109 protein-coding genes and 8 pseudogenes (1 of these 117 running past the window's edge) are annotated in these 110,189 nt (G+C 71.7%); 74 read left to right on the top strand and 43 right to left on the bottom strand.

Going from position 1 to position 110,189, the window contains the following annotated elements; genetic code table 11:
• Together ACYQ0U_RS07605 and ACYQ0U_RS07600 are read right to left on the bottom strand one after the other, a co-directional pair.
• Positions 1–1,101 carry the 5' portion of a polyamine ABC transporter substrate-binding protein gene (locus ACYQ0U_RS07605; protein WP_459971196.1) on the bottom strand. Its footprint begins 42 nt before the window's first position, so 1,101 of the gene's 1,143 nt are visible here — the first part of the coding sequence; its start codon is at positions 1,099–1,101; its stop codon lies off the left edge, out of view.
• Positions 1,098–1,739, bottom strand: coding sequence for a TetR/AcrR family transcriptional regulator (locus ACYQ0U_RS07600; protein WP_459971194.1), 642 nt, complete (start codon positions 1,737–1,739; stop codon positions 1,098–1,100). Before ACYQ0U_RS07600 ends, ACYQ0U_RS07605 begins: the two co-directional genes overlap by 4 nt.
• 53 nt (positions 1,740–1,792) lie before the next feature.
• On the opposite strand from ACYQ0U_RS07600, the gene ACYQ0U_RS07595 reads away from it, so the two are divergent.
• Positions 1,793–3,877, top strand: a complete 2,085-nt coding sequence (locus ACYQ0U_RS07595) for an acetate--CoA ligase family protein (RefSeq protein WP_459971192.1) — start codon at positions 1,793–1,795, stop codon at positions 3,875–3,877.
• Here the strand turns inward: ACYQ0U_RS07595 and ACYQ0U_RS07590 are convergent.
• Positions 3,870–4,967: an aromatic ring-hydroxylating oxygenase subunit alpha gene (locus tag ACYQ0U_RS07590; RefSeq protein ID WP_459971190.1), complete on the bottom strand. Its 1,098-nt coding sequence runs from the start codon at positions 4,965–4,967 to the stop codon at positions 3,870–3,872. The two genes, ACYQ0U_RS07595 and ACYQ0U_RS07590, sit on opposite strands and share 8 nt — an antisense overlap.
• 60 nt (positions 4,968–5,027) lie before the next feature.
• On the bottom strand, positions 5,028–6,017 hold the full coding sequence (locus ACYQ0U_RS07585; protein ID WP_459971188.1) for a glycosyl hydrolase family 18 protein: 990 nt from the start codon (positions 6,015–6,017) through the stop codon (positions 5,028–5,030).
• Between the two features lie 17 nt (positions 6,018–6,034).
• Here ACYQ0U_RS07585 and ACYQ0U_RS07580 point away from each other — a divergent pair, with 17 nt between their 5' ends.
• The 8 genes and pseudogenes from ACYQ0U_RS07580 (at position 6,035) to ligD (ACYQ0U_RS07545) (ending at position 13,790) form a co-directional block, all read left to right on the top strand.
• A complete protein-coding gene (locus ACYQ0U_RS07580; RefSeq protein ID WP_459971186.1) occupies positions 6,035–6,463 on the top strand; it encodes an NUDIX domain-containing protein in 429 nt (142 codons plus the stop codon).
• Positions 6,460–7,188, top strand: a complete 729-nt coding sequence (locus tag ACYQ0U_RS07575) for a TSUP family transporter (protein WP_459971184.1) — start codon at positions 6,460–6,462, stop codon at positions 7,186–7,188. The genes ACYQ0U_RS07580 and ACYQ0U_RS07575 overlap by 4 nt, the downstream gene beginning before the upstream one ends.
• Before the next feature lie 7 nt (positions 7,189–7,195).
• Complete coding sequence (locus tag ACYQ0U_RS07570; protein ID WP_459971182.1) at positions 7,196–8,110, top strand: SMP-30/gluconolactonase/LRE family protein; 915 nt, start codon at positions 7,196–7,198, stop codon at positions 8,108–8,110.
• A gap of 19 nt (positions 8,111–8,129) precedes the next feature.
• Positions 8,130–10,034, top strand: a complete 1,905-nt coding sequence (gene dxs / locus ACYQ0U_RS07565) for a 1-deoxy-D-xylulose-5-phosphate synthase (RefSeq protein WP_459971180.1) — start codon at positions 8,130–8,132, stop codon at positions 10,032–10,034.
• Positions 10,015–11,217: a gluzincin family metallopeptidase gene (locus tag ACYQ0U_RS07560; protein WP_459971178.1), complete on the top strand. Its 1,203-nt coding sequence runs from the start codon at positions 10,015–10,017 to the stop codon at positions 11,215–11,217. Before dxs ends, ACYQ0U_RS07560 begins: the two co-directional genes overlap by 20 nt.
• Before the next feature lie 46 nt (positions 11,218–11,263).
• Positions 11,264–12,751, top strand: a complete 1,488-nt coding sequence (locus tag ACYQ0U_RS07555; protein ID WP_459971176.1) for an amino acid permease — start codon at positions 11,264–11,266, stop codon at positions 12,749–12,751.
• Positions 12,752–12,862: 111 nt separating this feature from the next.
• Positions 12,863–13,387: pseudogene (gene ligD, locus ACYQ0U_RS07550) on the top strand (non-homologous end-joining DNA ligase LigD); the annotation flags it as partial.
• Between the two features lie 85 nt (positions 13,388–13,472).
• Positions 13,473–13,790 carry a non-homologous end-joining DNA ligase LigD gene (ligD, locus tag ACYQ0U_RS07545; RefSeq protein WP_459971174.1) on the top strand — a complete coding sequence of 106 codons (318 nt, stop codon included), beginning with the start codon at positions 13,473–13,475 and terminating at the stop codon, positions 13,788–13,790.
• A gap of 20 nt (positions 13,791–13,810) precedes the next feature.
• On the opposite strand, the gene ACYQ0U_RS07540 is transcribed toward ligD (ACYQ0U_RS07545), so the two are convergent.
• Positions 13,811–14,338: a L,D-transpeptidase family protein gene (locus tag ACYQ0U_RS07540; protein WP_459971172.1), complete on the bottom strand. Its 528-nt coding sequence runs from the start codon at positions 14,336–14,338 to the stop codon at positions 13,811–13,813.
• 55 nt (positions 14,339–14,393) lie between these two features.
• Between ACYQ0U_RS07540 and ACYQ0U_RS07535 the strand changes: the two genes are divergently transcribed.
• On the top strand, positions 14,394–15,836 hold the full coding sequence (locus tag ACYQ0U_RS07535) for a PAS domain S-box protein (protein WP_459971170.1): 1,443 nt from the start codon (positions 14,394–14,396) through the stop codon (positions 15,834–15,836).
• A 24-nt stretch (positions 15,837–15,860) separates the two neighbouring features.
• Here the strand turns inward: ACYQ0U_RS07535 and ACYQ0U_RS07530 are convergent, their stop codons facing one another.
• Both ACYQ0U_RS07530 and ACYQ0U_RS07525 read right to left on the bottom strand, forming a co-directional pair.
• Positions 15,861–17,936 carry a 3-hydroxyacyl-CoA dehydrogenase NAD-binding domain-containing protein gene (locus tag ACYQ0U_RS07530; RefSeq protein WP_459971168.1) on the bottom strand — a complete coding sequence of 692 codons (2,076 nt, stop codon included), beginning with the start codon at positions 17,934–17,936 and terminating at the stop codon, positions 15,861–15,863.
• A 1-nt stretch (position 17,937) separates the two neighbouring features.
• A complete protein-coding gene (locus ACYQ0U_RS07525; protein WP_459971166.1) occupies positions 17,938–19,137 on the bottom strand; it encodes a thiolase family protein in 1,200 nt (399 codons plus the stop codon).
• Between the two features lie 102 nt (positions 19,138–19,239).
• On the opposite strand from ACYQ0U_RS07525, the gene ACYQ0U_RS07520 reads away from it, so the two are divergent.
• The 4 genes and pseudogenes from ACYQ0U_RS07520 (at position 19,240) to ACYQ0U_RS07505 (ending at position 21,873) form a co-directional block, all read left to right on the top strand.
• Complete coding sequence (locus ACYQ0U_RS07520; protein WP_459971164.1) at positions 19,240–20,172, top strand: proteasome assembly chaperone family protein; 933 nt, start codon at positions 19,240–19,242, stop codon at positions 20,170–20,172.
• The gene (locus tag ACYQ0U_RS07515) at positions 20,172–21,008 is read left to right on the top strand and encodes an acyl-CoA thioesterase (protein WP_459971162.1); all 837 of its coding nucleotides are present in this window, start codon (positions 20,172–20,174) and stop codon (positions 21,006–21,008) included. The genes ACYQ0U_RS07520 and ACYQ0U_RS07515 overlap by 1 nt, the downstream gene beginning before the upstream one ends.
• Positions 21,009–21,018: 10 nt before the next feature.
• Positions 21,019–21,306, top strand: a pseudogene (locus ACYQ0U_RS07510) (acyl-CoA thioesterase); the annotation flags it as partial.
• Between the two features lie 201 nt (positions 21,307–21,507).
• Entirely contained in the window at positions 21,508–21,873 is a 366-nt protein-coding gene (locus ACYQ0U_RS07505) for an acyl-CoA thioesterase (RefSeq protein WP_459971412.1), read from the top strand.
• A 40-nt stretch (positions 21,874–21,913) separates the two neighbouring features.
• Here the strand turns inward: ACYQ0U_RS07505 and ACYQ0U_RS07500 are convergent, their stop codons facing one another.
• The 3 genes from ACYQ0U_RS07500 to ACYQ0U_RS07490 all read right to left on the bottom strand — a co-directional run bounded on the left by ACYQ0U_RS07500 (position 21,914) and on the right by ACYQ0U_RS07490 (position 24,523).
• On the bottom strand, positions 21,914–22,198 hold the full coding sequence (locus ACYQ0U_RS07500) for a hypothetical protein (protein WP_459971160.1): 285 nt from the start codon (positions 22,196–22,198) through the stop codon (positions 21,914–21,916).
• A gap of 137 nt (positions 22,199–22,335) precedes the next feature.
• Positions 22,336–23,184 carry a MaoC family dehydratase gene (locus tag ACYQ0U_RS07495; protein WP_459971158.1) on the bottom strand — a complete coding sequence of 283 codons (849 nt, stop codon included), beginning with the start codon at positions 23,182–23,184 and terminating at the stop codon, positions 22,336–22,338.
• A 4-nt stretch (positions 23,185–23,188) separates the two neighbouring features.
• Positions 23,189–24,523 carry a 3-oxoacyl-ACP reductase gene (locus ACYQ0U_RS07490; protein WP_459971156.1) on the bottom strand — a complete coding sequence of 445 codons (1,335 nt, stop codon included), beginning with the start codon at positions 24,521–24,523 and terminating at the stop codon, positions 23,189–23,191.
• A 97-nt stretch (positions 24,524–24,620) separates the two neighbouring features.
• Between ACYQ0U_RS07490 and ACYQ0U_RS07485 the strand changes: the two genes are divergently transcribed.
• Positions 24,621–25,937: an acetyl-CoA C-acetyltransferase gene (locus ACYQ0U_RS07485; protein ID WP_459971154.1), complete on the top strand. Its 1,317-nt coding sequence runs from the start codon at positions 24,621–24,623 to the stop codon at positions 25,935–25,937.
• 4 nt (positions 25,938–25,941) lie between these two features.
• Positions 25,942–27,288 carry an NADP-specific glutamate dehydrogenase gene (gene gdhA / locus ACYQ0U_RS07480; protein WP_459971152.1) on the top strand — a complete coding sequence of 449 codons (1,347 nt, stop codon included), beginning with the start codon at positions 25,942–25,944 and terminating at the stop codon, positions 27,286–27,288.
• Between the two features lie 17 nt (positions 27,289–27,305).
• Here the strand turns inward: gdhA and ACYQ0U_RS07475 are convergent, their stop codons facing one another.
• Entirely contained in the window at positions 27,306–27,983 is a 678-nt protein-coding gene (locus ACYQ0U_RS07475; RefSeq protein ID WP_459971150.1) for a TetR/AcrR family transcriptional regulator, read from the bottom strand.
• Positions 27,984–28,028: 45 nt separating this feature from the next.
• The gene (locus tag ACYQ0U_RS07470) at positions 28,029–29,552 is read right to left on the bottom strand and encodes an ATP-dependent DNA ligase (RefSeq protein WP_459971148.1); all 1,524 of its coding nucleotides are present in this window, start codon (positions 29,550–29,552) and stop codon (positions 28,029–28,031) included.
• 41 nt (positions 29,553–29,593) lie between these two features.
• Here ACYQ0U_RS07470 and ACYQ0U_RS07465 point away from each other — a divergent pair, with 41 nt between their 5' ends.
• The 3 genes from ACYQ0U_RS07465 to ACYQ0U_RS07455 are packed head-to-tail and all read left to right on the top strand — an operon-like array spanning position 29,594 to position 32,553.
• Positions 29,594–30,616, top strand: coding sequence for an App1 family protein phosphatidate phosphatase (locus ACYQ0U_RS07465; protein WP_459971146.1), 1,023 nt, complete (start codon positions 29,594–29,596; stop codon positions 30,614–30,616).
• Positions 30,613–31,590 (top strand): 5'-3' exonuclease H3TH domain-containing protein, encoded by a 978-nt coding sequence (locus ACYQ0U_RS07460; RefSeq protein WP_459971144.1) that lies wholly within the window; start codon positions 30,613–30,615, stop codon positions 31,588–31,590. The genes ACYQ0U_RS07465 and ACYQ0U_RS07460 overlap by 4 nt, the downstream gene beginning before the upstream one ends.
• 30 nt (positions 31,591–31,620) lie before the next feature.
• On the top strand, positions 31,621–32,553 hold the full coding sequence (locus tag ACYQ0U_RS07455) for a DNA-3-methyladenine glycosylase family protein (RefSeq protein ID WP_459971142.1): 933 nt from the start codon (positions 31,621–31,623) through the stop codon (positions 32,551–32,553).
• A 238-nt stretch (positions 32,554–32,791) separates the two neighbouring features.
• Here ACYQ0U_RS07455 and ACYQ0U_RS07450 read toward each other — a convergent pair whose 3' ends face one another.
• On the bottom strand, positions 32,792–34,051 hold the full coding sequence (locus ACYQ0U_RS07450) for a phospholipase D-like domain-containing protein (protein WP_459971140.1): 1,260 nt from the start codon (positions 34,049–34,051) through the stop codon (positions 32,792–32,794).
• A 58-nt stretch (positions 34,052–34,109) separates the two neighbouring features.
• On the opposite strand from ACYQ0U_RS07450, the gene uvrB reads away from it, so the two are divergent.
• The 4 genes and pseudogenes from uvrB to ACYQ0U_RS07430 all read left to right on the top strand — a co-directional run.
• On the top strand, positions 34,110–36,227 hold the full coding sequence (gene uvrB / locus ACYQ0U_RS07445; RefSeq protein ID WP_459971138.1) for an excinuclease ABC subunit UvrB: 2,118 nt from the start codon (positions 34,110–34,112) through the stop codon (positions 36,225–36,227).
• Positions 36,228–36,290: 63 nt separating this feature from the next.
• Positions 36,291–37,577, top strand: coding sequence for an MFS transporter (locus tag ACYQ0U_RS07440; RefSeq protein WP_459971136.1), 1,287 nt, complete (start codon positions 36,291–36,293; stop codon positions 37,575–37,577).
• Positions 37,578–37,586: 9 nt separating this feature from the next.
• Complete coding sequence (locus tag ACYQ0U_RS07435; RefSeq protein ID WP_459971134.1) at positions 37,587–38,162, top strand: hemerythrin domain-containing protein; 576 nt, start codon at positions 37,587–37,589, stop codon at positions 38,160–38,162.
• Positions 38,163–38,284: 122 nt separating this feature from the next.
• Positions 38,285–38,569, top strand: a pseudogene (locus tag ACYQ0U_RS07430) (MmcQ/YjbR family DNA-binding protein); the annotation flags it as partial.
• A 96-nt stretch (positions 38,570–38,665) separates the two neighbouring features.
• Here ACYQ0U_RS07430 and ACYQ0U_RS07425 read toward each other — a convergent pair.
• Together ACYQ0U_RS07425 and ACYQ0U_RS07420 are read right to left on the bottom strand one after the other, a co-directional pair.
• Positions 38,666–39,352, bottom strand: a complete 687-nt coding sequence (locus tag ACYQ0U_RS07425; RefSeq protein WP_459971132.1) for an ion channel — start codon at positions 39,350–39,352, stop codon at positions 38,666–38,668.
• Entirely contained in the window at positions 39,349–39,894 is a 546-nt protein-coding gene (locus ACYQ0U_RS07420; protein ID WP_459971410.1) for a DUF1707 SHOCT-like domain-containing protein, read from the bottom strand. Before ACYQ0U_RS07420 ends, ACYQ0U_RS07425 begins: the two co-directional genes overlap by 4 nt.
• 164 nt (positions 39,895–40,058) lie before the next feature.
• On the opposite strand from ACYQ0U_RS07420, the gene ACYQ0U_RS07415 reads away from it, so the two are divergent.
• From ACYQ0U_RS07415 to ACYQ0U_RS07385, 7 genes and pseudogenes are all read left to right on the top strand, one after another.
• Complete coding sequence (locus tag ACYQ0U_RS07415; protein WP_459971130.1) at positions 40,059–40,613, top strand: hypothetical protein; 555 nt, start codon at positions 40,059–40,061, stop codon at positions 40,611–40,613.
• Positions 40,610–41,167 carry a hypothetical protein gene (locus tag ACYQ0U_RS07410; RefSeq protein ID WP_459971128.1) on the top strand — a complete coding sequence of 186 codons (558 nt, stop codon included), beginning with the start codon at positions 40,610–40,612 and terminating at the stop codon, positions 41,165–41,167. Before ACYQ0U_RS07415 ends, ACYQ0U_RS07410 begins: the two co-directional genes overlap by 4 nt.
• A 37-nt stretch (positions 41,168–41,204) precedes the next feature.
• On the top strand, positions 41,205–42,170 hold the full coding sequence (locus tag ACYQ0U_RS07405; RefSeq protein ID WP_459971126.1) for an NAD(P)/FAD-dependent oxidoreductase: 966 nt from the start codon (positions 41,205–41,207) through the stop codon (positions 42,168–42,170).
• A 9-nt stretch (positions 42,171–42,179) separates the two neighbouring features.
• On the top strand, positions 42,180–42,371 hold the full coding sequence (locus ACYQ0U_RS07400; RefSeq protein ID WP_459971124.1) for a ferredoxin: 192 nt from the start codon (positions 42,180–42,182) through the stop codon (positions 42,369–42,371).
• A 4-nt stretch (positions 42,372–42,375) separates the two neighbouring features.
• On the top strand, positions 42,376–42,747 hold the full coding sequence (locus ACYQ0U_RS07395; RefSeq protein WP_459971122.1) for an SDR family NAD(P)-dependent oxidoreductase: 372 nt from the start codon (positions 42,376–42,378) through the stop codon (positions 42,745–42,747).
• Positions 42,747–43,498 (top strand): annotated as a pseudogene (locus ACYQ0U_RS07390) (glucose 1-dehydrogenase). The gene ACYQ0U_RS07395 and the pseudogene ACYQ0U_RS07390 overlap by 1 nt, the downstream one beginning before the upstream one ends.
• 10 nt (positions 43,499–43,508) lie before the next feature.
• Positions 43,509–44,006 carry a PPOX class F420-dependent oxidoreductase gene (locus ACYQ0U_RS07385; RefSeq protein WP_459971120.1) on the top strand — a complete coding sequence of 166 codons (498 nt, stop codon included), beginning with the start codon at positions 43,509–43,511 and terminating at the stop codon, positions 44,004–44,006.
• A gap of 3 nt (positions 44,007–44,009) precedes the next feature.
• On the opposite strand, the gene ACYQ0U_RS07380 is transcribed toward ACYQ0U_RS07385, so the two are convergent.
• The 3 genes from ACYQ0U_RS07380 to ACYQ0U_RS07370 all read right to left on the bottom strand — a co-directional run bounded on the left by ACYQ0U_RS07380 (position 44,010) and on the right by ACYQ0U_RS07370 (position 46,090).
• Positions 44,010–44,285 (bottom strand): ANTAR domain-containing protein, encoded by a 276-nt coding sequence (locus ACYQ0U_RS07380; RefSeq protein ID WP_459971118.1) that lies wholly within the window; start codon positions 44,283–44,285, stop codon positions 44,010–44,012.
• Positions 44,286–44,367: 82 nt separating this feature from the next.
• Positions 44,368–45,324 (bottom strand): helix-turn-helix transcriptional regulator, encoded by a 957-nt coding sequence (locus ACYQ0U_RS07375; protein ID WP_459971116.1) that lies wholly within the window; start codon positions 45,322–45,324, stop codon positions 44,368–44,370.
• Between the two features lie 160 nt (positions 45,325–45,484).
• On the bottom strand, positions 45,485–46,090 hold the full coding sequence (locus ACYQ0U_RS07370) for a TetR family transcriptional regulator (protein WP_459971114.1): 606 nt from the start codon (positions 46,088–46,090) through the stop codon (positions 45,485–45,487).
• A 169-nt stretch (positions 46,091–46,259) separates the two neighbouring features.
• On the opposite strand from ACYQ0U_RS07370, the gene ACYQ0U_RS07365 reads away from it, so the two are divergent.
• The 3 genes from ACYQ0U_RS07365 to ACYQ0U_RS07355 are packed head-to-tail and all read left to right on the top strand — an operon-like array spanning position 46,260 to position 49,385.
• Positions 46,260–47,513 (top strand): glycosyltransferase family 4 protein, encoded by a 1,254-nt coding sequence (locus ACYQ0U_RS07365; RefSeq protein ID WP_459971112.1) that lies wholly within the window; start codon positions 46,260–46,262, stop codon positions 47,511–47,513.
• Complete coding sequence (locus ACYQ0U_RS07360) at positions 47,500–48,249, top strand: class I SAM-dependent methyltransferase (protein ID WP_459971110.1); 750 nt, start codon at positions 47,500–47,502, stop codon at positions 48,247–48,249. Before ACYQ0U_RS07365 ends, ACYQ0U_RS07360 begins: the two co-directional genes overlap by 14 nt.
• Positions 48,246–49,385, top strand: coding sequence for a prenyltransferase/squalene oxidase repeat-containing protein (locus ACYQ0U_RS07355; RefSeq protein WP_459971108.1), 1,140 nt, complete (start codon positions 48,246–48,248; stop codon positions 49,383–49,385). Before ACYQ0U_RS07360 ends, ACYQ0U_RS07355 begins: the two co-directional genes overlap by 4 nt.
• Here ACYQ0U_RS07355 and ACYQ0U_RS07350 read toward each other — a convergent pair.
• Positions 49,329–49,997 (bottom strand): class I SAM-dependent methyltransferase, encoded by a 669-nt coding sequence (locus ACYQ0U_RS07350; RefSeq protein ID WP_459971408.1) that lies wholly within the window; start codon positions 49,995–49,997, stop codon positions 49,329–49,331. The genes ACYQ0U_RS07355 and ACYQ0U_RS07350 overlap by 57 nt on opposite strands.
• A gap of 66 nt (positions 49,998–50,063) precedes the next feature.
• On the opposite strand from ACYQ0U_RS07350, the gene ACYQ0U_RS07345 reads away from it, so the two are divergent.
• The 5 genes and pseudogenes from ACYQ0U_RS07345 (at position 50,064) to ACYQ0U_RS07325 (ending at position 53,626) form a co-directional block, all read left to right on the top strand.
• Entirely contained in the window at positions 50,064–50,507 is a 444-nt protein-coding gene (locus ACYQ0U_RS07345) for an acyl-CoA dehydrogenase family protein (protein ID WP_459971106.1), read from the top strand.
• A 17-nt stretch (positions 50,508–50,524) separates the two neighbouring features.
• A pseudogene (locus tag ACYQ0U_RS07340) lies at positions 50,525–51,139 on the top strand (acyl-CoA dehydrogenase family protein); the annotation flags it as partial.
• A 121-nt stretch (positions 51,140–51,260) separates the two neighbouring features.
• On the top strand, positions 51,261–51,665 hold the full coding sequence (locus ACYQ0U_RS07335; RefSeq protein WP_459971104.1) for an acyl-CoA dehydrogenase family protein: 405 nt from the start codon (positions 51,261–51,263) through the stop codon (positions 51,663–51,665).
• An 85-nt stretch (positions 51,666–51,750) separates the two neighbouring features.
• Positions 51,751–53,037, top strand: coding sequence for a lytic transglycosylase domain-containing protein (locus tag ACYQ0U_RS07330; protein WP_459971102.1), 1,287 nt, complete (start codon positions 51,751–51,753; stop codon positions 53,035–53,037).
• 211 nt (positions 53,038–53,248) lie between these two features.
• Positions 53,249–53,626, top strand: coding sequence for an acyl-CoA dehydrogenase family protein (locus tag ACYQ0U_RS07325; RefSeq protein WP_459971100.1), 378 nt, complete (start codon positions 53,249–53,251; stop codon positions 53,624–53,626).
• Positions 53,627–53,634: 8 nt separating this feature from the next.
• Here ACYQ0U_RS07325 and ACYQ0U_RS07320 read toward each other — a convergent pair.
• Both ACYQ0U_RS07320 and ACYQ0U_RS07315 read right to left on the bottom strand, forming a co-directional pair.
• Positions 53,635–53,742: pseudogene (locus tag ACYQ0U_RS07320) on the bottom strand (FAD-binding protein); the annotation flags it as partial.
• An 84-nt stretch (positions 53,743–53,826) separates the two neighbouring features.
• Positions 53,827–54,870 (bottom strand): HAD-IIA family hydrolase, encoded by a 1,044-nt coding sequence (locus tag ACYQ0U_RS07315; RefSeq protein ID WP_459971098.1) that lies wholly within the window; start codon positions 54,868–54,870, stop codon positions 53,827–53,829.
• A 191-nt stretch (positions 54,871–55,061) separates the two neighbouring features.
• On the opposite strand from ACYQ0U_RS07315, the gene ACYQ0U_RS07310 reads away from it, so the two are divergent.
• Together ACYQ0U_RS07310 and ACYQ0U_RS07305 are read left to right on the top strand one after the other, a co-directional pair.
• Complete coding sequence (locus ACYQ0U_RS07310; protein WP_459971096.1) at positions 55,062–56,144, top strand: class 1 fructose-bisphosphatase; 1,083 nt, start codon at positions 55,062–55,064, stop codon at positions 56,142–56,144.
• Positions 56,145–56,153: 9 nt separating this feature from the next.
• A complete protein-coding gene (locus tag ACYQ0U_RS07305) occupies positions 56,154–57,029 on the top strand; it encodes a phosphoribulokinase (RefSeq protein ID WP_459971094.1) in 876 nt (291 codons plus the stop codon).
• Here the strand turns inward: ACYQ0U_RS07305 and ACYQ0U_RS07300 are convergent.
• From ACYQ0U_RS07300 to ACYQ0U_RS07285, 4 genes are read right to left on the bottom strand one after another with little or no spacing between them, the layout of a single operon-like run.
• Positions 57,001–57,714, bottom strand: coding sequence for an HAD-IA family hydrolase (locus ACYQ0U_RS07300; RefSeq protein WP_459971092.1), 714 nt, complete (start codon positions 57,712–57,714; stop codon positions 57,001–57,003). The two genes, ACYQ0U_RS07305 and ACYQ0U_RS07300, sit on opposite strands and share 29 nt — an antisense overlap.
• Position 57,715: 1 nt before the next feature.
• A complete protein-coding gene (tkt, locus tag ACYQ0U_RS07295) occupies positions 57,716–59,644 on the bottom strand; it encodes a transketolase (RefSeq protein WP_459971090.1) in 1,929 nt (642 codons plus the stop codon).
• 7 nt (positions 59,645–59,651) lie between these two features.
• Complete coding sequence (locus ACYQ0U_RS07290; RefSeq protein WP_459971087.1) at positions 59,652–60,647, bottom strand: class I fructose-bisphosphate aldolase; 996 nt, start codon at positions 60,645–60,647, stop codon at positions 59,652–59,654.
• Positions 60,648–60,682: 35 nt separating this feature from the next.
• On the bottom strand, positions 60,683–61,594 hold the full coding sequence (locus ACYQ0U_RS07285; protein ID WP_459971085.1) for a LysR family transcriptional regulator: 912 nt from the start codon (positions 61,592–61,594) through the stop codon (positions 60,683–60,685).
• 103 nt (positions 61,595–61,697) lie between these two features.
• Here ACYQ0U_RS07285 and ACYQ0U_RS07280 point away from each other — a divergent pair, with 103 nt between their 5' ends.
• The 3 genes from ACYQ0U_RS07280 to ACYQ0U_RS07270 are packed head-to-tail and all read left to right on the top strand — an operon-like array spanning position 61,698 to position 64,598.
• Positions 61,698–63,158 (top strand): form I ribulose bisphosphate carboxylase large subunit, encoded by a 1,461-nt coding sequence (locus ACYQ0U_RS07280; RefSeq protein WP_459971083.1) that lies wholly within the window; start codon positions 61,698–61,700, stop codon positions 63,156–63,158.
• Between the two features lie 26 nt (positions 63,159–63,184).
• Positions 63,185–63,610, top strand: a complete 426-nt coding sequence (locus ACYQ0U_RS07275; protein WP_459971081.1) for a ribulose bisphosphate carboxylase small subunit — start codon at positions 63,185–63,187, stop codon at positions 63,608–63,610.
• Positions 63,611–63,614: 4 nt separating this feature from the next.
• Positions 63,615–64,598 carry an AAA family ATPase gene (locus ACYQ0U_RS07270; RefSeq protein ID WP_459971079.1) on the top strand — a complete coding sequence of 328 codons (984 nt, stop codon included), beginning with the start codon at positions 63,615–63,617 and terminating at the stop codon, positions 64,596–64,598.
• Between the two features lie 13 nt (positions 64,599–64,611).
• Here the strand turns inward: ACYQ0U_RS07270 and ACYQ0U_RS07265 are convergent, their stop codons facing one another.
• Complete coding sequence (locus tag ACYQ0U_RS07265) at positions 64,612–66,165, bottom strand: NADH-quinone oxidoreductase subunit M (protein ID WP_459971077.1); 1,554 nt, start codon at positions 66,163–66,165, stop codon at positions 64,612–64,614.
• A 226-nt stretch (positions 66,166–66,391) separates the two neighbouring features.
• Between ACYQ0U_RS07265 and ACYQ0U_RS07260 the strand changes: the two genes are divergently transcribed.
• Positions 66,392–66,928 carry a hypothetical protein gene (locus ACYQ0U_RS07260; RefSeq protein ID WP_459971076.1) on the top strand — a complete coding sequence of 179 codons (537 nt, stop codon included), beginning with the start codon at positions 66,392–66,394 and terminating at the stop codon, positions 66,926–66,928.
• Positions 66,929–67,047: 119 nt separating this feature from the next.
• Here the strand turns inward: ACYQ0U_RS07260 and ACYQ0U_RS07255 are convergent, their stop codons facing one another.
• Entirely contained in the window at positions 67,048–67,959 is a 912-nt protein-coding gene (locus ACYQ0U_RS07255; protein WP_459971074.1) for a class I fructose-bisphosphate aldolase, read from the bottom strand.
• A gap of 193 nt (positions 67,960–68,152) precedes the next feature.
• On the opposite strand from ACYQ0U_RS07255, the gene ACYQ0U_RS07250 reads away from it, so the two are divergent.
• Both ACYQ0U_RS07250 and ACYQ0U_RS07245 read left to right on the top strand, forming a co-directional pair.
• Entirely contained in the window at positions 68,153–69,226 is a 1,074-nt protein-coding gene (locus ACYQ0U_RS07250; protein ID WP_459971072.1) for a class 1 fructose-bisphosphatase, read from the top strand.
• 11 nt (positions 69,227–69,237) lie between these two features.
• Positions 69,238–70,113 carry a phosphoribulokinase gene (locus ACYQ0U_RS07245; RefSeq protein ID WP_459971070.1) on the top strand — a complete coding sequence of 292 codons (876 nt, stop codon included), beginning with the start codon at positions 69,238–69,240 and terminating at the stop codon, positions 70,111–70,113.
• A 14-nt stretch (positions 70,114–70,127) separates the two neighbouring features.
• Here ACYQ0U_RS07245 and ACYQ0U_RS07240 read toward each other — a convergent pair whose 3' ends face one another.
• The 5 genes from ACYQ0U_RS07240 to ACYQ0U_RS07220 are packed head-to-tail and all read right to left on the bottom strand — an operon-like array spanning position 70,128 to position 74,849.
• Positions 70,128–70,895, bottom strand: a complete 768-nt coding sequence (locus tag ACYQ0U_RS07240) for a CbtA family protein (protein ID WP_459971068.1) — start codon at positions 70,893–70,895, stop codon at positions 70,128–70,130.
• A gap of 9 nt (positions 70,896–70,904) precedes the next feature.
• Complete coding sequence (locus tag ACYQ0U_RS07235) at positions 70,905–71,090, bottom strand: CbtB domain-containing protein (protein ID WP_459971066.1); 186 nt, start codon at positions 71,088–71,090, stop codon at positions 70,905–70,907.
• Positions 71,062–72,300, bottom strand: a complete 1,239-nt coding sequence (locus ACYQ0U_RS07230) for an MSMEG_0565 family glycosyltransferase (protein WP_459971064.1) — start codon at positions 72,298–72,300, stop codon at positions 71,062–71,064. The genes ACYQ0U_RS07235 and ACYQ0U_RS07230 overlap by 29 nt, the downstream gene beginning before the upstream one ends.
• A gap of 9 nt (positions 72,301–72,309) precedes the next feature.
• Positions 72,310–73,839: an AllF/FdrA family protein gene (locus ACYQ0U_RS07225; protein WP_459971061.1), complete on the bottom strand. Its 1,530-nt coding sequence runs from the start codon at positions 73,837–73,839 to the stop codon at positions 72,310–72,312.
• Complete coding sequence (locus tag ACYQ0U_RS07220; protein ID WP_459971059.1) at positions 73,836–74,849, bottom strand: carbamate kinase; 1,014 nt, start codon at positions 74,847–74,849, stop codon at positions 73,836–73,838. Before ACYQ0U_RS07220 ends, ACYQ0U_RS07225 begins: the two co-directional genes overlap by 4 nt.
• A gap of 118 nt (positions 74,850–74,967) precedes the next feature.
• Between ACYQ0U_RS07220 and ACYQ0U_RS07215 the strand changes: the two genes are divergently transcribed.
• Genes ACYQ0U_RS07215 through ACYQ0U_RS07205 form a run of 3 tightly spaced genes read left to right on the top strand, consistent with a single transcriptional unit; the run spans position 74,968 to position 77,387 of the window.
• Positions 74,968–75,624, top strand: coding sequence for a hypothetical protein (locus ACYQ0U_RS07215; protein ID WP_459971057.1), 657 nt, complete (start codon positions 74,968–74,970; stop codon positions 75,622–75,624).
• Between the two features lie 60 nt (positions 75,625–75,684).
• Positions 75,685–76,857, top strand: coding sequence for an MSMEG_0568 family radical SAM protein (locus tag ACYQ0U_RS07210; protein WP_459971055.1), 1,173 nt, complete (start codon positions 75,685–75,687; stop codon positions 76,855–76,857).
• Positions 76,854–77,387 (top strand): MSMEG_0567/Sll0786 family nitrogen starvation N-acetyltransferase, encoded by a 534-nt coding sequence (locus tag ACYQ0U_RS07205; RefSeq protein ID WP_459971050.1) that lies wholly within the window; start codon positions 76,854–76,856, stop codon positions 77,385–77,387. The genes ACYQ0U_RS07210 and ACYQ0U_RS07205 overlap by 4 nt, the downstream gene beginning before the upstream one ends.
• Before the next feature lie 27 nt (positions 77,388–77,414).
• Here the strand turns inward: ACYQ0U_RS07205 and ACYQ0U_RS07200 are convergent, their stop codons facing one another.
• Positions 77,415–78,392, bottom strand: coding sequence for an AIR synthase related protein (locus tag ACYQ0U_RS07200; protein ID WP_459971048.1), 978 nt, complete (start codon positions 78,390–78,392; stop codon positions 77,415–77,417).
• Between the two features lie 77 nt (positions 78,393–78,469).
• Between ACYQ0U_RS07200 and ACYQ0U_RS07195 the strand changes: the two genes are divergently transcribed.
• Positions 78,470–79,885, top strand: a complete 1,416-nt coding sequence (locus ACYQ0U_RS07195) for a YlbE family protein (protein ID WP_459971045.1) — start codon at positions 78,470–78,472, stop codon at positions 79,883–79,885.
• 4 nt (positions 79,886–79,889) lie between these two features.
• The gene (locus ACYQ0U_RS07190) at positions 79,890–80,678 is read left to right on the top strand and encodes an oxamate carbamoyltransferase subunit AllH family protein (RefSeq protein ID WP_459971041.1); all 789 of its coding nucleotides are present in this window, start codon (positions 79,890–79,892) and stop codon (positions 80,676–80,678) included.
• On the opposite strand, the gene ACYQ0U_RS07185 is transcribed toward ACYQ0U_RS07190, so the two are convergent.
• A complete protein-coding gene (locus ACYQ0U_RS07185; protein WP_459971039.1) occupies positions 80,644–83,820 on the bottom strand; it encodes an ATP-binding protein in 3,177 nt (1,058 codons plus the stop codon). The two genes, ACYQ0U_RS07190 and ACYQ0U_RS07185, sit on opposite strands and share 35 nt — an antisense overlap.
• A gap of 63 nt (positions 83,821–83,883) precedes the next feature.
• Here ACYQ0U_RS07185 and ACYQ0U_RS07180 point away from each other — a divergent pair, with 63 nt between their 5' ends.
• Genes ACYQ0U_RS07180 through gap form a run of 7 tightly spaced genes read left to right on the top strand, consistent with a single transcriptional unit; the run spans position 83,884 to position 90,924 of the window.
• The gene (locus tag ACYQ0U_RS07180; RefSeq protein ID WP_459971406.1) at positions 83,884–84,726 is read left to right on the top strand and encodes a phosphosulfolactate synthase; all 843 of its coding nucleotides are present in this window, start codon (positions 83,884–83,886) and stop codon (positions 84,724–84,726) included.
• Complete coding sequence (locus tag ACYQ0U_RS07175; protein WP_459971037.1) at positions 84,716–85,609, top strand: XcbA family protein; 894 nt, start codon at positions 84,716–84,718, stop codon at positions 85,607–85,609. Before ACYQ0U_RS07180 ends, ACYQ0U_RS07175 begins: the two co-directional genes overlap by 11 nt.
• Positions 85,594–86,940: a class-II fumarase/aspartase family protein gene (locus tag ACYQ0U_RS07170; RefSeq protein ID WP_459971034.1), complete on the top strand. Its 1,347-nt coding sequence runs from the start codon at positions 85,594–85,596 to the stop codon at positions 86,938–86,940. The genes ACYQ0U_RS07175 and ACYQ0U_RS07170 overlap by 16 nt, the downstream gene beginning before the upstream one ends.
• Positions 86,931–87,932 (top strand): 1-aminocyclopropane-1-carboxylate deaminase/D-cysteine desulfhydrase, encoded by a 1,002-nt coding sequence (locus ACYQ0U_RS07165; protein ID WP_459971031.1) that lies wholly within the window; start codon positions 86,931–86,933, stop codon positions 87,930–87,932. Before ACYQ0U_RS07170 ends, ACYQ0U_RS07165 begins: the two co-directional genes overlap by 10 nt.
• A complete protein-coding gene (locus ACYQ0U_RS07160) occupies positions 87,929–89,446 on the top strand; it encodes an argininosuccinate lyase (protein WP_459971030.1) in 1,518 nt (505 codons plus the stop codon). Before ACYQ0U_RS07165 ends, ACYQ0U_RS07160 begins: the two co-directional genes overlap by 4 nt.
• 54 nt (positions 89,447–89,500) lie before the next feature.
• Positions 89,501–89,839 carry a hypothetical protein gene (locus tag ACYQ0U_RS07155; RefSeq protein WP_459971025.1) on the top strand — a complete coding sequence of 113 codons (339 nt, stop codon included), beginning with the start codon at positions 89,501–89,503 and terminating at the stop codon, positions 89,837–89,839.
• 17 nt (positions 89,840–89,856) lie between these two features.
• On the top strand, positions 89,857–90,924 hold the full coding sequence (gap, locus tag ACYQ0U_RS07150; protein WP_459971023.1) for a type I glyceraldehyde-3-phosphate dehydrogenase: 1,068 nt from the start codon (positions 89,857–89,859) through the stop codon (positions 90,922–90,924).
• A gap of 27 nt (positions 90,925–90,951) precedes the next feature.
• Here the strand turns inward: gap and ACYQ0U_RS07145 are convergent, their stop codons facing one another.
• Positions 90,952–91,512: a helix-turn-helix domain-containing protein gene (locus ACYQ0U_RS07145; RefSeq protein ID WP_459971404.1), complete on the bottom strand. Its 561-nt coding sequence runs from the start codon at positions 91,510–91,512 to the stop codon at positions 90,952–90,954.
• Positions 91,513–91,749: 237 nt separating this feature from the next.
• Between ACYQ0U_RS07145 and nthB the strand changes: the two genes are divergently transcribed.
• The 7 genes from nthB to ACYQ0U_RS07110 all read left to right on the top strand — a co-directional run bounded on the left by nthB (position 91,750) and on the right by ACYQ0U_RS07110 (position 96,061).
• A complete protein-coding gene (gene nthB / locus ACYQ0U_RS07140) occupies positions 91,750–92,412 on the top strand; it encodes a nitrile hydratase subunit beta (protein WP_459971019.1) in 663 nt (220 codons plus the stop codon).
• On the top strand, positions 92,409–93,011 hold the full coding sequence (nthA, locus tag ACYQ0U_RS07135; RefSeq protein WP_459971015.1) for a nitrile hydratase subunit alpha: 603 nt from the start codon (positions 92,409–92,411) through the stop codon (positions 93,009–93,011). Before nthB ends, nthA begins: the two co-directional genes overlap by 4 nt.
• The gene (locus tag ACYQ0U_RS07130; RefSeq protein WP_459971012.1) at positions 93,008–93,415 is read left to right on the top strand and encodes a nitrile hydratase accessory protein; all 408 of its coding nucleotides are present in this window, start codon (positions 93,008–93,010) and stop codon (positions 93,413–93,415) included. The genes nthA and ACYQ0U_RS07130 overlap by 4 nt, the downstream gene beginning before the upstream one ends.
• On the top strand, positions 93,399–93,827 hold the full coding sequence (locus ACYQ0U_RS07125; RefSeq protein WP_459971007.1) for an OsmC family protein: 429 nt from the start codon (positions 93,399–93,401) through the stop codon (positions 93,825–93,827). The genes ACYQ0U_RS07130 and ACYQ0U_RS07125 overlap by 17 nt, the downstream gene beginning before the upstream one ends.
• Positions 93,828–93,902: 75 nt before the next feature.
• Positions 93,903–95,225 carry an FAD-dependent oxidoreductase gene (locus ACYQ0U_RS07120; protein ID WP_459971004.1) on the top strand — a complete coding sequence of 441 codons (1,323 nt, stop codon included), beginning with the start codon at positions 93,903–93,905 and terminating at the stop codon, positions 95,223–95,225.
• A 10-nt stretch (positions 95,226–95,235) separates the two neighbouring features.
• Positions 95,236–95,493 (top strand): hypothetical protein, encoded by a 258-nt coding sequence (locus ACYQ0U_RS07115; protein ID WP_459971001.1) that lies wholly within the window; start codon positions 95,236–95,238, stop codon positions 95,491–95,493.
• A gap of 79 nt (positions 95,494–95,572) precedes the next feature.
• Positions 95,573–96,061 (top strand): MSMEG_0572/Sll0783 family nitrogen starvation response protein, encoded by a 489-nt coding sequence (locus tag ACYQ0U_RS07110; RefSeq protein ID WP_459970996.1) that lies wholly within the window; start codon positions 95,573–95,575, stop codon positions 96,059–96,061.
• An 81-nt stretch (positions 96,062–96,142) separates the two neighbouring features.
• Here the strand turns inward: ACYQ0U_RS07110 and ACYQ0U_RS07105 are convergent, their stop codons facing one another.
• Positions 96,143–96,781 (bottom strand): hypothetical protein, encoded by a 639-nt coding sequence (locus ACYQ0U_RS07105; RefSeq protein ID WP_459970993.1) that lies wholly within the window; start codon positions 96,779–96,781, stop codon positions 96,143–96,145.
• Between the two features lie 221 nt (positions 96,782–97,002).
• Between ACYQ0U_RS07105 and ACYQ0U_RS07100 the strand changes: the two genes are divergently transcribed.
• The 3 genes from ACYQ0U_RS07100 (at position 97,003) to ACYQ0U_RS07090 (ending at position 100,787) form a co-directional block, all read left to right on the top strand.
• Positions 97,003–97,671, top strand: coding sequence for a response regulator (locus ACYQ0U_RS07100; protein ID WP_459970991.1), 669 nt, complete (start codon positions 97,003–97,005; stop codon positions 97,669–97,671).
• Positions 97,668–98,828 carry a GAF domain-containing sensor histidine kinase gene (locus tag ACYQ0U_RS07095; protein ID WP_459970987.1) on the top strand — a complete coding sequence of 387 codons (1,161 nt, stop codon included), beginning with the start codon at positions 97,668–97,670 and terminating at the stop codon, positions 98,826–98,828. The genes ACYQ0U_RS07100 and ACYQ0U_RS07095 overlap by 4 nt, the downstream gene beginning before the upstream one ends.
• 153 nt (positions 98,829–98,981) lie before the next feature.
• Positions 98,982–100,787 (top strand): hypothetical protein, encoded by a 1,806-nt coding sequence (locus ACYQ0U_RS07090; protein WP_459970984.1) that lies wholly within the window; start codon positions 98,982–98,984, stop codon positions 100,785–100,787.
• A gap of 4 nt (positions 100,788–100,791) precedes the next feature.
• Here the strand turns inward: ACYQ0U_RS07090 and ACYQ0U_RS07085 are convergent, their stop codons facing one another.
• Positions 100,792–101,361 carry a mismatch-specific DNA-glycosylase gene (locus ACYQ0U_RS07085; protein ID WP_459970982.1) on the bottom strand — a complete coding sequence of 190 codons (570 nt, stop codon included), beginning with the start codon at positions 101,359–101,361 and terminating at the stop codon, positions 100,792–100,794.
• Here ACYQ0U_RS07085 and ACYQ0U_RS07080 point away from each other — a divergent pair.
• A complete protein-coding gene (locus ACYQ0U_RS07080) occupies positions 101,360–102,007 on the top strand; it encodes a flavin reductase family protein (RefSeq protein WP_459970980.1) in 648 nt (215 codons plus the stop codon). The two genes, ACYQ0U_RS07085 and ACYQ0U_RS07080, sit on opposite strands and share 2 nt — an antisense overlap.
• A gap of 185 nt (positions 102,008–102,192) precedes the next feature.
• Here the strand turns inward: ACYQ0U_RS07080 and ACYQ0U_RS07075 are convergent, their stop codons facing one another.
• From ACYQ0U_RS07075 to ACYQ0U_RS07050, 6 genes and pseudogenes are all read right to left on the bottom strand, one after another.
• Positions 102,193–102,588, bottom strand: coding sequence for a cupin domain-containing protein (locus ACYQ0U_RS07075; protein WP_459970978.1), 396 nt, complete (start codon positions 102,586–102,588; stop codon positions 102,193–102,195).
• A 5-nt stretch (positions 102,589–102,593) separates the two neighbouring features.
• Positions 102,594–103,547: an acyl-CoA dehydrogenase family protein gene (locus ACYQ0U_RS07070; protein WP_459970976.1), complete on the bottom strand. Its 954-nt coding sequence runs from the start codon at positions 103,545–103,547 to the stop codon at positions 102,594–102,596.
• The gene (locus tag ACYQ0U_RS07065) at positions 103,547–104,392 is read right to left on the bottom strand and encodes an acyl-CoA dehydrogenase family protein (protein WP_459971401.1); all 846 of its coding nucleotides are present in this window, start codon (positions 104,390–104,392) and stop codon (positions 103,547–103,549) included. The genes ACYQ0U_RS07070 and ACYQ0U_RS07065 overlap by 1 nt, the downstream gene beginning before the upstream one ends.
• A complete protein-coding gene (locus ACYQ0U_RS07060; protein WP_459971399.1) occupies positions 104,389–104,814 on the bottom strand; it encodes an acyl-CoA dehydrogenase family protein in 426 nt (141 codons plus the stop codon). The genes ACYQ0U_RS07065 and ACYQ0U_RS07060 overlap by 4 nt, the downstream gene beginning before the upstream one ends.
• A 112-nt stretch (positions 104,815–104,926) precedes the next feature.
• Positions 104,927–105,526: pseudogene (locus tag ACYQ0U_RS07055) on the bottom strand (acyl-CoA dehydrogenase family protein); the annotation flags it as partial.
• On the bottom strand, positions 105,526–106,164 hold the full coding sequence (locus tag ACYQ0U_RS07050) for an AMP-binding enzyme (RefSeq protein ID WP_459970974.1): 639 nt from the start codon (positions 106,162–106,164) through the stop codon (positions 105,526–105,528). The gene ACYQ0U_RS07050 and the pseudogene ACYQ0U_RS07055, both read right to left, overlap by 1 nt.
• Before the next feature lie 95 nt (positions 106,165–106,259).
• On the opposite strand from ACYQ0U_RS07050, the gene ACYQ0U_RS07045 reads away from it, so the two are divergent.
• The 5 genes and pseudogenes from ACYQ0U_RS07045 to ACYQ0U_RS07025 all read left to right on the top strand — a co-directional run.
• Positions 106,260–107,858 (top strand): SDR family oxidoreductase, encoded by a 1,599-nt coding sequence (locus tag ACYQ0U_RS07045; RefSeq protein ID WP_459970972.1) that lies wholly within the window; start codon positions 106,260–106,262, stop codon positions 107,856–107,858.
• A 10-nt stretch (positions 107,859–107,868) separates the two neighbouring features.
• Complete coding sequence (locus tag ACYQ0U_RS07040; protein WP_459970970.1) at positions 107,869–108,462, top strand: TetR/AcrR family transcriptional regulator; 594 nt, start codon at positions 107,869–107,871, stop codon at positions 108,460–108,462.
• Positions 108,459–108,977: pseudogene (locus ACYQ0U_RS07035) on the top strand (thiolase family protein); the annotation flags it as partial. The gene ACYQ0U_RS07040 and the pseudogene ACYQ0U_RS07035, both read left to right, overlap by 4 nt.
• 76 nt (positions 108,978–109,053) lie before the next feature.
• Complete coding sequence (locus ACYQ0U_RS07030) at positions 109,054–109,623, top strand: acetyl-CoA C-acetyltransferase (RefSeq protein WP_459971397.1); 570 nt, start codon at positions 109,054–109,056, stop codon at positions 109,621–109,623.
• 100 nt (positions 109,624–109,723) lie between these two features.
• Positions 109,724–110,189, top strand: a 466-nt coding sequence (locus ACYQ0U_RS07025; protein ID WP_459970968.1) for an allene oxide cyclase barrel-like domain-containing protein, incomplete at its 3' end; no start/stop codon positions are given.

The following is a 110,189-nucleotide window of genomic DNA, read 5'->3' as shown; positions in this document are numbered from 1 at the left end:
GACCTCCTCGGTGTCGAGCAGCCGGTAGACGTTCTCGTTCTCGAGGTCGGCGACGTCGACCTGGCAGGCCGGGGCGTCCTGGGTCAGCTCGGCGAACGCGGGCAGCGCGTCCTTCACCGGGAACGGGTAGAAGAGGTACTTCATGTTCCGGACCGCGTTCTCGGGCCGCAGCAGGTAATCGATGAAGACCATCGCCGTCCCGGGGTGCCGCGCGTTGGCCGGGATCGCGTAGGCGTCGGAGTTGATCGGCGTGCCCTCGCTGGGGGCCTCGAAGGCGAACATCGCGGGGTCGTCGGCCAGCCCGCGCTGGAGGTAGAGGAAGTCCCCGCTCCACATGTGGTGCACCCAGGCGTCGCCGCCGAGCATGTTGTTGATGTCGTCGGAGGAGTACGCCCGGAGGTACTCCTTCTGGCTGATCAGCAGGTCCTTGATGTCGGCGAGCTCGCCCGGGTCCGCGGTGTTCACGTCGTAGCCGAGGATCAGCGCGGCCATCGCCAGCGCCTCGTCCTGGTCGTCGAGGGTGAACACCCGGCCGCGGGCCTCGTCGTTCCAGAGGTCGCGCCAGCTGCCGGTCATCGACGAGACCTTGTCGGTGCGCCAGCCGATCCCGGTCTTGTAGACCGTGAACGGCACCGACACCTCGGAGCCGTCGTCGTACCACGGGTGGTTGAAGTACGACCCGGAGTAGAAGACCTGGTCGGCGTTGGTCAGCTGCGCGGGGTCGATCGAGCGGAGCTTGCCCTCGCGCTTGAGCTTCACGACCCACTTGGCGATCGGGAACACGATGTCGTACTGGTTGCCCGCGGCGAGCTTGGCGTACATGCCCTCCATCGAGTCGTAGTTCGACTCGATCACCTCGACGCCGTACTCCTCCGAGAAGCCCTTGACGACCGCCGGGGCGAGGTAGTCGGCCCAGTTGAAGTAGACGAGGTCGCCGTCGACCTGCGCCTTCGCCGACGGGGGGAGCGGGGCATCGGCGGGGGCGTCGTCACGGAGGTACGCGCAGCCCGGCAGGGCGAGGGAGGCGCCGAGCGCCAGGCCCCCGGTCAGGAGCCCACGCCGCGAGGGGCGGGGGAGGCCGAGACCGGGGGACGGGGTCACGGGAGTGGTCCGTCGTGCCCGACCAGGACCCCGACCGCGGTGGCGACCGTGGCGCGCGCCTCCTCCAGGCCGAGGAGGGGGTCGCCCGCGAGCACCCGGGCGCCGAGGCCGTCGGTCAGGGCGATCGCGGTCTCGGCGATCAGCCGCGGGTCGAGCTGCGTGGTGAAGACGCCGGCGGCGAGGCCCTGGCGGACGATGTCGGCCACGGCGACGTACAGGTCCTCGTAGAGCTCGGCGCCGACCTTCGCGAGGTGCGGGTCGCGGATGCAGAGCACCGCGAGCTCCTGCCAGAGCAGCCACTCGTCCGCCCGCTGCCGGTCGCTCGGCAGGCAGCGGTCGAGGAAGGACGAAAGCCGCTCGGCGGGGCCCTCGCCGGCCCGGGCCATCGCCTGCTGGGTCAGCTCGGCCGATGTCTCGTGCGAGTAGCGGAGCACCTCGCCGAAGAGGAGCTCCTTGGTGTCGAAGTGGTAGTGCAGCAGGCCGGAGGAGACCCCGGCGGTGCGGGCGATGGCCGCCATCCGGACCTGGGCCAGGCCGTCGCGGACGATGCACTCGGCGGCGGCGGCGAGGATGCGCGTGCGCGCCTCGGCTGCGGCCTGCTCGCGCTGGCTGGGACGGTTCGACGACGTGGCTGCCATGGCTCCCGTTCAGGCTGACTGTGCAGTCAGTCAGCGATGCTAGGGTTCGGCCCGTGGGGCGTCAAGGATCGCCGGAGCCGCTGGAAGCGCTCTTCTCACCGCGCACGGTGGCCGTCGTCGGCGCCAGCGACGACCCCGCCAAGTGGGGCCACATCATCGCCGGCCGGGCCCTCGCCTCGCGCGGTGACTCGCGGGACGACCGGACCGTGCTGCTGGTCAACCGCCGCGGCGGCGAGGTCCTGGGCGAGCCCGCCCACCGGTCCGTGGTGGCGGCCGGGGTGGCGGCCGGGGCGGCGGTCGAGCTGGCGGTCGTGTGCGTCCCGGCGGCCGGCTTCGTGGACGCGGTGACCGACGCGGTCGCCGCGGGCGCGCGGGCGATCGTGGGCATCACCGCCGGGCTCTCCGAGTCGGGGGCGGCCGGTGCCGCGATCGAGGCCGAGGCACTGGCCGTCGCGCGCGCCGCGGGAGCGGTCGTCGTGGGGCCGAACTGCCTCGGGATCGTCGACACGACGACCGGGCTCCAGCTCGCGCACGCCGTCCTCCCCGCCGGCGACGTCGCGCTGCTCAGTCAGAGCGGCAACCTGGTGCTCGACCTGGCCGGGCTGATGGCCGACCGCGGACTGGGGGTCTCCCGGTTCGTGTCGCTCGGCAACCAGGCCGACCTGGGTCTCGTCGACCTCCTCCACTCCTGCGTGGTCCACGACGGCACGCGGGCGGTCGCGGTCTACACCGAGGACGTCGTCGACGGCCGCGCGTTCCTCGACGCGGCCCGGGCGCTGCGGGACGCCGGCAAGCCGCTCGTGCTGCTCGCGCCCGGTCGCAGCGAGGCGGCGGTGCGCAGCGCGGCGTCCCACACCGGCTCGCTCACCAGCTCCGCGATGGTCATCGACGCCGCGTGCGCGGCGACCGGGGCGCACCGGGTCGAGCACCCGACGGAGCTCGCCGACCTGCTGGTCGCCCTGCGCGGTCCCCGGCGGATGGCCGGGGACCGGGTGGCGGTGCTGACCGACGGCGGCGGGCACGGCGCGGTGGCGGCCGACGCGCTCGTCTCCGTGGGGCTGGCGACCCCGGTGCTCGACGGCGCGGTGACCGCGGACCTGACCGCGGCGCTGTGGGCGCAGTCCACCGTGACCAACCCGGTCGACCTCGCCGGTGCCGGAGAGCAGGACGCCGCGAGCTACGCGCGCGCCGTGGAGGTCCTCCTCGCCTGCGACCAGGTCGACGGTGTCCTGGTGACCGGGTACTTCGGGGGCTACGCGCTCCAGGGGCCGGGGCTGGTGGCGGCCGAGGTGGCCGCGGCCCGCCGGATGGCCGCGGCGGCCGCGGCCGGGACCAGGCCGCTCGTCGTGCAGACCCTCCACCCCGACGGCCCCGCGGGGCGGGTGCTGAGCGCCGCCGGCATCCCCGTCCACCGCGACGTCGACCGGGCCTGCGCGGTGCTGGCCGGGCTCCTCGAGCCGTCGGGCGACGGCCTGGCGCTGCCGCTCCCCGCCGCGGCGGCGCCCGTCGCCGACGTGTCGTACGCCGCCGCGCGAGCTCTCTTCGCGGAGGCCGGGATCGCCTTCCCGCGCTCGGTGACGGTCACCGACGCGGCCGGGCTGGAGGCCGGGCCCGCGGCGGCCGGACTGCGGTACCCCGTGGTCCTCAAGGCCCTGGGCCGGGTGCACAAGTCCGAGGGCGGCGGTGTCGTCCTCGGACTCGCGGACCCCGAGGCGGCACGGGCGGCCCACGCCGACCTGGTCGCGCGGCTGGCGCCGCCGGCGGTCTCCGTCGAGGAGATGGCCGACCTCGCCGACGGCGTCGAGCTGATCGTCGGCAGCGTGCGCGACCCGAAGTTCGGCGCGGTGGTCCTGGTCGGGCTCGGGGGCGTCTTCGCGGAGGTGCTGGGCGACGTCGCCTGCGCGATCGCGCCGGTGTCCGCGGACGCCGCCCGGTCCCTGCTGCTCTCGCTCCACGGCGCGCCGGTGCTCTTGGGGGCGCGCGGTCGGCCGCCGGTGGACCTCGACGCGCTCGCCGAGGTGGTGGCCCGGGTCTCGCGGCTGGCCGCCGCCCACCCGGAGCTGGCCGAGCTGGAGCTGAACCCGGTGCTGGCCGGCCCGTCCGGCGTACTCGCCCTCGATGCGAGGATCGTCAGGTGACGTCGCGCAGGTAGCGCTGGTCGAAGTGGTGGACCCAGCTGTCCTTGGCCGGGAAGACGCCGTGGTCGAAGGCGCGCGAGGTCACGCCGCGCTGGACCCGCTCGCAGGCCTCGTTGTCCTGGCGCGTGACGCGCTCGTTGAACTCCACCACCGGTGACGGGTCGAAGTCGGGGTCGTCGAGCGCGTCGGGGCTGAAGAGATACTCGGTCACCAGCCGGCTGCTCCGCGGGCCGGTCGGGAAGACCGCGGTCGCCAGGCAGCTGGAGCCGTCGACGTCGAGGAACATCGTCGGGTAGACGCCGGCGCCGTAGTAGGACTGCGGGTCGCCGGCGCCCCGGAAGCCCGGGAGGAGCGGGAGCCGGAGGCGCGGGTCGTCCACGATCGCCGTCCGCCCGTCGGCCAGCGAGACCCCGCCGTCGGCGCGGCCGTCCTCGAAGATGTCGCCCTTCTTGTACGCCGGCACGACGGCGACGAGCTCGGGGTGGATCGTCGGGCAGTGCAGGCACTCGTTGTAGTTCTCGAGGACGATCTTCCAGTTGGCCTGCACGTCGTTGACCGTGACGTGCCCGATGCGCAGTTCCGCGAGGCCGTACTTCGCCAGCCCCAGCGGCTCGTCCTGCTGGTCGGCGAGGTGGTCGTGCAGCGAGCGCGGCTCCTCGCGGGAGAGGTTGACGAAGACGAACCCCTCCCAGACGTCGACGTGCACGGGCCACAGCGACGTCGAGGGGCGGTCGATCTCGTCCCTGTCGATCATCGGGGTGGTGACGAGCGTGCCGTCGAGGGCGTAGCCCCAGGCGTGGTACGGGCAGCGCAGGTGGCTGCGCACCGACCCCCGCTCGTCGTCGCAGATGCGCGAGCCCCGGTGCCGGCAGACGTTGTAGAAGGCGCGGACCCGCTCGTCCTTCCCGCGCACGACCAGGATGCTCTCGTCGGCGATCTCGACGCGGAGCCAGTCGCCCGGCTTCGCGACCCGTCCGGCGCGACCGACGTAGATCCAGTTGCGGTAGAAGACCCGGTCCCGGTCGAGGGCGTAGGTCTCGTCGGAGTGGTAGGCCACCCCGGGAAGGGTCTTCCGGATCTCGCTGGCCATTCACTGATCGTACAGTCAGCGAGTTGGGGTGGCTAGGCCTCGCGTCCCGCGCGCTACATATCAGGTGAGCGTGTCCGCCGACCCGAGCCGCCACACGGCGAGCCCGCGGAGGCCGTACTCACGGGCCAGGTCGACGCGCCGCTCGTAGGAGCGCCCGTCGGACCACCAGAGCCGGGTGCCGTTCGGGAGCAGCGCCGTCCACTCGCCGGGCCCGGGGCGCCAGCGGGCGGTGGCGCCGGAGCGCTCGACCAGCCGCTCGGCCTGCTTCACGGTGACGCTGCGGCCGGTGCCCTCGCGCGGCCACGTGTAGCCGTAGCCGGCCACGCCGAGCTGCACCTGCTCCGGGGGTACGACGGTCAGCAGCGCCTCCAGCGACCGGCGCTGCCACGCGAGGTCGCCGATCGGGCCCGGGCCGGACCACGGGCCGTGCAGGTCGTAGGTCATCAGGTCGACCACGTCGACGGCGTCGCGGAGCCCGGCCAGGCGGTAGCCGCGGTCGCGGTAGGACTCCACCGAGGGCGCGGCGCTCACGTCGATCGACACGGTCTTCTCCGCGGGCATCGCGTCCTGGAGCGCTCGGGCCAGCGCGACCAGCCCGTCGCCGTCGCGCTCCCGGACCCGCTCGAGGTCGATGTTCACGCCGTCCCAGCCCGCCGCGACGAACCCGGCCAGCCGGTCGGCCACCCGTTGGATCTTGCGCGGGCTGCTGAGCAGCCGGTGCAGTCGCTCGGGGTCGAAGGCCTCGAGTCGGTTGCTGTAGTTGGTCAGCAGCAGCTCGGCCACTAGCTCGTGCCGGTGCGCGGCCCGGCGCAGCCGCTCGTGGTCCGCGTTCGGTCTCGCCACCCCGCCGCCGTTCGCGGTGAGCGCCACGGCGGCGACGCTCAGCGTGGTGATCCCGTCGGCGTTGCGCGCGACCAGCCGGTTGCTCCCGCTCTGGAGGATCCAGCCGGTCACCTCCATCCCGTCCGGCACCTGCGCGGCGGCGGGGACGGCGGCCGGGGAGGACGCGAGTCCCAGGACGAGGGCGAGGGTCAGGGCGACGAGACGCATGTCGATAGCGTGCCAGCATGCACCGCTTCGCCTCCGTCCTGCTCGTGGACCGGCGCGGGCGGGTGCTGCTCCAGGAGCGCGACGAGCACCCGGTGATCGACCCCGAGAAGTGGGGGCTGGTGGGCGGGCACGTGGAGGACGGGGAGGAGTACGAGCCCGCGGCGTACCGCGAGCTCGCCGAGGAGACCGGAATCGAGCTGGCCGCGGGCACGCTCCGGCTCTTCCGCGAGCTCGAGGTCTTCCACGAGGCCTACGGGACGCTCGACGCCATGCAGGTCTGGTACGCCGGCACCGAGCTGACCGACGACGACGTCGTCGTGGGGGAGGGCCGCCGGATCGTGTTCGTCGAGCCCCGTGCCGCCCGCGCGCTGGACCTCACGGCGAGCGCCGCGATCGTCGTGCCGGCGTTCCTCGACGCGCCCGAGTACTGGGAGCTCCTCGGTTGACCGGCGGCCTCGACCCGGGGGTGTTCGCCCTCGTCTTCCTCGCCGTGCTGGTCGGCTCCACCGTGCAGGCCCTGGTCGGCCTCGGCATCGGGCTGGTCGCCGCGCCGGTGATCACGCTGCTGGAGCCCGGCCTGATGCCGGGCGTGCTCATCTCGCTGGCCTTCGTGCTGCCGATCATCACGCTCGTGCAGGAGCGCGACGAGATCGACTGGTTCGGCCTGTACTGGTCGCTCCCGGCCCGCGTCGTCGGCACCGCAGGCGGGGTCGGGGTGGTCGCGACGTTCAGCGCCGACCAGCTCGGCGTGCTCATCGGCGCGATGGTGCTGCTCGCCGTGCTGCTGACCTGGCACGCCGTCGAGGTGCCGATCAACCGCGGGACGCTGAGCGCGGCCGGCTTCATCGGCGGCGTCACCGGCACGGCTACCTCGATCGGCGGCCCGCCGTTCGCGCTGCTCTACCAGCACCGCCCGCCGCGGCAGATCCGCACCACGATGGCGGTCTACTTCCTCGTCGGCGCCGCGATCAGCCTGCTCGGGCTGGCGGTGTCGGGCGACCTCGAGCGCCACCAGGTCGCGGTCGCCGGCCTGCTGCTGCCCGCGATCGTGCTCGGCGTGGTGGTCGGCTCCCCGCTGCGCCGGCTGCTGCCCGCGCACCGCGTGCGCGGGGCGGTCCTGCTGGTCTCCGGCGCGTCGGCACTGGTGCTCATGGTGCGCTCGCTGCTCTGATGACCCCATGAGCGACCTCACCGTGCACCCCGTCCCCGGATCCGGTGCCGAGGACGTCCTCGTCGGCCCGGACGGCGTCGTCTACACCGGCACCGACGACGGCAGCATCCTCCGGATCACGCCCGACGGCCGCCGGGTCGACCGGGTCGCCCACACCGGCGGACGACCGCTGGGCATCGAGATCGACCCCGACGGGCGGCTGCTCGTCTGCGACGCCCACCGCGGCGTGCTGCGCGTCGACACCCGCAGCGGCGGCGTCGAGCCCGTCGTCGACCGCATCGGGCACGCGCCGATGCGCTTCTGCAACAACGCGGCGATCGCCTCCGACGGCACCGTCTGGTTCAGCGACTCCTCGCTGCACTACGGCATCGAGCAGTGGAAGGACGACCTCGTCCAGGACACCCGCACCGGCCGGCTCGCCCGGATGGGCGCGGACGGCGTCCCGGAGGTCGTGATCGAGGGCCTGGCCTTCGCGAACGGGGTCGCGCTCGCCGCCGACGAGTCGTACGTCGCCGTGGCGGAGACCGGCGCGCGCACCGTCGTGCGGTGGTGGCTCACCGGACCGAGGGCGGGCACCCGGGACTTCCTCGCCACCGACCTGCCGGGCTACCCCGACAACATCGCGCGGGGGAGCGACGGGCTCGTCTGGGTATCGATCGCCAGCCCGACCGACCCGGTCGTCGAACGCCTCCAGCGCGCCCCGATGCCGGTCCGCAAGCTCGTGACGAGGATCCCCGAGCCGCTCCAGCCCAAGCCGAAGCGCACCGTCCGGGCCCAGGCCTTCGACGACGAGGGCCGGCTGGTCCACGACGTCGACCGGCCCGCCACGGCGTACCACATGGTCACCGGCGTCCGGGAGCACGACGGACGGCTCTGGCTGGGCAGTCTGCACGAGCCCGCGATCGCGGTCGTCGACCTCTAGCCACGTAGACTCGGCCGCCATGGGCATCCTCGACTCGATCGCGTCCCCGCGGGATCTGCGCGACCTCAGTGACGCTCAGCTCGACGCGCTCGCGACCGAGATCCGTGACCTCCTGATCCGCACCGTCGCCACCAACTCCGGGCACCTCGGACCCAACCTCGGCGTGGTCGAGCTGTCGCTGGCGATCCACCGGGTCTTCGACTCCCCGCGGGACCGGATCGTCTTCGACACCGGCCACCAGTCCTACGTCCACAAGCTGGTGACCGGGCGGGCGGCGACCTTCGACACCCTGCGTCGCGAGGGCGGTGTCAGCGGCTATCCGAGCCAGGCCGAGTCCGACCACGACATCGTCGAGAACTCCCACGCCTCGACCGCCCTCAGCTACGCCGACGGCCTGGCCAAGGCCTACACGATCCGGGGGGAGGACCGGCACGTCGTCGCCGTCATCGGCGACGGGGCGCTCACCGGCGGCATGGCCTGGGAGGCCCTCAACAACATCGCGATCGCGAACCGGAGCAAGCTGGTCATCGTCGTCAACGACAACGGCCGCTCCTACACGCCCACCATCGGCGGGCTCGCCACCGCGCTGACCGCGCTGCGCACCAACCCGCGCTACGAGCACGTGCTCGACATGGTCAAGCGCCGCCTCAACGCCGTGCCGGGCGTCGGTCCCGCGGCGTACGACGCCCTCCACGCGATGAAAAAGGGCGTCAAGGACGCGCTGGCCCCGCAGGGCCTCTTCGAGGACCTCGGGCTCAAGTACGTCGGCCCGGTCGACGGCCACGACCGCGCGGCGATGGAGCACGTGCTCGCCCAGGCCAAGCGCTTCAACGGCCCGGTGATCGTGCACGCGATCACCCGCAAGGGCTACGGCTACGACCCCGCCGAGCGGCACGAGGCCGACCAGTTCCACGCACCGGGGCCGTTCGACGTGCAGACCGGTGCGGAGAAGCCCAAGGGCCGGATCTGGACCGACCACTTCGCCGACACCATGGTCGAGCTCGGCCAGCGGCGCCGCGACGTCGTCGCGATCACCGCGGCGATGACGCACCCCGTGGGCCTCGACAAGTTCCAGGCCCGGTTCCCCGAGCGGTTCTTCGACGTCGGCATCGCCGAGCAGCACGCCGCGACCTCGGCCGCGGGGCTCGCGATGGGCGGGCTGCACCCGGTCTTCGCCGTCTACGCGACGTTCCTCAACCGGGCCTTCGACCAGGTGCTCATGGACGTCGCGCTCCACAAGTGCGGTGTCACCTTCGTGCTCGACCGGTCCGGGGTGACCGGCGACGACGGCGCCAGCCACAACGGCATGTGGGACATGTCGATCCTCCAGGTGGTGCCCGGCCTCCGGCTGGCCGCTCCCCGCGACGCCACCCGGCTGCACGAGCTCGTCAACGAGGCGGTCGAGGTCGACGACGCCCCGACCGTGGTGCGCTTCCCGAAGGGACCGCCGCCCGCGGACATCGAGGCGGTCGGCCGGGCCGGCGGCGCCGACGTGCTGGTCCGCAAGGGCACCAAGGACGTGCTGGTCGTCGCGGTCGGCTCCATGGCCACCGTGGCCGTCCAGGTGGCCGACCGGCTCGTCGCGCAGGGCATCGGCGTCACCGTCGTCGACCCGCGCTGGGTCAAGCCCGTCGACCCCGCGATCGTCGAGCTCGCCCGCGAGCACCGTCTGGTCGTCAGCATCGAGGACAACGGCGAGACCGGCGGCTGCGGCGCGGTGCTGCTCCAGACCCTCAACGCGGCCGGCGTGCACACGCCGTTCCGCCTGCACGGCATCCCGCAGGACTTCCTCGGCCACGCCAAGCGCGACGCGATCCTCGAGCGGATCGGCCTCACCCCGCAGGCCATCGCGCTCGGCATCGTGGAGGACATGACCTCGCTCTCGGACGGTCGTTCTCCCCTCGATGTCGAGCACACGCCCTAGCCTGCTCGCCGGGGCGCTCCTCGCCGCGGCGCTGCTCATCGCGGCTCTGGCGGGCTGCTCCGGCGACGAGCCCCGGAGCGCGACCCCCACGCCCCTGGACGCGGTCGGGGCGATCGACCGGGCGCTCGAGGTCCGCGCCCGCGCCGTACGCCGGGCGGACGCCGACGCCTTCTCCCGGCAGGTGGCCGGCAGCACCGCGTTCCGCGACCTCCAGCAGGACTGGTTCGCCAACCTCACCCAGCTGCCGATCGCGCGGCTGCGCTACGAGGTCGACCCCGCCAGCGTGGTCCGCGACGGCGGCACCTACTCCGCGATCGTCGAGACCTCCCTCCGGCTCGAGGGGTACGACGACACGGCGGTCACCAGCCAGGGCCGCTACCGGTTCCGGGCGGTCGCCGGGCGCCCGGGCCGCTTCGTGCTGACCGCCGTGGAGGAGCGGGACCCGCAGCCCTGGGACCTCGGGCCGGTCGAGGTCCGCGAGGGTGCCGGTGTCCTCGGCATCTTCGACGCGGGCAGCGTCGGCGCCGCGCCGGAGCTGGTCGCCTCGGTGGAGAACGGTCTCTCGGCGGTCGCCGCGCAGGTGCCCTACGCGTGGAGCCGCTCGGTCGTCCTCTACGCGCTCTCCGACCCGACCTTCCTCGACGGGCTCGAGGACGTGCCCGGCGACGACCCGGAGGACCTCGACGCCGTGGCCTTCCCGGTGGGGCAGAGCACCCGGTTCGCGCTCAACCCCCGGATGCTCGTGCAGCCCGGCCGCGAGCGCGACCGGCTCGTGCGCCACGAGCTCACCCACGTCGCCGTCGGCACCCACGACGACGCCGTACCCGTGTGGCTTTCGGAGGGCCTGGCCGAGTACGTCGCCGTCCGGCCGCTCGCGCCGCAGGACCGCCGCATCCCCGAGGCCGCCGTGCTGGCGGCCGAAGCGGGGGTCTCCGACCTCCCCGACGACGACACGTTCAACGACCAGGACTCCGACGCCCACTACGGCCTCGCCTGGTGGGCGGTCGAGTGGCTCGCGGACACCTACGGCGACGACGCGCCCTGGGCGCTGCTGGACGCGATGGCCGAGCCCGACGCCGACCCCGACGCGGTGCTGCGCGACCGGTTCGGCACCAGCACGGAGGAGCTGGCCGCGCAGGCGGACCGGCTGATCCTGAGCCTGTACGACCCCGCGGCGGGGTGACCTCGGGGCTGGTTTGGTCCGACCGGTCGGAGGACAGTGTGGAGGCATGAACCTCCTGCGCACCAAGTCGATCGAACAGAGTCTCCGCGACACCGACGAGCCGGAGTACCAGCTGAGGAGGCGGCTCTCGGCGCTCGACCTGACGGTCTTCGGCATCGGCGTCGTCATCGGTGCGGGCATCTTCACGCTGACCGGCCGGGTCGCCGCGGACTACGCCGGGCCGGGCGTGGTGTTCTCCTTCGGCATCGCCGCGATCTGCTGCGCACTGGCGGCTCTCTGCTACGCGGAGTTCGCGTCGACCGTGCCGGTGGCCGGATCGGCGTACACCTTCTCCTACGCGACGCTCGGCGAGCTGATCGCGTGGATCATCGGCTGGGACCTCATCCTGGAGCTGATGCTGGGCGCCTCGGTCGTCGCGCAGGGCTGGAGCACCTACTTCGTCACGTTCCTCGACGAGCTCGGACTGATCTGGCCGGCGTCGATCGGCCCGAGCACGTCGACGTCGTTCGAGTGGGATCACGTCAACGTGCCGGCGCTGCTGTTGGTCGCGGTCCTGACGACGCTGGTGGCCCTGGGCATCAAGGAGTCGCTGAGGGTCAACCTGGTGCTGGTCGCGGTGAAGCTGTTCATCGTGCTGTTCGTGATCGTCGCAGGGCTGTTCTACGTCAGCGGCGCGAACTACGACCCGTTCATCCCGCCGCCCGCCGACCCGGTGTCGGCGACCGGCCTGCACCAGCCACTGATCGCGTGGGCGATCGGGCTGGAGCCCCAGACCTTCGGCATCCTCGGCGTCCTCTCGGCGGCGGCGGTCGTGTTCTTCGCCTACATCGGCTTCGACGTGGTCGCGACCACCGCCGAGGAGGCCAAGGACCCGCAGCGTGATCTGCCCAAGGGCATCCTCTGGTCGCTCGGCATCTGCACCGTCCTCTACATGGCGGTCGCCCTGGTGATCACCGGGATGGTGCCCTACGACCGGATCGACCCCGCCGCCGCGCTCGCCACCGCGTTCCGCGACGTCGGGCAGAGCGGCTTCGCGACGCTGATCGCCGCGGGTGCCGTCGCCGGCCTGACCACGGTCGTGATGACGCTGATGATCGGCGCGATCCGGGTGTTGTTCGCGATGAGCCGCGACGGGCTGCTCCCGCACGCCTTCGGCAAGACGAACGCGAAGACCGGGACGCCGGTGCGGATCACGATCACCATCGGCGTGCTGATCGCCCTGGTGGCGGCGTACACGCCGATCAGCAAGCTCGAGGAGATGGTCAACATCGGCACGCTCACCGCCTTCGCGCTGGTGTCGCTGGCCGTCCCGGTCCTCCGGCGCACCCGCCCCGACCTCGAGCGCCCGTTCCGTGTGCCGCTCAGCCCGTGGCTGCCGATCGCGTCCGCGCTGATCTGCGTCTACCTGATGGTGAACCTGTCGCTGGAGACCTGGCTGCGGTTCCTGATCTGGATGGCCCTCGGCTTCCTCCTGTACTTCGTCTACGGCCGCACGCACAGCCGGGTCCGGGCCGAGGAGAAGGCCGCGGCCTGACCCTCGAAGCTCCTCGGGGACGTCATACGAGGTGGCTGCTGGGGCGACCAGGTCGTATGACGTCCCGCGCCCAGGGCGTCTGCGCACCGGCCCGAGCGGGCACCGGGAGGCATGGCCGACCCCAGCCGGCTCTGGCGCTCGGACGCGCCCGCCGCCGAGGCGAGCGTGTCGCTGGAGCCCGAGCCGCTCCCGGACGAGGCCATCGACGAGCTCGGTGCCCTGGGCAAGCAGGGCACGTGGGAGGTCTTCGGCCGCACCCTGAAGGTGACCAACCTCGACAAGGTGCTGTTCCCGGCTCGCGACGGACAGGGCCCTCCGGTGACCAAGCGCGAGCTGCTGGCCTACGCCGCCCGGATCGCTCCGTTCGCGCTGCCCTACCTCGAGGGCCGGCCGCTCAACATGCACCGCTACCCGGACGGCGTGGAGGGGAAGGGCTTCTGGCACAAGCAGCGACCCGAGCACGCACCGGAGTGGCTGCGCTGTTGGGAGAACCCGGACGCCGACGAGGGCGAGACCACGGCGTACGTCGTCCCCGACGAGCCGGCCGCGCTCGTGTGGGCGGCGAACTTCGGCGCGCTGGAGTGGCACCCGTGGACCTCGCGCGCGGACCGGCCGCACGAGCCGACCTACGCGCTGGTGGACCTGGATCCGGGGGAGCGGACCTCCTGGGAGGAGTTGCTGACGCTCGCCCGGCTGCACCTTCGACGACACCCGCGCGTGGGTGGAGACCCTGTCGAAGACCGTCGGGAAGGTCGTGCCGGAGCTGGTCAGCTGGAAGTGGGAGGTCAAGGCCCGCAAGGGGCTGGCCCGTCTCGACTACACGCAGAACGCGATCAACAAGACCCTCGTGGCGCCGTACTCACCCCGTCCGGCGCCCGGGGCCCCGGTCTCGGTGCCGATCGCCTGGGACGAGCTCGACGACCCGGACCTGCGGCCCGACCGCTGGACGATCCGCACCGTGCTCGACCGGCTGGCCGAGCGCGGGGACCCGTTCCGGGCGCTGCCCGGCTCGGCGCAGCAGCTGCCCGAGATCACCTGACCCGAGCAGACCGGGACAGGTCAGACCACGCGCACCGGGGTCCGCCGGTCGGTGAAGTTCCAGACCTTCAGCGACAGGGCGCGGGAGAGCCGGATGCAGCCGTGCGACTGCGCCATGTCCGTGCCGAGGATCCAGTCGGCGTGGATCTGGTGGTCCCGCGTGTTGTCGACCATCCCGCCCTGGGCGACCGCGCGGCCGCGGGGGTCCACCAGCCAGACCCAGTTCTGGTGCTGCGAGATCACGATCCGCCGGCCGTGCCCGGAGCCGGCGGGGACCGGGCGCTTGTCGCAGCGCGGGGCGTCCTCGGCGTACAGCGCCCGCCGCGTGCGGTCGGTGAGGTGGGCGTCCTGGGCCATCCCGGCCCGCGACTGGAACCGCACGACCGCCGAGCGGGTCCGCGCGGTGAGCTCGCCGTTCGGCGCGCCCGCGGAGCAGTGCAGCTCGTTGAGCCGCTTCTGCGCCTTCACCACCCCGTCCTGCGCCGCTCCGGCCGGTGCCGGAGTGGCGAGGAGGAGGAGAGCCGTCAGGAGGGGGATGATGCGGGCCACCCCTCCATCCTTGGGGGTGGGCGGCCGATAGCCAAGGCGAGGGAGGTGGTCAGGGGTGGACCTGTGGCGGCTGATGCTGCACCACTCGCCGATCGGCATGGCCGTCGTCGCACCGGACGGCCGGCTGACGATGGTGAACCGGGCACTGTGCGACATGCTCGGGTACGACGAGGAGGAGCTGCTCCGGCACGGGTTCCAGGACATCACGCACCCCGACGACCTCGACGCGGACCTCGCGCTCTACCACCAGACCCTCGCCGGTGAGATCGACTCCTACCGGATCCGCCAGCGCTACCTGCACCGCGACGGCCGCGTGGTCTGGGGCGATCTCTCGGTCGCGCTGGTCCGGGACGAGGGCGGCGAGCCGCTGCACTGCATCGCGCAGGTCCTCGACGTGACCGTGCGCCAGGAGAACGAGGACCGGCTCGAGGCGATCTTCGAGACCGTCAACGTCGGGCTGCTGCTCATCGGCCCCGACGGCACCTACCAGCGGATGAACCGCCGTCACGCCGAGACCATGCGGCTGCCCTTCCCGCAGGGCCACGACGGCGCGGCCGGGCAGCTGGGCGAGGTGTACCTGCCCGACGGGTCGCGCATGCAGCGGGAGGAGATGCCGTCCTACCGCGCGACGCAGGGCGAGGAGTTCGACGACTACTGGTACTGGGTCGGAGCGGACCCGGCCACGCGCGCGGCGTTCTCGACCTCGGCCCGCCAGGTCCGCGGTCCGGCGGGGGAGCGGATCGGCGCCGCGCTGGCCTACCAGGAGATCACCGACCTGATGCGCGCGATCCGGGTCAAGGACGAGTTCGTCGCGTCCGTCTCCCACGAGCTGCGGACGCCGTTGACCTCGGTGCTCGGCCACCTGGAGATGCTGTGCGAGCGCGACGACCTCCCCGAGGACGTCGCGGGGCCCCTGCGGGTCGTGCAGCGCAACGCCGTGCGCCTCCAGACGCTGCTCACCGACCTGCTGCTGATCGGCCAGGTCGCCGACGGCACCCTCGAGCTCCATCTCGAGGACGTCGACCTGGCCGCGATCGTGCGCGACGCGGTCGAGGCCGCTCGCGGTCCGACCGACCGCAGCGGCGTGACGGTGCGCGCCGAGGTCCCGGACGGGCTGACCGTGCGCGTCGACGGGCACCGCATCCGGCAGGTGCTCGACAACCTGCTCTCGAACGCGGTCAAGTACAGCCGCGCGGGCGACGCGGTCATCGCGACCCTGCGCGTCGACGGAGCCCAGGACGGGGCCCAGGGCGGGGCCCAGCGCGGGGTCGAGATCGACGTGACCGACACCGGCATGGGCATCGCCGCCGACGAGGTCGAGCACGTCTTCGACCGCTTCTTCCGCGGCGGCGAGGCCGTCGTCCAGCAGCTGCCGGGCACCGGCCTCGGGCTCAGCATCGTCACCTCGATCGTCGCCGCGCACGGCGGGACGGTGTCGGTCGAGAGCGAGCTCGGCCGGGGCAGCACCTTCCGCGTGCTGCTCCCGGCCGAGTCGTAGCTCCCTCCGGTCCCGGTCAGGGGGTCAGTGGAACGTCCCGAGACCCTCGCGCTCGAGCAGCATGGTCAGGCCGCCGTTCCAGAACGAGAACCCGGCACCGGTGATCATCGCCAGGTCGAGGTCCTCGGCGGCCACGACCACCCCCTCGTCGAGCATCCGGCGTGCCTCGTCGGCCAGTGCGGTGAGCACGCGGGTGCGCACCTCGGCCGACTCGAGGACGACCGGGCTCTCCGGCGTCTCCAGCAGGGCCTCGACCTCGGGGTCGATCGCGCCGTCCGGGCCGTAGTACGACCCCTTCCGCGCCGCCACCACACGCTCGAGCGCGGGGGAGACGTAGAAGCGGTCGGGGAACGCCGCGTGCAGCGTCTCGTTGTTGTGCAGCGCGATCGCGGGGCCGACCAGCGAGAGGAGCACGAACGGCGGCATCGGCGCGACGCCCGCGAAGGCGCCGTCCACCACCGGTACCGGCGTGCCCTCGTCGACGATCCTCCCGACCTCGCCCATGAACCGGCCGAGGAGGCGGTTCACGATGAACGACGGGCTGTCGTTGACCAGGATCGTGGTCTTCTTGAGTGCCTTGCCGGTGGCGAACGCGGTCGCGAGCGCCTCGTCGGAGGTCTGCTCGCCCTTGACGATCTCCAGCAGCGGCATCACCGCGACCGGGTTGAAGAAGTGGAAGCCGACGACCCGCTCGGGGTGCTCGAGGTCGGCGGCCATCTCGGTGATCGACAGCGACGAGGTGTTCGTCGCGAGGATGCACTCGGGGGAGACGGCCTTCTCGACGTCGGCGAACACCGACTTCTTGACCGACATCTCCTCGAACACGGCCTCGATGACGAAATCAGCGTCATGGAACGCTGCCTTGTCGACGACACCAGAGACCAGGGTCCTGAGACGGCTCGCCTTGTCGGCGTTGATCCGGCCCTTGGCGAGGAGCTTGTCGATCTCCGCGTGGACGTAGCCGACGCCCTTGTCGACGCGTTCCTGGTCGAGATCGGTCAGCACGACCGGCACCTCGAGGCGGCGCACGAACAGCAGCGCCAGCTGCGAGGCCATCAGGCCGGCGCCCACGATGCCGACCTTGGTGACCGGGCGGGCGAGCGACCTGTCCGGCGCGCCGGCGGGGCGCTTCGCGCGCTTCTGCACGAGGTCGAAGGCGTAGAGCGACGCGATCAGCTCGGGCGTGTGCGACATCGCCTCGAGCGCGTCGTCCTCCCGGGCGAAGCCGGCGTCGCGGTCGCCGTCGCGGGCCGCGTCGATCAGCTCGACCGCCTTCAGCGCGGCCGGGCTGGCGCCACCGGTCTTCGCCTGCACGATGCCGCGGGCGCGCTCGACGGCCGCGTCCCAGCCGGCGCCCCGGTCGGGCTCCGGCCGCTCCACGACGATCTCGCCGCGCAGCACCGCGGCCGCCCAGAGCAGCGACTGCTCGAGGTAGTCCGCGCCGGAGAAGACGGCGTCGGCCAGGCCGATCTCGTACGCCGCCGTACCGCTGAGCGTCTTGCCGTTGTTGAGCGCGTTCTCCAGGACCACGGTGACGGCCTGGTCCGGGCCGATCAGGTTCGGCACGAGGAACGTGCCGCCCCAGCCGGGCACCAGGCCGAGCATGACCTCGGGCAGGCCGACCGCGGGGGCGCTGTCCATCACCGTGCGGTAGGTGCAGTGCAGCGCCACCTCGAGGCCGCCGCCGAGAGCGAGGCCGTTGATGAAGCCGAACGACGGCTTGCCGCCCTCGCCGAGCTTGCGGAACACGTGGTGGCCCAGCTCGGCGACCACGCGCACGGCGTCGGGGCCGCCGCCGGCGACCGAGGTGAGGTCGGCGCCGGCCGCGAGGATGAACGGCTTGCCGGTCACGCCGATCGCGGCGATCTCGTCGTCCGCGAGCGCGGCGTCGAGCGCCTCGTTGAGCGCGAGCAGCGAGCGGGGGCCGAACGTGTTGGGCTTGGTGTGGTCCTCGCCGTTGTCCAGCGTGATCAGGCCCAGCACGCCGGCGCCCTGCCCGTTCGATGCCGGCAGCCGCACCTTGCGCAGGTGCGCCTTCGTCACGCGCTCCGCGTCGGAGGAGATCTCCTGGGCGCGGGTCAGCAGGTTCTCGATCGCCATGTCAGGCCGCCTCTCCGGTCCAGTGCGGGTTCTCCCAGATGACCGTGCCGCCCATGCCGATGCCGATGCACATGGTGGTCAGGCCGTAGCGGACGTCCGGGTTCTCCTCGAACGCCTTGGCGAGCTGGTTCATCAGCCGCACGCCGGACGAGGCCAGCGGGTGGCCCATCGCGATCGCACCGCCGTAGGGGTTCACGCGGGCGTCGTCGTCGGCGATGCCGAAGTGCTCGAGGAAGGCCAGCACCTGGACGGCGAACGCCTCGTTGACCTCGAACGCGCCGATGTCGTCGATGGTCAGGCCGGCCTGCTTGAGGGCCTTCTCGGTGGCCGGGATCGGGCCGGCGCCCATGACCTCGGGCTCGACGCCGACGAACCCGTAGGACACCAGCCGCATCTTCACCGGCAGGCCGAGCTCGCGCGCGGTCTCCTCGTCGGCGAGGAGCGCGGCGGTGGCGCCGTCGTTGATGCCGGCGGCGTTGCCCGCGGTCACCTTGCCGTGCGGGCGGAACGGCGTCTTCAGGCCCGCGAGCGACTCCAGGGTCGTCTCCGGGCGCATCGGCTCGTCGCTGGTGGCCAGGCCCCAGCCGAGCTCCTCCGAGCGGGTCGCGACCGGCACCAGGTCGGGCTGGATCTTGCCGGCGTCGTACGCCGCCTGGGTCTTCTGCTGCGAGCGCACGGCGTAGGCGTCGACGCGCTCCTTGGTGATCGTGGGGTAGCGGTCGTGCAGGTTCTCGGCCGTCTTGCCCATCACCAGCGCGTCGGGGTTCACGATGCGCTCGGACATGATCCGCGGGTTCGGGTCGACGCCCTCGCCCATCGGGTGGCGGCCCATGTGCTCGACCCCGCCGGCGATGACGACGTCGTACGCACCGAAGGCGATGCCGGAGGCGGTGGTGGTCACGGCGGTCATCGCGCCGGCGCACATCCGGTCGATCGCGTAGCCGGGCACGCTCTGCGGCAGCCCGGAGAGCAGGGCGGCCGTGCGGCCGATGGTGAGGCCCTGGTCGCCGATCTGGGTGGTGGCGGCGACCGCCACCTCGTCCACGCGCTCGGGCGGCAGCGACGGGTTGCGCCGGAGCAGCTCACGGATGCACTTGATGACGAGGTCGTCGGCACGGGTCTCGGCGTACTGGCCCTTGGCCTTGCCGAACGGCGTGCGCACGCCGTCGACGAAGACGACCTCTCGCAGCTGACGGGACACGGGGTTCTCCTGGTTCTCGGGGACGCTGCGAAGATTACCCAGGAGTAACAACGCGGTCACCCACCTGGGGTGTGACCTCGGCCTCGCCACTAGTCTTTGGGCATGCCCGACCGCCTCGTGCACATCGTCGACCACGTCCCCGAGCTCGACGACGTGTCCTCGCTGACGCTCGTGCTCACGCTCGACGGGTTCCTCGACGCTGGCAGCGCCGCGAGCCGCGCCGTGCAGCACCTCACCGACCTCTCCGAGGGCCGGGTGGTGGCGACCTTCGACGTCGACGAGCTGCACGACTACCGCGCCCGGCGGCCCGCGATGTCGTTCGTCCGCGACCACTACGAGCGGTACGACGCGCCGCGGCTGCTCGTCCGGCTGCTGGAGGACACCGGCGGCACGCCGTACCTCCTGCTGCACGGACCCGAGCCCGACACCCGCTGGGAGGCGTTCTGCCTCGCGGTGCGCGAGGTCGTCGAGCGGTTCGGCGTGACCCGCGTGGTCGGGATGGGCTCGGTGCCGATGGCGGTGCCGCACACCCGGCCGATGGCGATCACCCACCACGCCAACAACCCCGACCTGATCACCGCCGACAGCCCGTGGCGCGGCGAGCTGCGGATCCCGAGCAGCGCGCAGGCGCTCCTGGAGGTCCGGCTCGGGGAGTGGGGCCACGACGCGATGGGCTTCGTCGCGCACGTGCCGCACTACCTCGCCCAGTCGGACTACCCGCTCGCCGCGGCCGCGCTGCTCGAGCAGGTCGAGCTCGCCGGCCGGCTCACCATCGACCTGTCGGGGCTGCGCGCCGAGGCCGAGGACCGCGACGCGGAGATCACCCGCTACCTCGCCGCCAACGAGGAGGTCGCGGAGGTGGTCGCCGCGCTGGAGCGGCAGTACGACGCCTTCGAGCGCGCCGAGGAGAGCGGCTCCAGCCTGCTCGCCCGCGACCAGCCGCTGCCGACCGGCGAGGAGCTCGGCAAGGAGTTCGAGCGGTTCCTGCAGGGACTCGACGGGTCCGGCAGCTCCGACGTCGAGGACGAGGACTGATGCCGCGGGACTCCGACGAGCTCGTCGAGCTGCTCGACCTCGAGGTGATCGACGACAACCTGTTCCGCGGCGCGCAGATGCCGACCACCCGGCCGATCGTCTTCGGCGGGCAGGTCGCCGCGCAGGCGCTGGTCGCGGCCTCTCGCACCGTGGCGCCGGAGTTCGCGGCGCACTCGCTGCACTCCTACTTCCTCCAGCCCGGCGATCCCTCGGTGCCGACGATCTACGACGTCGACTACCTGCGCGACGGGCGCTCGTTCCTCACCCGCCGGGTGATCGCGCAGCAGCACGGCCGCCCGATCTACGCCCAGACCGTGAACTTCCAGAAGCAGGAGCCCGGCCTCGACCACGCGGAGCCGATGCCCGCCGTACCCGCGCCCGAGGAGTGTGCGCCCGTCGTCCGGCGTGCGCACGACGAGGAGCACGCGGACCAGTGGGACGTCGCCGAGGTGCGACCGGTGCGCGACCTCGAGCCCGACGACGCGCGGCCGGGCCGGCAGCGGCTGTGGCTGAAGGCGTCCACGCCGCTGCCCGACGACCCGTTCTGGCACACGGCGGCCTTCACGTACTTCTCCGACATGACGCTCCTCGGCGCGGCGCTGGCGCCCCATGGCCTCAGCTTCCTCAAGGGCGACGTGTTCCTCGCCTCGCTCGACCACGCGGTCTGGTTCCACCGGCCGTTCCGCGCCGACGAGTGGTGGCTCTACGACCAGCACTCGCCGGCCGCGACCGGCGGCCGCGGGCTGGTGCTCGGCAAGGTCTACAGCCAGGACGGCCGGTTGGTCGCGTCCGTGGCCCAGGAGGCCGTGATGCGGCCGCGGAAGGCCCAGCCATGAAGGAGGGCGCGTGAGCCCGACGGAGGAGCTCGTCGACCTGCTCGACCTGGAGGAGCTCGACACCGACCTGTTCCGGGGCCGGCAGCCGGAGTCGGTGCGCGCCCGCGTGTTCGGCGGGCAGGTGGCTGCGCAGGCGCTGATCGCCGGCGTGCGCACCGTCGACCCGAAGTTCGCCGTCCACTCGCTGCACTCGTACTTCCTGCTGCCCGGCGACTACGCCGTCCCGATCGTGTACGACGTGGAGCGGATGCGCGACGGTCGCTCGTTTCTCACCCGGCGGGTCGTCGCGCGCCAGCACGGCCGGCCGATCTACTACCAGACGCTGAACTTCCAGCGGCCCGAGGAGGGCTTCGAGCACCAGGACGCGATGCCGACGGTCGGCGCCCCCGACACCGGCGTCGACCTGGTCGAGGTGATGCGCACGGGCGGCAACGCCGAGGCCGACGCGCTCGGCAAGGAGTGGGGCTCGCTCGACGTACGCTGGCTCGGCAACACGAGCTTGGGGCTCGACCCCGACGGCGGCCACGTCTCCCAGGCGCGGATGTGGGTTCGGCTGCGCGAGGGCCTCGGCGACGACCCGGTGCTGCACACCGCCGCGTTCACCTATGCCAGCGACGTCAGCCTGCTCGGCTCCGCGCTCGCCGCGCACGACGACGACCCGGCCAAGATCCAGATGGCCTCGCTCGACCACACCATCTGGTTCCACCGCCCCTTCCGCGCCGACCGGTGGTGGCTCTACGACCAGTGGTCGCCCTCGGCCCAGGGCGCGCGCGGCCTGGCCTTCGGCCGGGTGTTCCAGGAGGACGGCACGCTCGTCGCCACGGTCGCCCAGGAGGGCCTGACCCGCCCGCGCGACCCCCGTTGAGTCGGGCCTTGTGACCCGTTGAGTCGGGGGTTGTGACCGGTCAGGGTCGCGGGTTCTCCCGCTTCCACGGCCTCTCGTCGCGTCGCCGGCCCATCGACGCCGCGCACCGCGGGCACACGTCGGTCACCCGGTCGGCGTCGCGGCCGGTCGCCGGCTGCGCGTCCGCCCACTCTACGTGCGAGAACCGGTAGAGACTGGCCTTCTTGATCGGGACGCCGCAGCGTGTCTGGTTGGTGCCCTGGTCCCACGCGTGCACCAGGCCGGCCGGCGCCCGGAAGCCGTCCGGGTCGCGCCACTGGTCGGTCGCCGCCACCGCCGTCCTCACCTCGCCCGGGTTCCCCGTCGAGTTGGGCCCCATTCGCCGTCGAGTTGGGCCAAAGTCGCGCTCGAGCTGGGCCGTTCTCTCGGACCGCGGGAGGGAGGCCCGACTCGCGGGCGATTCACGCCCAACTCAACGGTGGGTCAAAGGGGAGTCGCCGCTCCCGCGAGGTGGGGGGCACCGCTCTTCGGGGAGGCGAGCGAGAACGCCCAGCCGGCGTCGGCGGGGCGGGCGCCGAAGGCGACCGTGCCGGGCAGCAGGATCGGCTTCTTGAACGCGACCGCGACGGTGACGGCGTCGGGGAGGCGGTTCTCCAGGGCGCCGACGCAGCGGGCCATCGACCACATGCCGTGGGCGATCTGCCGCGCGAAGCCGAACGCCTTGGCGGTCACCGGGTAGAGGTGGATCGGGTTGCGGTCGCCGGAGACCGCGGCGTACCGGCGGCCGAGGTCCGCGGGCAGCCTCCACGTCAGGCCCCGCGCGGGCGCGTCGGGGAACGTCGAGCCCGCGGCCGCGTCGTCCGAGCCCCGGCCGCGGCGCAGGAACGTCGAGGTCTCCTCCCACGCCAGCTCGCCGCGCGCGTGCACGGTGGTGAGCATGTCGAAGACCTGCCCCTTGGCGTGGGGCCGGAGGTTCGCCGGCCGCGCGGTCACCTGGAGCTGCTCGTCCAGGCCGATCGGGCGGTGCTGGGTGATCGCGTTCTCGAGGTGCACGGTGCCGATCGCCGGGAACGGGAAGGACGCCGACGTCATGATCTCCATGTGGAGCCCGAACGCCAGCAGGTGCGGGTAGGGGAGCGGCAGCGTGTCCTTGCGCGGGAAGCCGCAGACCGACGCGTACGCCGCCACGTGCTTCGGGTCGACGGGGACGTCGTGCCGCACCAGCGAGGTGTCGGGGAGGTCGCCGCCGCTCTTGCGCACGCCGGGGAGCAGGTTGACGCCGGGGACGACCGGCAGCGCCGCCTTCACCATGACCGGCAACACGTCAGGCACCCCCTCACGCGCCCAGCATCATCTGGCCGCAGACCCGCACCACGTTGCCGTTGACGGCGGTGGAGCCGGGGCTGGCGTACCAGGCGATCGCCTCGGCCACGTCGACCGGCAGGCCGCCCTGGGTCATCGCGTTAAGGCGCTGGCCGACCTCGCGCGTCGCGAACGGCACCGCGGCGGTCATCTGCGTGATGATGAAGCCGGGCGCCACCGCGTTGATCGTGATGCCGCGGTCGAGCTCGTCGGCGAGGGAGTCGACCAGGCCGATGACGCCGGCCTTCGAGGCGGCGTAGTTGGTCTGCCCGACGTTGCCGGCGATGCCCGCGATCGAGGCGACGCCGACGATCGAGCCGTTGTCGTTGATCACCTTCTCGTCGAGGAGGTGGCGGGTGATCCGCTCGGGAGCGGTGAGGTTCACCGAGATGACCTGGTCCCAGCGGTCCTCGGCCATGTTCGCGAGCTTCTTGTCGCGGGTGATGCCCGCGTTGTGCACGACGACGTCGACCCCGCCGTGCTTCTCCTTCAGGTGCCGCGCGATCCGGTGCGGGGCGTCCTTGGCGGTGATGTCGAGCACGAGGTGGTCGCCGTCGAGCTCCTGCATCACGGCCTGGAGCTCGCTTGCCGCCTGCGGCACGTCGACACCGACGACGGTCGCCCCGTCGCGGTGGAGCACGCGCGCGATCTGCTCGCCGATCCCGCGGCTCGCGCCGGTCACGAGCGCGACCCGGCCCTCCAACGGGCGCAGCCAGTCGTCGACCTCGCCGGCGTCGGTGCTGCCGTGGGCGCCGATCCGCACCACCTGGCCCGAGACGTACGCCGACTTGGGGCTCAGCAGGAAGGCGAGCGTGCTGTGGACCGAGCCCTCGGCGCCCTCGCCGACGTACACGAGCTGGACGGTGCCGCCGCGGCCGATCTCCTTGCCGAGGCTCCGCGTGAACCCCTCCAGCGCGCGCTGGGCGACGCGCTCGTCGCCCGTCACCAGCTCCGGCGGCGTCCCGATCACGACCACGCGCGGGCAGCGGTCGAGCCGGCGGAGCAGCGGAGTGAAGAAGTCGCGCAGCTCGCCGAGCTGGTCGGAGGAGGTGAGGCCGGTCGCGTCGAAGACCAGGCCCTTGAACGTGCCGTCACCGGTGGTGTCGGTCACCGCGGCGATGCCGAGGGAGTCCAGCACGCCGACGAGCTCGGGGCCCAGGCGCCCGCGGCCGCCGACCGCGACGGTGCCGTCGACGAGCGGTGCGCCCTCGGCGTACCGCTCCAGCTTCGCGGGCTGCGGGAGCCCGAGCAGCTTGGTGACCTGCTTGCCGATCGCGGAGTCGGTGAAGCCGCGGTAGAAGTCGCTCATGGTGGGTATGTAACTCCTTGTGTAACTCGGAGTCCAGATTTCGTGATCTGGCCCTCATGTCCTTCTCTCGTTCCCCTCACCGACGCAGGATGAACCCATGACCACCAGCACCCCCGGCAGCAGCCCCGGCAGCAACCCGGGCAGCACCCGTCGCGTCGCCGTGCTCGGCGGCAACCGCACGCCGTTCGCGCGGTCGAACACCGCCTACTCCGACGTCTCCAACCAGGAGCTGCTGACCGCGGCCATCGACGGCCTGGTGGCCCGCTTCGGGCTCGAGGGGGAGCGCCTCGGCGAGGTCGTCGCCGGCGCCGTGCTCAAGCACGCCCGCGACTTCAACCTCACCCGCGAGGCCGTGCTCGGCTCGCGGCTCGCGCCCGAGACGCCGGCCGTCGACATCCAGCAGGCGTGCGGCACCGGCCTGCAGGCCGCGATCCAGGTGGCCAACAAGATCGCGCTCGGGACCATCGACTCCGGCCTCGCCGGTGGCACCGACACCACCTCCGACGCGCCGGTCGCGATCAGCGACCGGCTGCGCAAGAAGCTGATGAGGGTCAACGCCGCCCGCGACACCGCGGGCAAGGTGAAGGCGCTCGGCGCCATCCGCCCCGGCGACATCGGCCTGGAGATCCCGCAGAACGGCGAGCCGCGCACGAGGCTCTCCATGGGCGAGCACGCCGCCCTGACCGCGCTGGAGTGGGAGATCACCCGCGAGGACCAGGACGCGCTCGCGGCCGCCTCGCACCAGCACCTCGCGGCGGCGTACGAGCGGGGCTTCCTCGACGACCAGGTCACGCCGTTCCGCGGACTCGACCGCGACAACAACCTGCGCGCGGACTCCTCGGTCGAGAAGCTGTCCAAGCTCAAGCCCGTCTTCGGCAAGGGTGAGGCCGCGACGATGACCGCGGGCAACTCGACCCCGCTGACCGACGGCGCGTCCGCGGTCCTGCTGGCCTCGGAGGAGTGGGCCGACGAGCACGGGCTCGAGCCGCTCGCGTGGTTCGTGGACGCCGAGACCGCCGCCGTCGACTACGTGCACGGCGCCGAGGGCCTGCTGATGGCGCCGGCGTACGCCGTCCCGCGGCTGCTCGCGCGGCAGGGCCTGGCGCTCCAGGACTTCGACTTCTACGAGATCCACGAGGCGTTCGCCTCGCAGGTGCTCGCGACGCTCAAGGCGTGGGAGGACCCGATCTTCTGCAAGGAGCGGCTCGGCCTCGACGCCCCGCTCGGCGCGATCGACCGCTCGAAGCTCAACGTGAACGGCTCCTCGCTCGCCGCCGGCCACCCGTTCGCCGCGACCGGCGGCCGGATCGTCAACGTCGCCGCGAAGCTGCTCGCGGAGAAGGGCTCGGGCCGCGCGCTGATCTCGGTTTGCGCGGCCGGTGGTCAGGGCGTGGTGGCCGTTCTGGAACGATGAGGCGGTGACCGCACTCAACCCGAAGCTCCAGGACGTCTACAACGAGGTCCTCGCCCGCAACCCCGGTGAGCAGGAGTTCCACCAGGCCGTCCACGAGGTCCTTGAGAGCCTCGGCCCGGTGGTCACCAAGCACCCGGAGTACGTCGACGCCGCCGTCATCCACCGCATCTGCGAGCCGGAGCGGCAGATCATCTTCCGGGTCCCGTGGACCGACGACGCCGGCGACGTGCAGCTCAACCGGGGCTTCCGGGTGGAGTTCAACTCCGCGCTGGGCCCGTACAAGGGCGGCCTGCGGTTCCACCCGTCGGTCTACCTCGGCATCGTGAAGTTCCTCGGCTTCGAGCAGATCTTCAAGAACTCGCTGACCGGCATGCCGATCGGTGGTGGCAAGGGCGGCTCTGACTTCGACCCCAAGGGCCGCTCGGACGCCGAGGTCATGCGGTTCTGCCAGTCGTTCATGACCGAGCTGCACCGCCACATCGGCGAGTACACCGACGTACCCGCGGGCGACATCGGCGTCGGCGGCCGCGAGATCGGCTACCTGTTCGGCCAGTACAAGCGGATCACCAACCGCTACGAGTCCGGTGTGCTCACCGGCAAGGGCCTGAGCTGGGGCGGCTCGCTCGTGCGCACCGAGGCCACCGGCTACGGCACGGTGTTCTTCGTCGAGGAGATCCTCAAGGCCGCGGGCGACTCCTTCGACGGCAAGAAGGTCGTGATCTCGGGCTCCGGCAACGTCGCGATCTACGCCGTCGAGAAGGTCCACCAGCTCGGCGGCACCGTCGTCGCCGTCTCCGACTCCGGCGGCTACGTCGTCGACGGGGACGGCATCGACCTCGACCTGGTCAAGGAGATCAAGGAGGTCCGGCGCGGCCGGATCTCGGAGTACCCCGACGCGCGCTCGTCCGCGCGCTACGTCGAGGGCGGCAGCGTCTGGGACGTGCCGTGCGACATCGCGCTCCCGTGCGCGACCCAGAACGAGATCGACGAGGTCGAGGCCAAGGCGCTGATCAAGGGCGGGGTGAAGGTGGTCGCCGAGGGCGCGAACATGCCGTGCACCCCGGGCGCGGTCGACGCGTTCGCCGCGGCGGGCGTCGTCTTCGCCCCCGGCAAGGCCGCCAACGCCGGCGGCGTCGCCACCTCCGCGCTGGAGATGCAGCAGAACGCCTCCCGCGACTCGTGGACCTTCGAGCACACCGAGGAGCGCCTCGCCGAGATCATGCGCGGCATCCACCACCGCTGCCTCGCGACCGCCGACGAGTACGGCCTGCCCGGCAACTACGTGGCCGGCGCCAACATCGCCGGCTTCATCCAGGTCGCCGACGCGATGATCGCGCTCGGGGTGATCTGAGCCGGCTGGCGCCGGGCTCAGCGGGCGGCGAGGGCCAGCGCGGACGCGACGAGGTAGTCGCGGACCTGGTCGGCCGAGATCGAGCCGACCGTAGGGATGCCGGGCGCGGCCTCCTTGACCAGGATGCCGACGCGGGCGAGCTGGAGGGCGCCGAGGCCGCTGGCGTAGAGCGTGTTGGCGAGCAGGACCGGGTCCTCGACGGTGAAGGCACCGGCGGCGACGCCGTCCTCGAGCACCTCGGTCAGCAGGGCGAGGCACGAGGAGATGCCGCGGCCGAGCCGGAACAGCGCGCTCTCGGACATCTCGTCGAGCAGGTCCGGGCCGGTACGCCGCATCAGGGTCTGCGCGCAGTCCAGGAACGCCGGGTGGGCGACGCCGTAGTCGACGAACGCGCCCACCAGCGCGGCGAGCCGCTCGGCCGGGTCGGTGCTGGACTCCGCCGCGGCCGCCATTTCGCCGCGCAGCTCCTCGAGGTAGCCGACCAGCGTGAGGGCGAAGAGCTCCTCCTTGCCGGTGAAGTGCCGGTAGACGATCGCCCGGTTGATCCCGACCGCCTTGGCGATGTCCTCGATCTGCGCGTCCCGCACGCCGCGCTCGTCGAAGAGCGCACGGGTGGCGGCGATGATGTCGCGTTCGCGGGCCCGGCGCCGGGCGGCGGCGGCGGTGCGCCGGCCGTCGTTCTCGGGGGTGCTCACGTCCGCGATTGTACGACCTGTGCAACTCGGAGTTGCACAGCTGTCTCAGCCGGCCAGGTAGCCCCGGACCGTCTCGACGGTGTCGATCTCGGAGACCGGCTTGTCGTCGCGGTAGCGGACCACCCGCGCGAACCGGAGGGCGACGCCGCCGGGGTAGCGCGTGGACCGCTGGACGCCGTCGAAGGCGATCTCGACGACCTGCTCCGGCCGGACGTGGACCACGTGTCCGGAGCGCGAGGTCTCCAGCTCCAGGAAACGCTCGGTCTGCCAGGCGAGCATCTCGTCGGTCATGCCCTTGAACGTCTTGCCGAGCGGCACGAGGTCGCCAGTCGAGGGATCGCGGGCGCCGAGGTGGATGTTCGAGAGCCAGCCTTGCCGGCGCCCGGAGCCCCACTCGACGGCGAGCACGATCAGGTCGAGGGTGTGGACCGGCTTGACCTTCACCCAGGCGGCGCCGCGGCGTCCGGCGTCGTACGGTGCGGCGAGGCTCTTCACGACCACGCCCTCGTGCCCGGAGCCGAGGGTGTCGGCGAGGAAGGCCTCTGCGTCGTCCTCCGACGCGGTGACCAGCCGCGGGACCCGGTGCCGCTCGGGCACCAGGCGCTCCAGCGCCGCCGCGCGCTCGGAGGCGGGGGCGTCGAGCAGGTCGGCGCCGTCGAGGTGCAGCACGTCGAAGAAGTACGGCGTCACGGCGACCCCCTCCCCAGGATCCAGGGCAGCCATGGCGGTGCGGGAGGCGGTCTCCTGGAACGGGCGTGGGCGGCCGGACTCGTCGAGGGCGATCGCCTCGCCATCGAGCACGAACGACTCCGCGGGCAGCGCGAGCGCGACCTCGACCACCTCGGGCAGCCGGGCGGTGATGTCCTCCAGCGACCGGGTCGCGATCACCACCTCGGGGCCGGAGCGGTGGACCTGGATCCGGATGCCGTCGAGCTTCTGGTCGACCGCGACCTCGGCACCGCCGCCCGCCTTCGCGAGCGCCGCGGCGACGTCCGGCGCGCTCGACGCGAGCATCGGCAGCACCGGCCGGCCGACCTCCAGCCCGACCTCCTCCAGCGCGGGCACGCCCGCGAACGCCGCCCGCGCGACGGCCACCGTCGAGCCGCCCAGCATCGCCGTCCGTCGTACGGCGACCAGCGGCACGTCCGCCGCGACCGCGAGTGCCTCCTGGACCAGTGAGTCGAGGGCGCCCTGCCGCACGGCGCCGGTCACGACCCCGCGCAGCCACTGCTGCTCCTCCTCGGTCGCGCGACCGAAGAGGTCGGCCACCGCGGCCGCGCGGGCCGCCTGCGAGCCGGATCCCGCCAGGGCGGAGAGCGCCTCGAAGTCCTCGTGCACCTCCAGCACGGTCAGCGAGGGCTCGGCCGCCGGCTCGGGGAGCGAGGAGAGGCCGCGCCACCCCAGGCCGGTGCGGCGCTGGCGGAGCGAGCCGCCGACGTAGGCGGTCACGGTCTCGATCTCGTCGGGCGCGGCCTTCGACAGCAGGGCGGCGATGGCGGCGACCTTGGCCTTGCGGGACCGGGTGGCGGCGACCGTGGCGGAGGTGGCGACGACGTCGGCGAGCAGCACGCCCCCATTCAAGACGACCGCGCCGACAGTAGGTTGACCCCGTGGGTCGGAAGCAGCGGGCGCTCGTCGGGGCGGAGCACCTCGTCGACGCGTTCCGGCGCCGCCGGCGGGCCGGTGGGCCGCCGGCCCACTTCCGGATCGATGCGTACGGCGGGCACGGCGGCGCCGCGGGCGTCGTGGTGCGCGGCCGGGTGCTCGACAACCCACCGCGGTCCGAGGCGGTCGAGGGCGAGGGCGCTGGCGCGGCCCTACGCCGGAGCCTGGGCTCGTTCGTGACCGACGAGCTGCCCGACGTACCCCTGCGCGTGGTGGTCGGCGACGCCGTCGGCGAGGTGCGGACCGACGGCGAGGGCTACTTCCGGATCGAGCTCGCGCCGACCGGAGTGACCGGCCCGTGGGTCACCGGCACCGTCGAGCTCGCGGTGCCCTTCCGGGGCCTGCTCGGCCCGTTCCGGACCGAGGTGCCGGTGCGCGTGCCCACGGCCGAGGCGCGGTTCGGCGTGATCTCCGACGTCGACGACACGATCATCGAGACCGGCGTGCAGCGCGTGGGGGAGATGCTGCTCCAGACGTTCGCCGGCTCCGAGCTGACCCGGACGCCGTTCGAGGGCGCGCCGGAGCTCTACCGCGACCTCGCCGACGGCGACCGCAACCCGGTCTTCTACGTGTCGTCGAGCCCATGGAACCTCCACGCGTTCCTCCAGCGCTTCCTGCGCCACCGCGACTTCCCGCCCGGCCCGCTGCTGCTGCGCGACCTCATCGGCACCGCGTACGGCCGCGCGCGCAAGCACGAGCGGATCGAGGAGGTCCTGGCGCTGCACCCGCAGCTGGAGTTCGTGCTGATCGGCGACTCGGGTGAGAAGGACCCGCAGATCTACGCCGACATCGTCCGCGCCCACCCCGGCCGGGTCCGCGCCGTCTACATCCGCGAGGTCCGCCTCGACCCCGGCGACGGGCGGGTGGAGCAGGTCACCGACGGGTGGGACGCCGCGGTGCCGTTCGTGCTCGCCGCCGACAGCGAGGCGGTACGCCGCCACGCGTCCTCGATCGGGCTGCTGCGATGAGCCGCCGGCTCCTGCTGGCGGTCGACGCGCCGTCGCTGCTCCACCGCAACCACCACGCCCGGGCGCAGTCGGGCCTGCGCGACCGCAGCGGCCGTCCGGCGTGGGCGCTGCACGGCATGCTCCGCCAGATCCTGGACGCGATCGACCAGTTCGCGCCGGACGCGGTGCTCTTCGGCCTCGACGACCGGACCACGTCGCTGCGGGAGGACAGGTATCCGGCGTACAAGGCCGGCCGGGCCGCGAAGGACCCCGCGCTCGTCGACCAGCTCGAGCGGGCCGGCGCGCTGCTCGACGCACTGGGCATGCTCACGGTGACGCCGAAGGGTCTCGAGGCCGACGACGTCAACGCGACCGCCGCGACCTGGGCCGTCGAGCACGACTGGAGCTGCGTGCTGGTGACCTCCGACCGCGACGCGTTCGCGCACATCAGCGAGCACACCCAGGTGCTGCGGCTGATCACCGGCGGCATCAACGGCTCGCCGCTGCTCAACCCGGCGCGGCTGCACGCGATGTACGGCATCGCGGCCGAGCACTACCTCCACTACGCCGCGCTGCGCGGCGACCCGAGCGACAACCTGCCGGGCGTGCCCGGGATCGGCGAGAAGATCGCGCCGTTCCTGCTCTCGGAGATGGGCTCGATGGACGCGGTGTGGGCCGACATCGACCACTGCGGCGGTGCGACGCTGGTCGCCACGCTCGACTCCTACTGCGAGGAGGTCGGGCGCCCGCGCATCGGGGCGAGCGTGCTGAAGCGGCTCGCCACGCCGGCCGCGCGGGAGCGGTTCGAGTTCAACCTCTCGATCATGTCCGGGCGCACCGACCTCGACCTCGGCCTCACCCCGGACGTGCCGGGCAGCCCGGGGCTCCTGCCGCTGGACCCCGACCGGATCTCGCAGGTCGTCGGCTACCTCGGCGTACCCGCCACGACGGACCTGGCGCTGCGGGTGCTCACCACCCGGCCGGCGAGCCGGTGAGTGTCGGCGGCCCGAGATAGCGTGGCCGTGATGGAGGGACGGGTGCGGGACTGGCGGCCGGGCTGGCCGTGCGCGGTCGGCTCCGTGCTGCGCAGGCACAAGCGAGGCGGAGGCGACCCGACGTACAAGATCGTCGGCGAGACCCACTGGCGCGCCCTGCGGACCCCGGTCGGGCCGGCCACCCTCGCCCTCCGCCCACGCTCCGACGAGGGCGTGGTGCACGCGGAGGCGTGGGGTCCGGGCGCGGCGTGGGCGCTCGACGGCGTGCCGGCGCTGCTGGGCGCCGAGGACGACGTGTCCGGCTTCGACGCGGACCGGCACCCCCTGCTCGCCGAGGCCTGGCGGCGTTACGGCCACGTGCGGATCGGTCGCACCGGCCTGGTCATGGAGGCGCTCACGCCGGGGATCATCGAGCAGAAGGTCACCGGGCAGGAGGCGTTCGCGGGCTTCCGGATGCTCGTGCACCGGTACGGCGAGCGCGCGCCCGGTCCCGGCGCGGACCTGAGGCTCTGGGTGCAGCCCGACGCCGTGACCATCCGGCAGGTGCCGTCGTGGGAGTGGCTGCGGATGCACGTCGACCCCGCGCGCTCCCGCGCGCTGGTGACAGCCGCCCGGGTCGCGGACTCCCTCGAGCGCACCGTGGGCCTGCCCGGGGACGAGGTGGAGCGGCGGCTGACCAGCCTGCCCGGCATCGGCGTCTGGACCGCCGCGGAGGTCCGCCAGCGCGCCCACGGCGACGCCGACGCGGTGTCCTTCGGCGACTACCACGTCGCCAAGGACCTCGGCTGGGCCGTCGCCGGCCGCGAGTTCAGCGACGAGGAGATGGCCGAGTTCCTCGAGCCGTGGCGCCCCCACCGCGGCCGGGTCCCGACGCTGCTCGCGCTCGGGGTCGGCCGCCGGCCGCGCCACGGCGCCCGGATGGCCCCGCGCACCCACCTGCCGGCGACGGTGACCCGGCGTTAGAGCGGTGAGCCTGGGTGCGCGGGAGAGCGCCGGTTGGTGACCAAACCGCAGGTGGGAGCGCTTCCACTCTGCGGTTGGTGACCAAACCGCAGGCCTGTGGCCGTTGCGGACCTGCCGGCGCCCGGGTGGCCCGCGGCCGGCCGGCCGAGCTCGCCGACTGGTCAGAAACCGCAGGTGGGAGCGCCCCGACTCTGCGGTTGGTGACCAAACCGCAGGCCCCGGGCCACCCGCCGCCCAGCTACAGCAGCGGCCGCAGCGGCCCCAGGATCATCTCGGTGAACTTGCGGTGCAGGTCCCGCGCCTCCCACTCGCCCCGGGTCAGCTCGAGGCTGTTGGACTCGTCGACCGCGTAGATCTCCTCCAGGTGCGCGGCGTAGGCGTCGTCGATCACCTCGACGTTGATCTCGTAGTTCCCCTGGAGGCTCAGCCGGTCGACGTTCGCGGTGCCGACCGTCGACCAGGTGCCGTCGATGGTGGCGGTCTTCGCGTGGACCATCGCGTCGCGGTAGCGGAAGATGCGCACGCCCGCGTCGAGGAGCTGGGAGAAGTAGCCGCGGGAGATCCAGTCGGCCACGATGTGGTTCGACTTCAGGGGGACCAGCAGCCGGACGTCGACCCCGCGCAGCGCGGCGTCCTTCATCGCGTCGACGAAGTCCTGGTCGGGGCAGAAGTAGGCCTGGGTCATCCAGACGTTGCGGGAGGACCGGGCGATCGCCTCGATGTACATCGAGCGGATGGGGAACATCCACAGCCGCGGCACGTTGCGGTGGAACCGGATGCACGGCTCCCAGGTCGACGCGGTCTCCAGCAGCAGGGGGCGCTCCGACGCACCGAGCCGGCGCCGGCGGTTGAGGTTCCAGAAGTCCGCGAAGGCCCGCTTCAGGTCCCAGACGCCGGGCCCGGTGATCCGGACGTGGGTGTCGCGCCACTCGGTGGCGTACGCCGTACCGATGTTGTAGCCGCCGACGAACCCGACCGCGTCGTCGACCACGAGGATCTTGCGGTGGTCCCGGCCGTAGCGGGAGAAGTCGAAGAACCGCCAGCCGGCCGCGTAGATCGGGTACCGCAGCACCCGCATGTTCGGCGGGAAGCGCTTGAAGCGCGGCGAGACCACCAGGTTCGCGAAGCCGTCGTAGATCGCGTAGACCTCGACGCCGCGGTCGGCCGCGGCCGTGAGCGCGGCCTTGAATCGCTCGCCGACCTCGTCGCCCTTCCAGATGTAGGTCTCGAAGAGGACCTGGCGCTCGGCCCGGCCGATGGCGTCGAGCATGGCGTCGTACAGGTCCTGGCCGTAGGTGTAGGTCGTCAGGGCCCCGTCGCCCACCGGCACCTCGCGCGGAGCCGAGACGGGGAACGGCTTCGGCTTCTTGCCCCGGCGGCGGTAGGAGTCGACGAGCGACATCCCGACCGCGAGCGCCAACTGGATCCCGACGACGGTGAACAGCGTGCGCCGCAGCAGGCGCAGCAGCCGCTCGGCGACGGTCCGGGGGCTGCTCACGAGGGTCAATCTATCGGGGGACCAAGGAGTGTCGGTGCCGCCGTCTACGCTCGAAGACATGCGACCAGTGACCGACCTCGAGCGCCGCGTGGCGCCCTTCAAGGTGGAGTCCGACTACCAGCCGTCGGGCGACCAGCCCGCGGCGATCGCGGAGATCTCCAAGCGGATCAAGGGTGGCACCGAGGACGTCGTGCTCCTCGGTGCGACCGGCACCGGCAAGACGGCCACCGTCGCGTGGGTGGCCGAGCAGCTCCAGCGGCCGATGCTGGTGATGCAGCCGAACAAGACGCTCGCGGCCCAGTTCGCCAACGAGCTGCGCCAGCTCTTCCCGAACAACGCAATCGAGTACTTCGTCTCCTACTACGACTACTACCAGCCCGAGGCCTACGTCCCGCAGACGGACACCTACATCGAGAAGGACTCCTCGATCAACGAGGAGGTGGAGCGGCTGCGCCACTCGGCGACCAACAGCCTGCTCACCCGGCGCGACGTGATCGTGGTCAGCACCGTGTCCTGCATCTACGGCCTCGGCACGCCGCAGGAGTACGTCGACCGGATGATCCGCCTCAAGGTGGGCGAGGAGCACGACCGCGACTCGATCCTGCGGCGGCTGGTCGAGATCCAGTACACCCGCAACGACATGACGTTCACCCGCGGCACGTTCCGGGTGCGCGGCGACACCCTCGAGATCTTCCCGGTCTACGAGGAGCTCGCGGTGCGGGTGGAGTTCTTCGGCGACGAGATCGAGCGGCTGATGACCCTCCACCCGATCACCGGCGAGGTGATCACCGAGGACGCCGAGCTCTACGTCTTCCCCGCCACCCACTACGTCGCCGGCCCGGAGCGCATGGAGCGGGCGATCAAGGGCATCGAGCTCGAGCTCGAGGACCAGCTCGCGAAGTTCGAGCGTGAGGGCAAGCTGCTGGAGGCCCAGCGGCTGCGGATGCGCACCACCTACGACATCGAGATGATGCGCCAGGTCGGGTCCTGCTCGGGCATCGAGAACTACTCGATGCACATCGACGGCCGCACCCGCGGCTCGGCGCCGAACTGCCTGCTCGACTACTTCCCCGAGGACTTCGTGCTGGTCGTCGACGAGTCGCACGTCGCCGTCCCGCAGATCGGCGGCATGTACGAGGGCGACATGTCCCGCAAGCGCAACCTGGTCGACCACGGCTTCCGGCTGCCGAGCGCGATGGACAACCGGCCGCTGCGGTGGGAGGAGTTCCTCGACCGGATCGGCCAGACCATCTACCTCTCCGCGACGCCGGGCAACTACGAGCTCGACAAGGTCGGCGGCGACACCGTCGAGCAGATCATCCGCCCGACCGGCCTGGTCGACCCCGAGGTGATCGTGAAGCCCACCAAGGGCCAGATCGACGATCTCATCCACGAGATCAACACCCGCGTCGAGCGCAACGAGCGGGTCCTGGTCACCACGCTCACCAAGAAGATGTCCGAGGACCTCACCGACTACCTCCTCGACGCCGGCATCCGCACCCGCTACCTCCACTCCGAGGTCGACACCCTCAAGCGGATCGAGCTGCTGCGCGACCTGCGGCTGGGGCAGTACGACGTGCTGGTCGGCATCAACCTGCTGCGCGAGGGCCTCGACCTGCCCGAAGTGTCGCTGGTGGCGATCCTCGACGCCGACAAGGAGGGCTTCCTCCGCTCGGACAAGTCGCTGATCCAGACGATCGGCCGCGCGGCCCGCAACGTGTCGGGCCAGGTCCACATGTACGCCGACAAGATCACGCCGTCGATGGAGTCGGCGATCGACGAGACCAACCGCCGCCGGGCCATGCAGGTGGCCTACAACGAGGCACACGGCATCGACCCGCAGCCGCTGCGCAAGAAGATCGCCGACATCACCGACATGCTGGCCCGCGAGGAGGAGAGCACCCAGGAGCTGCTCGAGACCTGGCAGCACATGGACCCCAAGCACCGGAAGGCGCCGGTGCCCGCGCTGTCACGGATGGCCGGCGGCGAGGCAGGTCAGCACAACTTGGACCTGGCCGGGCTGCCGAGCGCCGAGCTCGCCCAGCTGATCCAGGAGCTCACCGACCAGATGAAGGGCGCGGCCGCCGAGCTGCACTTCGAGGTCGCGGCCCGGCTGCGCGACGAGATCGGCGACCTGAAGAAGGAGCTGCGGCAGATGATGGAGGCGACGAAGTGACGGCACGGTCGGTGGCGGGGGGCAACGCGCTCTGCCGGGACCGACCGGCCTAGAGTCGGGGGAGTGACGTCGACCCTCCGCAACGCCTACACGGTCTGGACGGTCGGGCTCCTCCTCTACCTCCTGGCGGTCTTCCACCGCTCGTCGCTGGCGGTCGCCGGCCTCGCCGCCTCCGAGCGGTTCGACATCTCCGCGGCCCAGCTCGCGACGTTCACGATGGTGCAGCTGGCGGTGTACGCCGGCATGCAGGTCCCCGTCGGGCTGCTGGTCGACCGGTTCGGCCCCCGGAGCGTGCTGCTGACCGGCACCGCGCTGCTCACCGTCGGCCAGGCGGCGTTCGCGCTGTCCGAGGGCTACGTGACCGCGCTGGGCGCGCGCGTGCTCGTCGGCATGGGCGACGCGATGACCTTCATCTGCGTCCTCCGGCTGGCGGCGAGCTGGTTCACGGCCCGCCGGATCCCGCTGATGACCCAGCTGACGGGCACGCTCGGCCAGCTCGGCGCGATCCTGGCCGCGATCCCGATGACCTGGGCACTGAGCCACCTCGGCTGGACCGAGGCGTACCTGCTGGCCGCGTCCCTGGGGCTGGTGCTGGCGGTCGCCGTGCTCCTCGTGCTGCACGACACCCCGGAGCGGAAGCACCTCCGCGGCCCCGCGATGTCCCTGGCCGCCGCCCGGAGCAGCCTGGCGGCGTCGTGGGCGCACCCGGGCACCCGGCTGGGGTTCTGGATGCACTTCTCCACGCAGTTCAGCTCGACCACGCTGGCGCTGCTGTGGGGCTACCCGTTCTTCGTCCGGGGCGAGCTCCAGTCGCCGGCGACGGCGGGCCTCCTGCTCACGATCATGATCCTCGCGTTCATGGCCGGCGGTCCGACGCTGGGCTGGCTGGTCGGGAGGCACCCGTGGCACCGCTCGACGATCGTGCTGACGATCGTCTCCTCGATCGTGGCGGTGTGGACCGCGGTCCTGCTGTGGCCGGGCCACGCGCCGCTCTGGCTGCTGGTCGCCCTCGTGATCGTCGTGGGCATCGGCGGCCCGGCGTCGATGATCGGCTTCGACGTCGGCCGCACCTCCAACCCGCAGGAGCGCTTCGCCAGCGCGAGCGGCATCATCAACCAGGGCGGCTTCACCGCCAGCCTGGTCCTGGTCGTCGTGATCGGCCTCGTCCTCGACTGGCGGGCGCCGGGGAGCAGCACGGCGTACACGCCGTCGGACTTCCGGTGGGCGATGTCGACCCAGTACGTCCTCTGGGCGCTCGGGCTCCTCCAGGTCTACCGCTACCGGGTGCGGACCCGCGCGGTCGTGGACCGTGACGAGCTCGAGGGTGTGGTGGCGGGCCCGCCGGGGTAACCACCGGCCATGAGCACCAACATCGACCTGGGTCGCCCCGTGCAGGGCGACGTCGTAGACCTGATCCTGGACGACCACCGCCGCTTCGAGGCGCTGCTGCGCGACCTGCGCGACAGCAGCCAGGACCGGGACGCGGTCCGGCACGCCTTCGCGACGCTGCACGTCGCGCACGCGGAGGCCGAGGAGAAGTACGTCTACCCGAAGCTGAAGCGAAAGCGCGCGGTGGGCGAGGAGGAGGCCGACCACGGCGTCGAGGAGCACGCCGAGGGCAACGAGGCGCTGCTGAAGGTCCTGGAGCTGAAGGGCACCGACACCCAGGCGTTCGAGGACGCGGTGGAGAAGCTCGCCGAGCTGGTCAACCACCACATCACCGAGGAGGAGCTCACGATCCTCAACCCCGCCCGCGAGGACGTCGGGCCGCAGGTGCGCGCCGACCTCGGCCAGCAGTTCGTCGAGGAGCGCAACCGCCAGATCGACGCCGACTGCGGGCAGATCGAGAACGTCCGCCGGCTCGTCGCCGAGGCCCGCAGAGAGGGCCTGCTCGACGACGACGAGGACGAGGACGAGGGCGACGACGAGGACTGACCCCGGTCTGGGAAGCCGGTCGCCGGTCCGCCGGGGTCGCACGTCGAGCGCTGGCTCGGTCACCTGCTGGATGACAACGGGGGTGACGGCGACGAAGACTGGGGTCCGTGGACGTCGAACGGATGCGTGAGCACTGCCTGGCCAAGCCCGGGGCCTGGCCGGACTTCCCGTGGGACCACGAGTACCCGGTGATCAAGGTCGGGCCGGGGGAGCGCGGCAAGATCTTCGCCTTCCTCGCCGCTGACAGCGTCGGCGTCAAGGGCGGGCCGAGCCGCGGGGCGGCCGACGAGTGGCTGGACCGCTTCCCGAACGACGCGACCGTGATGCCCTACATCGGGCGCGCGGGGTGGAACACACTGGCGTTCGGCGGGGCGATTCCGGACGACGACCTGCTCGATGCCGTCGACGAGTCTTACCGCGCCCGGGAGCGAGCGCGAGGCTGTCCACCGCGCGCTGGCGTGGCTCTTCTCTCCGCCCGGCCGAGGCCGCCGCGGTGGCGTCCGTCAAGAGGTGGGGCGCTGCCGCACCACGGCCAGGCTGACCAGGCGGGCGACGACCAGGGCGACGTAGAACACGCCCGCGACCATCTCCACCATCACCAGCGAGCGGGCGTGGCCCCCGACCGGCACCACGTCGGACAGGCCGACGCTGGTGAGGGTGCTGAACGAGAGGTAGAGCAGCTCGAACCAGCCGCGGTCGCCGGTGCCCGCGCCCGGCTCGAGGTCGACGTGGCCGATGAACGAGCCCGGCCAGATGACCTGGCAGGCGGCGTACACGTAGGCGAAGCCCCAGGCCACGACGGTGAAGGCCGCGCCGGTCGCGAAGAGCTCGTCGCGGGTGACGCGGTCGTCGTGGAAGAGGTACTTGAGCATCGCGTAGGAGATGTAGAAGTAGAACGGCACGTGGAAGACCGCGGAGGCGAGCACGATCGCATCGGCGTCGGGCCGGACGGCCTCGAGCACGGTCAGCACCATGGCCGGACCGCCGAGCAGCACGGCGAACCAGGTGAGCGCCGGCGTCAGGCGTACGGCGGCGACCGCGGCGAGCACGACGCCGAGCTGCACGACGCCGACCACGGCCCGGCCGCCGACGGAGCCGCCCAGGAACGGGTAGGCGAGGACCGCGACGAGCTGAGCGATCAGCAGCACCGCCGAGGGGTGGCGCCGGATCGTGTCCCAGTGGCCCCTCACCGCAGCCAGCCCGGCTTCCGCTGGTCCCTCTCGCGCCTCTTCTCCAGCCGCCGGACCTCGCTCTCGATGATCTCGCGTCGCGAGGCGGCCGTGCGGAGGAGGTGGAGCAGGCTGAGCGCGATCACGAACGCCGGCCAGAAGAGGTACGGCTCGAACGTGCCGTTGCGGAAGCAGGTCGCGAACCAGATCGCGGTCGCCACCGTGCTCCAGCCCAGGAACCAGAAGGCCGCGTCGCGCCGCTTGGTCTGCCAGGTGCGCTGGGCGATCCGCTCCAGGTCGCTGCCCGACGCCTGCGCGAGCGAGCGGCGGGAGGTCGGCGGTCGCGGCGCGACCAGGTCGCCGAGCAGGCCGGGCACGTCCCCCAGGTGGCGGACGCCGCCGACGCCCTGGGTGCGCTCGTCGTACTCGGAGCGGTCGAGCCGACCGTCGGCGTACGCCTCGTCGAGCACGGCCTGGACGACGGTCCGGTCGTGGTCGGAGGCGCGCAGGGATGCGCAGCGCGGGTCGCGCGGGTCGTGCGAGAACGACGACCAGACCTCCATCTCCACGCGCACATCGTAGGAGGGCCGCGGTCCAGCCCACGTCTCGGCCGCCGCGAGTGGCGCCGGACCATCGACCTGACCGACGCGCCGATCGACGTCGGCGCGCGCGGGGACACCGTACGATTCGTCGATCAGGGCAACCCGTCGATGCTGGGAGGGGACGCGTGGAAGTGGCTGCTGGTGGGTCCGGTGACGAGCCGGTGACCCCCGGCCCCGGCTCGCGGACACGGCTCGACATCGGCCTCTTCGTGGTCGCCCTGGTCCTGGCCTGCGCCTGCGTCTTCGGTGGCGTGCTGGTCGTCCAGCAGCACCGCGCCGACCAGCGGGCGCAGGAGGTGCAGGAGCGGTACGGCGCCGTGCTGGCCGCAGCGCGCACCGAGGTGGAGGCGTTCATCAACATCGACTACCGCGATGCCCAGGCCAGCATCGACGCCGTCGCCGAGGGCGCGACCGGCGACTTCGCCGAGCAGTACGGCTCCTCGGCCGCCGGCGTGGTCGAGCTGCTCGAGCGGGAGAGGTCGGTGATGGACGGCGAGGTGCTCTGGGCCGGCGTCGCCGACCTCGACGCCGACAGTGCGACCGTCCTGGTCGCGACGACCGGCACCGTGCAGAACCGGTCGACCGGCAACGAGAAGGTCGCCCGCTCCTTCCGGCTCAAGCTCGACCTGGAGAAGGTCGACGACGCCTGGCTCACCCACAACCTGGAGTTCGTGGGATGACCACGCCGCGCAGCTTCAAGCTCGGGTCACGCGACGGGTCGAACGGTCGGAGCCGGACGATCGGGCTGATCGTGGCGATCGTGCTGCTGGTCGGCATCGGCGTCGCCGAGGTCCTCTACCTGGCCCGCGACGACGACCCCACCGTGTCCTCCTCGCGTCCGGTCGTCGTGGGCTACGCCACCCGCGCGGAGGCGGTGCGCACGGCGGCGCAGTCGACGGAGGAGATCCTCTCGACCAGCTTCGAGGACTACGACGAGCAGGTCGAGCGGGCGACGGCGAAGATGACCGACACGTTCGCGGCGGAGTACCGCGAGACGTCCGACGGCATCCGGGACCGGTTCCTCGACCAGCGCACCACGCTCCAGGTGAAGGCCGTGGAGCAGAGCGTGGTGCGGGCCTCGCCCGAGCAGGTGCAGGCGCTGCTGTTCCTCGACCAGTACGTCGAGAAGCGCGAGAACGGCCGGCCGGCGACCGACTTCGCGCAGTACCGCGCGCTCGTGACCGTGGTCCACACCGACCGCGGGTGGCTAGTGTCGGACATCGAGACCCAGTAAAGTAGAACACGTTTCAGTTCGAGCGGAGGGACCGCCGGTGCACGAGACCGACCTGCTGATCATCGGTGCAGGACCGACGGGCCTGTTCGCCGCGTACTACGCCGGCTTCCGCGGCCTGAGCGTCGCCGTCGTCGACTCCCTGCCGGAGCTCGGTGGGCAGATCACCGCGATGTACCCCGAGAAGCAGATCCTCGACGTCGCGGGCTTCCCCTCGGTCAAGGGCCGCGACCTGGTCGAGGGCCTGGTCGCGCAGGCGACGACCGCCGACCCGGCGTACTTCCTCGACCGCACCGCGACCACGCTCGTCGAGGACGAGGACGGCGTGACGGTCGGCCTGGACGACGGCACCGAGATCCGCGCCAAGGCGGTGCTGGTCACCGCGGGCATCGGCAAGTTCAGCCCGCGGCCGCTGCCCGCCGGCGACGGCTGGCTGGGGCGCGGCCTGGAGTTCTTCGTGCCCAGCTTCGCGCCGTACGCCGGCAAGGACGTCGTGATCGTCGGCGGCGGTGACAGTGCGTTCGACTGGGCGCTGCACCTCGAGCCGGTCGCGCAGTCGGTCACGCTCGTCCATCGTCGGGACGCCTTCCGCGCCCACCAGCGCACGGTCGACGCGGTCCGCTCGTCATCGGTCCAGATCGTCACGCGGGCCGAGGTGTCCGCGCTGCGCGGCAACGGCCGGCTGGAGTCGGTGGAGATCACCGTCGACGGCGAGGCCACCGAGCGGCCCGCGCAGGCGGTGGTCGCCGCGCTGGGATTCGTCGCGGACCTCGGCCCGCTCCAGCAGTGGGGGATCGAGGTGCGGAAGCGGCACCTCGTCGTGAACCCCGCCATGCGCACGAACCTGGCCCGGGTGTTCGCGGCCGGCGACATCACCGAGTACCCCGGCAAGGTGCGGCTGATCGCGGTCGGCTTCGGCGAGGCCGCGACCGCCGTCAACAACGCGGCGGTCGTCATCGACCCCACCGCCCACGTGTTCCCCGGACACTCCTCCGAAGGAAGCTGAGGTAGGCACATGAAGATCAAGGTCGACTTCGACCTCTGCGAGTCCAACGCGCTCTGCGAGGCGATGGCGCCGGAGGTCTTCGAGCTGGACGACGACGACTACCTCCAGCTCAAGACCGAGGAGACCACCCCCGAGAACATCGAGTCCGTGAAGCGCGCCGTGGCGGCCTGCCCGCGCGCGGCGATCTCGCTGGAGGACTGAGTCGGTGAGCACCACCTCGCTGGACAGCAGGGTCGCGGTCGTCACCGGGGCCGGGGCCGGGCTCGGACGGGCCGAGGCGCTCGCCCTGGCCGACGCCGGAGCCCGGGTCGTCCTCAACGACCTGCCGGGCGGCGCCGACGCGACCGCGGAGGAGATCCGCTCACGCGGGGGCGACGCGACCGTCGTCCCCGGCGACGTGGGGGAGCGGGGGACCGCCGACGCCCTGGTCGCCGCCCCGGTCGTGGAGCAGCGGTTCGACACGTCCGGGACGCTCTGGACCGCCGACGACCTCGACAAGCAGCTCGGTGGCTACTTCGACGACCGCGACCCCGCGGTCGGCTTCGTCGCCGACGCGATCCTGCAGCTGACGGTGTGATGAGGCTCCAGGGGAAGGTCGCCATCGTCACCGGCGGCGCGATCGGCCAGGGCGCGGGCATCGTCCGCTCGTTCGTGGCCGAGGGGGCCCGCGTGGTGATCGCGGACGTGGCCGAGGAGCAGGGCCAGGCGCTCGCCGAGGAACTCGGCGAGTCCGCTCACTTCGCGCCGCACGACGTCTCCGACGCCGCGTCCTGGGAGGCGCTCGTGGAGGACACCGGCCGGCGCTTCGCCGCGGTCGACGTGCTGGCGAACAACGCCGGCATCCTGCGCTTCGGCGACATCGAGCGGATGCCCCAGGAGGAGGTGGAGCTGCTGTTCCGGGTCAACCAGCTCGCTGCTTCCTCGGCATGCAGGCGGTGGTGCGCACGATGCGCCGGAACGGCGGCGGTTCGATCATCAACGCCTCGTCCGTCGAGGGCCTCGCGGGCATGGCGGGCTGCACGGCGTACGCCGCGACGAGGTGGGCGATCCGCGGCATGACCAAGTGCGCGGCGATGGAGCTCGGCCCGAAGGGCATCCGGGTGAACTCGGTGCACCCCGGCATGATCGACACCCCGACGACGCGCGTGCACGGCGGCGATGCCGCGATGGAGTACGGCGCCTCGAAGGTGCCGCTGCGCCGGGTCGGGCACCCCGAGGACATCGCGCCGCTCTACGTGTTCCTCGCCAGCGAGGAGTCCGAGTACATCAACGGCGCGGAGATCTCGGTCGACGGCGGCGTGACCGCGACGCACGCCTTCGGCGGCTAGGTTTCACGACGTGGCCAACCAGCGCAGCCAGGTCGTGATGACGCACGACGAGCAGGTCGAGTTCCTCAACATGCAGCGGTCGTCGACCCTGGGGACGTTCGGGCCCGACGGGCAGATCCACCTCGTCGGCATGTGGTACGCCGTGATGGACGACCACATCTGGTTCGAGACCAAGAAGAAGGCGCAGAAGACGGTCAACCTGCGCCGCGACCCGCGCTGCTCGTTCCTCGTCGAGGCCGGCCACACCTACGACCAGCTCCGCGGCGTCGCCATCGAGGGCACGGCGGAGGTGATCGAGGACGAGGCCGTCGTGTGGGACGTCTGCGTGAACATCTTCGAGCGCTACAACGGCCCGTACTCGGAGGAGATGAGGCCGTTCGTGGAGTTCATGGCCCACAACCGGTCGGCGCTGCGCCTCGACCCGGTGCGGGTGCGGTCGTGGGACCACCGCAAGCTCGGCCTGCCGGCCATGGAGCTGGGCGGGTCGACCGCACCGTACGTCGAGTAGCGCTCAGCTGTCGGTCGTCGGCAGGCGCCGGGTCTCGACGAGCTCGGCGGCGAGCTCGCGCATCTTGCGGTTGTGCTGCGAGCTCACCCGCTTGAGGAAGCCGAGTGCCGCCTCGGCGTCGAGGTCGTAGCGCTCCATGATGATGCCGACGGCGGTGCCGATCGCCCGGTTGGTCCCGAGCGCCTCCTTCAGCTCCTCGATCTCGGCGCGGGCCCGCAGGAGGTGCTCGTCGCGATCGTCGTGGCCGTCGGGGGCAACCGGTTGCGAGTAGGACGTCATGATGTCGTCGAGTCAACGCCGGTCGGCCCGTCCGGACCACTCCGTGAACGCACGATCGTCCCTCCCGGAACGAACCTCCCGCTCACCGTCGGCGGAGCGTCTCGCTGGGCAGTTCGCCGTACTCCTCGCGGTACTGCGCGCTGAAGCGGCCCGTCCCGAGCACGCCCCAGCGGGCGGCGACCTCGGTGACGGTGACGGTGCCGGCCGGGTCGGCTGCGACCAGCTCGCTGTGGACCCGGTCCAGCCGGACCCGGCGCAGGTAGGCCATCGGGGTGGTGTCGAGGTGGCGGCGGAAGGCGAGCTGGAGGGCGCGCACCGACACGTGACAGGCCGCGGCGACCTCGGTCACGCCGAGGTCGAGGTCCGGGTTCGCCTCCAGGTACGCCACCGCCCGGCGCAGCGTCGCCGGGGTGGCGTCGGTCCGGTCGGCGACCGCGAGCGACGCGTCGAGCGGGTGCTCGGCCCGGTCGAAGGCGGAGAGCGTGGCCGCGCCGAGCATCCGCGTCGCCGCGCCGAGGACCAGCGGGCTCGTGCCGGCGACCGGGTCGGCGACGGTCCGGGTCACGAAGTCGAGCGTGCGCACCCAGGGGCGGGCCTGCTCGGGCGTGAGCTTCTCGTAGCGCAGCCGGCGCAGGATCTCGGCCCCGTCGAGCGCCTCGAGGAAGGCCAGGTCGAACCCGATCAGCTGCATGCGCGCGCCGTCGAGGAAGGCGGTGTACCCGAGGTCCGGCTGGACGAGCACCGCCACGTCGCCGGGGCCGAGCCGGCGGTGCGTGCCCTCGGTCTCGATGTCCATGGTCCGGTCCAGCATCCGCACCACGAGGACCTGGTCGAGCGGGTCGACGGTGTACTCGGTCGCCATGCTGTTCTCGAAGACGTCGAGGCGGACCTCGCCGAGGTCGCAGCGGGACTGCTCGAGGTGGAAGTCCTCGGCGCTGCCGCACACCTTCAGCCGGCTGCCGGCGTACATCTGCGCGACGTGGGCACGGCCCTCCTCCGGATCGGTGGTGACGAACTCCGTGCGGATCGGGGCGTGCATGGTCCTCCTCGCGCGCATCAGCGCACCGTCAAACTACGTCATCCTGTCCGGCTCGAGATCCGGCAGGTTCACCCCGAGGGGTGTGCTGTCGTGCGTCCGGGCTGACCGGGCTGACCGGGCTGACCGGGCTGACCGGGCTGACCGGGCTGACCGGGGATCGTCAGTCGCGCAGGAGCAGCTTGACCGCGACCTCGATCTGCTGACCGGTCTCGACGGCGGTGGAGCGGCCGGTGACCCAGCCGACGAGGGCGGAGAGCCAGACGTCGCCGATGACGCGGGCGATCTGGACGTCCTCCTCGGTGACCTCGTCGTGGCCCTGGGGGTACATCGCCTTGGTGAGCATCGAGGTCAGCAGCATGCCGACCTGGTGGATCTCGGCGGCGACGGAGGAGTCGGCGAACATGAACGCGCGGGTGAGCGCCTCGGTGAGCTGCGGGTCGCTCTGCATCCCGCGGGTGGTCCGCTTGAGCACGTGGATCACGCGCTCGGCGGTGGTGTCGCCCTCGATCGGCCGGTCGCGGAGCGCTGTCTCGGTGCGCTCGAACTCGCGCTGGAGCGCGGACACGAGCAGGTGGATCTTCGAGGGGAAGTACCGGTAGAGCGTGCCGAGGGCGACGTCGGCCCGCTCGGCCACCGCGCGCATCTGGACGGCGTCGAAGCCACCCTGCGACGCCAGCTGGATCGTGGCGTCCAGGATGCGCTTGCGACGGTCGCGCTGCGCGGCTGACCCGAGATCTTCCACGGTCAGCGAGTTGGCGCTGCTCACACGGACCCCTATCCAGTGTTCGAGTGACTGTTCGGTCGAGACGGCGTTGGTCCGCTGAGTCTAGAGAACCCGCGCGAGTCCGCCGATTTCGACGTTGATCGTGGCGACTAGGCTAGCAATTCGTGGTCTAAAGTAGGAACACGTTCCAGTTTGACGAGAGAGGGTGCGGATGCGGGTAGCGCTGCTGTCCTACCGGAGCAAGCCTCACTGCGGTGGGCAGGGGATCTACATCCGGCACCTGAGCCGCGAGCTCGCCAACCTCGGCCACCGGGTCGAGGTGTTCTCGGGCCAGCCGTACCCCGACCTGGATCCCGGGGTGGAGCTCACCAAGCTGCCGAGCCTGGACCTCTACCGCGAGCCGGACCCGTTCCGCGTGCCGAAGCTCGCGGAGTTCCGCGACCGCATCGACGTCGAGGAGTTCGCCACGATGTGCGCGGCGGGCTTCCCCGAGCCCAAGACGTTCAGCCTGCGCGCCGTCCGCGCCCTGAAGGACCGCGTCGACGACTTCGACATCGTCCATGACAACCAGGTCCTCGGCTACGGCATGCTCGAGATCGAGAAGCTCGGCCTCCCGCTGATCACGACGCTGCACCACCCGATCAGCTACGACCGCCGCATCGACATCTCGGCCACGAGGAACCCGTGGCGCAAGCTCACGCTGATGCGGTGGTACGGCTTCGTGCGGATGCAGGTGCGGGTCGCCCGCCGGATGCGCAAGATCCTCACGCCCTCGGAGACCTCCAAGCGCGACATCGCCCGCGACTTCGGCGTCGACCCCGCGAAGATGCAGGTGATCCTGCTCGGCGTGGACGACGTCTTCGTGCCGCCGACCAAGCCGCGGGTGCCCGGCCGGATCATGGCCATGGCCAGCGCGGACGCCCCGATGAAGGGCATCGCCACGCTGCTGGAGGCGTTCGCCAAGCTGCGCACCGAGCGTGAGGTCGAGCTGTTCCTGGTGACCAAGCCCAAGGAGGGCGGACGCACCGAGAAGCTGATCGAGAAGCTCTCGATCCAGGACTCCGTCCACTTCGTGCACGGCATCAGCGACGCCGAACTGGTCGAGCTGATGGGCTCCGCGGAGGTCGCCTGCGTGCCCTCGCTCTACGAGGGCTTCTCGCTGCCGACCGCCGAGCTGATGGCCTGCGGCACCCCGCTGGTCGCCTCCGACGCCGGCGCGATTCCCGAGGTCGTCGGCCCCGACGGGCTCTGCGCGGACCTGGTCACGCCGGGCGACGTCGGTGAGCTCGAGCTCGCCCTCGCGGCCCTGCTCGACGACCCCGAGCGCCGGGAGCGGTACGGCGCCGCCGGCCGCCGGCGCGTCGAGGAGCTGTTCAGCTGGCGGGCCGTGGCGCAGAAGGTCGCGGCGGCGTACGAGGAAGTCATCGACGAGTACCACAAGGAGAACCGGCGTGCTGACCGTTGACTTCGACCGACTCGGCCTGCTGCCCGGCGAGCGCGTGCTCGACATGGGCGCCGGCGGTGGCCGGCACGCCTTCGAGATGTACCGCCGCGGGGCCGACGTGGTCGCGTTCGACATGGACGCCGACGAGTTGGCCGGCGTGCTGGAGATCTTCGGTGCGATGAAGGAGAACGGCGAGGTGCCGGAGGGCGCGAACGCCGACATCAAGCAGGGCGACGCCCTCGAGCTGCCGTTCGCCGACGGGGAGTTCGACCGGATCGTCGCGGCCGAGGTGCTCGAGCACATCCACGACGACGTGCGGGCGATCACCGAGCTGGTGCGCGTCCTGCGCCCGGGCGGCACGCTGGCGCTCTCGGTGCCGCGGTGGCTGCCCGAGGTCATCAACTGGAAGCTCTCCGACGACTACCACAACGCGGAGGGCGGCCACATCCGGATCTACACCGACCACGAGCTGGTCGACAAGGTCACCAAGGCCGGCCGCTTCAACGACGGCAGGCCGGGCGACGCGATGGTCTTCGAGGGCAAGGACTACGCGCACGGGCTGCACGCGCCGTACTGGTGGATCAAGTGCGCCGTGGGCGTGACCAACGACGACCACCCGGCCGCGAAGGCGTACCACCGGCTGCTGGTCTGGGAGATCATGAAGCAGCCCAAGGTGCTCCAGTACGCCGGCAAGGTGCTCGACCCGCTGATCGGCAAGAGCATGGTGCTGTACTTCCGCAAGCCAGACGCCGCGTGAGCATCCCCTATGTCGACGGCGTCCTGTCGGCCGAGCAGGTCGCCGACAGCGCGGCGGCGATCGCGGCGATGCAGGAGCCGTGCGGCGCGGTGCCGTGGACGACCGGCGAGCACGTCGACATCTGGAACCACGTCGAGGCCGCCATGGCGATGCTGGTCGGCGGCCAGGTCGAGGCGGCCGAGCGCGCCTACGCCTGGGTGCCGACGATGCAGCACGCCGACGGCTCGTTCCCGATGAGGATCGTGGGCGGCGTGGCCGACGACGACCGCGGTGACGTGAACATGACCGCCTATCTCGCGGTCGGCGTCTGGCACCACTGGCTGGTGCGCCGCGATCTCGGGTTCGTGCAGACGTACTGGCCGGTCGTGCGGGCTGCGCTGGACTGGGTCGTCGCGCAGCAGGTGTCGTGGGGCGGCATCAACTACACGCCGACCGAGGACTACTGCCTGCTGACCGGCAACTCCAGCATCTACCAGTCGCTGCGCGCCGGCGTCGCGCTCGCCGACCTGCTCGACGACCCGCAGCCCGAGTGGGAGCTCGCCGGCGGCCGGCTCGGCCACGCCGTGCGCGAGCACCGCGACCGGTTCGCCGACAAGTCCGTGCACTCGATGGACTGGTACTACCCGGTCCTGGGCGGTGCGGTGCGTGGCCGCGAGGCGTTCGAGCTGCTGGACAGCCGCTGGGACGACTTCGTCCGGCCCGGCCTCGGCATCCTCTGCGTGTCCACGAACCCGTGGGTCACCGGCGCCGAGACCTGTGAGCTGGCGATGGCGCTCGACACCCTGGGTGACCACCGGCGCGCGCTGACGCTGCTCGCGGACATGCAGCACCTGCGCGAGGACGACGGCCGCTACTGGACCGGCTGGGTCTACGGCGACGCGGACATCGACCCCGAGTCGGGGGAGCCGCGCAACGTCAACTGGCCCGACGAGCACACGACGTACACCGCCGCGGCCGTGATCCTCGCGGTCGACGCGCTCGGCGAGGTCGCCGGCCACGGCACGGCCGGCTCCGGGATCATGCGCGGCACCTCGCTGGCGCCGCACTTCACCGAGTTCGCGCTCGAGTGCGGCTGCCCCTCAGCCGACACCCAGCCGATCAACGGGGGCTCCGGCGTCCCCGGCCGTACGTCGTAGGACGCGCATCGAGCCCAGCGCCTCCACCTCGGTGAAGGCGCCGCTCTCGAGCGCGCGCAGGAACACGTGGTACGGCGGCTGTCCGCCGTCCTCGGGGTTCGGGAACACGTCGTGGATGACGAGCAGGCCGTCGCGCACCAGCCAGTGCGCCCAGCCGGAGTAGTCGTTCTGCGCGTGCTCCTCGGCGTGGCCGCCGTCGATGAACAGCAGGGACAGGGGAGTGCGCCAGTGCGCGGCCACGGTCGTGCTCCTCCCGACCACGGCGACCACCTGGTCCTCCAGGCCCGCGCGGGCGAGGGTCTTGCGGAACACCGGCAGCGTGTCCATCAGCCCGAACTCGTCGTCGACGAGCGTGGGGTCGTGGTGCTCCCACCCGGCCTGGTTCTCCTCCGAGCCGCGATGGTGGTCGACGGTGAACACGACCGCCTGGGGGCCGCCCACCTCCCGCGCCGCCGCCCCGAGGTAGATCGCGGACTTGCCGCAGTAGGTCCCGACCTCGAGCGCCGGCCCGTAGGGGAGGCGAGCCAGCGCGTACCGGTGCAGCAGGTCGCCCTCGTCCTCGGGCATGAAGCCCTTGGCGTCGAGCGCGTGCTGGAGCAGGTCGGCGGGCATGTCGGTCACGGCGCGACTCTAGTAGTGTTGTAACACGTTCTAGTTGCCTCGCCGTCGAGGAGCCGCATGTCCATCGGGATCTCCGGGGAGCACGTCGAGCTGGCCTCGAGCCTGCGCACGTGGGCCGGCGACATGAGGGGGCGCGAGCTGGTGCGCGCCGCGGAGCAGGACGCCGACGCGACGTTCGCCTCCGCGTGGGGCGCGCTGGCCGAGATGGGGGTGCCGGCGATCGGGCTGCCCGAGTCCGCCGGCGGCGGTGGAGGTACGCCGCTCGACGTGGCCGTCGCGCTCGAGGCGTGCGCCCACGAGCTGGTGCCCGGCCCGCTGCTCGGCCCGGCGGTGGCGGCCGCGCTCCTGGGCGACCTGCCCGAGGCCGCGGTCGTGGGGATCGCCCTCGACGGCGTGCTCTGGGACGCCCCGTCGGCCACGCACGTCCTCGTCGACGCGACGGGTGGCGACTCCTGCCGCGCGACGCCGTCGAGGTCACGACCGCCACCGGGCTCGACCTGACCCGCCGCCACGGCCGCGTGGAGGTGCGGGAGGTGTCCGCCGGCCCGGCCCTCGACCTCACGACCGAGCAGGTTCGGCGTACCGCCGTCACCTTCGCGGCAGCCGAGGCCGCCGGGGTCGCGCGGTGGTGCCTGGCGACCGCGGTCGAGTACGCGCAGGTCCGCGAGCAGTTCGGCCGGAAGATCGGCAGCTTCCAGGCGATCAAGCACCTCTGTGCCGAGATGCTGGAGACCGCCGGGGCCGTCACCGCCGCCGCGTGGGACGTCGCGTCGGTCGCGCCGTCCCCGATTTCCGGTATTCACGAGCAGTGGGCGTTCGCGGCCGACGTCGCCGCGGCCGAGCGGCTGACCGCCGCCGCCGTGTCCGGGGTACGCCGCCGGGTGGAGCTGGACCTGGAGGGCCGGGACGCGGCCGTGCGCCCCACGGTCGCCGCGATGGTCGCGCGCATCGCCGCGCTCGTGGAGGGGGAGCACCGCAGGGCACTCGTGGAGGCCGGCTACCTCGCCCCGCACTGGCCGGCGCCCTACGGGCTCGGTGCCGACGCCGTCACCCAGATCGTCATCGACCAGGAGCTGGCGCGCGCGGGCGTGACGCGGCCCGACCTCGTCATCGCCGGCTGGGCGCTGCCGACGATCCTCGAGCACGGCACCGACGAGCAGCGGGAGCGGTTCGTGAAGCCCTCGCTGCTGGGCGAGCTCGTGTGGTGCCAGCTCTTCTCCGAGCCGGGCCACGCTGGCCAACGAGCGCGTGGCGATGGGGTCGAGCCGGCTCGACCACAGCACGGAGCGCGCGATCGAGCTGGCGGCCGTGCTCGGGGCGGGGGAGGTCCCGGCCGCCCGGCGGGTGCAGGTCGGCCACGCCGTCGCGCTGTCGACGGTCTGCGGCCTGCTCGCGGTGCGGTCGACGCTGCGGTCGCTCGGGGGCCACGCCCCGGGAGCCGAGTCCAGCGTGGCCAAGCTGCTCGGCGTACGGGCCCGGCAGGACGGCGCCGAGCTGGTGGCGTCGCTGCACGGCGACCGGATCCTCGTCGACGATGACGAGCAGGTCCGAGCGGACGTCTGGGAGCTCCTCAACACCCGCTGCCTGTCGATCGCGGGCGGCACGACGCAGATCCTCCGCAACGTGGCGGGCGAGCGGATCCTGGGCCTGCCGAGGTGAATCGACCGGAAAAGTGGAGTGAAAGACTAGAGATTCCTCGAGTTTCGCCCCACGGTTCCAGGCCGCGAGTTACCCTGACGGGACCATGCGTCATGTCCGCCCCGTTCGCCTCGTCCTGACCGCGTCGGTCACCGCCGCGGTGGTCGTGCTCGGCCTCTACTCGCGCCAGGCGCCCGAGCCCGCCGCGCGGACCGGGCTCCCGACGCCGCCGACGGACAGCATCGTCGCGGCCGGCGATCCGGGGATCCCGGCGACACCGGACGCCCGGATGGCCATCGAGCGGGCCCTCCTGCCGGCCATGAACGGCGACGACGACATCCCCGCCGCCGCCCTTGCGGCCTACCAGCGCGGCGCCTCGGTCGCCGCGAAGGTGGACAAGACCTGCGGCATCACCTGGACCTTGCTCGCCGCGGTCGGCGGCATCGAGTCCGACCACGGCCGCCACGGCAGGTCCGTGCTCGGGGAGGACGGCGTCTCGACGCCGCTGATCCGGGGCGTGGCCCTCAACGGCAAGGGCAAGGTGGCCGAGGTCGCCGACACCGACGCCGGTCTCGTCGACGGCGACGAGAAGTGGGACCGCGCGGTCGGCCCGATGCAGTTCCTGCCCGCCACCTGGGCCACCGTCGGCGTGGACGCCGACGGCGACGGCGAGCGCTCGGCCGACGACCTCGACGACGCCGCGCTCGGCGCGGCCGTCTTCCTCTGCGCGGTGCCCGGCACCCTCTCCGAGCGCGCCGGGCTGAAGGCCGCGCTGCTGCGCTACAACCCCTCCTCCGAGTATGCCGCCGAGGTGATCGCCCTCGAGCGCGAGTACCGCACCGGCCACTACGCCCTCCCGGATCTCGACCCGGCCCCGCCGTCGGTCGTCCAGGCCGCACGGCAGCCGCACACCATCGTCTCGCAGCCGGCCCGCGACCCGCAGCCGCAGCCGGCGCCCGAGGAGCCCCAGGAGCCCCAGGAGCCGGGCAAGCAGGGCAGCATCGGCGACTGGCCGGACCAGCACCCGCACTCGCACCCGCCGAAGGACCCCGACCCGACGCCCGGCCCGACGCCCGGCCCGACGCCCGAGCCGCAGCCGGAGCCCGTCGTCGAGGCCGTCACCGGCCTGCTGACGCTGGGCGGCACCGAGGAGGAGCCGGTCTGGAGCCTCGACGAGACCGTGCTGGACCTGGGTGACGCCGACTACCTGGCCGCGCCGGCGCTCGGCGACTTCGACGGCGACACGATCGTCGAGACCAACGCCGGCGAGCTCGCCGGCCTGGTCGACACCGAGGTCACGCTGACCGTGCGCCGCACCACCAACGTCGAGGCGCCGGTGGTCCTGGCGATCGGCGATCTCGACTACGTCGTCGAGGAGCCCGCGTCCGATTGAGCCTCGCGCGGTGCTGGCGCGGGCCGGCGGTGGGTGAGCCACCGAATCGGCTGCGAAAAGGGTGGCTAGCCCACCGCTGACCTCACCGGACCACGGCGCGAGGTCGCGCCGCCGCGCGAGGCTCCTCGCTCTCGACGGGTGTCCCGTTCGTGCAGTAGAACAAGTTACAGGTTCGCACGAGAGGTACCCGACCAGGCGCGAGGAGATGCAGGTGACGGAGTCGGTCGAGGCGACCACCGAGGCGGTCGGCTCGGTCGTGCGCGAGGTGCTGGACCGAGTGGGCGACGACGCCGGCCGGACCTGGCGCGCGCTGGGTGCCGCCGGGCTGCTCGCGCTCCCGGTCCCCGAGGACCGGGGCGGCGAGGGGCTCGGCCTGGCCGAGGTCGGGGTGCTGCTGTGGGAGACCGGCCGGCGCGCGCTCCCGCTGCCGGTCTGGGAGACGCTCTGCTGCGGCGTGCTCACGCTCGCAGCGGCCGGCTCGCCGGAGCAGTCGCGCCGGACCTTCGGCACGACGTCGCCCACGATCGAGTCGAGATGGAGCCGGGGCTGCTCTGGGTCGTCGCCCTGGCCGGCCGCCTTCAGTGCGTAGTTGTTGGGGATCCAGACCCCGCCGCCGCTACGGGCGGTCGAGCCGCCGAAGTAGGAGCTCTTCTCCAGCAGCACCGTCTCGAGCCCGCGCGCCTGCGCGGCGAGCGCGGCGGTCATGCCGGCGCCGCCGGCGCCGACCACGACCACGTCGGCGCTCACGGGGAGGGGGGTCGCCATGGCGAGAAACTGTAACAGGTTCTATTAGGCGAGACCGAGCTCCTCCTCGACCGCGCGCCAGGTGCCGGGGTCCGTGGAGACGGCGCGACCGTCGTCGAGCGCCGCCCAGGTGACAGTCACGACCGAGTGCAGCCTGGCGCTCGGGTCGCCGCCGGCCGGGACCCGGGGCACGCCGGGCGGGGCGAGCGGGGCCGGGTCGGGCGGGGGCGCGTCCAGGCGGAGCCCGGGTCGCAGCAGTCCCGACAGGTCGGCGGCGACGTACGTCGGACGCTGCCGCCCGGTGGCGAACACCAGGTCCTGCAGGCGAGACGCGCCGGACAGGACCAGCAGCGAGTCCAGGCCGGCCGCGACGGCGCCGGCGACATCGGTGTCCAGCCGGTCGCCGCAGACGATGGTCGCCTCCCGGGCCGTAGCGAGGCCGACGCGCGCCAGGTCGAAGAGATCAGGCCGCGGTTTGCCCACCACGTGCGGCACCGCGGACGTGGCGGTGCGTACTGCTGCCACCAGCGCCCCGTTGCCGGGGGCCGGACCACGCGCGGTCGGGAGGAACAGGTCGAGGTTGGTCGCCACCCAGGTCACCCCGCGCTGGGCGAGGTGGCCGACCTCGGCGAGCTCGCGCCACGTGACGTCGACCCCCAGCCCCTGGACCACAGCCTCGACGCGGGTCTCGGGGAGCGCGGGCATGCGGACCGGCACCAGCCCCACCGCGGTGAGGGCCTGCGAGACGCCTGGTCCTCCGACCGCCAGCACGGGGGCGCTGGTCCGCAGCCGCTGGGCCAGGTACGCCGCCGCGGCCTGGGAGCTGGTCACCACCGACCAGCCGTGCCCGTCGACCCCCAGCTCGCGCAGGTGCGCGGCGACCTCCTCCGGCGGGCGCGAGGCGTTGTTGGTCGCGAAGACGACGCCGACCTGGTCGGCCGTGACGGCGTTGACCGTCTCGACCGCGCCGGGCACGGCGGTCCGCCCGCGGTAGACCACACCGTCCAGGTCGCAGATCACGCCGTCGTAGGCGGCGACGAGGGAGTCGGTCGGGCGCTGGGTGTGCCGGCTCTCTGTCGTCGCGCTCACGGGCTCTTCCTCGGCTGGGCTCGGGGTCACGACGCTAGGCAGAGCGCCGGGCCGACGGATCACCCGCGCGCGTGGCATCGGGGGTGACCACGACAGCCGGCGGGCAACCCCTCCGGTCACCCGCGCGGTGGATGCCCCGTGCTCCGGGTCGCTGCTGTGCTCGGGGCACGCAGACGACCCCAGGGAGTGCCATGCTGACCGACCGTTCGACGCTGACGCAGTTCCTCATCGAGGAGCGTCGGCGCCACCCCGGTTCGAGTGGCGAGCTCAACTCGCTGATCCTCGACGTCGCGCTGGCCTGCAAGGCGATCTCCAGGCGCATCGCGTCCGGGGCGCTCACCGGCGTCCTCGGGAACGCGGGTGCCGTCAACGTGCAGGGGGAGCAGCAGAAGAAGCTCGACGTGGTGGCCAATGACATCTTCCTGCGGATGAACGAGTGGGGTGGGCAGCTCGCCGGCATGGCCTCCGAGGAGCTCGACGAGCCCTACCGGATCCCGCCGCACTTCCCCGTGGGCAAGTACCTGCTGACGTTCGACCCGCTGGACGGGTCGTCCAACATCGACGTCAACGTGTCGGTCGGCAGCATCTTCTCGATCCTGCGTGCGCCGGTGGCAGGGGAGCACGCGAGACCCGAGGACTTCCTCCAGCCCGGCATGGAGCAGGTCGCTGCCGGCTACGCGGTCTACGGTCCCGCGACCGTGCTCGTGCTCACCGTCGGCACCGGTGTGCACGCGTTCACGCTCGACCCCGAGCTCGGCGAGTTCTTCCTGACCCGCCAGGACATCACCGTGCCGGAGTCGACCGCCGAGTACGCCGTCAACAGCTCCAACCGCCGCTTCTGGGAGCCGGCCGTGCTGCGCTACGTCGACGAGTGCCTCCAGGGCGTCAACGGTCCCCGCGGGAAGGACTTCACCATGCGTTGGGTGGCGTCGCTGGTGGCCGAGACGCACCGCATCCTCACCCGTGGCGGCGTCTTCCTCTACCCGCGCGACACCAAGGACCCGACGAGGGAGGGCCGGCTCCGGCTGCTCTACGAGGCGAACCCGGTCGCCTTCCTGATCGAGCAGGCCGGCGGCGCCGCGACCACCGGGCGCGAGCGCGTGCTCGAGGTCCGGCCCACCGACCTCCACCAGCGGATCGGCCTCATCTTCGGCAGCCGTGAGGAGGTGGAGCGGATCGCCCGCTACCACGCGGAGCCGGCGGACGATCACGACGCGAGGGAGCAGACCCACCCCTTCTACGGCCTGCGTGGCCTCTTCCGCACGACCACCTGAGGAGGCCCGATGTCCGCCAAGCACCCGGTCCTCGCCATCACCGGATCGTCGGGCGCCGGCACCACCTCGGTCAGGCGCACGTTCGAGCAGATCTTCCGCCGGGAGCACGTCGACGCGGCCTTCGTCGAGGGCGACGGCTTCCGCCGGTACGGCCGGGCGGCGATGAGGGAGGAGATGACCCAGGCGGTCGCCGACGGGGACCACACCTTCAGCGACTTCGGACCGGAGTCCAACCTCTTCGCCGAGCTGGAGGACCTGTTCCGCACCTACGGCGAGACCGGCACCGGGCGGGTGCGGAAGTACCTCCGCAGCGCGGAGGAGGCCGCGCCGTACGCCCAGGAGCCGGGGACCTTCACGCCCTGGGAGGACATCCCCGAGGGCACGGACCTGCTCTTCTACGAGGGCCTGCACGGCGCCGTGGCCACCGAGAAGGCCGACGTCGCGCAGCACGCCGACCTGCTGATCGGCGTCGTGCCGGTGCTCAACCTGGAGTGGATCCAGAAGCTGCAGCGGGACAAGGCCGAGCGCGGCTACTCCACCGAGGCGGTGACGGAGACGATCCTGCGCCGGATGAGTGGCTACGTGCACTACATGTGCCCGCAGTTCTCGCGGACCCACGTGAACTTCCAGCGGGTGCCCGTGGTCGACACGTCGAACCCGTTCATCGCGCGGACGATCCCGTCGCCGGACGAGTCCATGCTCGTCATCCGCTTCGCCCGGCCCGCGGGGATCGACTTCCCGTACCTGCTGTCGATGCTGCACGACTCGTTCATGTCGCGCCCCAACACCATCGTGTGCCCCGGCGGCAAGATGGACCTGGCGATGCAGCTGATCTTCACCCCGATGCTGTGGCGGCTCATGGAGCGTCGCCACAAGTCGCTCTGAGCGACAGCCCGCGGAACAACGCCACCAGCGCGGGGTCGGTGAAGCCGTCGGCGACCAGCACCGCCGACGACAGGTCGTCGTCCCGGGTGTAGTCGTTGTACGCCGCCACGCAGCGCAGGCCGGCACCCACCGCGGCTCGGACCCCGTTGGCCGAGTCCTCGACGGCCACGGTGCGCTCGGGGGAGCAGCCGGCCAGCTCGAGCACCCGCAGGTACACCGCCGGGCTCGGCTTGAGATCGGTCACCTCGGTGCCCGTCACGACGGTCCCGAACCGGGGGCCGAAGACGCGGTCGAGCAGCGGCTCGACCCAGGCTCGGGTCCCCGTCGTGGCCACGTGCACCTGGACGCCGCCGGCGTCGAGCTCGGCGAGAAGCCGCTCGACACCGGGGCGGGCGTGCAGGTGGCCGTCCTCGACCAGCTGGCGCATGATCTCGGTCTTGCGCCGGTGCAGCCGGGCCGCGAGAGCGCGGGCCTGCGGGGGCGGTGTGCCGTTCTCCTCGAACCAGGCCGCGAGCCGCGTGGCGCCGCCGGTGATCCGGAGCAGCCGACCGTAGGTCGGCACGTCCCAGCGGTCGGTCAGCCCGGCTTCCTCGAACGCGGCGTTGAACGCGAGCCGGTGGCCGTCGCGCTCGCTGTCCACGAGCGTGCCGTCGACGTCGAACACGACGGCCTCCAGGCGTCCCACGTCAGTGCCCGCGGTCGAGGTGCCGGCGGACCCGCGCGAGCACCGCGTCGGTGGTGAACCCGTGGTGGGCCATCACCTCACCCCCTGGCCCGCTCGCGCCGAAGTCGTCGATCCCGATCGCGACGTCCACGAGGCCGGCCCAGCCGGAGGTGCTGCCGGCCTCGATGCTCACCGTCGTCGCCGAGGCGTCCGGGGTGTACCGGCCACGGTCGAGGGGCGACACCACCCGCACGCCGTGCCCCTCCGTCCGGAGTGCGTCGGCGACGCTCGCGGCCAGCGACACCTCCGAGCCGGTGGCCACGATCTCCACCGCGACCGGACCGTCGACCTGGAACCCCGCGCCACGCAGCTGCGGCACCGACTGGCGGGAGAGGACCAGCGCGGTGGGCCCGGCGGTGCGTTCGAGCGCCATCCGCCAGGCCACGGCGGTCTCGGCGTCGTCGGACGGGCGGAGGACCTGGAGCCCCGGGATCACCCGCAGCGACTCGATGTGCCCGACGGGCTGGTGCGTGGGGCCGTCCTCGCCCACCGCGATGGAGTCGTGGGTGAACACGTAGACGACGGGCTGGCGCATCAGCGCGGAGAGCCGTAGGGCGGGCCGCAGGTAGTCGGCGAAGACCAGGAACGTGCTGCCGAAGACCCGGAACCCGCCGTGCAGGCTCATCCCGTTGAGGACCGCGGCCATGCCGAACTCCCGGACCCCGAACGCGATCGCGCTCCTGGAGTAGTCGTCGCGGGTGACCGGGGCGCCGCACTCGGTGCCGGTGGAGCCGGCCAGGTCGGCCGACCCGCCGACCAGCTCCGGCATGACCGCGCGGGCGGCGGTCAGGCAGGCCTGCGAGGACTGCCGGGTGGGGCGTGCCGCGTCACCGGTGGTGCCGTCGAGGGCGGTCTCGAGCCCCTCGGGCAGGCCCCGGTCCTGGGTACGGCGGAACTCGGCCGCCGCCTCCGGGTGCTCCGCCTCGTACACGCCGAAGCCGGCCACCCACGTGGCGTGCGCCCGGGCGCCGGCCTCGGCCAGCCGGGCGCAGGCGGTGCGCACCGGCTCCGGCACGCTGAAGGGCGGGTGCTCCCAGCCGGCCAGCTCCTTGGTCCGGGTCAGCAGCTCCTGGCCCAGGGGCGTGCCGTGTGCCTTCGAGGTGCCCTCGACGCCCGGGGCGCCGTGGCCGATCACCGTCCGGACCGCGATGAAGCTGGGCCGGGGATCGGCCTTGGCCCCGATCAGCGCCCGGTCGATCGCCTCGACGTCGGCGCCGTCCGCCACCGCGGCGGTGTGCCACCCGTAGGCGGCGAAGCGGGCCAGCTGGTCGTCGCTGCAGGAGCGGTCGACCGCGCCGTCGATGGTGATGTCGTTGTCGTCCCAGAGCACGACCAGCCGGCCCAGGCCGAGGTGGCCGGCCAACGACGCGGCCTCGTGGCTGACGCCCTCCATCAGGCAGCCGTCGCCGACGATCGCGTAGGTGTGGTGGTCGGTGAGCTCGGGGTAGCGGGCGTGCGTCATCCGCTCGGCCAGGGCCATGCCGACGGCCATCGCCAGTCCCTGGCCGAGCGGGCCGGTGGTGCACTCGACGCCCGGCGTCTCGCCGTACTCCGGGTGTCCGGGCGTCCGGGAGCCCAACTGCCGGAAGTTGCGCAGCTCCTCCAGTGGCAGGTCGTAGCCGAACAGGTGCAGCAGCCCGTAGAGCAGGGCCGAGCCGTGGCCCGCCGAGAGCACGAAGCGGTCGCGGTCCGCCCAGCCCGGCGCCGCCGGGTCGTGGCGCAGGTGCCGGCTCCACAGCGTCCAGGCCATCGGGGCGGCGCCCATCGGCATGCCCGGGTGTCCCGAGTCGGCGGCCTGGACCATGTCGGCCGCGAGGAAGCGGATCGTGTCGATCGCCAGCTGGTCGGTGTCGAGCGACGGGACGTCGGGTCGTTGGAGGACGTCGGTCATCAGCGCCTCATCGGGTGGCGTCGGCTGCTGCGCGGCAGTTGTCCAGGAGCCGCTGCTGGGCGGCGGTGACGTTGGCCGGGTCGCCGGCCCAGGCGTGCAGGGCGTCACTGACCAGGGCCCGCCCGAAGGAGAAGGTGACGTTCCACGGGCGCTCGGCCAGGGCGTTGAGCCCGGAGAGGAAGGCGCAGACATCGGCGGTCGGGTGGCCCCCGGACAGGAACGCGATGCCCGGCACGGTCGCGGGGACGGTGTCGAGGAGGACCTCGAAGGTCGCCGTGGCCACGTCGTGGGCGGACGCCGCGGGCGCGTCCAGGCCGGGCGTGACGAAGCTCGGCTTGAGGACGACCCCCGACGGGTCCACGCCGGCCAGCGCGAGCTCCTCGAACACCGAGGAGAGCACGAGCCTCGACACCCGGGCGCAGGTGGCCAGGTCGTGGTCGCCGCCGCAGAGCACCTCCGGCTCCACGATCGGGACGATCCCGTTCTGCTGGCAGAGCGCGGCGTACCTGGCGAGCGCCTGGGCGTTGGCCTGCGCGGCGTACTCGGTGATCGCCTCGACGTCGATCACCGCGCGCCACTTCGCGAAGGCGGCTCCCCGCTCGGCGTACGACGCCAGCCGGGCGCCCAGCCCGTCGAGGCCCTCGGTGACCAGGGCACCGCCCTGCCAGGGGAGCGGCGAGGTGCCGGTGTCGACCTTGATGCCGGCCAGGAGGCCGAGCTCGCGGCAGGCCCCGGGGAAGGGACGTCCGTCGCTGAGCTCCTGCCCGAAGGTCTCGTCAGCGAGGATGACGCCGCTGACGAAGTCGGAGAGCCCGTCGGCGGTCAGCAGCAGCTCGCGGTAGTCGCGGCGCGCGGCGTCGCCTGCGGGGATCCCCTCCGCCTCGAGCCGGGCGGACATGGTCCTGATCGACTCGTCGGCGGCGAGGACGCCGCGGCCCCCGCTGGTCATCAGCTGCGCGGTCTCAGCGAGGGTGGCCCGGTCGCTGCGTAGCGTGGTCGTCATGTCCCGCAGGATGTGACCCGGAGGCCACGTCGGACTCACCCCTGCAGGCGAGAGCGGGTGTGAAATGCCGCATCGCCCACCCGGTCGGGGTCACACACGTGCCGCAGGAACAGGCGCGTCGCGGCCGTGGGCTCCGAGGCGGTGCACAGGTGCCACGGGCGCTCCAGGGGCGTCCCGGGGACCGGGTACGTCGCCAGCTCGCCACTGTCCAGGTGCGGACCTGCGGCCTCCTCGTGGACCAAGGTGACCCCCAGGCCCTCGCGCGCGGCCGCGACCGCCGCGCCGGCCGTGCCCAGGGTGAGCAGCGGCGGTGCGGCCTGGAGCCGGCTGAGCAGGGACAGCGTCGTGTCCCGCGTGCCCGAGCCGAGGGCGGTCAGCAGCCAGGTGGTGGTGAGCGGGTCCTGCCACTGGCCGGGCCGGCCCACGAGGACCAGCCGGTTCGGACGACGCGCCCTGGTCACCAGACCCGATCCCCGTGGCGGACGGCCGGCGAGGACGACGTCGACGGCGTGGTCGGCAGCGAGGGCGAACACCTCGTCCCGGGGCAGGACCGACAAGGACAGCTCGACGTGCGGGTACTCCGCGACGAAGGACGCCATCAGTCGGGGCAGGAGGTACTCGCTGGCCGTGGAGACGGCACCGATCCGGACCCGGCCTCGATCGGCGTCGTGCACCGCCCCGGCCGCCTCGGACAGCAGCCCCACCAGTTGGCGGACATAGCCCGCGAAGATCTCGCCGGAGTCGGTGGGCACGATGCCCCGCCCCGCCTTGCCGAAGAGCGTCGCCCCGAGTGCCGACTCGAGGGCCGAGACCGCGGCCGAGACCGCGGGAGGCGTCACGTGGAGGGACTCGGCGGCGGCTCGAACGCTGCCGGTCTCGTAGACCGCCATGAAGGTCTGCAGCCGGGCCCAGGTCGCGGCGGCCGGCAGGTCGGCTGATGGTGACACAGTTCAATGATGCCTTATCGATTCACAGCAGAGAATCAATTGTGGTTGATCGATCGCGCGCCCAGGCTGGAGCTGCCCGCAGGGCGGACCGAGAGGAAGGGCCATGACCACCACCGAAGACACCGTGCCGACGAAGGAGCGCTGGGATCCGGGCGTGCAGAGCTACGCCGGGATGGGCTACTGGAACCCTGACTACGAGCCGAAGGACACCGACGTGCTCGCGGTCTTCCGGGTGGCCCCCCAGGACGGCGTCGACCCGATCGAGGCCGCGGCGGCCGTGGCGGGGGAGTCCTCCACCGCCACCTGGACCGTGGTGTGGACCGACCGGCTGACCGCCAACACCCACTACCAGGCCAAGGCCTACCGCGTCGACCCGGTCCCGGGGCGGCCGGGTGAGTACTTCGCCTACATCGCCTACGACATCGACCTCTTCGAGGAAGGCTCGATCGCCAACCTCACCTCGTCGATCATCGGCAACGTCTTCGGGTTCAAGCCGCTCAAGGCCCTCCGGCTCGAGGACATGCGGATCCCGGTCGCCTACACCAAGACCTTCCAGGGCCCGGCGCACGGCATCGTCATGGAGCGAGAGATGCTCAACAAGTACGGCCGTCCGCTGCTCGGCGCGACCACCAAGCCGAAGCTCGGCCTGTCCGCGCGCAACTACGGCCGCGTCGTCTACGAGGCCTGCAAGGGCGGTCTCGACTTCACCAAGGACGACGAGAACATCAACTCCCAGCCGTTCATGCGCTGGCGCGACCGCTTCCTCTTCGCCATGGAGGGCGTCAACAAGGCGATGGCCGAGACCGGCGAGATCAAGGGCCACTACCTGAACGTGACCGCCGGGACCATGGAGGAGATGTACCGCCGCGCGGAGTTCGCCAAGGAGCTCGGCAGCGTCGTGCTCATGGTCGACCTGACGATCGGCTACACGGCGATCCAGTCGATGTCGAACTGGTGCCGACAGAACGGCGTGCTGCTGCACCTGCACCGCGCCGGGCACTCGACGTACACGCGGCAGAAGACGCACGGCGTGAGCTTCCGGGTGATCGCGAAGTGGGCGCGGCTGATGGGCGTCGACCACGTGCACGCAGGCACCGTCGTCGGGAAGCTCGAGGGCGACCCGGCCACCACCCGCGGCTTCTACGACACCCTGCGCGAGAACAAGGTCGCGATGAACCCGCAGAACGGCATCTTCTTCGACCAGGACTGGGCGTCGATGCCGGGTGTCATGCCGGTGGCGTCCGGTGGCATCCACGCCGGGCAGATGCACCAGCTGCTCGACCTGTTCCAGGACGACGTCATCCTGCAGTTCGGCGGCGGCACCATCGGCCACCCGTACGGCATCGCCGCGGGGGCCGAGGCCAACCGCGTTGCGGTGGAGGCCATCGTCAAGGCCCGCAACGAGGGCAGGGACCTGTTGCGCGAGGGGCCCGAGGTGCTCCGCAGCGCTGCGAGGACCTGCCAGCCCCTGGAGGCCGCGCTGTCCACCTGGGGCGACGTCACCTTCGACTACACCAGCACCGACGCACCGGACTTCGTCCCGACCGCGTCACCGTCGGCCTGAGGGCCGCTCACCGAGAGGAGCACCTGATGAAGCTGCGCTACGGCACCTTCTCCTACCTGCCCGACTTCACCGACGACGAGATCGCGGCCCAGGTCAAGTACGCCCTCGACAACGGCTGGCCGGTCTCGGTCGAGCACACCGACGACCCCCACCCGCGCAACGTCTACTGGGAGATGTGGGGCCTGCCGATGTTCGACCTGGCCGAGCCCGACGGCGTCCTCGCCCAGATCGACGAGTGCCGCAAGGCCTTCCCCGGTCGCTACGTCCGAGTGCTGGCGTACGACGCGAGGCTGGGCAAGCAGACGACCGCCCTCTCGTTCCTGGTCCAGCGCCCCGCGCAGGAGCCGGGCTTCCACCTCGAGCGGGTCGAGGGCCCCGACCGGACCCAGCGCTACGCGCTGAGGTCCTACGCCACCGACCAGCCGGCGGGAGCTCGGTACGCGGGCGCGTGAGGAGATGAGCACGTCCCAGGGATTCGGGTTCCCCCGACCGTCGGCCGACTCGGGGACGGTGACGCCCCCCGAGGAGCCGCCGACCGTGCCGGTGACCCTCGGGGACGACGCGGAGCTCGACCTCGCGGTGGACGAGGCGGCAGCCAGGGTCGAGCAGACCCTGGCTGCCCTCGACGCCGAGCTGGTCGGCCTGGCGTCGGTCAAGCAACGAGTCCGAGAGATCGCCTCCTTGCTGCAGGTCGACCGTGCCCGGGAGCAGTTCGGGCTCACCTCGTCGAAGCCGACGCTGCACATGAGCTTCACCGGTGGGCCCGGCACGGGCAAGACCACGGTGGCCATGCGGATGGCGAGCATCCTGCACGCCCTTGGCTACATCCGGGCGCCGCGGGTGCACGTCGTCACGCGCGACGACCTGGTCGGCCAGTTCATCGGCCACACCGCGCCCAAGACCAAGGAGGCGCTCGCCCGGGCGGCGGGCGGGGTGCTCTTCATCGACGAGGCCTACTACCTCTTCCGGCTCGAGAACGAACGCGACTACGGACAGGAGGTCATCGAGATCCTGCTCACCGAGATGGAGAGCGAGCGCGGCGACCTCGTGGTCATCTTCGCCGGCTACCCGGACCGGATGGCCACGTTCTTCTCGGCCAACCCGGGCCTGAGCTCTCGGGTCCCCCACCACATCGAGTTCGAGGACTACGACCACGCCGAGCTAGTCCAGATCGCCGACCTCATGGTCGCGGCGGAGAACTTCCGCTTCGACGACGAGGCACGCGGGGTCTTCTCGGAGTACCTCACCCGCCGCATGGAGCGGCCGAACTTCTCCAACGCGCGCAGCGTGCGCAACGCGATCGAGCGGTGCCGCCTGCGCCAGGCCCGTCGGCTGGTGGGCCTGAACCGTCCGCTGCGCAAGGAGGACCTGGTCACGCTCACCGCGGACGACGTCCGGGGCAGCAGTCTGTTCGCGGACGACGAGGGTGTCGGGGACTGAGCCGCGGTGAGCCTCACTCACGGGCTCCTTCCGGAGTCGACTCGGGGACCGTGGGCGCCGGATCCTGCTGGCCCACCCGCGACAGCGTGTGGTCCACAGCGGGGTTGATGATGTCCAGGAGTGGCTGGGGGAAGAAGCCGAGCACGACGACCAGCACCAGCACCGGTGCCAGCGCGACCACCTCACGTGGACGCAGGTCGGGCAGTCCGGCGATCTCGTCGCGGGTCGGACCGGTCATCGTGCGCTGGTACATCAGCAGGATGTAGATCGCGGCGAGCACGATGCCGGTGACCGCGAAGGCGGCCGCGACCCTGCTGTGCGCGAAGGCCCCCATGAGCACCAGGAACTCGGAGACGAACGGCGACGAGCCGGGCAGTGCGAGCGAGGACAGGCCAGCGACCAGGAAGAACCCCGCGAGCACCGGCGCCACCTTCTCGACACCGCCGAAGTCGCTGATCAGCGCAGAGCCGTGCCGGGAGATCAGGAACCCCGTGACCAGGAACAGCGCCGCCGTGGAGAGGCCGTGGTTGAACATGTAGAGGTTCGCGCCCGCCAGGCCCTGGCTGTTCATCACGAAGATGCCGAGCACGATGAAGCCGAAGTGCGACACGCTGGTGTAGGCGATCAAGCGCGGGATGTTGTCCGAACCGATCGCCATCAGGGCGCCGTAGACGATGCTGATCACCGCGAGCACGACGACCGCCGGGGTGGCCCATCGCGAGGCCTCCGGGAACAGCTCCAGGCAGAACCGGATCATCCCGAAGGTGCCGATCTTGTCGAGCACGCTGACCAGCAGCACCGAGGTGCCCGGGGTCGCGCTCTCCGTGGCGTCCGGCAGCCAGGTGTGCACCGGGAACATGGGCGCCTTGATCGCGAACGCGACGAAGAAGCCGAGGAAGAGCCACCGTCCGACGTCGGTGCCGAAGTCGATGCGGGCGAGCTCGGAGATCAGGTACGTCGCGCCGCCGGACGCCCCCGCCTGTTGCCGTGCGGACTCGACGTACAGGCCGATCACCGAGCCCAGCATCACCAGACCACCGGCCAGCGAGTAGAGCAGGAACTTCACCGCGGCCCGGGCCCGGTCCGCGCCGCCGTACCCGCCGATCAGGAAGTAGACCGGGATCAGCGTCGCCTCGAAGAAGACGTAGAAGAGCAAGACGTCGGTGGCCGTGAAGACGCCGATCGAGAGGCCCTCCAGCGCCAGCATCCAGGCGAAGAGCCCGCGCGGCGACCAGCGCCCGGTGTCGCCGTCGTTCCAGGAGGCCAGGATCACGACAGGAGTGAGGAACACGGTCAGCAGCACGAGGGTGAGGCCGACACCGTCCAGGCCGAGCGCATAGTGAGCCCCGAAGGACCTGATCCACTCGGCGCTCTCGGTGAACTGCATGCCGCCCTTCGCGTCGTACATGGTCGCGATCGCGATGCCGAGTGCCAGGGTCAGCAGGCTGACCCCGAAGGCAATCTGCTTGGGCAGCGCCGCCGGCCCGTCCTTCGGTAGCAGCACCAGCGTCACCGCGCCGACGACCGGCGCGAGCAGCAGCACGCTCAGCCAGGGGAGGCCGCTCATGGGCGGTTCACCTCGTCGCTCGCCCTGTCGCTGTGTCGATCAGCGCGGAGACCGGGGTCGGGCCCAGTCCCGGTCGGCCCGTTGCACGCGGGCTGCCACAGGGGTGCAACGAGGCGGCGCACGACCGGCGCACCGACCGGTTCGGTCGGCTGTTGACGCGGCCCGACCACGCCTCTACGTTACGACGCAGTTGTCTCGGATCGTAAACATAGACGGGAGTTGTCCAGTGCCACCGATCACTGTGGTCTTCATCGCCAGCGGCTTGGCGGTCTGGTTGAACGCGTTGTACTTCCTCGGCGTGGGCGCCAAGCGCGCCGAGGCCGACGGCCCCGATCCACTGGTCACCGTGGGCTGGGTGTCCCTCACGGCCGGCATCATCGACCTGCTCTCGGCGACCTACATCCTCGCGGTCCGGCCTGCGCCTCTCGGGGACGCGTCCGTGGTGCTCGCCGGGCTCGTCGTCTTCTACGGCCTCTTCTTCGTAGCGCTCGGTGTCACCGAGGTGAAGGGGCTGGACCTGCGACCGATCGGCAACCTCGCCATCGCCGTTGCCCTCGTGCCGTTGTTCTGGTGGAAGTTCTTCGAGGGCGGCTGGATGTTCCGCTCGATCCTGGTCGTCTGGCTCGTCGCGTTCCTCGCGATCGCCGCCACGACGCACGGGAAGTTCAAGGCGGGGCGCCTCGGAGCGGTGCTCCTCGTCACCGCGGCCTACACGTTCTTCACCCCGGTGGCGCTCCTGGCCATGGGCCAGGCCATCCCCTGAGCGAGAACCTCGTGCTGCCGAGCGCGGCCAGGCCGATCCCTGGCCGCGCTGCGACGCGGGGTGGCGCCTGGCGAGGCTGCGCTCCGGGAGCCGCGGCAGCACGCTCGCCCGCAGCCCGGTCACACCACGGTGCCGTCCGCGAGGGGCACCGGTTCCAGCGACTCGCTCGCACGTCGCGCTGTCTCCACGAGGAGCCGGGCAGCCTCGACGGTGTCGCCGAGGCGGAAGGCCTCCGCGGCGCCGCGTACCAGCGGTCGGGAGAAGCCGAAGGTCACCGGCCAGGGCTCGGGTCGCCGCGAGGCGAGCGCCGAGATGGCCCGCAGGTTCGCACACGCCCGGTCCAGCGGCTGACCGCCCGAGAGCAGGAGCACGCCGGCGGTCCCGGGGAGGCAGCGGTCCAGCACCGTGAGGGTCAGATCAGCGACCTGGTGCGGGTCGTGGGGTTCCGGATCGGCCTCGCCGGCGACGACCATGTTCACGCGCAGCAGCAACCGGGACGCGTCCACCCCGGCGTCGTCGAGCTCCTCGCGCAGCGCCACCAGCGCGTTGCTGGTCACCGCCTGTGACAGCCGGATGGTGGCCTGGCCGAGATCCGGCATCGCCACGGTCAGCACGGGGACGATGCCCTCGGCCTGAGCGGCCGCGGCACCGCGTGCCAGTATCCCGGCGTGGATGTGCACAGCGCCCTTGGACACCTCGTGTGGGGGGATGTGCGCTCGCCATTCGACGAAGGAGGCGCTGGCGCGGACCAGGTCGGTGAACCCTGTCGCGGGCTCGGACCGCGTGTCGAGCCGGACGCCCACCAGCCGGTCAGCCGGGAGGCGACCGACAACCGCATCGAACGTGTGGCGGGTCAGCAGGACGGCGGACACATAGGCGGGGAGCTCCGGCGTACTCGCGAGCAGCTCGGCGAACCGGTGCGCCGGCTCCCTGTCACCACGACCCGCGACGAGTGCCTCGGCGTACTCGTCGATGACGAGCATCCCCTTCGGCGGCGACAGGATGGTCGCGATGGTCTCCTCGATCGTCATGACGGAACTCCCTCACGGATAGGCAGCCTCGTCCCGACGCTAGGAGTCGCCCCCGCGAGGAGCCTCACCCCCGGGCCTGAGAGGCGGGGTGAAGTGAGCGGCGACCACCCCCGAGATCACCCCCACGGTTGATGCCCGCCGCCACGCGCGCTGGTGTGCTCGTGGCCGCCCCCACGAGCGGCGAGGAGTGCCCGTGCTGACCGAACGCTCAACGCTGACCCAGTTCCTCATCGAGGAACGGCGGCGCCACCCCGGCTCGAGCGGGGACCTCAACTCGCTGATCCTCGACGTCGCCCTCGCCTGCAAGGCGATCTCGCGGCGCATCGCGTCGGGAGCACTGACCGGAGTGCTCGGCTCGCCCGAGGCCACCGACGCTCCGGGCGAGCAGCAGCAGAGGCTCGACGTGCTGGCCAGCGACCTCTTCCTGCGCGCCAACGAGTGGGGAGGGCAGCTCGCGGGCATGGCCTCCGAGGGGCTCGAAGCGCCGTACGCCATCCCCGTGCACTATCCCCAGGGCAAGTACCTGCTCGTCTTCGACGCGCTCGACGGCTCGTCCGACATCGATCTCAACGTGTCGGTCGGCAGCATCTTCTCGATCCTGCGCGCCGCGACCCGGGGGAAGAGCGCCGAGCCGCAGGACTTCCTGCAGCGGGGCACCGAGCAGGTGGCCAGCGGCTACGCGGTCTACGGCCCGTCCACGATCCTGGTGCTCACCGTCGGCACGGGCGTGCACGGCTTCACCCTCGACCCCACCCTCGGCGAGTTCTTCCTGACCCACCACGACATCACCCTGCCGGCCTCGACGGCGGAGTTCGCGGTCAACAGCTCCAACCACCGGTTCTGGGAGCCGGCCGTGCAGCGGTACATCGATGAGTGCCTGGCCGGGACCTCGGGTCCACGCGAGAAGGACTTCAACATGCGGTGGGTCGCGTCGCTGGTCGCCGAGGCGCACCGCATCCTGACCCGTGGCGGGATCTTCCTGGACCCCCGTGACTCGAAGGACCCGGCCACGGAGGGCCGGCTGCGGCTGCTCTACGAGGCGAACCCGATCGCGTTCCTCATCGAGCAGGCGGGTGGGCGCGCGACCACCGGACGACAGCGCGTGCTCGAGGTCCAGCCCACCGACGTCCACCAGCCGGTCGGCCTGATCTTCGGCTGCCGTGACGAGGTCGAGCGCATCGAGCGCTACCACGAGCGCGTCGACGGGCCCGAGGACCAGGACAACCCGCTCTACGGCGTCCGTGGCCTCTACCGCGTCACCGCCTGACGAGGGGCGTCATGTCGGCCCAGCACCCTGTCGTCGCGGTCACCGGCTCGTCCGGCGCCGGAACGACCTCGGTGATGCGTACGTTCGAACAGATCTTCCGTCGCGAGGGGGTCAATGCCGCGCTCGTGGAGGGTGACAGCTTCCACCGCTACGACCGCAGGGGCATGCAGGCCGAGATGGTCCGGGCGTTCGCCGAGGGTGACCACACCTTCAGCCACTTCGGGCCCGACGCCAACCTGTTCGAGGAGCTCGAGGCCCTGTTCCGGGAGTACGGCGAGACGGGAGGCGGCCGGTTCCGCCGGTACCTCCATGACGAGGCGGAGGCGGCGCCGTACGCCCAGGAGCCGGGGACGTTCACGGGCTGGCAGGAGATCGACGCGGGGACCGACCTGCTCTTCTACGAAGGCCTCCACGGCGCGGTGGTGACCGAGAAGGTCGACGTCGCGCAGCACGCGGACCTGGTGATCGGCGTCGCGCCGGTCATCAACCTCGAGTGGACGCAGAAGCTGCACCGGGACAAGGCACAGCGCGGGTACTCGACCGAGGCCGTGACCGAGACGATCCTGCGGCGCATGGACGACTACGTGAACTACATCTGCCCGCAGTTCTCTCGGACCCACGTCAACTTCCAGCGAGTTCCGGTCGTCGACACGTCGAACCCGTTCATCGCCCGCACCATCCCGAGTGCCGACGAGTCGATGCTCGTGATCCGCTTCGCGGACCCTCGCAGGATCGACTTCCCCTATCTGCTCTCCATGCTGCACGACTCGTTCATGTCACGCCCGAACACCATCGTCTGCCCCGGCGGAAAGATGGATCTGGCCATGCAACTGATCTTCACCCCCATGCTGTGGCGCCTGCTGGAGCGCCGGGCCCAGGGGCGCTGACGCTCCCCACGCGGTCACCCGCTGGTGACAGCCCGCCGGCCGTGAGCTGCGGTGCGATCCGCGCGCGACTGGCGGGCCAGCACGGTGCCGCTGACCAGACCGATGGTCGCCCAGAGCAGGGCGAGCATGCCCAACGACTGGAGACGGAAGCGCCAGACCAGCCCTGCGCCCACGTCGCCCGGGATCGCGTCCGGGCTCGGGGGCAGGGCGGCGAAGAGCAGGATGCCGCCAGCGGTGACCACGGCGGCCATGGTCCAGCAGGTGCGGGTCGCCGACCAGTCGAGGCGCCGCGCGGTGCCGGCGACCATCAGGACAGCCGCCGCGACGAGGGCCGCGAGCACCACCGAGCCGACGTACAGCGTCGTACGCTCCGTGACCGTGGCCGGGTCGCCGACCGCGGGCGGGTTGGCCGGGTACTTCAGACCGGGCGCGAGAGCGAAGACCGCGAAGCACCCGAGCGCGACCAGGAGCGCGGCCGGCATCTCGCCGAGGTTCCAGGTACGCCGGAAGCGAGACAGCACCACGGAGTAGACCAGGGAGAGCAGCAGGGCCGAGACGACCACGGCCAGGGCACCACCCACCTGCTGCCAGCCGCGGCTGACCAGAGCAGTGTCGTGGACCAGGTCGCCGTGCGCGTGCCCGGCGGCGGTGCGGCTCTCCTCGATGGCCAGCGCCAGCTCGATGGTCGGCTCCAGGACCAGGAGCGTGAAGGCCGCGGCGACCCCACCTGCAGCGAGCCCGCCCAGGAGTGATGCGCGGAGGTTGGTGTGCCACCGGCTCATCGCGGGCTCCTAGTGGCAGGGCACGGCGAGGACGTGCCGGCCGTCGTGGGTGAACTCGTGGACGTACGGCGCGACGTCCGACAGTACGGCGCCGTTGTCCTGGAGCAGGACGTACAGCAGGCCGAGGGCAAGCAGCGCCATGACGTAGGCCCAGGCCGGGACCCGGTCAGCTGTAGTGGTTACGGTGCTCGACATCGTCGTGATCTCCTTCGGTTGCGGGTGTGAGTGCGATCTGCGGCGGTGCGCCGGCATGCAGCGCCCGCTCGTAGATCTCCAGGTGCTGGACGGCCGTGGCGGCCCACGTGTACGCCGCCGCCACCTGTGGTCCGCGAGCGCCGAGCCGCTCGCGGGTGGCCGGGTCGTCGACGAGCCGCGCCAGTCCCTGCGCGAGCGAGTCAGCGTCGCCGGCCCGCGTCATGAGCGCGTCGTGCTCGTCGGTCAGGAACTCGTGGAAGACCGCGATGTCGGACGTGACGACCGGGAGACCGGCCGCCATGGCCTCGAGCACGACGAGGCCCCAGCCCTCCTTCATCGAGGGGAACGCGAAGCCATCCGCGGCCGCGAACCACTCAGGCAGCTCGGCGTCGGACACGGTGCCCAGGAGGACGACGTCCTCGCCGAGGACCAGGCCGTTGTGCTCCAGCGAGCCGAGCACCCGTTCCCGGTAGTCGCGATAGTCCTGGAACGAGTGGCCGCCGACGATCGCGAGCATGGGCGGGTCCGGGTGGGTCGCCTTGAGCCCAGCCAGAGCGTCGACCAGGTGGGTCGTGCCCTTGCGGGGCTCAATGCCACCGACGGTGAGGTAGACGAAACGGTCGGCCGCGCCGATCTGGTCCCGCAGCTCCTGTCGGCGTCCGGGCGTGATGCCCGCGCCGAACCGGTCGCTGCGCACGCCATTGGTGATGATGTGCGCGTCCACGCCGTAGTCGGCACGCAGCTGCTCCTGCCACAGCCTGCTCACCACGAGCACGTCGTCCGGCTCGAGGATCGCGTTGCGCTGGCAGTCGATCAGGGCCTGGGTGGTGAAGTCATCGACGTGGTGCACGGTCCGGACCAGCCGGAACGGGGCGCCCGCGTCACGCACCCGTGCCGCGGCTCGGGCGGAGATGCAGTCCTGGCTGTGGACGACGTCGAACCGGTGACCGATCTCGGTGAGACCCGATGTCAGGGCCGCGATCGAGGCGAAGACCCGCTCCTCCAGCGTGGAAGCGCCCGCGGGTGCCTCGACGAGATGCAGGGGTACGTCGACCGTCCGGAAGAAGCCGCGACCCTCCTCGGACAGTGCCACGACGGTCACGTCGACGCCGGCAGCCTGGAGGGCCTCGGCCAGCTCGAGCGTGTGCACGACGCCACCGCGTGGCTTGACGGAGTACGTCGTGAGCCCGACGCGCAGCGGGTGTCGCATCATCGTCTCCTAGAGCTCTGTCGTGACGAGGGCGGGATCACGCAGGGCGATCGCCGAGGCCGCGAGCGCCGCTCGGGCAGCGGTCTCGGTGACGATGCAGCCGGCCCGTCGCAGGGTCTCCCGCTGCTGGTGGAAGTCCTGAGGATCGAGCGTCGTGCCGAGCACATAGGCCACGACCACGGCGCCCGAGCCGATCACCTTCTCGATCGCGGGAGCGAGCATGCCGGCCGGGTCGTCATGGGCCCCGTCGCCGATGACGACGTCGAGGAGCACGGCCGCGACGCTCGGGTCGTCGACCTGCCGCTCCAGGAACTCGATCCGCGCCTGCGGGTCGATCATCGGATGTGGTCGGCCCATGGTGTACTCCTCCTCGCCCAGGTCCAGGAAGAGGTGTGATCGCGGCGTGGCCGCCGCGACGGTGAGCAGCTTGTCGAGCGGCACGTTGGAGTGGATCGGGCCGAGGTGCTCGGTGGCGATCGTGAGCGCCTCGTAGCAGAGAGTGCCGCCGCTGTAGAGACCCACCACCTTCGTCCGCGACGGCTCCAGGCCGGTGACGATGCCGGCGACGTCTTCGGCGAGGCCTCGAACCAGGTCCTGCTCGGTGCCGCCGACGAGGGCCAGCGTCTCAGCCGCTCCGCGCTCGAGCGTGTTCACCACGATCACGTTGTCGGAGGTCGACAGCGTGTCGCGCAGACCCATGAGGGCAGCGACGGTCGGCTTCGAGGTGACGGCGAGCAGACGCTCCGCGACGTCGCGGGCCGGCGGCTTGGACACGAGGAGGATGGCCTGGGTGCGTTCGTCGGCGTCGAGTGCACGCAGGGCGGACTCGGCCATGAGTCCACCGACCTCGGGCGAGAGGTCGCGACCGCCGACACCGATGACGTGGGAGACCCCGGTGCCCCAGCGGTCCAGCAGGCTCATGACCTCCTGGGCTCCGGTGCCGGCGGCGGCGACGATGCCCACCGGACCGGCGGTCACCCGGTTGGCGAACCCGAGGCCGGCACCGGCCAGCATCGCGGTGCCTGCGCCGGGCCCCATCACGAGCCGCCCGAGATCACGAGCACGCTCCTTGAGCCCGACCTCGTCCTCCACGGGCACGTTGTCACTGAAGAGCAGCACGTCGAGGCCGGCGCTGAGCGCCTTGTGGGCCTCGAGGGCGGCGTACGGCCCGGCGACGGAGATGATCGCGACGTTGGCGTCGGGGCGCTCGACCAGTGCAGCGGCCAGGTCGGAGGCCGTCTCGACCGCGCCCTCCTCGTCGCCGGCGTTCGCCGCGAACAGGGTGGCCTCGGCGCTCTCGAGGGCGGCGGTCGCGGACTCGTCGTCCGTGGCCCGGACGGCGAGCACGAGGTCGTTGGCGCCAGGGGTGCCGACCCCGTCGGTGATGCCCTGCTCGGCGAGGGTGGCGAGGTTGGCCGGCGTCGCCATGAGGGCCCACCCCCAGGAGACACCCGAGGCGCCGAGGATCGCTCGCGTGGCCTCGAGGAGGCGGACGCTGTCCTTGTACGAGTTCTTGCGTACCTTGACGCGCGTGCTCATCCAACAAGCTCCTTGGTGTCGAGAAGGGTGGGTTGAGGGGCAGCGAGGATGCGCGTGCCGCGCTGGCCCTCGACGACTCCATGGGGCTCGTCGAGGGTCGCGTAGACGAGCTCGGGGGTGGTGATGGCCGCGAAGCGGGGCGGCTCCGCTGGGGAGGTCCGGCCCTCCACGAACTTGATGGCGGCGCTCATCTTCGGGCCCATGCTCCCGGGCGGGAACTGGCCGTCCGCGAGGTGCTGCCGCGCCTCGGCCACGGTCATGTCCTCCACGGACCGCTCCTGCGGCTTGCCGAAGTCGAGCTTGACCGAGGGGACGCCGGTGACCATGACCAGCGCGTTGGCGTGGGCCGCTGTGGCAATGCGCTCCGCCGCGAAGTCCTTGTCGATCACGGCGTCGACCCCGTGGAGGACACCGTTGTCCTCGACGACCGGGATGCCGCCGCCGCCGGCAGCCACGACGATGTGGCCCGAGGCGATGAGGGCTGCGATCGCCTCGGCCTCCAGGGTCGCCCGCGGCGTGGGGGAGGCGACGACCCGGCGGAAGCCGCGGCCGGCGTCGGGGACCATCGTCCACCCGCGCGTCTCGGCGAAGCGCTCCGCCTCGGCCTGGGTGAAGAACGGTCCGATCGGCTTCGTCGGGGTCGCGAAGGCGGGGTCGTCCCGGTCGACGACGATATGGGTGATCACGGACACCACCCCGGGGATCTCGTTGCCACACACCTCGTGGAGGGCCAGGCAGATGAGGCTGCCCAGTGCGCCCTGCGTCATGGCGCCGAGGGAGAAGAGGGGCTGGGCCGGCACCAACCGGGCACCCTCCTCGTGCTGGATCGCGAGGTTGCCCACCTGGGGGCCGTTCCCGTGGACGATGATGATCTTCCAGCCCTTGCGCAGGAGTGACCTAACGGACTTGGCCATGGTCCGGGCGTTCGCGTACTGCTCCTCGAGGGTGCCTCGCTGGTCCTCGCGGGTGAGTGCGTTGCCCCCAAGGGCGATGACCGCGGTGTTGCTCATGTACTGCTCCACTGTCGGCGAGTCGCTGGAAGATCTCGGTCTGCGGTGAGGTCGATAGGATAGCGGACGTACGTGTCGTATAGTAGATATGCCGCGAAACCGACGGACGAGGTGTGCCATGGCCGACGAGCTGACCGCAAGCGCCCTGCGCACCGCCTGGCGAGCGGGGGAGCAGTCCCTCTACTCGCTCGGTGGTGGCGACGTCGAGCGTTACGAGCGTGCGATCACGTTGGTGAGAGGCGTGGTCGACGCCCTGCAGGACGTGCACTCCACGGCTGAGCTCGTCGAACGGTGGCCGGAGGCTCGTCAGGTCCTCGAGGTCGCCGTGCGCCGCACCGGGGTCGGGCTGGCCTCGTTGCCGGCGGACCAGGTCGCCGGGGCGGGATTCGCCATGCGTCACGCTGCCCTGCAGGCGGAGGAGGCCCGCCGGGCGCGGCTCGACCTGGTCGCTGCGGCGCGTGCCGAAGGTGCCGAGTGGGTGGTGCTGCACGAGAGCGGGGACCAGCTCGCCGGGTTCGCGGACCCCTACGGCTCCACGCGCCTGCACTTGCGGTCCGGTCTCGCGATCGTTGCGGGTGTCATCCCGGATCCGGCCACGGGCGCCACCGTGCACACCTTGACGGTGGTGCGGCTCGACCCCGAGTCAGGGGACCTCGTCGACGGGGATCCAGGTCTCGCGGACATGACCTACTTCGACTGCGCGTCCTTCCGAAGCGGGGAGATCGCCCTGCGCGGCATGGTCGAGAAGCTGGCCTCCCAGCCATATGTCGGATAATAGACGCCGACACACTACCCGAGATAGCATCCACCGACGGCACGCTCGGAAGGACTTCCCTTGACGCAAACGGCAGACACCCGGGTTCCCATCGCGAACGTCGACGACGGCAGTCGGCTCAGTGACCTGATCCTCGAGCTCCAGGAGAAGGGGCTCGCGGTCAAAGGTCCGATCGAGCGCCGGCCGGGAGGTGCCGGTCCCTCGGACGCGGGCATGATCTGGGTGGAGGGCACGCCGGTCACGGTCCCCGTCGACGCGGCGTACGTCGCCGGCTCGCCGTACTCCCTCGAGGTGGAGGACTCCGGGCACGGGATCTACCGCGACGGGGTGCGTATCGCGTCGGCGACGCCAGCCGGCCGGCCGAACTTCTATGACCTGGAGACGTCGGACGGGACTCCCTACTGGAAGCTCGCGCTCATGCACCTGGACTCGCTGGCTAGCACGGTCCTGCAGACCTGTGCCTACTGGGGAAACTCGGACCAGTGCACCTTCTGCGGCATCGGTGTCTCCCTGTCCTCGGGCAGCACGGTGAAGGTGAAGCGCCCCGAGCAGCTCGCGGAGGTCGCGGTCGCCGCCCGGGACCTCGACGGAGCCGTGGACATCACGTTGACCACTGGATCGACGTGGGGCAAGGACCGCGGGGCGTACTACGTCAGCAAGTGCGGCCATGCGATGAAGGAGGCTTCGGGTCTTCCGGTGGAGGTGCAGTTCGAGCCGCCGACCGACCTGGCCGTCATCGACAGGGTGCACGGCCTCGGCATCGACTCGCTGGGCATCCACGTCGAGTCGTTCGATCCGCAGGTGCTCGCCCGGGTTGCGCCGCCGAAGGCCAGGACGGGCATCGAGCGGTACTTCGAGACGTGGGAGTACGCCGTCGAGCGCTTCGGCGAAGGGCAGGTGTCGACCTACGTGATCCTCGGGATGGGGGAGGACCGAGACGTCACGCTCGCGGGAATCCGCCGAGCCATCGACATCGGCGTCTATCCGTTCATCGTCCCGCTCCGTCCCGTCCCCGGCAGCCTGATGGCCGACGCGGTGCCGCCCAGCCGGGAGTACACCGAGAGCATCGCGAGGGTCGTCGCGCCGGAGCTCGTGAAGCGTGGACTGACGGCGGACAAGGTGACCGCCGGCTGCGCCCGCTGCCAGGCCTGTTCGGCGCTCGGCTCCCTCGAGCAGACCGTCCAGCTGGGCATGCCCGCCCTGGGTGCTCTCCCCGTCCAGAGCGCGTCATGAGCCGGGAAGCCGTGGTCAGGATCTGGCGAGCGAGCGGGCCCGATCTCGCCCATCACTACGCGATCCGTCATCGCGTCTTCGTCGTCGAGCAGCGCGCCCTCGAGGTCACCGACATCGACGACCGCGACATCGAGCGGAGCACGATCCACGTGCTGGCGGCGCACGGGTTCCACGCTGCCGGGGCGGTGCGGCTGTATCCCGTGCACGACGGCCTGTGGCAGGGCGATCGACTGGCCGTGCTCGCGTCGCACCGATCGACCCTGGTCGGCGCCGAGCTGGTCCGCTTCGCGGTCGCGACAGCTGCGGCCCGGGGCGGCCACCACATGCGCGCGCAGATCCAGCTGCCGAACGTCCGGTTCTTCGAGCGGCTCGGCTGGATCCGTGACGGCGACCCAGCGCCGTACTGCGGCTTCGACCACCAGCCCATGCTGTTCGACCTCGCCCAGGCGACCGACCTGCACTGGTCGGGCCGCCCCGCGACGGTGCTCCTCGAGCCGGAGTTCGAGGGAGCAGACCCCCGAGCCGGCTGACCCGGACGTGGACGTTGCTTCGACCGGCTAGGAGGACCACAGCCCGGTGATCGACTCCGTGGCGAGGTCCATCAAGGGCGCTTGGAGACCTCCGCATCGCACGGTGATGCGGGTCGACTCGTGGACGGTCCCCACTTGGGCGCAGGCCAGGCCGTGCTGCTCGAAGACTCTCCTGCAGTCGGCTGCCCGGTCCTGGGGGGCGGTCAGCCAGAAGCCGTAGGTCGGGAAGGCGATCAGCCACTGCGCGGGGTCGGTGTCGGCGGGGATCGGCAGGTGGTCCAGGTCGACGTCCACCCCGTGCCGGGTGAACTCGAGCAGCATGGCCAGCGAGCCCAGGGCGCCGGCCATGGAGACGTCCTTGGCGGCCACGGCCGCGCCCAGGTCGGCGACACGAGCGAGCAGCCTGACGTCGCGCGCGAGGGTCGAGCGCTGCTGGGTGATGGAGGTGAAGAACGGGAAGTCGGTACGCATGGTCCCGTCGAGGCATGCGGCGAAGAGCACCGCCTGGCCCGGGCGCACGTTGGCCATCGAGAGCGGCGTCCGCACCTGCCCGAGCGCGAACGCGGACAGAGCGGCGTCCGAGTCGGCACCGGTTAGGTGCCCTCCCACGATCGGTACCTCGTACATGTCGGCCGCGTCGCGCATGCCGCGCAGCACCTCGGACAGATCCGCGTCGCGACCGATGACGGTGTTGACGATCGCCTTGGGTACTCCGCCCATGGCGGCCACGTCGTTGATGTTGGCCAACACGGCGGCGATGCCCGCGCCGTACGGGTCGCTGCGAACGAACTGCGGCGCGATCGCCTCACCGCAGACGACGGCACGCGCACCGTCGAGCTCGACGACGGCCCCGTCGTCCCCCGGGCCATGCACCGGGTCACTGGGGTCCACGAATCCGGCCACCGCGGCGATCGCGCCCTTGCCGGACACGCCGGCGTGTCGGCGCACGATCTGGACGACGTCTTGGGGAGCCGTTCGAGTGACGGTGAGTGGTGGACCGACCATGAGACGTATCCTATAGTAGATGAACGTGTCGGGCGAGATACGCGCGTCGCCGACTCCCCATCCCGAAAGGCCTGCTGATGAGCGTGACTCCTGTCGTCGAGCTGCCGACGGTCGTGGACGTGGTGAACATCGGGCTTCCCCTGTTCGAGAGCGCTCTGCGGAGTCAGGGGCAGTCGGTCATCGGTGTGGACTGGCGGATCCCCGGCGGGGGCGAGGCGAAGACGGTGGCGGCCCTGGCCCGCCTCCTCGGGCCCCGGACGGACCGGATCGACCGCGCCAACACCGAGGTGCTCCGCCGGCTCAACGAGGGCGTCCCGATGCTGGTGGGCGTTGACCGCGCGGGAGCCGTGATCGAAGGGATGGGCGAGCGTGACATCCTCCACTGCGGTCCCGTCATCGCGTGGCAGGACATGCCCGACCCGTTGCGGCGGTCGGTGCGTGCGGCCGTCGTCGCCGAGGGCTGGGCAGACGACGTCGACGCCGCGGGGCGGCTCGTCGAGGCCGGCGAGGTGCACCTCAAGCCGGCGAACGAGCACCGCACGGTCGTACCGATGGCCACGTCCCTCGGCCCGTCCGCCCCCGTGTACGTCGTGCACAACGAGGCGGGCGACATCACGGCGTACTCCAGCATCAACCAGGGCTCCGGCGCCGTGCAGTGGTTCGGCGTGGACAGCGACGCCGCGATCGACCGGCTCCGGTTCGTCCGCGACAGGCTCGGACCGGTCCTGGCCGAAGCCCTGACGGCGAACGGTCCAGTCGACGTGTTCGCGCTGGCTGCCCAGGGTGTGCCGATGGGGGACGACGTGCACATGCGCGTCCAGGCCACCACGAACCTGTTCCTGCGCGACCTGCTGCCCTCGCTGGTGCGCAGCACGCACGAGGCGGCCGCCGAGGTGGCCACGTTCCTCAGTGCCAACCACCTGATGTTCCTCAACGTGGCCATGGCCGCGGCCAAGTCGTTGGTCGAGTGGGCGTCGGAGGTGCCCGACTCGAGCATCGTCACGACGATGTCGCGCAACGGCTCGACGTACGGCGTCCGCCTCGCCGGTGGTGGCGACTGGTTCCTCGCGCCGTCGCCGCCGATCCAGGATGCGCTGTACTACCCGGGCTTCGGGCCGGAGACGAGCGCGCCCGACATCGGTGACAGTGCCGTGCTCGAGCTCGTCGGACTCGGCGGCCCGGCCGCGGCCAATTCACCCGCGGTGGCCGGCTTCCTCGGAGGACGGATGTCCCACGCGATCGCGGCCACCCGCAGCATGCAGCGCATCTGCGCGAGCGAGAGCCCCCGGTTCCGCCTCCCGATCCTGGACAACGTGGGCACCCCGGTCGGCGTGGACGTGCGCAAGGTGGTCGAGCTCGGCATCACGCCGGCCGTCAACACCGGCATCATCCACGCGACCGATGGCCGTGGTCAGGTGGGAGCCGGTGTCGCCTGGGCGCCCATCGCCTGCTTCGTCGACGCGCTGCTCGACCTCGACCGGCGTCTCGCCTGAGTCGATGATGCGGCAGCTGGTCCCGGTCGTCGTCGGGTCGGGTGTCGCCGCCGCCCACGAGGACGGAGCGCTCGGGACCGTCGTGGGAGCCTTCCGTCACGGCTTCTACGTGCAGGCCGACGGCAGGCTGTACGCCGTGGCCGGCCCCTCGGTCCCGCCTGGGCCGATCCATCTGATCCTCGGGAGCCCGCCGGTCAGTGCGCTCGAGGGTCTCACCGTCTGGCTGGACGGCGGCCTGCTCTGCTCGACGGCGTGGCGGATCGCGCTGACATCGGCGCCTGTCTACGCACCCGTGATGCCAGGGCCCACGACCCTGGGTACCGCGGCGCCCTACCTGGGCCAGATGCTCGACCGCCTGACCGTCCCGCCGGACCTCCGCTCGTCGTGGGACCAGGTCCGACAGGCAGTCGCCGCAGGTGATCTCCTGCGGATCCGAGCGCTGCTCGAAGGCAGGGGAGGGGGACTCACGCCGACCGGAGACGACGTTCTCTCGGGGGTCCTGCTCGTCCACGCATGGAAGGGCGGTGACCGCCACCGCCTCGGCCGCGTTGCGGAGGAGGCCGCCACGACGAACCTGAGCCGGTCGTTCCTCGGGTGGGCGGCGCGCGGGCAGAGCATCGCGCCCGTCCATGACCTGATGGCGCATGCGGCACAGCAGGACGTGCCAGGTTTCGAGGAGGCGTTCGCCACGGTGTCCGCGATCGGAGGCTCCTCCGGCATCGCGCTGCTGTGGGGCATCGGTCTCGCCGCCGGGACCGTCACAACAGTCGGGGCAGTCTCCCCGACCGGGTGAAGCTCGTCCTGAGCTGACGGGGGAGCGTCACCTCCAGGCGCTTGAGTGCTTCCCGGGCCTCCGCCGGGTCGCCGACCTCGCCGAGGAGCAGGAGCGAACCGGTCTGCCGGGCAAGGGTCGCCGCTTCCTCGCCGCGTCCCAGCAGATGGAGCGCCAGCGACTGGTACTTCACCGAGCCGGCTGCGCGGGCGGCCTCGAGCAGTGCTTCGGGATCGGTCAGGCCGAGCCGGGAGCCCACCTCCTGGATGCGCAGGTTGGCGCGCCACCGGAACGGCAGCCAGTGCTCGATGAGCGCTGTGGCCGTCTCGAGACGTTCGGCGGCCAGGCCGGGGCGTCCGTCGAGCCGCTCGCTCTCGGCGAGCGAGCAGAGCGCGTGCAGTTCCTGCTCGATCTGGAGGCAGCCGGCCTCCACCTCGCGCGACTGGTCGAGCGCGAGCTCCGACAGGTCATGGGCCCGGCCCGGTTCGCCGAGCTCACGCCACACCCAGGCCAGCGTCGTGTTGGTGCGAGCGCGGTAGAACGAGACGTCGTACCGCTCGAGGATCGCGGCCTTGGTCTGCAAGGCGGTGAGGGCGCCGGACAGATCCCCGGCGTTGGCCCGCGCGAGCCCGGCGAAGAAGAGGCCGCGGAGCAGGGGATGGAAGGCGCCGATCCGGTGCGAGATCGCGACCGCGTCGTCGAGGACGTCGATCGCCTCGCCGTAGCGGTCGGCGTGGGCGAGCAGCGCACCGAGGCAGCTCAGCACCGAGACGCGCACGGCCTCGTCCTCGCTGCCGACCTCCGCGAGGGCGCGTTCGTAGGCGCGGTAGGCGGCGTCGAAGTCACCCGCCCAGTGCTTGGTCCTCCCGAGCAGGTTCCAGGCGCTGGGCCGCGCACCGGGCATGTGGCATGCCTCGTCCGCGCGGGCGACGGCCTCCTCGACGTCACGGCGGTAGTACGCCGTCCACCCCAGCCGCTCGACCGCCGTCGCACGTAGCGACCGGTCGCCGCTGGCGACGGCGAGCGTCTCAGCCTCTTGGTGGTCGTCGGTTGCCCGGTCGAAGTCGCCCAGCTCCTCGTACGCCGTGCCTCGCCCGATCAGGCTCAGGCCCTCGACCTCGCGATCGCCCGCCTGGCGCGCCGCTGCCAGAGCGGAGGAGCACAGGCGGACGGCGTCGGCGTTCGCGAAGGCGTGGTGCGCCCGGGTGGCTGCCTCGTACCAGGATCGGGCGGCCGCACCGGTCAGCCCGGCGCGCTCCTGGTGGAGGGCGCGAAGCTCGGGCCGATCCGAGAGGATCTCGGCCAGCTGGCGATGGCGGAGGACGCGGATCGGGCCGGGCAGGTTGTCGTAGAGGGCCTGGCCCAGGATCGGTGGTGTGAAGACGAACAGGTCGTTGCGCGAGGCGACCAGTCCCGCGGCCAGCGCTTTCTGCACCGTCGGCATCAGGTCGATCGCGGGACGTCCGACCAGGCGCTCGAGTGTGTCGAGCTCGAACGCCGTGCCGATGACCGAGGCCGACTGCAGCAGCTCGTCGACGTCGGCGCCACTGCGTCGCACCCGGCCGAGGACGACCGACCGCAGCGTGCCGGGGACATCGGACCTGCTCTCGCCGCGGGACAGGGCGGCCAGCACCTCGATGACGAACATCAGCTGCCCCAGGGTGAGCTCCCACACGAAGGCCGCGTCGGCTGCGACCCCCGCCTGAGCCGCGAGCTGGGCGACCTCGGACTCCGTGAGGGGCCCCAGTTCCACCAGGAGGCCGCGGTCCGCGAGGGCACGCAGCTCCTCGTCGAGCCGGTCGGACGGGGCCGTGGCCACGACCAGGAGGGGCGCGCCGCCGAGGTTGTGCAACAGCCACAGCAACGCCTCGATCGTGGCGGTACCGGCCAGGTGCAGGTCGTCGAAGAACAGGAGGAGCGGCTGCTCCTCCGAGGCGCTGGCGAGCACGTGACGCATCGTGTTGAGGATGCGCTGGTGCTCGATCTCCGGGCTCGCTCGCTGGTACTCCAGGGGGCCGATCACGTCCCGCAGGTCCGGCACGAGCTCCAGCGCCGTGTCCGCCCAGGAGCCGAGGAGGCGGGTGAGGCGGTCGGGTGCGTTCAGCAGCAGGAGCTGGCTCAGCACCGTGATGAGGGGCTGGAGCGGTGACGAGCGCTCGCCCTCGAAGCAGTCGACGCGGATGGCCCGTGCGCCACTGCGGTCCACGTAGTCGGCCAGGTCCTGCGCGAGGGACGAGCGCCCGGAGCCCGGGTTGCCAGTGACGAGCACCGACCCGGCCGCTCCGGCGGAGGCCGCGTGCCAGCACTCGACCAGGGAGGCGAGCTCGGTCTGCCGGCCGACCAGCGAGGAGATGCCGGTGGCGGGAGGGCCTGGCCGGGACGAGATCGGTCCCGGTTCGGCGCCGCTGACGATGGCGCTGAACAGGGCATCGGTCTCCGGGCTCGGCTCGACGTCGAGGTCCTTGCGCAGCTGGAGCCGCAGCTCGTCGTACGCGCGAAGGGCGGAGGCGCGGTCGCCGAGATGCCACGACGCGTTCATGAACATCCGGGTCGCCAGCTCGTCCTGCGGAGCGTGGGTGAGCACCGTCTCGGCCTGGCTGGCGATGTCGCTCCACATGCCCAGATGTGCCTCGGCGTCCCATCGGGCCCGGTTCAGGCGTCGCACGAGTGCGTCGACGTAGCGCTGCTGGTCCTCGGCCCATCGTCGCTGCGCGAACCTCGGGGACAGCTCGGGCGCGCCGCGTGCGAGCAGAGCGAAGGCGCGCCGGGCAGCAGTGATGGTGACCGCCGGGCTCAGTGCCGCCCGTGCCTGGGCCGCCTTGGTGAGCTCCTCGACCGTCGCGAGGTCGCTGGTCCACGAGGGCCCAGCATTGAAGCGGTAGCCCGTTGAGGACGAACCGGTGATGACAGAGGAGCCGATCGAGCGGCGCACCCGGCTCACGAGCGAGGCGATGATGCGGTCGGCAGTCGGGGGAGCGTCGTCGTCCCACAGCGCGTCGACCAGCGTGTCGGTGTCGACCAGAGCGCCGTCGGCGGCGACGAGTCGCCGCAGCAGGACCTCCGCGCGTCCCGCCGGAACCGGACCCAGCTCGTGCCCGTCCGGGTCGGTGACGTGCAGCACGCCGAGGACGCAGACCGTCGAGGCGGCTCTGCTCGTCGACATCGAGGATCGCTCTCCCTCCCTGGACGGCCCGCTATCTCCGATAGTATATGCTTGTTGCTGATAATGGAGGGCACGGTCCCGTCGGCGATCCAGAGGGAGAAGGCCGGAAGCATGGTCGGTGCAGGTCCCAGCTTTCTCACGCTGCCGGAGCGACCGGCCAAACCCAGGTCCGTCGGCCTCACCCACGTGCTGGACAAAGGATATTCTCTGGACCGGGTCGAGTCCGTGCTTCGGGTGTATTCGGACTGGATCGACTTCTGGAAGTTCGGTTGGGGCACGGCCTATGTCGAACCGGCCCTGGCCGAGAAGATCCGCCTCCTCCGGGATCGCCAGATCAAGCCGTGCACCGGCGGAACCCTGCTCGAGATCGCCTGGCTGCAGGACCGGATCACGGAGTTCTTCGAGTTCGCGACCTGGGCCGGCTTCGAGTGTGTCGAGGTGTCCCGCGGTTCGACGGACCTGCCCCTCAGTGACAAGGCCGAGATCATCACGCGGGCCAAGTCGCTCGGTTTCGAGGTCTTCGCCGAGGTGGGTCGCAAGGACCCGGGCGAGGTCGTCTCCGCGGACGCGTGGATCGCGGAACTCCAGGCGGACCTCGATGCGGGAGCGACCTGGATCGTGGCCGAGGGACGCGAGAGCGGCACCGTCGGCCTGTACGACGCGGACGGGCTGGTGCGCGAGTCGCTGGTCACGCAGCTCGACTCGTCCGCCGCCGCGCAGCGCATCATCTACGAAGCCCCCCAGCGGGCGCAGCAGGCCTTCCTCCTGCGCCGGTTGGGGACGGACGTCAACCTCGGGAACATCGCCCTCGAGGACGTGATGGGGCTGGAGACCTTGCGCCGCGGCCTGCGCTCGGACACCATCGGCCTCGGCAACGTGCTGGAGGCATCGGGCCGTGCTCGCTGAGTCGAACGTCGTACCCTCCCGCTACCGCCAAGTGGCAGTGGCCGCCGTTCCCAGCCTCGAGCCAGCCTGGCTGGCCGCGCACTTCACCGGCCGCGAGGTGTACCTCCGCACGCGGTTCGTCGTGGCTCGTCACGGGCAGCGGGTCGCCCTTGTGGAGGTCGAGCGCGAGCAGTCGGACGAGCTCTTCGCGCACACCGTCTCGGCACGGGTGGTCGCCGGGCCGGACGCCTGCGCGCTCGTGGTCGACGAGACCCTCGACACCGCGGTCCCGTCGCAGCTCGCCGCAGCGGCGGAGCGCGTGCCCGGCGCACGCTGCGTCGTCGTGGAGGGCCGGTACTCCCACGTCAGCTTCATCCTCAACCCGGCTCCCGTCCGGATCAGGCTCGTCGACGTCATCCCTCCGGGACCTGCGAAGCTGCTCGACCAGGTGCAGCGGGTGCTGTCCACGGCGGAGGACCTCCCGCCCGTGGTCGTGGCGCCGGACCTGGTGGACAGCCGCGAGCTCCTCGCGAAGTCGTACGACGACCCACCGCGCGACCTGCTCATCCCGTGCCGCGGTTCGGGGATGGACTTCGCCGGCAGCACCGTGTCGTTCCTCGATGAGCGGCCTCCCGAGCGCGCGTGGACGTTGCTCGGCTGTGAGCGCTCGAACCAGATCCACCAGTGGTTCTACGGCTCCGAACCCGAGCGCATCGACATCTGCCCGCGCCAGTGGATCGCGGCCGACCAACCCGCAACTCTCACGCGCTGCTGCCTCCTGCAGGAGGGCGTCGAGGACACCGATGCCGCGACCGTCGTCCCGTGGGGCGCGTCGCTCGCCGAGGTCCGGACCGCGATCAAGGCGGTCGTCGACCGGGCGGGGGTGGCGTGGACGCACATCTGATCGACTCCCAGATCTTCGGCCACCAGTGGAGCACGACGGAGAGCCGGGAGATCTTCTCCGAGACCGCCCGCGTCAGCCGGTGGGTCGAGGTGCTCATCGCGCTCGCCGAGGCCCAGGCCGAGGTCGGCATCATTCCCGCAGAGTCGGCTGCCGCGATCGCGGCCCTGCGCGGCTGCCCGCTCGATCTCGCCGAGATCGCCGAGGGCACGTGGGCCACGTCGCACTCGACGCTCGGGATGATCCACGTCATGCAGCGACTGCTGCCGGCAGCCGCGGCGGAGCACGTCTACCTCGGCACGACGGTGCAGGACGTCTCCGACACCGCACTGGTCCTGGAGCTGGAGCGGGTCTCCTCGATCCTCCGGCGCGACCTGTCGGAGGTCGAGGCCGCTCTGCTCGACCTGGCCGAAGCCCACCGCGTGACGCCGATGGTCGGTCGCACGCACGGGCAGCCGGGGGCGCCGATCACCTTCGGCTTCAAGGCCGCGACCTGGGCCGACGAGACCGGCCGGAACCTGGACCGGCTCCGCGAGAGCCGTGACCGGTGGCGAGTCGGGCAGCTCGGGGGCGCCGTCGGCGTACTCGGCTTCTTCGGGTCGCAAGCGCTGCCGCTACGCGCGGCGTACTGCCGGCGACTGGGGCTGGCCGAACCGGCGGTCTCCTGGTTGACCACCCGGGACCGGCTTGCTGAGTTCGCCTACGTCGTCGCCTGCGCGACGACGTCGTTGGCGCGGATCGCCAACGAGGTGTACGTGCTCGCGCGTCAGGAGGTCGGCGAGCTGCGCGAGCCGACCCGTGCGTCGACGGTCGGCAGCATCTCGATGCCGCACAAGCGGAACCCCGAGGTCAGCGAGCAGGTCGTGACCCTGGCCCGGCTGGTTCGGTCTCTGGCCGGCGTGCTCGGCGACACGATGATCGGCGAGCACGAGCGGGACGGCCGTTCCTGGAAGACCGAATGGGCGGTGGTCCCAGAGCTGTGCCACTACGCCCTCGCGGCCACGGCGATGACCCGTTCCCTGGTCGCCTCACTCGAGGTGGACGCCGACCGCATGAAGGCCAACCTGGAGGCCACCGGCTCGGCCTCCTCGGAGCGGCTGCTCAGCGCGATGTCGGCCCGGCTCGGCAAGCATCGGGCCCAGGCGATGCTGCACGACGCCTACCGCGAGGCGCTCGCATCCGGCCGCGCCCTCCCCGTGGTGCTGGAGGGACGCGCGACCGCGGACGAGCTGGCCGAGCTGGCCCGGGTCGACACCGGTGCGGCAGCGGCGATGGCCGACGAGGTCGTGGCACGGGCTCGGCGTCGTCCGGTGGAGAGCGCGGCATGGGACTAGGCGACCTCCCCAGGGTCCCGCTGGGGATCTTCCCGACCCCCTTCGTGCGGGTGTCCGACCTGGCCGGGGAGCCTGCGCTGCGCGAGCTCTACCTCAAGCGCGACGACCTCACCGGCTTCGCGTGGGGCGGCAACAAGGTGCGCACGCTGGAGTACATCCTCGCCGACGCGTTGGCGCAGGGATCGGACACGGTCGTGGTGGCGGGCGGTCCCACCTCCAACTTCGCGGCCATGCTGGCCGTCGCGGCGGGCGGGCACGGGCTCGCCGTCACGCAGGTCTGCTACGGCGATCCCCGGGAAGGCGCATCGGCACTGCAGGTGTCGCGACGGGCGGGCGCCCGGGTCGAGTTCACCGGCTCTCCCGACCGGGGACGGATGGACGAACGCGCCGCCGAGATCGCCGAAGCCCAACGGGCTGGGGGCCTCACCTCGTACGTCGTCCCTCGTGGCGGCGCCACGGCTGTCGGTGCCTGTGGTTTCGCGGCGGCTGCGGTCGAGCTGCTGGAGCAACTGGACGAGCATGACCTGACCGAGGTCACCGTCGTCCTTCCCGTCGGATCGGGTGGCAGCATCGCCGGGCTCGTGACCGGCCTCGCCCTGGCCGGTGCCAGCGACCGCGTCGACGTGGTCGGTGTCTCGGTCTCCCGGCCGGTCGCCCTCGTCCAGCAGCAGATCGCCGAGCGGGCCGAGGCCTGTGCCCGGCTGGTTGGAGCGACCGGTGCGCCCGCCCGGTGGCGCCTGGTCGACGGCCGGGGGCCCGGCTACGGCAGCAGCTCGGCGGAGACCGACCACCTGGCCCTCCGGCTGCTGCGTCACGGCGGACTGCTCGCCGATCCGGTCTACAACGTCAAGGCCCTGCTCTGGGTCTCGCAGCATCGGGCCGAGCTCGGCCGACCCCTCGTGTACTGGAGTACCGGCGGGGCACTGGCCTCGGCTGATCAGCTCACCCCCACGAGAGCCGGCGCCGCTGTCGGCGAGGAGGCACGTCCATGACCGCCAGCAACGCAGGCCGTCGGCTCGAGGGCCCGTCCAAGGACCAGCCCGCACCGGCTCTGGTCGAGGCCGGGTTCGCCTGGGAGATCGCCGACGCGCCGTTGCTGCACCACGGTCTCAACCTGGCCGACATGGCGCACGTGCTGGACCTGCGGCATCGCAAGGTCATCCCGGAGCGGGCCGCGGCCGGGCTGCTCGGCGTCCTGCTCGAGACCCATCGCACCCGACCCGAGGACTTCCCGTACGACGCGGCCTACGGCGAGCCGTACAACTCGCGGGAACGCCACTTCGTGGAGCGGATCGGGGACGACGCCGGCTGGCTGCACGCCGGACGCCCGCGGCGTGAGGCAGCGCGTGTCGCGCTGCGCCTCGTGCTCCGCCGCCTGACCGCCGAGCTGGGCGTCGCGGCCGGCGAGTTCGCGGCGACGACCTCGCGCACCGCTGACCGCAACCGCGAGGTCTTCATGCCCGACCAGACCTACCTGCAGCAAGCGCAGCCCTCGACGTTCGGTCACTACCTGCTCGGGTTCGTGCCGCCCGCGCTCCGCGACGGCGAGCGACTGATGAGCGCCTTGGGCCAGATCAACACGAGCCCGGGCGGCGCGGGCTGCGTCAACGGGAGCCGGCTGCTGGACGACCGCAGGGTGATCGCGGACCTGTTGGGGTTCGACGACGTGATCACGCACACGCGGGACGCGATGTGGCAGACCGACACCTTCGTCGACGTGCTCGCCACCAGCGTCAGCCTGCTGTCCAACCAGTCGAAGCTGGCCGAGGACCTCGAGATCTGGTCGAGCCAGGAGTTCGACTACATCGACCTGGCGGGTCCCTACACCCGTGCCTCGGTGCTGATGCCGCAGAAGCGCAACCCGTACGCGCTGTCGATCGTGCGGGGTGGGGGAGGCGTGCTGATCGGGCGCCTCACCGGGTTCCTCGCCGTGGTGAAGAGCCCGTCGGCGCGCAGCGACAACCTGATCTTCGCCTATGGCGAGATCCCCAAGGCGCTCGAGTTCGCGACCCGCATCACCGCGCTGATGGACGGTGTCGTCGACACCCTGACCGTCAACGAGGAGCGGATGTGGCAACGCCTTCAGGAGGGCTACACGCAGGCCACCGACCTGGCCGAGTTCGTCATGATGCGCTGCGAGGTGGACTACCGGGCGGCGTACCTCATCGTCGGGGAGGTCGTTCGCCACGCCAGCCGACGCGGCGTACGCGGAGTCGACATCACGCCGGTGGACCTCGATCTGGCGGCCCACTCGGTGATCGGGCGGCCGCTGGGACTCGACGCCGAGGAGGTGAGCGCCGTCCTCGACCCACGGTCCGTCGTGGCGACCCGCACCGCGCTGGGAGGGGCGGCCCCGGCGGCCGTCGCCGAGATGACGGAGACCTACCTCGCGGAGGCGCACGACCTGACCGCGCGGGCCGGGGACGAGCTGCAGAAGTACGCCGACGCCGAGGCTCGCCTGCTCACCGAGGCCGACGAGGTCGCCTCGGCGGGAGGCGTCTCGTGAGCACGCTGCAACCCGGTGCAACGACTGTGCAACGGCAGGTCGCACGATCCGTGCATGGACAACGTCGACCACGGAACTGTTGACTGCCGGTGCCGGTTCGCCCAGACGGCACCCGGCCACCACCGCCGCCTCGTCTCGCTCGAGGCGCAACCGCTCACGTCGCTCGTCGAGCTGATCGAGATGGCAGCGACCTGGGGGGAGATCGAGTACGGCGAGACCGAGCCGGTCATCCCGCCGAGCGAATGGATCGAGTTCGCCGAGGCGCACGTCTGGTCCGACGGGGACCGCGTGTTCGACGCCCTCGTCGCCCTCGCCTCCCTGCCGCCACGGGCCCGGTCCTTGGCGACCGTGACGCCCCTCCGCGAAGCCGAACCGGCCTTGGCGTCGGTCTGACCAGGCCACGAACCCTGATGACCCACGCTCCCCGGATCGCGATCAACGGCCTCGGCCGGATCGGGCGCTCCCTGCTTCGCTCCATCCTGGCCCGCGACTCCTTCGTCGAGGTGGTGGCGGTCCACGACCTCGCGCCGGCCTCGACCCTGGCCTACCTCCTTCAGTACGACTCGGTCCACGGACGCCTCGGCGTCCCGGTCGAGTTCACCGATGACGAGCTGATGGTGGGTGACCGGCGGATCAAGGTGCTGCACTCCAACCATCCGGCGAACCTGCCCTGGGCGAAGCTCGGCGTCGACGTCGTCGCCGAGTGCAGCGGCCAGTTCACCAGCCGGGACCGCGCCTCCGGCCATCTCCTCGCCGGCGCGAACAGGGTCATCGTCTCGACGCCCACCGACTCGGCTGACGCGACGATCTGCCTCGGCGTCAACGAGGCCACGCTCGACCCGACCACCCACCGGATCATCTCCAACGCCTCATGCACGACCAACTGTGTCGCCCCGATCATCGCCGTCCTCGACGAGATCTTCGGGGTCGAGGGCGGGTGGGTCGACACGGTGCACGCCTTCACCAACGACCAGCAGCTGCTGGACGTGCCGCATCATGACCTGCGACGCGCGCGGGCGGCCGGCCAGAACATCGTCCCGACCGGCACGGGCGCCGACCGTGCGCTCGCCCTGGTGATGCCCCAGCTCAAGGACAAGGTGCACAGCGTCGCAGTGCGGGTGCCGGTGCCCGACGGCTCTCTCAGCAACGTCGTATGCATGCTCACGGATGAGGCCACCACCGACCAGGTGCGGCAGACCTTCCGCGCCGCTGCCGAGTCGCAGCGCTGGTCGGGCATCATCGGGGTCAGCGACATGCCGATGGTCTCGACGGACGTGCTCGGTGATCCACGGTCGTGTGTCGTCTCGCTGCAGGACATCGAGTCGCACGGCAGCGCGGTGCGGGTGTTCGGCTGGTACGACAACGAGTGGGGGTACGCGAACCGGTTGCTCGACCTGGTCGAGATGGTGACGTTGCGCAGCAACGAGCGGCGCCCTCCGGTCCACCTCGACAGCCCGCGGCCCGCTGCCATCGGGTGACCGGTCTTCGGGCGGCGGGCGACGTCGTCAGCCCCGACGATCCGGGAGCGACACCCACACGACCTTCGTGGCCCGGGTCGTCGGGTTGCGCCACGAGTGCTCGTGCTCGGTGCGGAAGTGCAGCGAGTCGCCGGGAGAGAGCCGGAAGAGCTGCCCGCCGACGGTGACCTCGAGGGTCCCGGACTGAACGTAGACCAGTGACTCACCGGCCGGACGGCGGGTCTGGTCAGCTGACCGGGCGCCCGCGGCGATCTCGGTGACGTTCGCCGCCACGTCGAACGGGCCGGACTCGGCGGACAGGGAGCCGACCACGACGTCGCCGTCCGGTGACCGGCGTACGCGACGCTGCTTCGCGGCCGTGTAGACGACGGGCGTCGCAGGGGTGTCGGACTCGTCGATGAAGTGCGCGACGGGGACATGGAAGGCCGCCGCGAGCTTGAGCAGCGTGGTGATGGTGGGGACCATCGTGCCCTGCTCGACCTTGTGGATGGCGGCCGGCGAGACGTCCGAACGATCCGCCAACTGCTGGAGTGACAGCCCGTGTCGCCCGCGCAGAGACCTGAGTCTCGGCCCGATCCCGGAGACCACCGCAGACAGATCCGCCTCCGACAGGGGAGCGGCGGCGAGCCGGTCGGGGGGCGAGTCGGTCTGACCCCCGGTGGCGGGTGTGGCCTCGGTCGTCACGGTCTCTCCTTCGTCTCAGCCGGGAGACCCGGCGTTTAGTAGAGGGATCCTATCCGATGGTTGACGAGCCGATATATCTCTCATACGGTCCATCTATATCGGATAGGAGATATCGTCTCACCAGACCCTGAGGAGCTCGGAGTGGACGGCATTCACGACATGGGCGGCACCCAGGGTTGGGGCACGGTCGCCATCGACCCCGCGGAACCCGTCTTCGAGGAGGACTGGCACGCGCGCACCTTCGCGCTCGGCCTGGCCTCGATGGGTGCCTCGGGAACCAACCTCGACGCTTTCAGGCACGCACTCGAGCGGCTGCATCCCTTGGAGTACCTCGGCGACGGCTACTACGGACGGTGGCTCCGCGCCGCTGAGACACTGCTCGTCGACAGCGGTGTGCTGGCACCTGGGGCTGTCGAGGCCCGCGCCCGCAGGTTGCGCGGGGAGGACGTCGTCGAGCCGGCCGACGTCGAAGTGCACAAGCCGTCGTACGAGCGCGGCGGTGCCGGGTCCTTGCGCCAGATCGACGACAAGCCCGCCTTCGTGGTCGGCCAGCGGGTGCGGGCGCGCGACCTCCACAAGCCGGGTCACACCCGGATGCCGGCGTACGTCCGCGGGCGGGTGGGCGTCATCGAGGCGCTTCGTCCCGCTGCGGTGCTGCCGGACAGCACGGCCCACTTCACCGGTGAGGACGCGCAGCACGTCTACACCGTTCGCTTCGAGTCGACGGAGCTGTGGGGTGCCGACGCGGAGCCGTCGACCCTCTTCATCGACCTCTTCGAGAGCTACCTGGAGGACACCCCGTGAGTGCCGACCCCCGTGCCGCTGACCGGCCCCCGGCAGCCTTGCGCGCAGAAGCGCTCGAGGAGCTGCTCACCGAGCGTGGCCTGGTGAAGACGGAGATCCTGGACGGCTTCATCAACCGCTACGTGAACGACGTCGGACCGCTCAACGGGGCCAAGGTCGTCGCCAAGGCGTGGGTGGATCCGGACTATCGCAGCCGCCTGCTCGAGGACGGCACCGGGGCCATCAAGGAGCTCGGCTTCGCGGGACCCCAGGGCGAGCACATCGTGGTGCTGGAGAACACGCCCGAGACGCACAACGTCGTGGTGTGCACGCTCTGCTCCTGCTACCCGTGGCCGGTCCTGGGCTTGCCCCCGAGCTGGTACAAGGACCCGGCGTACCGTTCCCGTGTCGTCCGGGAGCCCCGCAAGGTCCTCGCCGAGATGGGCCTCTCGCTCGACGACCAGGTCGACATCAAGGTGTGGGACTCGAGTGCCGAGAACCGGTACTTCGTCCTGCCGCTCCGACCGGAGGGCTCCGAAGGTCTGTCCGAGGAGGAGCTCGCCGCACTGGTCACCCGCGACGCGATGGTCGGCGTGGCCACAGTCGAGGTCTCGTCATGACGGAGACGCGGGAGCTGGACGCGACGTCGGTCGAGGGGCTCCCTCGGTCCAACGGGGAGCTCGTCTTCGAGCAGCCGTGGGAGAGTCGAGCGTTCGGGCTCGCGGCAGCGCTTGCCGACCAGGGGCTGTTCACCTGGAAGGACTTCCAGAACGGCCTGATCGCCGAGGTGGCGGCTGGCGAATCGCAGCCGGGGGAGTTCCGCTACTACGAGCGGTGGCTCGGAGCCCTCGAGGGGCTGCTGCTCGAACGCGGCGTGATCTCGGTGGCCGACATCGACGACCGGGCCGACGTGCTCTGCCGCCGTCCCGCGGGGCACGACCACCGGGCCGGCGAGGACCACCACCACGACCATGACCATGACCATGACCATGAGCATGAGCATGAGCATGACCACGAGCACTGACGGTCGGGTGAGTGCCGGCAGGACGGTCACGGGTGTCTGGAAGGGTGGCTACCACTGCACGGTCCAGGCCGGTTCCTTCACCATCGAGGTCGACGAGCCCGTCGAGGTCGGGGGGACCGACCTCGGTCCACAGCCGACCGACCTGTTCCTGTCATCGGTCGCCTCCTGCTTCCTCCTGGCGCTCGGCCACGCGGCCCGCAAGCGGTCGATCGAGGTCGACGGCATGTCGGTCGAGGTGACGGGAAGGTACGACGGGCTGCGGTTCGGCGCCGTTCATGTCCGGGCGCTCGTCGGTGTACCCGAGTCCGAGCTGGATCGGCTCCTCGAGGCGGCAGAACGCGTCTGCTACGTGACGAACACGCTGCGCGCCGGCGTGACGCTCACGACCGAAGCGGTGGCGGCACGTCCTTGACGGTCCGACGCCGTCAATTTACTATCGGAAACAGCCATTGCAGATGCGATGCATGGCAGAGAGTGAGCACTGCACGTGAAGGTCGTTGTGATCGGCGGCGGGGCCGCGGGACTCGGGGTGGCCGGAGCCGCGAAGGGGCAGGACCCCTCGGTGGAGACCGTGGTCTACACCGAGTACGAGGACGTGGCGTACAGCCCGTGCGGCATCCCCTTCGTCCACGGCAAGGAGATCGAGTCCTTCGAGAAGCTCTTCCTCGCCACCAAACAGCAGTACGTGGACGCCGGCATCGACGTGCGCTACGAGACGACCGTCGAGAGCATCGACACCAGGTCGAAGACGATCAAGGTCACCGGCGAGGGGGAGGTGGCCTACGACAAGCTGGTGCTCGCCACCGGGTGGAACTACGACACCCCGGATGTCCCAGGGGCCGACCTCGGCGGCATCTACCACGTGAAGAACATCCGTGAGGCGATGAAGTGGGACCAGTTCATGGACACGGTGAAGAAGGCCGTGGTCGTGGAGTCCGGGCCGATCGCGATGGAGATGGTGTCCGCCCTCAAGCACCGCGGCATCGACGTCACGCTGGTCGACCCGGGCCCGTGGCCGATGGCCGACGTGATCGACCCCGACATCGTCGAGCCGGTTCGCGCGGACTGGGAGCAGGCAGGTGTGCACCTGAAGTTCGGCGAGCACGTCACAGCCTTCCGCGGCGAGGGCACACTCACCCACGTCAGCACATCCTTCGGTGACGTCGAGGCGCAGCTGGCCGTCATCGGCAGCCACAAGGTGGCGAACAGCGCGTTGGCCCACGCGGCGGGCATCACCCTGGGGAGCACCGGCGGCATCGCGGTCGACCCGCACATGCGGACCTCCGATCCGGACGTCTACGCGGCCGGCGACTGCGCCGAGATCCCCCACGGCGTCTCCAACGTCCCGCTGCAGGGGTTGTCGGGCAGCCACGCGTACGCCCAGGGCAAGACCGCGGGCATCAACGCAGCCGGTGGGAACCGCGTGCACAACCCGGTGTTCGTGCCGTGGGGCATGCTCGCCGGCGAGTGGATGATCGGCGGGGTCTCCTTCGGCGAGACGCTGGCGACAGCTCTCGGTCTCCCCTTCGTCACCGGGGTCGCGGACGGCATCACCCGGGCGCGCTACTACCCGGGCGTGAAGCCGATCAAGGTCAAGCTGCTCGCGGACCCCAGCACCCGGCGGCTCATCGGGGCGCAGATGATCGGTGGTGAGGGGATCAAGGAACGCGCCGACTTCCTCGGCATCGTGGCGCGGACCGGAGTCACGGTCGACACGCTCGCCACCATGGAGAACGTCTACTCGCCGGCGATCGGCGCCCTGAACGAACCCATCGCGCTAGCGGCGCAAGCCCTCGTGGCGAAGCTCTGAGGCGGGCAGCGTGTCGTTCTCACGATGGCTCCGATCCAACTCCGAGCACGCCCTGCTGCGTGACGCCCAGGGCCGGATGGCGGCCAAGTACGGCGCCAACCCGCCGGTCGGTCCGCACGGCCTGAAGGACCGCTGGTGGCGGCAGGTGTTCGCTCCGGTCTACCGGGTCCTCCCGTGGAGGGTCCGCAGGGTCGCCATGCAGTCCATCCCCGGGAGCCACCGCATGGGGTGGCCCAAGCCGGAGTACCTCCCGCCCGGCCAGCAATGACCCCCTGCGTGCCGGCGTGAGCCGGAGGCAGGTCAGCCCCAACCGGCTCGCATCGCCAACCTCTGCAAAGGAGCATCACATGCCGAAGACAGTCACCATCGACCCGCCCCAGGAAGGCGACATCCTCTTCAACATCGAGGAGAAGGTCTTCCCCGACTACAAGGCCAACGAAGGCGAGAAGGCCTACGTCTTCATGCACACGGTCCCGTTCGAGGGCTCGGTCGGCCTGGTCAACATGCTGACGGCCACCCGCCTGCAGCGGAAGGGATTCGAGGTCAACTTCATCCTCTATGGCCCCGGCGTGCTCATGGCGTCGGCCGCCCGCGGTTACCCCTCGGTCGGCACCGAGGGCTTTCCGGGCAACCTCGGGTACAACAAGCAGCTCAAGACCCTCATCGACGAAGGAGCCAAGGTCTACGCCTGTCGCTTCGCGATGGGTGCGCTCTACGGCATGCGCGAGGACGACCTGATCAAGGGCGTCATCCCGTTCAACCCGCTCGACGTGCTCGACGCGAACATCCAGGCCTGGCGTGAGAAGGCCATCGTGTTCTCGACCTGGACAGTCTGAGCATCATCACACCGACGATGCCCCGTCGCCGGGAGGCTACGGGGCATCGCCGTGCGCCTCGACGGCCGAGAGTCCGGAGCGTCAGGGACGCGGCAGGGGGTTGTGCCAGACCGGGGCAGTGTCCGGGTCCCCGGCCCGTGGTCGCGCCTCCGAGGTCACGCGCCCTTGCAGTTCATCCCACAACGAGTCGAACCTGCGGCAGAGCCATCGGGCCACCCGGCCTGCGAGGCCCGTATGGGGCAGGTGCGGGTGCGGGCGGGTCTGGGAGGACTCCACCGTGCTGGCGAAGCGATCGCGCAGGCGGGCCTCGGTCTCGCCGTCCAGGTGCTGACCGAGCGTCATCACGAGCCGTCGTTCGGTCGAGGCCATCCGGGCCAGCCGGTCTCCCACTGTGGACCACACGGAACTCCACGGCTCGGAGGTGCACTGGGCCTGGCCGTACAGCTTGGTGTGGGCCGTGACCAGCGCCTGCTCGAGCCGCTTGCATTCACGCACGACGTCACGGACCTCGGCGTCGCCGCCGGCCAGGTGGTCCTTCACCGCGGGGAGCAGGACGCCGGTGGTGGCGGCGAGGTGTCGGCTGGTCGCGGCGAGGAACCGGTCCGCGTTCACCCGCATCTCGCCGGGCTGGTGCGCGCCGGAGTCGCGGTTCGCTGCTCGACCGAGGAGGCCCAGCAGGGCCGCCTGGCGGGACTCGACTTCGTGCAAGAGGGTCTGCATCGCTGCGCCTTTCGAACGTGAGAGCAAGGTGCTTCGAGTGTTGGGTCGACTTCACAAGCGCACAAGGTTGAGATCCACCTCACCCGGCCTCTCACCCGACCGTGTCAGGCGGGGTCGGCAGCGGGCGTGTCACGGTGGCACTCACCCTCGTGGGTGGAGCCATGGGTGAGATTCCCTCGGGAGCGGAGAATGTCGCTGTCACCCGCACTACCGTGGGCTGCATGCCGGTCACGCCCGAGCACCGCATGCGTCTCGTCCTGGTCGACGACCACGAGATGGTGCTGCACGGGCTGGACGCGATGCTCGGACACTTTCCCGACCAGGTGCAGGTCGTCGGGCACGCGACGACGGCCGCTGCCGCGCTGACGCTGGTGGCCGAGGAGACGCCTGACGTGGTCCTGTGCGACGTCCGCATCGGGAAGGAGAGCGGCCTGGATCTCTGCAAGCAGATCACGACGCAGTACCCGGACACCAAGGTCGTCCTGCTCACGGTCTACGACGACGAGCACTACCTCTTCCAGGCGCTTCGCGTCGGGGCCTCCGGCTACGTCCTCAAGCGCATCGACGGGCAGGAGCTCGTCGGACACCTGCGTCGCGTGCGCGAGGGTGAGACGGTCGTCGACCATGCGCTGGCCGGACGCGTGGCCCTCTCGGCGGCACGTCTCAGCTCCGGCGAGTTCTGGCCGGGCGCGCACGTCGGCCTGACCCAGCGCGAGTCCGAGGTGCTGGAGCTGCTGGTGTCGGGCCACTCGAACAAGGGCGTCGCGAGCAAGCTGGTCGTCAGCGAAGACACCGTCAAGACCCACATCCGCGGCCTGTACCGCAAGCTCGGGGTCTCCGACCGCAGCGGCGCGATCTCGGTGGCGCTGCGTGAGGGACTCTTCCGTTGAGCCCCCCAGCCGGAGCGGCCCTCGGCGCCGAGGGCATCGCCCGGCTGCTCGACGCCGAGGGCGTGCTGATCTTCGCCAGCGACGGCCAGGACCTCACAATCGCGGACATGTGGCCGACGCACCCGTCCGCCGGGTCGCTGCGCCTGCCGGTCGGCTTCGGGGTCACCGGCCTGGTTGCGCGCAACGGCTCACCGGTCCTGCTGGTGGAGGACTCGCCGCGCAACGCCCTGCACCGGCAGCTGCTCCGGCTCGAGCCGCGGCAGACCGTCGCTCGGATCTGTGTGCCGCTTCGGGGTCTCGAGGAGTGCATCGTCGGCGTCCTGGCCGCACACCGAAGTCCCGAGCGCCCCTTCGCTGAGGCCGACGTGGCTCGAGCGGAGCCGTACGCGTCGGCACTCGGCCTGCGGTTGCACGCGGAGCGGCTGTGGCGGGCCGTCAACCAGCACCGCACGGAGCGCGATCGGCTGATCAAGCAGGCGATCTCCGCGCAGGAGGCGGAGCGTCGCCGCATCGCGTTCGATCTCCACGACGGCGTGACCACGGCCTTGGCCTCGATGTCGTTCCACCTCTCCGCCGCCGACCTCACGGTGTCCGAGCTGGCAGCGGTCTCCGACCTGACGACACCCGTGCTGGAGCGCGCCCGTGCCGAGCTGGTGAGCGCTCGCGAGCTCGCCGACCTGGCGTACAACCAGACGCGCGCCGCCATCTCCGGCCTGCACAGCCTCGTGCTCGACGACCTCGGCCTGGTCGCCGCGATGGAGTCGCTCGTCCAGACCGCGACGGCTGGGGAGAGCGCGCCCTCCATCGAGCTGGTCGTGGATCCGGCCGCTGCGCTCGACGGCATCTCCGACCACGCCGCTGCGGCGCTGTACCGGATCGCCCAGGAGGCCCTGGCCAACGCGGTCAAGCACGCGGAGGCGGACCGGGTCGTGCTCTCGGTGCGCCGGGTGGGCGACTCGATCGTGCTCGGCTGTGCCGACGACGGGAAGGGCTTCGACCCGGCGGAACGCCGGACCGCCCGGGCGCTGGACGCCGACGGGAAGCAGCACTTCGGGCTGAGCTCGATCGCCGAGCGGTGTGCGCTCATCGAGGCGTCGCTGCGGATCGAGTCCGTTCCGGACCGGGGCACGACCCTTCTCGTCGAGGTGCCGCTCTGAGGAGCAGCGAGGCGTGCGGCACGATCGGTGTGGACCGCCCGACGGCTTCCGTGCGTTCCGATCCCCGCGCGCCCGCTGCGTCGCATCATGTTCGGCCACAGCCCTCGCAGCCGGGACGAGCGGCGATGGATCCGACCGTCATGGGGTGACCGCATGGTTCTGGTACGACGTGCTCTGGTGGCCGCGCTGGCCCTGCTGCTCGCGGGCATCGGGTGGTCGTCTGCCCGCGCGAGCGGGCCCCCGGGAGCCGAGACGGCTCCCTCGCTCGTCGCCCGGGGGCTGCCCGGCCCCGCCTCCGACGCGGGCCGTGTCGGTCCCGGTGCCGACCTGGGCCAGTACGCCGGGAGCATCACGCCGGGCGCGATCGGCATCGCGCGCCAGCCGGCGCTCGCCACGTCGGGTGCGGCGGACGGCATCCAGATCGGGAAGTACGCCACGACCGAGCCCGTGTCGGCGGCCGTCGCGCTCGTGCGGGGCGACGTGGTGGTTGCGCTGCTGCCGGGCGCCGAGATGCCGGCGGCGGCCGGCGTCTACGACTTCGAGTTCCAGGCCGCCGACGGCTCGCCGGCCCCGCTCGACTTCGCGGCCGGGGACCAGCTCGCGCTCCTCAACGAGTCCGCCATCCCGCTCCCCGTGATCGGGCGCGACAGCTCCTCCTACGCCGAGCAGGAGTGCGATCTCCCGGACGGCGCGAGCACGGTCTCCGGGTGCAGCATCGCCACGGTCTCGTGGCGCCTGCAGGTGGCCCTGACGGTGGGCGCCAGCGACCCCGGCGACCCCGGTGAGCCCGGCGACCCCGGCGACCCCGGCGACTCGGGCGGCTCCCTCGACCCCGGTGACCCCGGCGACCCGGGCGACCCCGGTGACCCGGGCGAGCCCGGCGCGCCGGTCGACGACTGCCCGTCCGGGATCCTGGCGGACGGGTGGCGGAAGCCGGTGCGGGCCAAGCTGCCGGCCAAGCTGGTCGACTTCGACCTGGCCAGGGACGGTTCGGGGCGGGTGCGCGGCACGCTCGTGAAGTCACTGACCGACGATCTGGTCGAGGTGCTGCCCAGCGGCCGCGGGGCACGGTACGCCAGCGCGGCGCGCTCGGCGGCGTACTCACTGGCCGGAGCCGAGCAGGCCGTGGTGTGGTCCGAGCAGCACAACGTGACCCTCGACAACGGGCTCCTCATGTCCTGCCAGGCCGCCTACGCCACGCACACGCCCGGCGGACCGGCGCAGCCGATCCTGTGGTCGAAGTCCAGTGGCCTCGCGGACATCGACGCGGCGGTGGACTCCGACGGACGGCTGGCCGTGGTGGCGACCAACGCCGCTCCGCTGCTCCAGAACGTGCGCGCCGTGTACTGGGGTGGCATGCGCCGCGACGGTGCGTACCGGCTCGCCGGCGACGGTCAGGTCCTGCCGCTGCGCGGGGTCGAGACGGTCCGCGTCGCGGCGGCCCGCGGCCGCGTCGTCCTCGCCGTCGCGGGACGCGGCGTCCTGGCCGTGTACGCCGGCCCGACCCTGGGTCCGCTGAAGCCAGTGCACTCGGCGCGGGGGGTCGACGCGGCGTCGATGGACGTGGCGGTCGGACGGGGCGGGACCCCCGTCGCGGCGTACTCGCGGGACGGCCGGCTGCGCCTGCTCGTGGGTGGTCGCGAGATCGACACCCGCTACCCGGCGTACGGCGCGGCCCTGGCGCTGTCCCGCTCGGGGAGGGTCGCCCATCTGGCGTGGTCGGTGAAGCCGACCGCGGCGCCGTGTCAGGGGTCGAGCGGCATGCTGTACGACTGCGCCGGGCGCAACGGCCTCCTGGTCGCCGACGCCGCCCTGCGCAACGGTCGGCCCCGGCACGTGCGGCTCGCGGCGACGTTCGCCCACGCGGTCGCACCGCAGGTCGTCGTCGGCCCCGGCGGGGCGCACGCCGTCTTCGTCTCGTCGACCAGCCGCCGACTCAAGGTGGTGCCGGTGTCGTGAGGAGTCAGGCGGCGAGCGCAGCCAGGTCGCGCCACCAGGAGAGGCGGTTGGGCCGGCCGTCGTAGTCCTTGCGCTGGTTGGCGCCGCTCACGCCCGGGAGCACGAAGACCTGGGCGGGACCGAGGTACCAGTCGGCCGGGCCGAGGCCCGGCTTGCGGACGCCGACCGCTCGTGCGGCCTCGTGGGCGACGCCCTTGCTGGTGAACGCGAGCCACTCGGGCTGCCACCGCTCGAGCTTCCCGACGAGCGCGTCGATCTCCACCCAGCGGGGATCCCAGTGCCCGACCAGGTCGGTGAGGCCGAGGCCGAGGTCGGCGACGAGGACGTCCTCGTCGGGGCGCAAGCGGCGCGGGGAGAGACCGCTGAGGTGCAGCGACTCCCAGAAGCTGTTGCCCGGCGTCTCGTAGTAGTGGTCCCGCAGCTTCGTGCTCGCCGCGCCGGCCAGCCCGCAGAAGACGATCACGGGCTCGGGGGCGACGATGTCGGGCAGGACCTCCACGGTCAGCGAGCGTACGGCCAGGCCCGCTGGGGTCACGACTTCGGCGCGGGAGCGCAGTGAGACGATCGGTCCCATGAGCTCGGAACCCGGTCGCGAGATCCCCGAGGGCATGAGCCCGGACGCGGGCGACACGTGGCCGAGCCCGGAGCTGGTCTGCTCGTGGCTGGGCGACCAGGACATCGACTTCGAGTTCCGCCCCGGCGAGGACGTCGCGGTCCACGACGACCCGGAGCACGTCGCCGCCGCGCGGCGCTTCCGCGACGTGCTGGGGCGGTTCGCCTCGGGCGTCACGGTCGTCACCGGGATGTCGGGCGGGGAGCCGGCCGGCATGACCTGTCAGTCCTTCTCGAGCGTGTCGCTCGAGCCGCCGCTGGTGATGTTCATCCCGGCGAAGTCCTCGCGGGCATGGCCGCTGATCCAGCGCTCGGGGAGGTTCTGCGTGAACTTCCTGGCCGCCGACCAGGCCGAGCTGTCCAACACGATGGCCAGCCGGGGTCTCGACAAGTTCGCCGACGTGAAGTGGACGCCGTCCCGGGAGACCGGCTCACCGATGCTCGACGGGGCGCTGGCCCAGGTCGACTGCTCGATCCAGGCCGTGCACGAGGCGGGTGACCACTACCTGGTCGTGGGACGGGTGCTCGACCTGATCGCGCACGACGAGGGCGAGCAGGAGCCGCTGCTGTTCTACCGCGGGGAGTACCGGAGCACCGACGCCCGCTGAGGAACCGGGCGTCTCCGGGCGCTGTCAGATCCGAGTGCGTGACTGGTTGGCTGTCCAGGCCGGCCAGTCCTCGGTGGTGTCGTCGGCGGTCGTCTCGGGCTGGGTCGCGAGCGTCTCGTTGGCGTCCACGACTCGACTTTACAAGGGCTCTGGCAACGCGAGGGCAGCCGGGCCCGAGGCGCCGGTCACTCGGCGTGCGGCGGCGGCGCCGTGTCCACGTTCACCGTCGGGATGCCGCCGCCCACGCGGGCGATGACCGCGAGGGACGGCTCGCTGCCCGGGTTCGACTCACGGTGCACGGTCCACGCCGGCACGTGCACGAAGTCCCCGGCGACCGCGTCGAGCCAGCCCTCGTGACCCTCGAACTCCAGGCGCAGCACGCCCCGGACGACGTAGAGCGAGGACTCGTTGCGGTCGTGGTGGTGCCAGCCCGAGACGACGCCGGGGGCCGTCTCCGCCTGGCCGGCCCAGAGCAGCGGCAGGTCGAAGGCCAGCTCGCGGTCCACGCCCGGCGTCGGGTCGGCCGCGACCAGGTCGGCCGGACCTAGTACCCGCACCGGCCGGGGGAGCTCGAGACCCATGGGGCTCACAGTGCCACAACCGCGCGGTGCGCGTGCGGAGCACCGAAGAGCTGGGCCAGGGCGTGGGCGCGCTTGAAGACCAGGTGCGCGTCGTGCTCCCACGTGATCGCGATGCCTCCGTGCAGCTGGATGGTCTCGCCGGCGACCCGGGAGGCGGCGTCGCAGCAGTAGGACTTCGCCACGTGGGCGAGCTCCTCGGCATCGTCGGCGCCCGTCGCGAGCGCGTACGACGCCGCCCACGACGCCGAGCGCGCCATCTCCGCGAGCACCAGCATGTCGGCCATCCGGTGCTTGAGCGCCTGGAAGGAGCCGATCGGCCGGCCGAACTGCACGCGCTCCTGCGCGTACGCCACGGTCATGTCGAGCGCGCGAGCCGCGAGACCGGTGGCGAGGGCGGCACACCCCACCGCTCCGACCAGCCGCGCCCGCTCCCGGGCCGCCGGTCCGTCGCCGATCCGGATGCGCTCACCGCCGGTGACCCTGGCGAGGCGGATCGTCTGGTCCATCGACGGGACCCAGGTCGTGTCGGCGCCGGTGACCTCGTAGAGGCCGTCGTCGTCGGCCAGCAGCACCATCGCGGCGAGGTCGCCGTCGAGGACCGGCCCGTCGCCGTCCACGAACGCCGCGACCTCGCCGACCGCGAGGCGCGGCAGCAGCCGGGCCTGCGCCTGCTCGTCGGCACCCGCGAGCAGCGCCTCGGTCGTCACCAGGGAGGAGAGCAGGGGAGTGGGTGCGAGCGACCGCCCGAGCTCCTCGAGCACGACCGCGGTCTCGAAGAGCGAGGCGCCGAAGCCGCCGTGTTCCTCGGGCACAGCGAGCGCCGCGACGCCGATCTGCTCGCACAGCGTCCACCACAGCGCCTCGTCGTACCGCTCCACGCGCGGGTCGGCCCGCTTGGCCAGCAGCGCCCGGACGGTCGCCGCAAGCTCCTGCTGCTCCTCCGAGAGCGCGAACTCCATCAGAGCAGCCCTTCCAGCAGTCGCGCGCGGTGGTACGCCGGCGTGCCCCACGCCGTGACCAGCGCCCGCACCTTCGTCAGCCACAGGCCGAGGTCGAGCTCCTGGGTGTAGCCGATCGCGCCGTGCACCTGGAGTCCGGTGCGGGAGGCGCGGTACGCCGCGTCGCCGGCCGCCACCTTCGCCGCCGAGGCCGGGACCTCGCCGAGCGCGGCACCGAGGACCAGTGGGCGGGCGAAGTCGAGGGCGGTCCGCACGTCGGCCAGTGCGTGCGTGATCGCCTGGTAGGACCCGATCTGGCGGCCGAACTGCCGGCGCTGCGTGGCGTAGGTGACCGAGTCGGCGAGGATCCGCTCGCCGGCGCCCAGGAGCTGGGCCGAGACGGCGAGGACGGCCCGGTCGAACGCCTCGGCCTCGATCTCTCCCTCGCCGATGACGCGGAACAGGCGGCGGGTGCGGTCCACCGAGCCGACCCGCTCGCCGAGCTCGGTGACGCGGGTGTCGCCGACGTACACCTCGTCGGCGACGTCGGCGTCCAGGGCGTACGGCACGTGCGGCGGGAGGGCGACCGTGGCGATGCCGTCGGTCCGGCCGAGGTACGCGATCGACTCGACCCACGGTCCCGGGACCGCGTGGTGACCGAGCCGCTCGAACGCGACGACGAGGAAGACCGGCTCGTCGGCCAGCGCGGGCACGCCCATCTCGGCGAGCCGGCCCCAGAGCTCGAGGCCGGGCCCGTGGTCGCCCTCGGCCCAGGCGCGGGCGACCCCCCCGGTGCCGGCGTCGGCCAGGAGCGCGTCCAGTGCAGACGCGAGGTCCCGTTGGTCGTCGTCGAGCTCGAACCTCACGTCCGCGCCTCCCGGGGCAGTCCGAGGATGCGCTCGGCCACGATGTTGCGCTGGATCTCGTTGGTGCCGGCGTAGATCGGCCCGGACAGCGAGAACGTGTAGCCGTCGAGCCAGGGGGACTCGACCTCGGCCTCGGGGCCGAGCAGGTCGAGCGCGGTCTCGTGGAGGGCCACGTCGAGCCCGGACCAGAAGACCTTGTTCACCGACCCGGCGGCCCCCAGGTCGCCGCCCCGGGCGAGGCGCGTGACGGTGCCCCACGTGTAGAGCCGGTAGGCCTGGGCGCCGAGCCAGGCGTCGACGACACCGTCGGCGTGCTCGGGCTGCGGGTTGCGGCGGTAGAGGTCGAGGAGCCGTTCCGCCGCGGCGCAGAACCGTCCGGGGGAGCGCAGCGAGAGGCCGCGCTCGTTGCCCGCGGTGGACATCGCGACGCCAGCCGTCGCCGGGCGCGCCGAGCACGTCGCCGTCGGGGACGAACACGTCCTCGAAGAACACCTCGGCGAAGCCGGGCTCGCCGTCGAGCTGCGCGATCGGGCGGACCGTGATGCCGGCGGCGTCCAGCGGGAAGAGGAAGTAGGTCAGGCCCGCGTGCCGTCGCGCGTCGGGGTCGGAGCGGAAGAGCCCGAAGCCCCAGTGGGCGAAGGCGGCCCGCGACGACCAGGTCTTCTGCCCGTTGAGCACCCAGCCGCCGCGCGCGTCGTCGCGCCGGGCGGTGGAGCGCAGCGACGCGAGGTCGGAGCCGGCCTCGGGCTCGGACCAGCACTGGGCCCAGATCTTCTCGCCGGTCGCCATCGACGGCAGGAACCGGTCCTGCTGCTCCTGGGTGCCGTGGTCGAAGAGGAGGGGGGAGAGCAGGAAGATGCCGTTCTGGGACACCCGTCCGGGCGCACCGGCCCGGTAGTACTCCTCCTCGAAGATCACCCACTCCACGAGCGACGCGCCACGGCCGTGGTACTCCTCGGGCCAGGACACGACCGCCCAGCGGGCGTCGGCGAGCGTGCGCTCCCACTCCTGGTGAGCGACGAAGCCCTCCGCGGTGTCCATCGACGGCAGCGGCTCGGCCGGGACGTGCGCGGCCAGCCAGGCACGCGCCTCGGTCTGGAACGCGAGCTCGGCGTCCGACAGGTGCAGGTCCATCAGGATCCCCTCAGCTGGTCCTTCAGCACCTTGCCGGACAGGTTCCGCGGCAGCGCGTCGACCACCTCCACGTGCCGGGGCACCTTGAAGTTGGCGAGCCGCTCCCGCGCGAACGCGATCACCTCCTCGGGCGCCGCCGAGCCGACGACGTACGCCGTGCCGACCTCGCCCATCCGCTCGTCGGGCACGCCGACCACCGCGACGTCGTCGACGCCCTCCATCCGGGCCAGGGCCTGCTCGACCTCGGCGGGATAGACGTTGAAGCCCCCGGAGATGTACATGTCCTTGAGCCGGTCGGTGACCGACAGGTTGCCGTCCGCGTCGAGCACGCCGACGTCGCCGGTGTGCAGCCAGCCGTCGGCGTCGATGGCCTCGGCCGTCGCCCCGGGGTCGTCGAGGTAGCCGAGCATGACGTAGTCGCCGCGCACCAGCAGCTCGCCCGCCCCAGAGTCGGAGGACGCGGCGATCCGCGTCTCCATACCCGGGATCGCGCGGCCGTTGGTGGTCGCGACGATCTCGGCGGAGTCGCCCTCGCGGCACATCGTGACCATGACGGCCTCGGTCATCCCGAACGCGGTCAGGACCTGGTCGATGCCCAGGCCCTGCGGCGCGGAGGCGCGCATCCGCTCGATCAGCACGACGGGGACGACGGCGGCGCCGGTCGCCGCGAGCCGCAGCGACGAGAGGTCGCGGAGGGCCCGACGGGGGCTGCGGCCTGAGCCTGTTCCAGCAGGTGATCTTCCACGAGGAGTACGCCCGCGCGGACGCGCCGGTGCGGGTCAACCACCTCGGCGAGGAGCTGCTCGGCCCGACGCTGATGGCCTTCGGCACCGAGGAGCAGCGGGCCCGGTTCCTGCCGAAGATCGTCGCGGTCGAGGAGCTGTGGGCGCAGGGCTACTCCGAGCTGGACGCCGGGTCCGACCTGGCCAACGTGCAGACCAAGGCCCGTCTCGCAGGGGACGAGTGGGTGATCGACGGGCAGAAGGTGTGGACGTCGAACGCCCACCTGAGCCAGTGGGCCTTCGTGCTCTGCCGCACCGAGCCGGGCTCGGTGCGGCACCGGGGGCTGTCGTTCCTGCTGGTCCCGCTGGACCAGGACGGCGTCGGGGTTCGCCCGATCGAGCAGCTCACCGGCGGCTCGGAGTTCAACGAGGTCTTCTTGACCGGCGCCCGCACGTCCGCCGACCTCGTCGTCGGCGAGCCCGGCGACGGGTGGCGGGTCGCGATGGCGCTGCTCGGCTTCGAGCGCGGCGTCTCGGTCCTCGCGCAGGTCGTCGGGTTCGCCCGCCAGCTCGAGGGCGTCGTCGACCGTGCCCGGGACAACGGCGCCATCGACGACCCGGTCCTCCGCGACCGGCTGGCGCAGCTCAAGGTCGAGCTCGGCGCGATGAGGTCCCAGGCGCTGCGGGGGCTGTCGTCCGCCGCACCCGGCGGTGACTCGATCTTCAAGCTGGTCTGGTCGAACTGGCACAAGAGGCTGGGCGAGGTGGCCATGGACATCGTCGGCGCCGCCGGACTGACCGCGGGGTGCGCCGTACGAGCTCGACCGCTGGCAGCGGCTGTTCCTCTTCTCGCGCGCCGACACGATCTACGGCGGCAGCGACGAGGTCCAGCGCAACATCCTCGCCGAGCGGGTGCTCGGCCTACCCCGAGAGGCACGCGGATGACGGTCCCCGACTACGTCCCGGGACACGACCTGCTCAACGGCAAGGTCGTCGTGACAGCCGCCGCCGGCGCGGGCATCGGCGCCGACCGCGTGCGATCTCTGGTCTGCGACGTCACCGACGAGGCCCAGGTGACCGCGCTCCTCGACGCGGCAGACGGGCTCGGCGGAGTGGACGTCATGGTCAACAACGCCGGTCTCGGCGGCACGGCGAACATCCTGGAGATGACCGACGACCAGTGGTCCCGGGTCCTCGACATCACGCTGACCGGCACGTTCCGCTGCATCCGCGCCGCCGGCGCCCGCATGGTCGCCGCCGGGACGAGGGGCGTGATCGTCAACAACGCCTCGGTGATCGGGTGGCGTGCGCAGGAGGGGCAGGCGCACTACGCGGCGGCGAAGGCCGGCGTGATGGCGCTGACCCGCTGCGCGGCGCTCGACCTGGCGCCGCACGGCATCCGCGTCAACGCGGTGTCCCCGAGCCGGGCGATGCACGCGTTCCTCGCCAAGGTCACTTCCGACGACCTGCTGGCCGAGCTGACGGACCGCGAGGCGTTCAAGCGCGCGGCCGAGCCGTGGGAGGTCGCGAACGTGATGGTGTTCCTCGCCAGCGACTACGCGTCGTACATGACCGGCGAGGTGGTCGCCGTGAGCTCCCAGCAGCCGTGAGGATGTAGCCATGAGTGCCGATCCGGTCCCCGCCAACTCCCGCCGCGACGAGCTGCTGGCCATCGCGGCCGGGTTGTTCGCCGAGAAGGGGTTCAAGAACACGACCGTGCGCGACATCGCGGACGCGGCCGGGATCCTGTCGGGCAGTCTCTACCACCACTTCGACTCCAAGGAGTCGATGGTCGACGAGATCCTCCGGACCTTCCAGGAAGAGCTGTTCGGGCAGTACGACGCGATCCTGGCCGGCGACCTGGGCCCGTTGGCCAAGCTGGAGCAGGCCGTGGTCGTCTCCTTCGACGCGATCGACCGGCACCGTGACGAGGTGGCGATCTTCCAGAACGACGCCGCCTACCTGCTGACGTTCGACCGGTTCGCCTACCTCGGTGACCGCAACCGCCAGTCGCGCGAGGTGTGGCTGGCCCTGCTCCAGAACGGCGTCGACGCCGGGGTCCTGCGCGACGACCTCGACCTGGAGCTCACCTACCGCTTCATCCGGGACACGGTGTGGGTGGCCGTCTCCTGGTACCGGCCCGGCGGGCGCCGCACGCACACGGAGATCGCGCGGCAGTACCTGTCGATCCTGCTTGACGGGATCCGTTCGTGACCGACGCCTACATCGTCGATGCGGTCCGCACGCCGGTCGGCAGGCGCGGCGGCGCCCTCGCGGAGGTGCACTCCGCCGACCTGGCGGCGCACACGCTGTCCGCGCTGATGCGCCGGACGGGGGTCGACCCGGGAGCCGTCGACGACGTGATCCTCGGGTGCTGCGACACCATCGGCTCGCAGGCCGGCGACGTCGCGCGCACGGCCTGGCTGGTCGCCGGGCTGCCCGACCACGTGCCGGGCGTGACCATCGACCGGCAGTGCGGCTCCTCCCAGCAGGCCGTGCACTTCGCCGCCCAGGGCGTGCTCTCGGGCACGCAGGACCTCGTGGTCGCCGGGGGAGTGCAGAACATGAGCGCGATCCCGATCTCCGCGGCCATGCTGGTCGGTCGGCAGTACGGCTTCTCGACGCCGTTCGCGGAGTCGCCCGGGTGGCGGGAGCGGTACGGCGACCAGGAGGTCGGCCAGTTCCGCGCCGCCGAGATGATCGCGGAGAGGTGGGACCTCTCGCGCGCGGAGATGGAGGAGTTCGCGCTCGCCTCGCACGAGCGGGCGCGCACCGCGATCGCCGAGGGGCCGGTTCAAGGACGAGATCGAGCCGGTCGCCCTTGCCGACGGGCAGAGCTTCGACACCGCCCAGTGCCCGCGGGAGACGTCGCTGGCGCAGATGACCGCGCTCGAGCCGCTGGCGCCCGGCGGCCGGATCACCGCGCCGGTGGCGTCACAGATCTCCGACGCGTCGAGCGCGGTGCTGATCGCCAGCGACACCGCCGTACGCGACCACGGGCTGACGCCGCGGGCGCGCATCCACCACCTCTCGGTGCGCGGCGACGACCCGGTCTGGATGCTCACCGGCCCGATCCGTGCGACCAAGCACGCGCTCGACCGGTCCGGGCTGGCGGTCGAGGACATCGACCTGTTCGAGTGCAACGAGGCGTTCGCGCCCGTCGTGCTCGCCTGGATGCGCGAGACCGGTGCGCCGCACGAGAAGGTGAACGTCAACGGCGGCGGCATCGCGCTCGGCCACCCGATCGGCGCCACCGGCACCCGCCTGATGACCACCCTGCTCAGCGAGCTCGAGCGCACCGGCGGCCGCTACGGCCTCCAGACGATGTGTGAGGGCGGCAGTCAGGCCAACGTGACCGTCATCGAGCGGCTCTGACGCGAGATACCCACTCTTGTCGATGCGCCGGCACGCTCCCACCGACTAGATCGGGAGGGGCGGCGTCCGCATCGGGCGGACGCGCCGAAGGGAGACTGAGATGCTGGTACGTCTGGCGGCAACGGGTGCGGTCCTGGGAGTGGTGGCACTGGCGGCGGGTTCCGCGGGACCCGCGACCGGTCACGGAGGCGGGGGCGGAGGCCACGACCACGGGCACACGCTGCGGGTGCTCTCGACCAACACGGAGGAGGCGTTCGTGGACGTCGGCGAGCCGGACTTCAGCCTCGGCGATCAGTTCGTCTTCACCTCAGAGCTCACCAAGCGCGGGAGGACGGTCGGCCACACGGGCGTCGTGTGCACCGTGACCTCGGTCGAGCGCAACGAGTCCCAGTGCGCCGGGACCGCGTGGTTCGAGAAGGGGCAGATCGCGATCCAGGGCCTCATCTCGGGCGAGCCCGAGCGGTTCTCGTTCCCGATCACCGGTGGTACGGGCGTGTTCGAGAGCGCGGGAGGCACCCTCGTGGTCACTGAGCTGTCCGACACCGAGGAGCTGCTGACCTTCCACC

The sequence above is a fragment of the Nocardioides pyridinolyticus genome, from assembly GCF_054653575.1.
This window is presented reverse-complemented; position numbering and strand designations above follow the sequence as displayed.

What these genes read in the sequence shown, in the direction of transcription:
- ACYQ0U_RS07600 (WP_459971194.1), bottom strand. Translation starts at nt 1,739, where the DNA reads ATGGCAGCCACGTCGTCGAACCGTCCCAGCCAGCGCGAGCAGGCCGCA.
- ACYQ0U_RS07590 (WP_459971190.1), bottom strand. Translation starts at nt 4,967, where the DNA reads ATGGCCAGCGAGATCCGGAAGACCCTTCCCGGGGTGGCCTACCACTCC.
- ACYQ0U_RS07585 (WP_459971188.1), bottom strand. Translation starts at nt 6,017, where the DNA reads ATGCGTCTCGTCGCCCTGACCCTCGCCCTCGTCCTGGGACTCGCGTCC.
- ACYQ0U_RS07580 (WP_459971186.1), top strand. Translation starts at nt 6,035, where the DNA reads ATGCACCGCTTCGCCTCCGTCCTGCTCGTGGACCGGCGCGGGCGGGTG.
- ACYQ0U_RS07570 (WP_459971182.1), top strand. Translation starts at nt 7,196, where the DNA reads ATGAGCGACCTCACCGTGCACCCCGTCCCCGGATCCGGTGCCGAGGAC.
- dxs (WP_459971180.1), top strand. Translation starts at nt 8,130, where the DNA reads ATGGGCATCCTCGACTCGATCGCGTCCCCGCGGGATCTGCGCGACCTC.
- ACYQ0U_RS07560 (WP_459971178.1), top strand. Translation starts at nt 10,015, where the DNA reads ATGTCGAGCACACGCCCTAGCCTGCTCGCCGGGGCGCTCCTCGCCGCG.
- ACYQ0U_RS07555 (WP_459971176.1), top strand. Translation starts at nt 11,264, where the DNA reads ATGAACCTCCTGCGCACCAAGTCGATCGAACAGAGTCTCCGCGACACC.
- ACYQ0U_RS07530 (WP_459971168.1), bottom strand. Translation starts at nt 17,936, where the DNA reads ATGGCGATCGAGAACCTGCTGACCCGCGCCCAGGAGATCTCCTCCGAC.
- ACYQ0U_RS07520 (WP_459971164.1), top strand. Translation starts at nt 19,240, where the DNA reads ATGCCCGACCGCCTCGTGCACATCGTCGACCACGTCCCCGAGCTCGAC.
- ACYQ0U_RS07515 (WP_459971162.1), top strand. Translation starts at nt 20,172, where the DNA reads ATGCCGCGGGACTCCGACGAGCTCGTCGAGCTGCTCGACCTCGAGGTG.
- ACYQ0U_RS07490 (WP_459971156.1), bottom strand. Translation starts at nt 24,523, where the DNA reads ATGAGCGACTTCTACCGCGGCTTCACCGACTCCGCGATCGGCAAGCAG.
- ACYQ0U_RS07485 (WP_459971154.1), top strand. Translation starts at nt 24,621, where the DNA reads ATGACCACCAGCACCCCCGGCAGCAGCCCCGGCAGCAACCCGGGCAGC.
- ACYQ0U_RS07460 (WP_459971144.1), top strand. Translation starts at nt 30,613, where the DNA reads ATGAGCCGCCGGCTCCTGCTGGCGGTCGACGCGCCGTCGCTGCTCCAC.
- ACYQ0U_RS07455 (WP_459971142.1), top strand. Translation starts at nt 31,621, where the DNA reads ATGGAGGGACGGGTGCGGGACTGGCGGCCGGGCTGGCCGTGCGCGGTC.
- uvrB (WP_459971138.1), top strand. Translation starts at nt 34,110, where the DNA reads ATGCGACCAGTGACCGACCTCGAGCGCCGCGTGGCGCCCTTCAAGGTG.
- ACYQ0U_RS07435 (WP_459971134.1), top strand. Translation starts at nt 37,587, where the DNA reads ATGAGCACCAACATCGACCTGGGTCGCCCCGTGCAGGGCGACGTCGTA.
- ACYQ0U_RS07420 (WP_459971410.1), bottom strand. Translation starts at nt 39,894, where the DNA reads ATGGAGGTCTGGTCGTCGTTCTCGCACGACCCGCGCGACCCGCGCTGC.
- ACYQ0U_RS07410 (WP_459971128.1), top strand. Translation starts at nt 40,610, where the DNA reads ATGACCACGCCGCGCAGCTTCAAGCTCGGGTCACGCGACGGGTCGAAC.
- ACYQ0U_RS07400 (WP_459971124.1), top strand. Translation starts at nt 42,180, where the DNA reads ATGAAGATCAAGGTCGACTTCGACCTCTGCGAGTCCAACGCGCTCTGC.
- ACYQ0U_RS07380 (WP_459971118.1), bottom strand. Translation starts at nt 44,285, where the DNA reads ATGACGTCCTACTCGCAACCGGTTGCCCCCGACGGCCACGACGATCGC.
- ACYQ0U_RS07375 (WP_459971116.1), bottom strand. Translation starts at nt 45,324, where the DNA reads ATGCACGCCCCGATCCGCACGGAGTTCGTCACCACCGATCCGGAGGAG.
- ACYQ0U_RS07365 (WP_459971112.1), top strand. Translation starts at nt 46,260, where the DNA reads ATGCGGGTAGCGCTGCTGTCCTACCGGAGCAAGCCTCACTGCGGTGGG.
- ACYQ0U_RS07350 (WP_459971408.1), bottom strand. Translation starts at nt 49,997, where the DNA reads ATGCCCGCCGACCTGCTCCAGCACGCGCTCGACGCCAAGGGCTTCATG.
- ACYQ0U_RS07345 (WP_459971106.1), top strand. Translation starts at nt 50,064, where the DNA reads ATGTCCATCGGGATCTCCGGGGAGCACGTCGAGCTGGCCTCGAGCCTG.
- ACYQ0U_RS07335 (WP_459971104.1), top strand. Translation starts at nt 51,261, where the DNA reads ATGGGGTCGAGCCGGCTCGACCACAGCACGGAGCGCGCGATCGAGCTG.
- ACYQ0U_RS07330 (WP_459971102.1), top strand. Translation starts at nt 51,751, where the DNA reads ATGCGTCATGTCCGCCCCGTTCGCCTCGTCCTGACCGCGTCGGTCACC.
- ACYQ0U_RS07310 (WP_459971096.1), top strand. Translation starts at nt 55,062, where the DNA reads ATGCTGACCGACCGTTCGACGCTGACGCAGTTCCTCATCGAGGAGCGT.
- ACYQ0U_RS07305 (WP_459971094.1), top strand. Translation starts at nt 56,154, where the DNA reads ATGTCCGCCAAGCACCCGGTCCTCGCCATCACCGGATCGTCGGGCGCC.
- tkt (WP_459971090.1), bottom strand. Translation starts at nt 59,644, where the DNA reads ATGACCGACGTCCTCCAACGACCCGACGTCCCGTCGCTCGACACCGAC.
- ACYQ0U_RS07290 (WP_459971087.1), bottom strand. Translation starts at nt 60,647, where the DNA reads ATGACGACCACGCTACGCAGCGACCGGGCCACCCTCGCTGAGACCGCG.
- ACYQ0U_RS07280 (WP_459971083.1), top strand. Translation starts at nt 61,698, where the DNA reads ATGACCACCACCGAAGACACCGTGCCGACGAAGGAGCGCTGGGATCCG.
- ACYQ0U_RS07275 (WP_459971081.1), top strand. Translation starts at nt 63,185, where the DNA reads ATGAAGCTGCGCTACGGCACCTTCTCCTACCTGCCCGACTTCACCGAC.
- ACYQ0U_RS07270 (WP_459971079.1), top strand. Translation starts at nt 63,615, where the DNA reads ATGAGCACGTCCCAGGGATTCGGGTTCCCCCGACCGTCGGCCGACTCG.
- ACYQ0U_RS07265 (WP_459971077.1), bottom strand. Translation starts at nt 66,165, where the DNA reads ATGAGCGGCCTCCCCTGGCTGAGCGTGCTGCTGCTCGCGCCGGTCGTC.
- ACYQ0U_RS07255 (WP_459971074.1), bottom strand. Translation starts at nt 67,959, where the DNA reads ATGACGATCGAGGAGACCATCGCGACCATCCTGTCGCCGCCGAAGGGG.
- ACYQ0U_RS07245 (WP_459971070.1), top strand. Translation starts at nt 69,238, where the DNA reads ATGTCGGCCCAGCACCCTGTCGTCGCGGTCACCGGCTCGTCCGGCGCC.
- ACYQ0U_RS07240 (WP_459971068.1), bottom strand. Translation starts at nt 70,895, where the DNA reads ATGAGCCGGTGGCACACCAACCTCCGCGCATCACTCCTGGGCGGGCTC.
- ACYQ0U_RS07235 (WP_459971066.1), bottom strand. Translation starts at nt 71,090, where the DNA reads ATGTCGAGCACCGTAACCACTACAGCTGACCGGGTCCCGGCCTGGGCC.
- ACYQ0U_RS07230 (WP_459971064.1), bottom strand. Translation starts at nt 72,300, where the DNA reads ATGCGACACCCGCTGCGCGTCGGGCTCACGACGTACTCCGTCAAGCCA.
- ACYQ0U_RS07225 (WP_459971061.1), bottom strand. Translation starts at nt 73,839, where the DNA reads ATGAGCACGCGCGTCAAGGTACGCAAGAACTCGTACAAGGACAGCGTC.
- ACYQ0U_RS07220 (WP_459971059.1), bottom strand. Translation starts at nt 74,849, where the DNA reads ATGAGCAACACCGCGGTCATCGCCCTTGGGGGCAACGCACTCACCCGC.
- ACYQ0U_RS07215 (WP_459971057.1), top strand. Translation starts at nt 74,968, where the DNA reads ATGGCCGACGAGCTGACCGCAAGCGCCCTGCGCACCGCCTGGCGAGCG.
- ACYQ0U_RS07205 (WP_459971050.1), top strand. Translation starts at nt 76,854, where the DNA reads ATGAGCCGGGAAGCCGTGGTCAGGATCTGGCGAGCGAGCGGGCCCGAT.
- ACYQ0U_RS07200 (WP_459971048.1), bottom strand. Translation starts at nt 78,392, where the DNA reads ATGGTCGGTCCACCACTCACCGTCACTCGAACGGCTCCCCAAGACGTC.
- ACYQ0U_RS07195 (WP_459971045.1), top strand. Translation starts at nt 78,470, where the DNA reads ATGAGCGTGACTCCTGTCGTCGAGCTGCCGACGGTCGTGGACGTGGTG.
- ACYQ0U_RS07190 (WP_459971041.1), top strand. Translation starts at nt 79,890, where the DNA reads ATGATGCGGCAGCTGGTCCCGGTCGTCGTCGGGTCGGGTGTCGCCGCC.
- ACYQ0U_RS07185 (WP_459971039.1), bottom strand. Translation starts at nt 83,820, where the DNA reads ATGTCGACGAGCAGAGCCGCCTCGACGGTCTGCGTCCTCGGCGTGCTG.
- ACYQ0U_RS07180 (WP_459971406.1), top strand. Translation starts at nt 83,884, where the DNA reads ATGGAGGGCACGGTCCCGTCGGCGATCCAGAGGGAGAAGGCCGGAAGC.
- ACYQ0U_RS07165 (WP_459971031.1), top strand. Translation starts at nt 86,931, where the DNA reads ATGGGACTAGGCGACCTCCCCAGGGTCCCGCTGGGGATCTTCCCGACC.
- ACYQ0U_RS07160 (WP_459971030.1), top strand. Translation starts at nt 87,929, where the DNA reads ATGACCGCCAGCAACGCAGGCCGTCGGCTCGAGGGCCCGTCCAAGGAC.
- ACYQ0U_RS07155 (WP_459971025.1), top strand. Translation starts at nt 89,501, where the DNA reads ATGGACAACGTCGACCACGGAACTGTTGACTGCCGGTGCCGGTTCGCC.
- gap (WP_459971023.1), top strand. Translation starts at nt 89,857, where the DNA reads ATGACCCACGCTCCCCGGATCGCGATCAACGGCCTCGGCCGGATCGGG.
- ACYQ0U_RS07130 (WP_459971012.1), top strand. Translation starts at nt 93,008, where the DNA reads ATGACGGAGACGCGGGAGCTGGACGCGACGTCGGTCGAGGGGCTCCCT.
- ACYQ0U_RS07125 (WP_459971007.1), top strand. Translation starts at nt 93,399, where the DNA reads ATGACCACGAGCACTGACGGTCGGGTGAGTGCCGGCAGGACGGTCACG.
- ACYQ0U_RS07110 (WP_459970996.1), top strand. Translation starts at nt 95,573, where the DNA reads ATGCCGAAGACAGTCACCATCGACCCGCCCCAGGAAGGCGACATCCTC.
- ACYQ0U_RS07105 (WP_459970993.1), bottom strand. Translation starts at nt 96,781, where the DNA reads ATGCAGACCCTCTTGCACGAAGTCGAGTCCCGCCAGGCGGCCCTGCTG.
- ACYQ0U_RS07100 (WP_459970991.1), top strand. Translation starts at nt 97,003, where the DNA reads ATGCCGGTCACGCCCGAGCACCGCATGCGTCTCGTCCTGGTCGACGAC.
- ACYQ0U_RS07090 (WP_459970984.1), top strand. Translation starts at nt 98,982, where the DNA reads ATGGTTCTGGTACGACGTGCTCTGGTGGCCGCGCTGGCCCTGCTGCTC.
- ACYQ0U_RS07080 (WP_459970980.1), top strand. Translation starts at nt 101,360, where the DNA reads ATGAGCTCGGAACCCGGTCGCGAGATCCCCGAGGGCATGAGCCCGGAC.
- ACYQ0U_RS07085 (WP_459970982.1), bottom strand. Translation starts at nt 101,361, where the DNA reads ATGGGACCGATCGTCTCACTGCGCTCCCGCGCCGAAGTCGTGACCCCA.
- ACYQ0U_RS07075 (WP_459970978.1), bottom strand. Translation starts at nt 102,588, where the DNA reads ATGGGTCTCGAGCTCCCCCGGCCGGTGCGGGTACTAGGTCCGGCCGAC.
- ACYQ0U_RS07070 (WP_459970976.1), bottom strand. Translation starts at nt 103,547, where the DNA reads ATGGAGTTCGCGCTCTCGGAGGAGCAGCAGGAGCTTGCGGCGACCGTC.
- ACYQ0U_RS07060 (WP_459971399.1), bottom strand. Translation starts at nt 104,814, where the DNA reads ATGTCCACCGCGGGCAACGAGCGCGGCCTCTCGCTGCGCTCCCCCGGA.
- ACYQ0U_RS07040 (WP_459970970.1), top strand. Translation starts at nt 107,869, where the DNA reads ATGAGTGCCGATCCGGTCCCCGCCAACTCCCGCCGCGACGAGCTGCTG.